Below are 112,307 nucleotides of genomic sequence, written 5' to 3'. Positions count from 1 at the left end.
AGGCGTAGGCGGCCGCCTGGTCGGGGTCGTCGAAGCGGCCACCGTCGGTCGGGGCTGACCCAGAACGGGTAGCCGGACAGGAACGTCTCGCCGAACGCCACCAGGTCGACGTCGGTGGTGGCCGCCCGCTGGATCCAGTCGGTGACGATGGTGGTCGTGCGGGCGGAGTCTCCCCACGCGGGGCGGGCCTGGGCGGCTGCGATGCGCATCGGTGGAGGATACGAAGGGGCGAGGGTGCTCGACGGGCGACGCTCGCCGGGATCAGTCGGCGGGAGCGACCGGCGCGTCGGGGGCCGTGCCGCCGGCGGCCTGGCCGGGGACCGGCAGGGCCTGGGCCTCGTCGTCGGGGCCGAGCAGGACCTGCACCACGCTGCCCGTCCGGCATCGGATCGACGCCTTGATGTAGGTGCGCGAGCTGCCGCCGTCGATCAGGATCTCGGCCTCGAACCCCTCGTCCTCGAGGTGCACGACCTCGACGTCGTCACGTTGCACGAACGCGTCGCGGAGGTCGATCGGGGTGGCGTCGATGAAGCCGGTGGCGCTGACCAGCGGACCGACCTCCGACAGCTCGGTGATGACCATGCCGTCGGGCAGCACCATGTCAGCGGGTGGGGTCTCGTCGATCCCGTCGGGCAGCGGCTCGCAGTCGATGAAGCCCTCGTACAGCTCGTTGGTCTGGTCGGTGAGGACGAACGGGCTGTCGCTCGCCGTGCCAGCGCCCGACTCGGCTGCCGTGTCAGCTGCAGTGTCAGCCGCTGACGTGTCGGCGGGATCGCTGCCGCCACCGCACGCCGTGGCCAGGACCGCAGCGGCGAGGAGTGTGCCCACCATCCGGGCCGGTCCGCCGTTCACCCGAGGGATGGTACGGGCTGGCCGTCAGGAGACGGGTATGCCGGGGGTGGGGACGGGCGGATACACGTTCGGTGCCGGTGCGATGGGAGCGGTGGGGGCCAGCTGCAGGGTCTGCGCCGGCGCGGCGGGTGCCAGGACCTGCTCCTTGAACGACAGGCCACAGCCGCTGCACTCCACCGCGCGGCCGAGGCGTGCGAGCGGGATGACGGGGATCCAGAAGAGGGTGAACCAGCGGCGGGCCTCACGGAGGCGGGCCAGGCGGTGCTGGCGTTCGTAGGGGCAGGCGAACATGCCTTCCCACAGGATTGCGAACCGTGTCCTCCAGCCGAAGACGATCATGACGGGTGTTCCTCTCGTGCGGTCCAGGGCGACGAATCGGATGTCGGGGTGAACCGCGACGGCGGTGCGAGGATTGCCGTACGGACGGACCGAAAGGGTTCTGTCAGAAGCGAGGGGAGCGTCATGGAGGCCTACGACACGCCGGGAGCGACGTCGCCGTGGAGGTTCGGCCTGCACCACACGCAGCTGGCGATGCCGGTGGGGGCGGAGGACGTGGCCCGGGCGTTCTGGGTCGACCTGCTCGGGATGGTGGAAGTCGCCAAGCCGCCCGTGCTGTCCGCGCGGGGCGGCCTGTGGGTCAGGGCCGAACGCGTCGAGATCCACATGGGGGTCGAGGACCCCTTCGTCCCGGCACGGAAAGCGCACCCGGGGATCCTGGTCGGTGACCTGGACGGCCTGGCCGCTCACCTGTCGGACCGCGGGATCGAGCCGCGCTGGGACGAGGCGTTCCCGTGGTTCCGGCGGTTCTACGTCGACGACCCGTTCGGCAATCGGCTGGAGTTCCTCTCGCCTCGGGAGGGATACGTCGGTCCGGACCACGACTGGTCGTCGGTAACGGGAGCGGGGGCGGGCGCGGACCCGGGCGCGGGCGCTACAACACGGCCATGACGTTGCGGGTGTGTGTGGCAGGGGCGACCGGGTGGACGGGCCGAGCGGTTGCGGAGGGGGTGGTCGCCGCCGACGACATGGTGCTGGTCGCCGGGACCAGCCGGTCGGCGGCCGGCCGGGACCTTGGAGTGGCCTGGGGCGGGGAGGAGATGGGCGTGCCGACAGTGGCGTCGGTGGAGGAGGCGCTCGCCCTCGACGTCGACGTGCTGGTCGACTACACCTCCCACGAGGTCGTGGCCGACAACATCCGGACCGCGGTCGAAGCCGGTGTCGGCGTGGTCGTGGGGACCTCGGGGCTGACCGGCGAGGAGTTCGAGGTCACCGACGGGATGGCACGGGAGGCTGGGGTCGGGGTGATCGCCGCGGGCAACTTCTCGCTGACCGCGGCGATGATGCAGGCCGCAGCGCTGCTGGTGGCTCCGTACCTGCCGCATCGCGAGGTCATCGACTACGCCTCGGCGACCAAGGCCGATTCGCCGAGCGGGACCGCCCGTGAGCTTGCCGAACGGCTGGGGGCGGTCAGGGCGGCCGAGCTCGCACGGCCCGTCGAGAGGACCGGAGGGATGGTGGAGGCGAGGGGCGCATCGGTGGCCGGTACGCAGGTGCACTCGCTGCGGCTGCCAAGCTTCACCGTGTCGACGGAGGTGGTCTTCGCCCTGCCCGACGAACGGCTGAGCATCCGTCACGACGCCGGCGGCTCCGCCGCACCGTATGTCGCCGGCACGCTTCTGGCCGTCCGTCGCGTGGACGGCGTCATCGGGGTGGTCCGTGGACTGGACACGCTGCTGCTCAGCTGAGGGCGGCTGGCCGCCCGAGGTACTCGCGCAGGTCCCGGACCGCCGTGCGGGCGGCGCGGGTGGCGCCGATCGTGCTGGCGGACGGACCGTAGCCCAGCAGGTGGATCCGCGGATCGTCAGCCACCATGGTGCCGTCCATCGTGATGCCGCCCCGCGCGTTCCGCAGCTGCATGGGGGCAAGGTGATCGAGGGCGTGGCGGAATCCGGTGGCCCACAGGATGACGTCGGCCCTGACGGTCCGGCCGTCATCCCACGCCACCCCATCGGCGGTCACGCGGTCGAACATCGGCAGCCGCTCCAGCACGCCGCTGGCGCGTGCCGCCTCGACGGACGGCGTCATTGCCAGACCGGTGACGCTGACCACCGACTCGGGCCGTTCCCCGACCGCGACCCGGTCCGCAACACGCTGCACGGCGTCTCGGCCGGCCTGCTGGTCGAAGGGGCCTGACCGCCAGGCCGGCGGGCGGCGAGTGACCCATGTCGTGCTGGTGACCCGGGCGATCTCGAGCAGGTGTTGCACCGCCGAGTGGCCCCCACCGACGACGACCACGTGCTGTCCGGCGAAGTCCTCGGCGGACCGGTAGTCGGCCGTGTGCAGCTGGCGGCCCGTGAAGTCGGCCATGCCGGGATACCGCGGCCAGAACGGCCGGGTCCAGGTGCCGGTGGCGTTGACCAGCGTCCGGGTGCGCCAGGTTCCCTCGTCGCTGTCCACCAGCAGGCGCCCGTCCCCGGCCTCGCGGACCGCGTGCACCGCGGCCGGCCGGATGATCGGGAGGTCGAAGGTGTCCTCGTAGCTGGAGAAGTACTCCGCCACGACCGCGCTGGAGGGTCGGGTCGAGTCGGTCGGCGCAGGGTCCAGGCCGAGGCCGGGCAGCGGGTGGATGCCGTGGGCCCCGCCGAGGGTCAGCGACGGCCACCGATGCCGCCATGCCCCGCCGGGCCCGTCGTTGCCATCGAGGACAACGAAGTCGGTGTGGGGACGGAAGCCCCGCTGGGACAGGAAGTACGCAGCCGACAGCCCAGCCTGTCCAGCACCGATCACCACGACATCGACGTCCATCGAGCACCACTCCACGTTTGTTTGGATTCGTACTTTACGAACCGCCGTGGTCCCATGAGCATTCCGGACCCGGGTGGTTGCCGGACGCGGGCGACCGGCGGGCTGTGGCGGCCCGATCAGGTGGGTGTGGAGGTGAAGGTGCGGCCGTCGTGGAGGGTGATGGTGACGGCCCTGGTATGTCGGTGCATCTCCAGGCCGATGTGGTGGTCGTGGAGGGTGGTGTGGCAGGACCTGCACAGCAGCAGCATGTTGTCGGTGCTGGTGGGGCCGCCCTGTTCGCGGGGGATGATGTGGTGGGCGTCGGTGTGCTGGGCCGGGGCGTGGCAGCCGGGCATGCGGCAGCCCCGGTCGACGGCGCGCAGGGTCCGGTAGTGGCGGGCGGTGATGGGGCCGGTGTGGTCGCTGATCGCCACGGGCCTGCCGTCGTCGACGATGACGGTGGACAGGGCCGGGTCGCACAGCATCCGTTCGGTGGTCAGCCGAGTGAGGGGGATGGGGCCGCCGTGCCAGCGAGCGAGCAGCCGCCCGATGGGCCCGTGGGGGTCGGTGGTGTCGATGACGACGCTGACCGATGGCCGCGCCGGCCGGGGCGGCAGTGCGTCGGTGCCGGTCGTGGTGTCGGTCGTGGTGCCGGGGGTGGCGCCGGCGAGGTAGCTTGCGGCGATGCGTCGGAGGCCTTCGGCGAGCTGGGCCTGTCGGGCGGTGGCGGGCAGCAGCTCGGCGGGCACCTCCTGGCCGTCGGCGTCGGTGCGAACCTCACCCGGTGGGCTGGGGCGGTCGGCGGCGGCCTCGGCGGCCTCCAGGATGGTCATGACCGCCTCGATGCGGTCGTAGCCGGAGAACGCGGCACCACCGAAGAGATCGGGTTCGACGCGGAGGAACGCCCGGTCGGCCGGGTCGAACCGTTCGGCGTCGACTGAGTGGAGGATCTGGGTGGCCCAGTCGCGGGCGGTCCGCACGATGGCGTCGGGGTCTGCGGTGGGGTCGGTGGTGGCCAGCGGGCCGGCGAGGTCGTCGTCGAGCTCGGTGGTCTGGGCGGCGGTCAGGTCACGGGTGGCCCCGACGATCTGGTGGACCTGTGACCACGACAGCCGGCCGTCGGCGAACGCCGCGTCGACGGCGGGCATCCGGGTGAGGGTGCGTTCGGCGCGCATCAGCCGACCGATATCGGTGCCGGTTCGTCCGGTGGCCAGGGCGAGGAACCGGTCCAGCCGAAGCCCGCCGGTGTCCTGTCGGTCGCGGGCGTGGTGGCGGTGGTGGCGGATCAGCCCGATGACCTCCGCGATGATCCGGTCGGCCTCGCCCAGCAGCGCCACCAGCCTGCCGACCGTCGACACGTCGTGGCGAACCACCGGGGTGGCGTCCGGTCCGGCCGGGTGCGGACCGGGGGTGTGGATGTCATCGGGCTGCAACCAGCCCAACGCCTCCACCCGCTCCTCCACCACCTGATCCGTCATACCCGTATTCAACCCCGAGGGTGTGACATCCACCCTTGGGCCGGAGGTTGTCAGGTCCGGGGAGTCCGGCGGTCGAGCCTCGCCCCGGTGACCACCAGGCCATCGGCGTCCAGCCCCTCGTCGGGATCGTCCACGACCACATCATCGCGGGCCGACTCGGCGACTGTCACCTGTGTCCCGGTGAAAGGGTGCGCGCTCGTTTCGCAGACCTCCTATCGGGGAGGTCAATGGGTGACGCACGAACGCCCACCGACACATCGGAGGAACACATGAACACCACCCCAGCCGTACTGAGCGCCACCAGCATCGATGGCAACGACATCCGCAACCGCCAGGGCGAGGACCTCGGCAAGGTCAAGGACCTGATGATCGACCTCGCCGACGGATCGGTATCCTACGCCGTGGTGTCCTACGGCGGCTTCCTCGGTATGGGCGACAAGCTGTTCGCCGTGCCCTTCGAGGCCCTCACCGTGGACCCCGAGCACCACGCGTTCATCCTCGACGCCAGCAAGGAGCAGCTCGAGAAGGCTCCCGGCTTCGACAAGGACAACTGGCCGAACTTCGCCGACCCGCAGTTCGCCGACACCCTGCGGACCTTCTACATCCGCTAGGTCTCGTCCTGAGGACGGCCCGGGCATCCCCGCCCGGGCCGTTTCCTGTGTCCAACCCCCTCCCCCTCTTCCAGGATCGTGCCGCTACCCACCCATACGTGGGTCAGGCCCCGATCGCGCCGCCACCCACCGGGACGGCCGAGCCGACCCGACGGCCCGGATCGTGCCGGTCATCGCGCATGGACGACGCAGGCCCCGATCTCGCCGACTGGCGGGCCGGTCAGCCGAGGGAGCCGGGTCAGCCGAGGGAGCCGGCCACGATGTCGCCGGCCAGGACCGTCGCGGCGACGAGGGGGACGCCGGGGCGGTAGGCCAGGTGGTCGGGGGACGGGGCGTCCAGGACGACCATGTCCGCCCTCGCCCCAACCCGCAGGTGGCCGACGTCGTCCACCCGCAACGACCGGGCGCCGCCGGCCGTGGCGGACCAGACCGCCTCGGGCAGGGTCAGGCGGCAGTCCCGCACGGCCAGCGCGATGACGAACGACATCGACGTGGTGTAGCTCGAGCCCGGGTTGCAGTTGGTGGCCAGCGCGACGGTGGCTCCGGCGTCGACCAGGCGGCGTCCGTCCGGATAGGACTGCCGGGTGGAGAAGTCCGTCGCCGGCAGCAACGTCGCCACCGTCGAGGAGCCCGCCAACGCCTCGACATCCTCACCCGACAGGTACGTGCAGTGGTCGGCCGACGCGCAGCCGAGCTCGACGGCCAGCCGCACCCCCGGCCCCTCCCCCAGCTGGTTGGCGTGCACCCGGCCGGCAAGCCCCGCCGCCATCCCGGCGAGCAGCACCTCCCGCGACTGGTCGGCGTCGAAGGCCCCCTCCTCGCAGAACACGTCCACCGACCCGGCCAGCGGCGCGCACGCCTCCAGCATCTCTCCGGTCACCAGCGACACGTAGCCCGCCGGGTCGTCGGCGTGCTCCGGAGGCACGACATGGGCGCCCAGGTACGTGGTGTGCGGCGTGACCTCGCGGGCCAGCCGCAGCAGGCGGGCCTCGCCCTCCGGCGTCGCCGCGTAGCCCGACTTGACCTCCAACGTGGTGATACCAGCCGCCCGGGCCTCGGCCACCCGCGACGACAGGGCCGCCCGCAGCGCCTCGTCCGTCGCCGACCTCGTCGCCCCGATCGTCGTGGCGATGCCGCCTGCCGCGTAGGGCTGACCGGCCATGCGTGCGGTGAACTCCGCCGACCGGTCCCCGGCGAAGACCATGTGGGTGTGGCTGTCCACGAAGCCCGGCAGGACCGACCGGCCACCCACCGACACCCGCTGGTCCGCCGACGGAGCCGCCCCGGTCCCGACGGCCGCGACACGCCCGCCCTCGACGACCAGCCACGCGTCGGCGAGTCCGCGGCCGACCTCCTCGCCGTGCCGGCCCGCGCCCGACGTGGAGGCGTCGACGCCGACGGGCAGGTCGTGGGCGGGGTCGTGGGTGGTCAGCCAGCCGATGTCGGTGAATGCAGTGGTGGTCACGGTCGACGCTCCGATGCAAGGGAGGAGATGGAGGATCGCAGGGCCTCGGCCACGTCCATGCCGAGGTGTTGCCCGCCGGCCACAACGACGCGGCCGCCGACGATGGTGTGGGTGACGTCCGCCGCGGTCCCGGCGTGCACGACCCCGGCCAGCAGGTCCGACACCCCTGCGAGGCGCACCGAGTCGAGGCCGACGACGCACAGGTCGGCCAGCGCCCCCTCCTCGATCCGACCGGCGTCGGCCCACCCCAGTGACCGGGCCCCACCGGCCGTGGCCGCCGCGACGAGCGACGCCGGGGACAGCAGGCCACGTTGCTGGGCGACCAGCCGGAGGTCGGCCTCGACGGCCCGGGCCTCCTCCAGCAGGTCGATCACGACGTGCTGGTCCGACCCGAGCGCCAGGTCCGCGCCGGCGTCCCGCAACGCCACCGCCGGGACGACGCCGTCGGCCAGGTCCCGCTCGGTCGTGGGGCAGGCGCACACCGTCGAACCGGTCGAGCCGAGCAGGCCGATGTCGCCCTCGTCCAGCCACACCCCGTGCACGGCGGTAAAACGCTGGGCCAGCGCTCCGGCCCGGTCCAGCAGGACCACGGGCGACACCCCGAGCGCCTCGACACAGGCCGACACCTCCGCCGGCTGCTCCGACACATGGGCATGCAGGACGGACACGTCGCCCAGCACCTCGGCCACCCCTGCGACGGCGTCGCCAAGGACCGACGCCGGTACCGCACGGACCGAGTGCAGCGCCGCCCCGACGCGGGCCCCCGCTCCAACAGCTCCCTCTGCTCCCCCGACACGCCCAGCGAGGTCGGCTAGGCGGGACAGCCACGATTCCACCGACCCGTCGGAGAAGCGTTGCTGCACCGACGAAAGGCCCGGCGCCGCCACCGTGTCGCCGACGCCGGCGGTCAGGTAGAGGGTGTCCAGCAGGGTGATGCGGATGCCGGCCTCGGCGGCGGCCGCCAGCATCGCCTCCCCCATCACGTTGGCGTCGGCGTACGGGCGGCCGTCGACGTCGTGGTGCAGGTAGTGGAACTCGCCGACGGCGGTGATGCCGGCCAGCGCCATCTCGCCGAACACCCCTCGGGCCAGCGCGTGGTAGCGGTCGGGATCCAGCCGGCCAGCGACCCCGTACATGACCTCGCGCCACGTCCAGAACGATCCCGGCTCGCCGGCCCCCGCCACCCCGTGGGTGCGACCGCGCAGCGCCCGGTGGAAGGCGTGGGAGTGGGCGTTGACCAACCCCGGCAGGGTCAGCCCCCGCAGGTGGGTCCCCGCCGCCGCCACCTCGTCGAACCGCGCGCTGTCGACCTCGACGGTGGCCAGGCGCCCGTCGGCGACACCCAGCACCACCCGGTCGGCGACGACGCCGTGGGACGGTGCCCCGACCAGCGCTTGGTCACAGGCGTACCAGTCGACGGTCACGAGCCGACCCGTGCCACGTACTCGCTGATGCGTGCCTCGAAGGCCTCGCGGTGGAACCGGTCGTAGTTCTCCCACGTCGTGAACGTCCGCGGGTCGGCGACCCGGTCGAGGAAGACCATGCCGTCCAGGTGGTCGACCTCGTGCTGGAACGTGCCGGCGGTCACCCCGCGGACCACCTCGTCGTGCTCGCCGCCGGCGCGGTCCAGCCAGCGGACCCGCACCGCCGTCCACCGGGGCAGCTCGCCGCGGATGGCCGGCACCGACAGGCAGCCCTCGATGATCGGCTCGGTCCCCTCCTCCTCGATGGGTTCGAGGGTCGGGTTGACCAGCACCGTCAGCGGGATCAGCGGCTTGTAGGGGTACCGCTCCCGGGTGTGCGGACCGACCTCGGCGATCGCCACCCGCAGCGACGCACCGATCTGGGTGGCGGCGATCCCCGCCCCACCGGCGTCGTGCATGGTGTCGATCAGGTCGTCGATCAGCCCCTGCACCGCCGCCGAGCCCAGGTCCTCCACGGCGATCGGGGTGGTCGGCGTGCGCAGGACCGGATCGCCGACGTGGACCAGCGGACGAACCGCCATCAGCCCGCGGCTCCCGATGCGTCCACGGCATCCGCCTCGCCCACGGGCCACAGGACCGGGAACAGCGGGTGGTCCATCGGCGCCCCGGCGGGCAGCTCGTCTGCCAGCCCGTCGAACGGCGGGGACGTCGTCCACTGCCGCGGCGCGTGCACCATGTCGTCGCCCAGCATCCGGATGGAGATGACCCGACGACGACGGGTCGACCCGCCGGCCGCGTGCAGCGTGAGCATGTTGAAGAAGACCGCATCGCCGGGCTCGAGCGCCCAGCCGACGACGGGCCAGCGGTCGGGGTCGCCCTCGATGTCTGGCAGGTCCGACAGCGTCCCCTCGGGGAACCACTTGGCCTGCGCGTCCTGGAACGTGCGGGGCATGTACCACTCACCGGAGTGCGAGCCGGCCACGAACTCGAGCGTCGACTCGCGGTCCACGGGGTCGACGGGGAACCACATCGAGGTGTTCTGAGTGCCCTCGACGTTGTAGTAGGGCTGGTCCTGGTGCCACGGGGTGCGCTGACGGGTGCCGGGCTCCTTGGTCAGCATGTGGTCGTGGTACAGCCGCACCGTCCGGCTGCCCATCAGCTGGGCGGCGATCCGGGCGGCCGGGGACTCGCGGACGAACCGTTCGATCTCGGGGATCCGCTGCCAGTTGCAGAAGTCCTCGATGAACGCGCCGTCGTCGTCGGCAGAAGCCCGCTTGGCCCTGGGCGAGAGGTCGGCGAGGTTGGCGTCGACGGCCCGGCGGGCCAGCTCGACGTCCTCTGGCGAGAAGGCCCCGCGGACGACGACCACGCCGTCGCGCTGGTAGGCCTCGATCGTCTCGGCGTCGATCTCGATGGCGTCGGTACGTGCGGTCATGGCTCAGCCCTCCAGCAGGGGGATCTTCACGCCGCGCTCGCGGGCGACGTCCTTGGCGATGTCGTAGCCGGCGTCGGCGTGGCGCATGACTCCCAGGCCGGGGTCGGTGGTCAGCACCCGCTCCAGCTTCTGCTCGGCAAGCTCCGTGCCGTCGGCCAGGCAGACCATGCCGGCGTGGATGGACCGGCCGATGCCGACCCCGCCGCCGTGGTGGATGCTGACCCAGGTGGCGCCGGAGGCGGTGGTCGACAGGGCGTTGAGCAGCGGCCAGTCGGCGATCGCGTCGGACCCGTCGATCATGCCCTCGGTCTCGCGGTAGGGCGAGGCGACGGAGCCCGAGTCGAGGTGGTCACGGCCGATGACGATGGGCGCCGACACCTTGCCGTCGCGGACGAGGTCGTTGAACACCTTGCCGAGCTTGGCCCGCTCGCCGTAGCCCAGCCAGCAGATCCTCGCGGGCAGGCCCTGGAAGGCCACCTGCTCGGAGGCCTTCTTGATCCAGCGGTGGAGGGGCTCGTCGTCGGGGAAGGTGTCGAGGACGGCCTGGTCGGTGACGGCGATGTCGGCGGGGTCGCCGGACAGGGCCACCCAGCGGAACGGGCCCTTGCCCTCGCAGAACAGCGGCCGGACGTAGGCGGGCACGAAGCCGGGGTAGTCGAAGGCCCGGTCGAACCCGCCGAGCCTGGCCTCTGCGCGCAGGCTGTTGCCGTAGTCGAAGACCTCGGCGCCGGCGTCCTGGAAGCCGACCATCGCCCGGCAGTGGGCGGCCATGGCCTCGCGGGCGCGGCGGGTCATCTCCTCGGGCTGCTCGGCCGCCATCTTCGCGGCGGCCTCGGGGCTGACGTCGACGGGCACGTAGCTGAGGGGGTCGTGGGCCGAGGTCTGGTCGGTCACGATGTCGGCGGGGAAGCCGCGCTCGAGCAGCTGCGGGACCAGCTCGGCGGCGTTGCCGATCAGCCCGACGCTGAGCGGCTGCCTGGCGTCGCGTGCTTCGATGCACCTGGCGATGGCGTCGTCGATGTCCTCGGCGATGACGTCGAGGTAGCGGTGCTCCACGCGGCGTTCGGCACGCCAGCGGACGACCTCGATGCACAGGGCGACGCCGTCGTTCATGGTGACGGCCAGCGGCTGGGCGCCGCCCATGCCGCCCAGGCCCGCGGTCAGGGTGATGGTGCCGGCCAGGCTGCCGTCGAAGCGTCGGCGGGCGATCTCGGCGAAGCACTCGTAGGTGCCCTGCAGGATCCCCTGGGTGCCGATGTAGATCCACGACCCGGCGGTCATCTGGCCGTACATGGTCAGGCCCTCGGCCTCCATCCGGCGGAACTCCTCCCAGTTCGCCCAGTCGGGGACGAGGTTGGAGTTGGCGATGAGCACGCGGGGTGCCCACGGGTTGGTGCGGATGACGCCGACCGGCTTGCCGGACTGCACGAGCAGCGTCTCGTCGTCGGCCAGGTCGGTGAGCGCGGCGACGATGCCGTCGAAGGCCTCCCACGACCGGGCGGCCCGGCCGGTGCCGCCGTAGACGACCAGCTTGTCGGGTTCCTCGGCCACCTCGGGGTCGAGGTTGTTCATCAGCATCCGCAGGGGTGCCTCGGTCTGCCACGACCGGGCGGTCAGCTCGGTACCGCGGGCGGCGCGGACGGGACGGGGACCACTCATGGCGATGTCCTCTCTGTGGTGATCGGCTTCGTGGGCGTGGTGGGCGTCGTCGGTGACCCCATCGGGGTCAGGCGGGGTCGACGGTGTGGGCGAGGTTCAGGTCAGGTCGGCGTGGGCGCGGGCGGCGGCCAGCACGGAGCCGTCCTCGAGCAGCCGTTCGACGGCGGCGAGGCGGGGCTCGAGGTGTTGGTCGGGGCCGGGCCCACCGGCGGCGTCGAGCACGACCTCGGCGACCGCACCGGTGGCGGCACCGGGCTGCAGGGGCTGCCCGCTCGGCGGAAGGCCGGTGCCACGGAGCGCCTGGGCGTGGGTGGCGGCAAGGACCTCGACGGCGAGGATGCGCCGCAGGTTGGCGACGACCTCGCGGAGGGCACGGCAGGCCCCCCAGCCCATCGAGACGTGGTCCTCCTGCCCGGCGGAGGTCGACAGGGTGTCCACGCTGGCGGGGGCGGCCAGCCGACGGTTGGTGGTGACCATCGCCGCCTGGGTGTACTGGGCGATCATCAGCCCGGAGTTCACGCCGGCGTCGGTGGTGAGGAACGGCGGCAGCCCGTGGGAGCGGGCGGGGTCCAGCATCCGGTCGGTGCGTCGCTCGGACAGGGCCGACAGGTCGGCGACGGGGATGCGCAGCAGGTCGGCGGCGTAGGCGACGGGGGCGCCGTGGAAGTTGCCGCAGGACGCGACCCGGCCGTCGTCGAGGACGACAGGGTTGTCGATGAAGCTGCGCAGCTCGTGATCGGCGACGGTGGCGGCGAAGTCGATGACGTCGCGGCCGGCGCCGTGCACCTGCGGGGTGCAGCGCAGCGAGTAGGCGTCCTGCACGCGGGTGTCGCCGTGGCGGTGGCTGGCGACGGTCGGCGAGCCGGCGAGCAGGTTGCGCAGGTTGGCGGCCGACGCCTGCTGGCCGGGCTGGGGGCGCATGGCGACCAGGTCGGCGGCGTAGGCCTGGTCGGTGCCGAGCAGCGCCTCGACGGTCATGGCGGCGGCGACGTCGGCGATCAGGTACAGGTCGCGGAGGTCGTGCAGCGCCATGACCAGCATGCCGAGCATGCCGTCGGTGCCGTTGATCAGCGCCAGCCCCTCCTTGGCGCTCAGGTGGAGGGGGTCGAGGCCCGCGTCGGCGAGCGCCTCGGCGGCGGGCTTGCGTCCGGTCGGGGTGTCGACGATGCCCTCTCCGGTGAGGGTGAGGGCAGCGGCGGCGAGGGGGGCCAGGTCGCCGGAGGCGCCGACGGAGCCGTGCTCGCGGACGACCGGGACGATGCCGGCGTTCAGCACCTCGCAGATCCGTTCGGCGACGTGGGGGCGGGCGCCGCTGTAGCCCATGGCCAGCGACCGGGCGCGCAGCATCATCATCGCGCGGATGACCTCCTGCTCGAGCTCCGGCCCCATGCCTGCGGCGTGGGAGCGGACCAGCGCCTGCTGCAGCTCGGCGGACCGCTCGGCGGGGATCACGGTGTCGGCGAGGGCACCGAACCCGGTGGAGACGCCGTAGACGGGTTCGGGCTTGTCCAGCAGCCCGGCGACGACCTCGGCGCCGCGGGCCAGGGCCTCGCGGGCGTCATCACCCAGCACGACCCGTGCGCCCCGGCGGGCGACCTCGACCACGTCCTGCGGGGCGACCCCGTTGCGTCCGACGACGACAGATGCTTCCATGTGGCGGAATCTACTTCCATCAAACGGAATGTCAAGAGGACGATGTGACGCCCAGCCCAGACCCCAGCAGCCGACCGACCGCCCGGTCCTCCGACCGCGTCCTCACCCTGCTGGTGGCGGTCGTGGAGGGCATCGGTGTCGCCGGCGAGGGCGGGCTGACGTTGACGCAGCTGTCGGACGCGGTGGGCCTGGCCCCGTCGACGGCCACCCGCCAGCTGGCGTCGCTGGAGGCCGCGGGGCTGGTCGCCCGGACCGCCTCGGGCTACGTCGCCGGGCCACGCATGGTGCGGCTGGCCCACCGGGTGGTCGGCGGCCACCCCCTCCCCCGGCTGGCCCAGCCCATCCTCGACCGGGTGGCCGCCGAGACCCGCGAGACCTGCTACCTGGCGGTCGCCCACGACGAGGACACCGCGATCTACCTCGCGGCGGCGGAGGGCACGATGACCCTTCGGGTCGCCGGGTGGCGCGGTCGTGACGTGCCACGGTCGGGCACGGCGGTCGGCCGGGCCCTGGCCGGCGAGCTGCCCGACAGCGAGGCGGCGGTCGGCAGCGACACCGTCGAGGAGGGCGTGACCGGCATCAGCGCCCCGGTCCGCGACGCCCACGGGCAGGTCGTCGCGGCCGTCAGCGTGCTCGGGCCGACCTTCCGGATGCACGGCGAGGCACTCGAGGGTGCGCGGGCCGCGGTCGTGGAGGGTGCCGCTGCCCTCAGCAGCCTGGTGGGCCACACCGACGCGGGCTGACACCTGCGGACCGCCGGGGCGATCGGAGGACCCATCCGATGGACAGCTGGCCCGCTGCTGCGGTAGACAGTCCAGCCGTGCAGGACAGCGACAGGAAGGGCGGGGGGATGGTCGACCTCCGCATCCCCGACATCGGACCGGCCCTGCTCGTCGGCGAGGTCTCACGGGGCGCCGTCCACCGTGCCCGTCACTCCACGGGGGCGGAGCTCGCGGTCAGGGTGCAACGGGGGTTCGACGGGGACCCGGCACGCCTCGAGGAGCTGCTGGACACCGTTGGGCGAATGACCGACCGGCACGCGCATCCCCACGTCGCGCCGGTGCTGATGGCCGGTGTCACGCCGACAGGGGATGCCTACCTGGCGGAGCCGGTCCTCCCGGGCGGCAGCCTGCGCTCGACCCTGTGCCGCGCCCCGATGCCAGTGGAGGAGGTGCTGTCCCTGGGGGTGCTGCTGGCCTCGGGCATGGCGGCGGTCCACGAGGTCGGCGGGCTGCTCGGCTGGGTGGCGCCGGACGCGGTGCGACGGGACGACGTCGATCGGCCGGTGTGGTGTTCCATCGGCGTGGACCGCATCCTGGGCGGCAACGACCGGGTGGCAGCTCCGATGGCACACGCGGCGCCGGAGCTGCTGCAGGGCTCGCCGGCCTCGACGACCTCGGACGTCTACGGGCTCGGCGCGGTGCTGGGCCATGCGCTTCGCGGGCGCCCGCTCAGCCAAGCCGACGTCGAGGAGTCGTCGATCGTCCCGCTGCTCTGTCGCGTGTGTGCGGGACAGCTGGCCGACCTGGCGGCCGAGGGTGTCGACGAGCCAGCCGCAGCGCTCGTGCGACAGCTGATGAGTCTCGACCCGGGCAGCCGTCCGCAGTCGACAGAGGTCGTCGCGATTATCCAGGGCGTCCAGTCCGAGCTCGGACTGCCGGTCTCGTCCGCTCCCCGATGGACCCCGCCGGCGGGCTCGACGCGGATCCGCGAGACCCCAGCTGCGCCGCCCTCGCCGTCCCCGATTCCGCCTGTGCCGCCCCGCCCGAAGCCGGCACTACCCGGCCCACGAGTGCGACGGCGCCCCCAGCTGCTGGGATGGTTGGTCACCCGAACGGGTACGTACCTGCCGGTCGGACACGAGACGTGGATCGGGGCCGACCTCGACGCCGTGCGCGGTGCCCCGCCCCGAGCCCACCTGCGCCTCGACGGGCTGGCGCCCGACCATGCATGCATCCGGCCGGCTGGAACGGGTGTGGTGCTGGAGGACCATGCCGGTCGGACACGGATCTCCTCCGGGGGACATCCACCGCGGGAGGTTCAGCAGTTCTCCACGACGTTCCTCGAGGACGGCGACATCATCCACCTCGGACCCGTCGAGCTCCGCTGGCGGCGGTTCCGCGATCAGGAGGTCATCCCGCCCCCGCCGTCCCATCCGCTGCTCGCCGCTGCCGCTCGCGACGGCCTCTACACCGAGCCGCTCATCGGGGCGTGGCTGGCAGCCGCCGGTCGTTGCCCGCCGTCCGTCGTGGCCGCGGACATCGGTGTCGCCAACCCCGCAGACGCCGAGCCCATCCCGTGGATCGAGCAGGCCGGCGTCGTGCTCCAGGACCTGCCCGTCGAACGGGCCGTCGTCGTCGCCGCGGGCCCCGACGGACTGCTGTGTCCGCTGGGGGACGGCCGGCCGGTCCCGTGGCATCAGGTGGTGCGCCTGCGCAGCGAGACCTGGGGGGCGAACCAGCGGCGGTTCACCGTGGAGAATCAGTCCGGGACGATCACGTGGTCGCCGTCCATGGCCGTGTGGTCGAGCGGCGAGACGTTCCTCGCCGCCATCGCCCGGATCTGGCGAGCCACAGCGCCCGGGGCGTGGCGCACCGCCCGCGACGAGCACACCAACGAGCTGCGGAGTCGACTGGGCGAACCGGTCGACGGGCCCGCGGACGACGTCGAGCACGCCGATCTCCTGTACCGCGTCCGTGGCCTTCCGATCTCCCCCGGGGGAAGCTCGTGGCTCGTCAGCTGACCGCCCGGCACCTGCACACCCTGCATGGCAGGAGACGGTGTTTGGCGTCCCTTCCCGACGGCAGTACCGTCTGCGGCTTCTGCTGGTCCGTCGGGCTGGCACCTACACGAAGGGACGCCCCGTGCGTCACGTTCTTCTGCTTGCCGCGCTTGCCTGCACGCTCCTGCTGACAGCCTGCTCGTTCGAGGCCTCCATCGGCGGCGGCATCGACAGCGACAGGGTCGTCGAGGGCATCGTCGCCATCGGTGACGAGCAGCTGCCCGAGGGGTCGCCGTGGGAGGCCGACTGCTCCGGCGTCGACTTCGCCGACGCCGAGGACGGCGACACCTACGAGTGCATCGCCATCGCCAGCGACGGCACCGAGCTGCCGGCGGTCGTGACCGTCGTCGACGCCGAAGCCGGCGACGTCAACGTCACGATCAACTGACCGTCCCTCCCCTGACCGACATCACCTGAGCCACCGTCAACGGGGCTTCAGCCGTCGTTGACGAAGCTGCGGACCCGCTCGGCGAACCGGGCGGGTTCCATCAGGTGGGGGTAGTGGGCCATGCCGTCCCACACCTCCAGCTGGGCCTGGGGGATGACGTCGGTCAGCCACGCCCGGTAGTCGGGGCCGGGGTCGTCGCCGTGCAGCGCGAGGTAGGGCGCGTCGATCCCGTCGAGCATGTCGCGGACCAGCGCGTCCAGCTCCTCAACGGTCTGGTCGAAGACCGGGCTCCAGATGTCCAGCACGACCTGCTGGTCGGGGGTGCGCAGCGCCGCGACGCGGGCCTTCTCCTCCTCCGGCAGCGGTCCGGCGTAGCCGTCGAACATGCCGGCCATGACCTGGGCGAACGCGTCGCCGCGCAGCATCGGCTCCAGGGGCGTCAGCGCGTCCTTGAACCCGGCGAGCGCCAGCGGCTGGTCGACGTTGACGACGGCCCGGACCGGCGTGATCGCCGCCAGGACCGAGACGACCATCCCCCCGAGGGAATGCCCCACGACCACAGGGTTGTCGGACCCGACGTCGTCGAGGACCGCCTTGACGTCGTCGGCCATGGACTCCAGGTCGTGCACGTCGGCGACGTCGGACTGGCCGTGGCCGCGCAGGTCGAGGAGGATCAGGCGGTGCCCCTCCGCGAGGTGCGGCAGGACGGGGTCCCACGTCTGCTTGGACTCGGTGATGCCGTGGACGAGGACGAGGTCGTCGCCCTCACCCACCACCTCGTGGTCGATGCGGATCCCGGACGGCGTGGTCGTGAACGGCATGCCGAGCAGCCTTGCACATCACCCCGGGGTGCACGCCCGGTGAACGAACGTCGGTACCGGTCGAGCCGTCAGCGGCCCTCGGCGAGCGTGTCGAGCAGCTCGGTGGCCAGGCCGTCGGCGTCGATGTCGTCGCCGTTGCACAGCACGGCGACGGCCACGCCGTCCTCGGGGAGAATCTGCAGCGAGGACGCCACGCCGATCCACGAGCCGGCGTGGGACAGCAGCTGCCCGTCGTCGACCTCGTCGATGCTCAGCCCGCCGCCGTAGCCGACCCCGTCGTCGAGCACCGGGCCGGGTGTGGTCATGACGTCCAGCCACGCCGCGGATCCCAGCCCCTCCTCGGTCGGCTCGTCGAGGAACAGGCCGGCCCAGCGCAGCAGGTCGGGGACGGTGGAGTGGACGGCACCGTCGCCGGTCTGCTGCCAGGACGAGCCGACGGGGGTCCAGCCGTCGCCGACGTCCTCGTACCCCTGCGCCTGCCCGGGCAGCAGGTCACCCTGGTCGTCCCGGACGGTGGTGTCGTCCATGCCGAGCGGTCCGAACAGCTCCCCGGTGGAGAAGGTCACGAGGTCCTCGCCGGTGACCTCGCCCACGACCTGCCCGAGCAGCTGGTAGTTGGTGTTGGAGTACTCGAAGTCGGTGCGTGGTTCGAAGACGAGCTCCTCGCCCTCCAGCACCGCGACGGCATCGTCGTCGGTGGTGACCTCCTCGAGCTCGGCGTCCAGCAGCTCGGTGTAGTCGGGCAGGCCGGAGGTGTGGTGCAGCAGGTCGGCGACGGTGATGCCGTCGGTGTCCAGCGGCAGGTCCAGCAGCTCCTCGACGGGGGTGTCGAGGGAGAGACGGCCGTCGACGACGAGCAGCGCGATCGCCCCGGCGGTCATCTGCTTGGACACCGAGGCGATGTCGAAGATCGTGTCCTCGGCGAGCGGTTCGCCGTCCTCGACGTCGGCCAGGCCGGCCGTGGCGAGCTGCTGCCCGTCGGGCGTCCGGGCTCCGGCGACGCACCCGGGGCCGTCGGGGTCGATGCCGGCCAGCACGTCCTCGAGCGCGTCAGCTGACATCTCGCCCGTGCCCTCCTCCTCCCCTGCAGCGGTGCACCCCACGAGGGTGAGGCAGACGGCGATCGACAGTGCGATGGACCGTGCGATGGACAGGGCGGCGGCACGGACGGGGCGAGGGCTCACGGCCGAGACCCTACTGGAGTCCGTCCACGGCCCTCTGGCGGCCCCGACAGCCGACCCTCCCCCGGCGGATCCTGACCCACCGGCTGACGGAACACGACCCGGGCGAGTCCCCGATGGGGCCGGAACACGGCCTGCTGCTGACGGATGTCGACCCACCTTGCCCCCGAACCTTGCAGATGTGGGTCAGAATCCGTCGAGGGGAGGGGTGGCAGGCCGGCGCGGTCTACGCTGCCGGCCGGAGGGAAGCAGGACACGAGGGAGGACACTGACCGTGGGGATCTTCGGGAACAAGCGGGTGAGGACGCTGGAGCAGTTCGCCAACGCACCCGTGGGGTCGTCGGTGGAGGTCGACGGCCGCCGCGGCCACATCCAGGGGACGGTGCTGTTCGACGAGGACGGCGACACCTGGGTGGAGCACCTGATCGTCGGGGCCGACGGCAAGCGGTTCTGGGTGTCGGTGGAGAACTTCGACGAGACCCTCGCCACCCTGTGGGAGAGCGTGCCGCCGCTGAGCGTCAACGGTGGACCGGGTGAGCGAACGGTCTCCTACAAGGGCCGCTCCTACAAGCGGTCCGAGGACGGGACGGCGCGGTTCCGCACGGGCGGGTCGGTGGACCTGCCGGACCACGGCTCGATCGACTACGTCGACTTCACCGGCCCCGACGGGCAGCGGGTGTCCTTCGAGCGGTTCGGTGACTCCAGGACCGGCCGCCGCACCGTGTCGGCCGGGTCGTGCCCCAACTGCGGCGCGCCGCTGGTGCTGGACCAGCTGAACCGCTGCTCGAGCTGCGGATCCACCCCGACGGTCGACCACGGCGAGTGGTCCGGCTGGGAGGTCGCTGCCGGTCGCGACGTCTCGAACTCGACCCGGGCGACCTGACCCGGGCGACCTGACCCGGTCGGCTCGACCCGGGCGGCCTCACTCGGGGCCCCAGCGCCCCAGTCCGAGCAGCCCCACCACGTCGGGGTCGGCCAGGCCCAGCGCACGGGCCCGGGCGGTCCCGGCGTCGTCGGCGTCCAGGACGACGGCGGCGACCTCCCGACACCGTTCCATCGTGTGGGCCCGTACCGCGAGGCGGACGGCCGGCATCGCGGCCGGGGACATCGACAGGCTGCTCGCGCCCAGGCCGACCAGCACCAGCGCCATCAGCGGGTCACCGGCGGACTCGCCGCACACCCCGACCGGCTTGCCGAGGTCGACCCCCGCACGGATCGTGCGGGCGACCAGGTCCAGCACGGCCGGCTGCCACAGGTCCAGCAGGTCCGACAGGTCGCCGGCCATCCGGTCGGCCGCCATCGTGTACTGCGCCAGGTCGTTGGTGCCGACGGAGACGAAGTCGAGCTCGGCCAGCAGGGCGTGGGCCCGCAGCGCGGCGGCGGGCACCTCGACCATCGCCCCGACCGTGCGGATGCCGTGGGCGCGGGCCTCGTCGGCGAAGCGGGCGGCTTCCCCCGTGGTGGCCACCATCGGCGCCATGACCCACACGTCGTCCCGATCGGCCTCGGGCATGCCGGCGACCAGCGCGCCGAGCGCGGTCAGCTGGTCGGCCTCCAGCTGCGGGTGGGTGCGGTCCAGCCGGACGCCGCGCACGCCGAGCGCCGGGTTGGGCTCGGACGGGCGGTCGAGGAACGGCAGCGGCTTGTCGGCGCCGACGTCGAGGGTCCGCACGACGACCCGCTTCCCCGCCATGGGGTCGAGGACCCCTCGGTACGCCTCGGCCTGCTCCTCCACCGTGGGGGCGGTCTGCCGGCCGGTGAACAGCAGCTCGGTCCGCAGCAGCCCGATGCCCTCGGCGGTCACGTCGACCGCCCGGCGGGTGTCGTCGACGGTGCCAACGTTGGCCAGCAACGCGACCCCGATCCCGTCGGCCGTGGCGCCGGGGGCGGTGTCCAGTGCGAGTGTCCGGGCGACCTCGTCCCGTCTGGCGGTGGTGGCGACGACCTGCTCGGGAGGGGGGTCGGTGGTGACGGTCCCAGCCGACGCGTCGACGGCGACGAGGGTGCCCGCGTCGACGGCGGTGATGCCGGCGACCTGCACGACACAGGGCAGGCCGAGCTGACCGGCGACGATCGCGGTGTGGCCGAGCGGGCCACCCTGCTCGGTGACGATCGCCACGACCCGCGAGGGGTCCAGCGCAGCGGCGTCGGCCGGGGCTAGGTCGACGGCCGCCACCACGAACTGGCCGTCGATGTCGTGCAGCGCGGGGGTGTCGGCCCCGAGCAGCCTGGCGACGACCCGATCACGGACGCTGTTGAGGTCGGTCACGCGGTCGGCGACCCGACCACCGGCGGCGCGCAGGGCGTCGGCGAACCCGGCGGCTGCGTTGGTGACGGCGGTGGCTGGTCCGTGCCCTTCGTCGAGGTGTCGTCGGACCGCGGTCAGCATGGCGGGGTCGTGGGCCATGGAGGCGGTCGCGTCGAGGATGTCGGCCAGCGCGCCGTCGGTCGCGGCGGCGCGCGCGGCGAGGCTGGAACCGACCGCCTGGAAGGCCGCCTCTATGCGTTCCAGCGCCGTGGCGGGGTCAACCGCGGAGGGTTCGTCGGCCGGTGCGCGGGGCGGCGGGGCCAGGACGACGAGGGGGGCGACGGCCACGCCACGGCCCACGCCGATCCCGGTCAGCACCCTCGGTGGGCGCTGCCCGACGGTGGTCGCCTCTGGCGCGTCAGCGGCCATCGGGGACGGTCACGTCCTCGACGGTGGCCTTCGTTGCGGCAACGAAGGCCTGCGTGTCGACCAGCGCCGAGACGCCGCTGGCACCGGACCCGACGGCGATCCGGTCGAACCCTGCGGCGACGGCGTCGATGATCACGGGGAGGGTGCGGGCCGCCCCGAGGACGGTGACGGTGCCGGGCAGAAAGCCGGTGACGTCCAGCAGCTGCTCACGGGTGGCCATGCTCGCCCGGTCGACGCCGAGGGCCTCGCGGAGCTTCTTCCATTCCATCCTCCGGCCGCCGGAGACGACGACGAAGACGTAGTCGTCCTCGTCCCGGCGGACCAGCAGGGTCTTGCAGAGGCTGCCGGGCGCGACGCCGAGCTTGGCCTCGTGCTCCTCCATCGATCGGGAGGGGCCGACGTCGCTGAGCTCGACGTCCAGGCCGAGGGCGGCAGCGCCGGCAACAGCGGGTGGGGCGTCCATGGCCACCGATCCTCGCACGAGCCGGTCGAGATTGTTGTTGGCACATATACCCCCTAGGGGTATATTCCCTCGCATCCCATATACCCACCGGGGGTATACACGTCCAGAAGGAGCAGCCATGACGACCCAGCCCACCACCACGACCGTCACGATCGACGGGATGACCTGCGGCCACTGCGCCGCGACGATCCGGGATGCCGTCAGCCCCCTGGCCGGCGTCACGAACGTCGACGTCAGCGTCCGCTCCCGTGCCATGACGGTGCGCACCGACGGGCCGGCCGACCTGGAGGCGATCACCGCCGCGGTACGCGACGCCGGATACGAGGTGACGTCGTGACCACGCTCGCCACCAGACCCGCCACCGTCGACCTCGCCATAGAGGGGATGACCTGCGCGTCGTGCGCAGGACGGATCGAACGGCGGCTGAACGACCTCGACGGCGTCGAGGCGACCGTCAACTACGCCACGGAGCAGGCCACGATCACCGCTCCGGGTGTCGACCCGGCCACGCTGGTGGAGGCCGTCGAGTCCGTCGGCTACCGCGCGACCGTCGTGCCCGCGGTGGGATCGGCCCCCGTGGGCCCTGCCGAAGCAGCACCAGCGGAGGATCCCACCGCCGCGTTGCGCCACCGCCTGGTGGTGTCGGCTGCGCTGTCCCTTCCCGTCGTCCTCCTGTCGATGGTGCCGGCGCTGCAGTTCACCAACTGGCAGTGGCTGGCCCTGACCCTCGCCGCGCCGGTGGTGGTCTGGGGTGCCGCACCGTTCCACCGGGCGGCCTGGACGAACGCCCGGCACGGCGCCGCGACCATGGACACGCTCATCTCGATCGGCACCATCGCTGCCATGGCGTGGTCGGTCTACGCGCTGTTCTTCGGTGGGGCCGGCATGCCCGGCATGACCATGTCGATGGAGCTGACCGGCAGCCGCGGCAACGGTGCCCACGAGATCTACCTCGAGGTCGCCGCTGCCGTCACGGTGTTCGTGCTGGCCGGGCGGTACGCAGAAGCGCGCGCCAAGCGATCCTCCGGCGCGGCGCTCAAGGCGTTGCTGGAGCTCGGCGCGAAGGACGCCGCGGTGCTCCGTGACGGGATCGAGGTCCGGGTCCCCATCGACCAGCTCGTCGTCGGCGACGTCTTCGTCGTGCGGCCCGGTGAGAAGGTCGCCACCGACGGCGTCGTGGTGGAGGGCACCTCCGCCATCGACACCTCCCTGCTGACCGGCGAGAGCGTGCCCGTGGAGGTGGGGCCCGACGACACGGTGACCGGCGCCACCGTCAACGCCGGCGGCCGCTTGGTCGTTCGCGCAACCCGCGTCGGGGCCGACACCCAGCTGTCCCGGATCGCCCGGCTGGTCACCGACGCCCAGACGGGCAAGGCGCCCATCCAGCGCCTGGCCGACCGGATCTCCGCGGTCTTCGTGCCGATCGTGCTGGTGCTGGCCGTGCTCACCCTCGGCGTGTGGCTCGCCCTCGGCGCGGGGGCGAACCTGGCCTTCACCGCGGCAGTTGCCGTGCTGATCATCGCCTGCCCCTGCGCGCTCGGCCTGGCCACCCCGACAGCCCTGCTGGTCGGGACCGGACGCGGCGCCCAGCTCGGGATCCTCATCAAGGGCCCCGAGGTCCTCGAGTCGACACGACGGGTCGACACCGTCGTGCTGGACAAGACCGGCACGATCACCACCGGGCGGATGTCGCTGGTGGACGTCGTCGCCACCGACGGCACCGACCCCGACGAGCTACTGCGCATCGCCGCGGCGCTGGAGGACGCCTCCGAGCACCCCATCGCCAGGGCCATCGCGGCAGCCGGTGTCGACCGGCTCGGCCCCCTGCCGGCCGTGGAGTCGTTCCAGTCCACCCAGGGGCTGGGCGTCCAGGGGGTCGTCGACGGGCACGCCGTCGTCGCCGGCCGCCAGCAGTTCCTCGAAGACTGGGCGCTGCACCCGGACGCCGAGCTGTCCGCGGCCAAGGAGGCTGCGGAGGCACGGGGCCAGACGGCCGTCCTGGTCGGCTGGGATGGTGAGGTGCACGGCCTGCTCGTCGTGGCCGACACCGTCCGGCCGACGTCTGCGGACGCGATCACCGAGCTCCGGTCGCTCGGCCTGACCCCGGTCCTGCTGACCGGTGACAACGCCGCGGCGGCCCAGCACGTGGCGCGGGCCGTCGGGATCGACGAGGTCATCGCCGAGGTGCTGCCCGAGGACAAGCTGGCCGTCGTTGCGCGCCTGCAGTCAGAGGGACGCGTCGTGGCCATGGTCGGCGACGGCGTCAACGATGCGGCCGCGCTGGCCCAGGCCGACCTGGGCCTGGCGATGGGCGCCGGGACCGACGTGGCGATCGAGGCCAGCGACCTCACGCTGGTGCGCGATGACCTGCGAACGGCGGCGACGGCGATCCGGCTGTCGCGTCGAACGCTGCGTACCATCAAGGGCAACCTCTTCTGGGCGTTCGCCTACAACGTGGCCGCGATTCCGTTGGCCGCGCTGGGGTACCTCAACCCGCTCATCGCCAGCGCGGCGATGGCCTTCTCGAGCGTCTTCGTCGTGGGGAACTCCCTGCGCCTCAAGACGTTCCACGGACGGTGAACACGATGACGACGACACGACGCCGCTGGCCCCTGACCCTTGCCCTGGTTGCGATCACGGCCATGGCCTGCGCGGCTCCGGACGCGGGGTCCGATCCCGCGTCCGACAGCGGGGCCACGGCGGCGCCCGGGCGCACGGTCGAGGTCACGATGACCGACCTGGCGTTCTCCCCCGCGAGCATCACGGTGGCCGACGGCGAGACCGTGCGCGTGCGCTTCACCAACGACGGCGAGCTGCCCCACGATGCCTTCGTGGGGGACGCCGCGGCGCAGGACGCCCACGGCGCCGAGATGGCCGAGGCGGGGGGCGGGCATGGCGGCCACGGCGGCCACGGAACGGACGGCGACGACGCCGGTGACGCGGTCACGGTGGACCCCGGCGAGACCGGCGAGCTGCTGGTGACCGGGACCGCGTCCGGCGAGCTGCTGATCGGGTGCCACCAGCCCGGCCACTACGAGGCGGGGATGGTCATGCAGGTCGCCTCCGGCTGACCGCCTGGGGCGGGCGCGGCCGTCGTGGTCGCGCCCGGTCGGGTCAAGTTGTCGGGACCCAGCGGCCAGCCACGAGCTGCAGTGACACGGCCGCCCGACCCTCCCCCACGGCATGCAGCAGCTCGGCGGCGCGCTGCGCCTCGTAGCCGTTGCGCGGCACGTCGATGGTGGTGTCGGGCCCACAGCTCGGCACCACCGTCAGCGTTCCCGCGATGCTGCGGCACAGCTCGGGCAGGGCCTCGGCGTCGGCGCAGGGGAGCTGCTCGAGCAGCCCGTCGGTCGCACGCACCGCCGCGCACCCCTCCGCCGGGTCGGTCGTCCCCTCCCCCTCGGCCCAGGTCCAGACGCCCGGGCGGATGGCTGCGTCGCCCGGGCGGATGGAATCGACTCCACCGGCGGCTGGAATCGCCGGACCGGCCGACGCTGAAGGCTGGATCCGTGGGGCCGAGCGGATGGCTTCGACTCCGCGCCGCCCAGCTGGGGCCCGTTCAGGAGGCGAATCCATCCGGGGGTGGTTAGGGTGCTCGGCATGCGGATCGTCTCGCTCAACGCGTGGGGTGGGGCCATGTACGACGCGTTGGAGTCGTGGTTGCCCACCGTCGACGCCGACGTGGTGTGCCTGCAGGAGATGACGATGACCCCCGGGGTGGAGGGGTGGACGCGGTTCGTCGACGCCGACCGGTCGCTCCCGCAGCGGGCCAACCTGTTCGACGACGTCGCGGCCCTGCTTCCCCACCATCAGGGGACGTTCCTGACCTCCGACAGCGGTCCGATCAGCGACGACCGGGGGGAGGGTCGGTACCGGCAGGACTTCGGCATCTCGACGTTCGTGCGGAAGGACGTCACGCTCGTCGGCCAGCACACCGCGTTCGTCCACGTCAGCCACACCGACCACGACGACTGGCCCACCGGTGGCCGGCCCAGGCTCGCGCAGGCCGTGCGGGTCCTCGACCGCGCTACCGGCCGTTTCGTCGTGGTCGCCCACACCCATGGGCTGCGGGATCCGGCGGGCAAGGGCGACACCCCGGCGCGGGTGGCCCAGGCCGAGCAGCTGGCGGAGCTGGTCCAGCAGGCCGCCCAGCCCGGCGACCTGCTGGTGGTCTGCGGCGACCTCAACGTCCTGCCCGACAGCGTCACGTTCGAGATCCTCGGCCGGGCCGGGCTGACCGACCTCGTCGGCACGGCCGACACCCGCACGTCGGCCTACCCAAAGCCCGTCCGCCACGCCGACTACCTGCTGGTCTCCGACCCCGCGGCGGTGGAGGCGTTCGAGATCCTGGCCGAGCCCGAGGTCAGCGACCACCGCCCCCTCGTCCTCGACATCTGAGGACCCACCACCCCGCTGACCGACCGCCTGACCCGGCCGGCTCGGCCCCGGCCCGCCCCACTTGTTCAGCTGACCCGGCCATGCACTCCGGCCGCTTGTCGCGGCCGCCCGCTACGGCCGCCGACCGGCCACCCACCCCCAGCGTGTGCGTTCCCCCACCTCCTCGGGCGTGCATCCCACACGCCCACCCACGTCGTGTGCGATCCCCACCCTCCACAGGCGCTCGTCCCACACACGCCCCGACCCCGTGGGGCATGCCCGACCGAGGGCGCGGGCCATCGCACACGCGGTGGCCTGCCGCGTCGTCCAGGCGGCCCGCTGCGTCGTCGAGACGGCCGCCATGTTCGGCATGCCCGACCAAGGGCGCGGGCCATCGCACACGCGGCGGCCTGCCGCGTCGTCGAGACGGCCACCGCGACGGGAGTCGGGCCGCCGGTCCTAGCCCGCTGGCCAGCGGAGGAGCTCGAGGGCCAGGCCGATGTCGACGGCTCGGCCGGACAGTCCGCCGGGCACCATCGCCGAGGCCTGGTCCAGGCGGTTGACCGCGGTGTTGCGGTGGACGTGGAGGGCGCGGGCGGTCGCGGCGACGTTGCAGTCCTGGGCCAGCCACGTCCGCACGGTCCGGCGCAGCTCCTCCGGCGCCTCCGCCAGCGACCCCAGCACCCGGGCGACGAAGTCCCCCGCCCGGTCACCGTCGACGCCGGCCAGCGCGGCCGCCTGCACCTGCTCGAACGCCACGAGCTGGTCGTCCGGACCCATCAGCTCGCGGGTGGCCACGGCGTCCAGGTGGCTCTGGCGGAAGCCCTCGACCCCCTCACGGGTCACCCCGACCGCGGCCCGAACCGTGGCCGGCAGGTCCCACGCCCCCTCCAGCCGATCGGCCGCCACCGGGAACCAGGCCCAGATCGACCGCACCGTCGACTCCACCACCAGCGGCCCCACGACACCGGCCGCACGGGCCACCGACGTGACCACCCGTTCGAGCCCCGCCGTCGGTTCGGTCGACCAGACGATGGCCGCCGTGTGCGGGCCCGCCAGGTCGTAGCGCAGCCGCCGCTCGGCGTCGGTAGCGCTGATCGGCGCGCCCTCCAGCAGCAGGCGGACCGCCGCCAGCCGCTGGGGGCCGGCACCGCTGACGAGGTCACGCCGCTCCTGCTCGACCTGACGCTGGATGCCCTTCACGGTGTCGTCGACGAATGCGAAGATCGACCGGCTGCCCACGTCCAGCAGCTCGTGCAGGACGCCGAGGTCGTCGGTCAGCGCGAAGGCCATCTGCATGAAGTAGCGCCACGCGACGGCCTGGCCCTCTTGGTAGGTCTGCAGGCCGGCCTCGTCCAGCCCACGACGAACCACGTCCCGCGCGATGTCGAGGGTGACCGGGCCGACGTTGGCGGGCACCCGCTCACCCGGCCGGTCGAGGTTGGCGCGGGCCCAGTGCAGCAGGTTGGAGCGGTTGGACTCACGGACCAGCTCCATCAACGACGGGTCGGCGGTCAGCTCCGGACCGGCGGCGGACTCCACGGCGCCGTCGACCAGCTCGACCAGCGCGTCGGGGGCGGCCAGCATCACCTGGCACGCCTGCCGCAGCAGCCCCGCCGCCTCGGCCGACAGCTCGGGCCACGGCTCGTTCTCGTACACCCGACCACACCTCCACGACGGAAATACGTCCACCCCAACCGATCAGAACTGTGCAGATCGTACATGGCTGGCGGTGGGCGATTCCCCGAGAGTGGAGGCAACGATGCGCCGATCATCACCCGGAGGTCCCATGTCACCCGCCCCAGCCGACCACGTCGACGTCCTGATCGTGGGTGCCGGCATCTCCGGCATCGGCACCGCCTGGTACCTGCAGGACCGCCACCCCGAGCGGACCTACGCCATCCTCGAGATGCGCGACGCGTCGGGCGGCACGTGGGACCTGTTCCGCTACCCGGGCATCCGGTCGGACTCCGACCTGCACACCTTCGGCTACGCCTTCAAGCCATGGACCAGCGAGGACGCCATCGCCGACGCCGATGCGATCCTGGCCTACCTCCGCGAGACCGCCGCCGACGCCGGCATCGACCAGCACATCCGCTACGGCCGCAAGGTCCTGGCCGCCGAGTGGGACTCCACCGACGCCCGCTGGACGGTCACCGTCGAGGACACCGCCACCGGCGAGACGACGACGATGACCGCCGGGTGGCTGTTCAGCGCCGCCGGCTACTACCGCTACGACAGGGGGTACCGACCGGACTTCCCCGGCGAGGAGGACTTCGCAGGCACCATCGTCCACCCCCAGGAGTGGCCGGAGGACCTCGACTACGCGGGCAAGCGGGTCGTCGTGATCGGCAGCGGTGCGACGGCGGTGACGCTGGTGCCCTCGATGGCCGACGACGCCGAGCACGTGACGATGCTGCAGCGCTCGCCGTCCTACGTGATGCCGGTCCCCAAGCAGGACCCGATCGCCAACGTCATGACGCGGGTGCTGCCCGACCGGCTGGCCTACGACCTGACCCGGCGACGCAACATCGCCCAGCAGCGGCTGGTCTACCGGTTCTGCCGGGCCCAGCCCGGCATGGCCCGCTGGGTCATCCGTCGGATCAACGCCGCGCTGCTGCCCGACGACTTCGACGTCGACACCCACTTCAACCCCGAGTACGACCCCTGGGACCAGCGGCTGTGCGCCGTCCCCGACGGCGACCTGTTCAAGGCCATCCGCAAGGGGACGGCGTCGGTCGTCACCGACCACATCGACACGTTCACCACCGACGGCATCCGCCTGAAGTCGGGGGAGGAGCTGCCGGCCGACATCATCGTCACCGCCACCGGCCTGCAGCTGGAGGTCTTCGGCGGCATCGAGCTGACCGTCGACGGGACGCCGATCGACGTCTCACAGCAGGTGGCGTTCCGCGGGATGATGCTGTCGGGCGTCCCGAACATGGCGTTCGCGATCGGCTACACGAACTCGTCGTGGACGCTGAAGGTCGACCTGGTGTGCGACCACCTGATGCGGATCCTGTCCCACATGGACCGCCGCGGAGACACCATCGCCTGCCCCGAGCTGCCCGAGGGCCAGGACATGGCGCTGACCCCGCTGCTGGACTTCCAGGCCGGGTACGTCAAGCGGTCGATGCACCTGCTGCCACGCGCAGGCGAGGGCAAGGAGTGGCAGGTCGCCTCGGACTACAAGGTCGACGTCGAGGTCCTGCGCGACGGCCCGGTGACCAGCGAGGGGCTGCGGTTCTCGCGTGCCGAGGCCGAGCCCGCGGCGGTGCTGGAGGGCGCGGCGACCGGCTGACCCGGGTAAGCCGGTGGGTCCGACGACGGGCGGTCGGACGCGGATGTCACACCCGGGGTGTTTGATCATGCGAGGCGAACCACGCCGCACGCCATGCCCACGCACAACCCCGGGGAGGGACCGTTGACCCGCACCACCTACTTCACCGCCACCACGCTGGACGGCTACCTGGCCGACGACCACGACAGCCTCGACTGGCTGTTCGTGCAGGACATCGACGAGGAGGGCCCCGGGAACGTCGCGGACTTCATGGCGACCGTCGGCTCCCTCGTCATGGGCGCGACCACCTACGAGTGGGTGATGACCCACATGGCGGAGGGGGAGGACGACTGGCCCTACGAGCAGCCGACGTGGGTGCTGACCCACCGGGACTTCGACGTCCCCGACGGCGCCGACATCCGGTTCGCGGCGGCCGACGACGACGCGGCCGTGCGCGCCGTCCACGCCCAGATGGTCGAGGCCGCAGGGGACAAGGACGTCTGGGTGGTCGGGGGTGGTGGCCTGGCCGCGGACTTCGCCCGTCTCGGGCTGCTCGACGAGATCTCGCTGGCGATCGCGCCGGTCACCCTCGGCTCGGGCCGCCCCCTTCTCCCCCAGCCCTTCGACCTCGAGCTGATCGAGCTCGACCGGAACCGGGCGTTCGTCGTCGCCCGGTACCGCGTCGTCGGTCCGCGTCGAGGCCCCGGTGACTAGCTGTCGTTGACCTCGGCGGCCACGCGGTCGCCGATGGTCTTGTCGATCGCCCGCCAGTAGTCGAACGCGCGCTCGAGCACCTTGTCCGAGACGCCGTCGCTGAGGTGGCCGGCGATGTTGGCGACCAGCCGGTCACGGGCTGCGTCGTCCATGACCTGGTTGATCAGGGCGTTGGCCTGCACGACGTCGTCGTCGTCCTCGCGGGGGGTGTAGGCGGCGTGCACGAACTCGCCGCTCGCCGACCACACCTCCGTGTGCGGGTACCGCTCACCGTCGGCGGCCGGGCCACCGTAGGAGTTGGGCGCGTACACGGGATCGGCGACCTTCTGCACCCGCATCGCGCCGTCCTTGCTGTAGCTGTGGACGGGCACCACCGGCTGGTTGACGGGGATCTGCTTGTAGTTGACGCCGAGGCGGTGACGGTGCGCATCGGCGTAGGAGAACAACCGCGCGAGCAACATCTTGTCCGGTGACGGACCGATGCCGGGGACCAGGTTGTTCGGTTCGAACGCCGCCTGCTCGATCTCGGTGTGGAAGTCGGTGGGGTTGCGCGTCAGGGTCAGCGTGCCGACCTCGTGCAGCGGGTAGTCGCCGTGGGGCCACACCTTGGTCAGGTCGAAGGGGTTGAACCGGTAAGTGGCCCCCTCCTCGAACGGCATGACCTGCACCTTCATCGTCCACGACGGGTGCTCGCCACCGTCGATGGCGTCGAACAGGTCCCGACGGTGCACGTCGGCGTCCTGACCGGCCAGCGTGTCCGCCTCCTCCTGGGTCAGGAACTCGATGCCCTGGTCGGTGTGGAAGTGGTACTTGACCCAGAACCGCTCGCCGGCCTCGTTGACCCACATGTAGGTGTGGCTGGAGTAGCCGTTCATGTGCCGGTAGGACCTGGGGATGCCCCGGTCACCCATCAGCCACGTGACCTGGTGGGACGACTCCGGCGAGAGGGTCCAGAAGTCCCACTGCATGTCGTGGTCGCGAAGTCCCGAGTCGGCCCGCCGCTTCTGGGAGCGGATGAAGTGCTGGAACTTCATCGGGTCGCGGACGAAGAACACGGGGGTGTTGTTGCCCACCATGTCGTAGTTGCCCTGCTCGGTGTAGAACTTCAGCGCGAAGCCACGGGGGTCACGCCACGTGTCGGGGCTGCCCCGCTCGCCGGCCACGGTGGAGAACCGGGCCGCGACATCGGTCGCACGACCGGGCTGGAACACATCGGCCTTGGTCCAGGCCGACACGTCGCCGGTCACCTCGAAGTGGCCGAAGGCCCCCGAGCCCTTGGCGTGCGGCTGCCGTTCCGGGATGCGTTCCCGGTTGAACTGCGCCATCTGCTCGATCAGGTAGTGGTCCTGCAGCAGGATGGGACCGTCGGACCCGACGGTCAGGGAGTACTCGTCGCTGGCCACGGGGATGCCGGCGTCGGTGGTCGTGGGCGGGCGCTGGTCGGTCACGGGGTCCCCTGTCATCGGCGGGTCTGGGTGCCACGAGCCTTCACCGATCGTCTCGGAACGAACCCTCTCGATGTGGTCACCGAGGATGCCCGGACCGACCGCGCCGGGCGGCGATCAGCCGGCGGTCATGCCCCCGTCGATGATGTAGACCGACCCGGTGATCCAGGCGGCTTCGTCGCTGGCGAGGAACAGCGCCAGGTTGGCGATGTCGTCGACCGTTCCGAGGCGACCGATCGGGTACTTGGCGGTGGCGTTGGCCAACCCCTCCTCCACCGACGTGTAGTCGCCGCCGGAGCCACCCTTCTGCTCGTAGGTGGCGGTGACCAGCGGCGTCGGTGCGGTGCCGGGTGCGATGGCGTTGAAGCGGATGCCGTACTGCCCCATCTCGACGGCCGACTGCTTGGTCATGCCGATGACGCCGGCCTTGGCGGCGGCGTAGGGGAAGATGCCCTTCACGCCGATGATCCCGCCGATGCTGGCCTGGTTGATGATCGACCCGCCACCGTTGTCCACCATCTGCTTGGCGATGGCGCGCTGGGAGTACCAGACGCCGGTCAGCATGACGGCGATGACCTTGTCCCACATCTCCGGGGTGCAGTCGACGACGTTGCCGGTCCCGGCGATGCCGGCGTTGGCGTACAGCACGTCGACGGGGCCGTAGGCCTCGGCTGCGGCGGCCGCCATCGCGTCGCACGCCTCCAGCGACGTGACGTCGGTCGGGATGGCCATGGCCGTACCGCCGGCGTCGAGGATCTTCTGGGTCTCGGCCTCGATGCCGTCGGCGTTGAGGTCGACGAGGACGACCTTCGCGCCCTCCTCGGCGAACCGTCGAGCGGATGCGGCGCCGATGCCCGATCCGGCGCCGGTCACCACGGCCACCTTGCCTGCGAGTCGTTGTGTCATCTGTCTGCCCTCCGGGGTGATGGATGTCGTCGAGCAGCGCCACGTCGACGCCACTTACCAAACATTCGGTTGAACCTACCACCGTCTCGGGTCTAGGTTCATCAATACCCCGCAAAGGGGGTCACGCAGCCGCGCCTTCACGAGGAGCCGAACCATGACGAGCGTCGCCACCCCACCCGCGATGGAGGACTTCGAACGCTTCGCCGCCGACGATCCGACCGTCGACCGCCACGACCTGTTCCGCCGTTGCCGCCACGACGCGCCGCTGTTCTTCAGCCAGCGGCTGGACGCCTGGGTGCTCTCGCGCTACGACGACGTCAAGGGCGTACTGGCCGACGAGGAGCGCTACGCCACCCTGCGGGAGGGACCGGGCGCGCCGGTGTACGGGCCGTCGATCCTCCAGTGGCAGGGCCGCGAGCACCAGAAGAAGGGCGGCATCGTCGCCCGCCGGCTGCGCAGCCCCAAGGCCGTGGAGTCCTTCGACGCCTTCGTCGCCGACACCGCCCGCCGGGTGGCCGAGGAGGTCGCCACCGCCGACGGCCCGGTCGACCTCAAGAGCGAGTACGCGATGTGGATCCCGCTGCTGGCCATCGGTGAGCTGCTCGGCATCGAGGACGCCCACCGCTTCCGCGAGTGGTACGACGACATCGCCGCCGGCGGGGTCTCCTCCATCGGCCATCCCGAGAAGCGCGCGCGGGCGTTCGAGGCGGTCGCCGACCTCAAGACCTTCCTCGACCCGATCATCGCCGAGCGGCGCGAGTCGCCCGGCGAGGACCTGCTGTCGGACCTGTGCACCGCCACCTACGACGGCGAACCGCTGCCGGTCGAGCAGATCCTGGCCTTCACCGCGTTCCTGCTGACCGCCGGCGTGGAGACGACCGAGCGCGCGCTGTCCAGCCTGTTCGTGCACCTGTTCAGCGACCCGGCGCGGTGGCAGGCCCTCCGTGACGACCCGTCGCTGATCGGGTCGGTCATCGCCGAGACCCTGCGCGTGTTCCCGCCGGTGCACGGCTTGACACGACGGGCCACCCAGAACGTGGAGGTGCACGGCACCCACATCGCCGAGGGGTCCCGGCTGGTGGTCCTGCTGGCATCGGCCAACCGCGACGAGTCGGTGTTCGACGAGCCCGACACGTTCGCCTTCGACCGCTTCACCGACGCGCCCGAGCGGCAGTTCACCAACGCCGGGACGATCCTGCCGTTCGGCGCGGGACGCCACCACTGCACCGGGTCCCAGCTGGCCCGCACCGAGCTGCTGCACGGCGTGGGCGCCCTGGTCGAGCGGGTGGCCGGCGCGACGTTCGTCGACGACACGCCCCCGCAGCCCGAGGGGTTCCTGCTGGTCTCCCCCTCGCGCGTCGACGTGACCCTGCAGCGCGCATGACCTCCGACACCCTGTCCACGACCCCCCTTGGAGACGCCATGACCACCGACATCGAGACACGCATCCGCAGGCTGGAGGACCGGCAGGCGCTGTCGGACCTCGTCGCCACCTACGGCCGGGTCGTGGACGACCGTGACCTCGACGCGCTGCGGGCGCTGTGGACCGACGACGCGGTCTTCGAGTCGACCGTCGGCCCGGTGTCCGGCCGGGACGAGGTCGTCGACCACTACGTCGAGCGGATGCGGATGTTCGAGGCGAGCTTCCACATCCCCCACAGCCAGACGGTGGAGTTCGCCTCCGACGACGAGGCCCACGGGATCGTCACCGCCCACGCCGAGCTCGGCATGCCCGACGGGGCGTTCTGGGTGGCGCTCCGCTATCACGACCGGTACCGCCGAACCGCCGACGGGTGGCGGTTCGTCGAACGCCGGGTCCGCCAGCTGTACGCCATGCCGCTTGCCCAGCTGGCCGACGGGTTGTCGGAAGGCCTTCGCAAGCGCTGGCCGAACACCCCGAGGGCGGAGGCCGAGCTGCCCGAGTCGCTGGACACCTGGGCCTCGTGGACCGCAGGATCCTCGTCCTGAGCACTCCCGACCCGATCTCCCACGAGCACGGCCCCGTGCCCGACCTGCAGACCGTCGTCCACAGCTCTCCGCGTGGGCGGGTGGTGGCGTGCGACTCGGCCTATCACGTGGCGGCGGCCAACCGTGACCGCGACGTGGTGTGCAACGCCTCCTACGCGGGAGTCCTGCCGGCCCGGTTCATCGCCTCGCACCGTCCCCGCGGGGCGATCGGCATGGACTGCGGCATCGGTCCGGACGGCGCCGGCATCGCGGGGCTCTGGTACCTCGAGGCGCTGGACATCCCCGCCGCGGCCGTCGACGTGATGACCGTCGAGCTCGGCAACGGCGTGGACCTGTTCGAGCGAGCCGTCATCTCGCGGCTGAACGAACCGGCGCGTCGCTGCGGCGTGCAGGAGGGCATGCCGGCGAAGGAGGCGGCGGTGCTGATGCTCGAGCGTGATCCGGGCGCGGCCGGCGAGCCGTCGGCGATCACCAACCGGACGGTCGTGCACACGGCGGCCGACGGCCGGCAGGTGGTGTGCACCGACTCGATCGCCTTCGGGGAGGAGGAGGACCGGGGCCGCAACGTCCTGTGCACCGCCGGCCACACCGGCCGGAGCGCCGTGCCCTACCTGCTGGACGTCGCCCCCCACGGGTTCATCTGCTCCGACGGTGGCTGGGGCCGCGACGGCTCGGGCATCGCCGGCCTGGCGATCGTCGAGGCCGAGGGCCTGGCCGGCGCCACCGTCGACGCCCGCACCGCCCGCATGGGCGATGGCCTGTCGACGTGGGCCGACGGCACGATCAGCGCCGCCAACACCGTGGCCGTGGCCCGCGGGGTCACCGTGGGCATGTCGGCCCGCGAGGCGGCCGTTCGGCTGCTGGAGGGGTGATCGCGCCGCCGCGCCGCCGCGAGCCGGCGGTCGCTGCGGCGGCGGTCAGGCGGGCTGGCGGGTGCGGTCGGCGGTGTCGGCGGTGACGCCGTCGGCGCGGAGTTCCCTCTTGCGGATCTTGCCCGACGGGGTCATGGGCAGGGCGTCGACGACGCGGACGTATCGGGGGATGGCGAAGTCGGGCACGCGGTCGGCTGCCCAGGCCCACACCGTGTCGGCGTCGATGGTCGCGCCGGGGCTCGGCACGACGACGGCCATGACCTCGTCCTCGCCAGCGTCGTGGTCGGCGGGGACGGCGATGACGGCGCACTCGGCGATGTCGGGGTGGGCCAGCAGGGGTGACTCGACCTCGTAGGAGGAGATGTTCTCGCCCCGCCGCCGCAGGGCGTCCTTGAGCCGGTCGACGAAGTAGAACCAACCGTCGTCGTCGCGCCGCAGCCCATCGCCGGTGTGGAACCACAGGTTGCGGAAGGCCTCGACGGTCTTCTCCGGCATCCCGTAGTAGCCGAGCGTCGTGATCCACGGCACCTTCGGCCGGACGACCAGCTCGCCGACCTCGCCGACGGGGACCTCCTCGTCGGTCTCGGGGTCGACCAGGCGCACGTCGAACCAGTCGGCGTTGAGCCGGCCGGCCGCCCCTGCGGGACGGTCGACGCCGTAGGGGGTCATGATCGGCATCGAGGTCTCGGTCAGCCCGAACACCTCCACGAACGCCTCGACGCCGAACCGGTCGCGGAACGCGTCGACATAGCTGGCGGTCGGGGCGGCGAAGACACAGCGCAGATCGTTGTCGGCGTCGTCGTCCCGGGCCGGTTGCTTCCAGACGAAGTCCATCATCACGCCGACGAAGTTGGTGACCGTCGCGCGGGCGTCGCGGATCCGGTCGGTCCAGCGGGTCGCGGAGAAGCGGGTGTGCAGCACGAACCGTGCACCGGCGATCAGCGCCGGGTACGCCGCGAGGAACTGGGCGTTGCCGTGGAACAGCGGCCCCATCACCAGGTAGGTGTCCTCGTCGGTCAGCCGGGTCAGGCTGACGCACTCGTCGGCGAAGAAGTACATGTGGGCGTTGGCCATCACGACCCCCTTGGAGGGGCCGGTCGTGCCTGAGGTGAAGAGGATGCCCACCGGGTCCTTCGGATCGGGGTCCGGCAGCTCGTCGCGTGTCTCGTCGGCGGCCAGGTCGGCCCAGGGGGCGGCGTCCCAGCCGGCGTCGCGGAGCCGGGCGCAGGCAGCCGTCGTCGGCTCGTCCTCACCGAGCACGGCGAACCGGCGGATGCTGCTGGTGGCCTCGGGGATGGCGAGGAAGCGGTCGGCGAACCCGGCGTCGATGACGGCGACGGTCGGCCCGGCGACGCGGACCTGGTGGGCCAGGAAGTCGCCCAGGTAGGAAGTGTTGATCGGCACCTCGACCATGCCGGCCATGGCGGCGCCGAACCACGACAGGACGTAGGCGGAGGAGTTGGGGGCCATGATCAGCACCCGGTCGCCGGGGTCGGCGATGTCCAGCAGCCCGGTGGCGATCAGGCCGGCGCGGTGGTGGACCTCGGCGTAGGTCAGCGCCACGCCCTCCTCCGGGCAGTCCAGGTAGGTCCGGTCGCCGTGGCTGGCTGCCCGGGTCGCGAGGACGCGTGGCAGCGTCCACTGCTCGGGGTCGGCGAAGGTCGGGACCATCTCGTCGTAGGTTGCGGCGGTGCGGCTCATCGATCGATCAGTCCCTCGTCGCGCGGCCGGGCCACTGCGGCGGACGCTTCTGCATGAACGCGCTGGCGCCCTCGACCATGTCGTCGGAGCCGATGGCCTGCACGAGCATGCCGAGCCCCTGCAGCATGTTGTCGCGCGAGGCGTTCCACCACAGGTTGGAGCTGATCTTGGCGATCTCCAGGTAGCGCGGGCTGTTGGCCAGCAGGTCGTCGGCCCAGCGGGTCACCGCCTCGTCGAGCTCGTCGTGGGGGACGACCTCGTTGACCCAGCCCCACTCGGCGGCGGTGGCGGCGTCGTAGCGGCGACAGAGGAAGCTGACCTCCTTGGCGCGCTTCTCGCCGATCTGGGCGGCCAGCAGGTTGGTGCCGCCGAGCACCGGGGCGCTGCCGATCTTCGGGCCGGTCTGCCCGAAGGTGGCGCGGTCCGAGGCGATCGCCAGGTCACAGGCGACGACCAGCTCGTTGCCGCCACCGGCCGCGGCGCCGTTGACGGCGGCGATGACCGGGCGGGGCGAGTTGCGGATCTCGTCGGTGAACCGCAGCGAGTTGTAGAACATGCCGCGCAGCTCGGCGGGGTCGGGGTCCTGCAGGTTGGCGAGGAATCCGCCGGCGCAGAACGCCCGGTCGGTGCCGGTGATGACGATCACGCCGGCGTCCGCGGCGTCACGGATGGCCGTGATCAGCTCGTCGGCCATCGCCTGGTCGTAGGCGTTCATCCGGTCCGGCCGGTTCAACCGGATCCAGGCGACCTCGCCCCGCCGCTCGCTGACCACGTCCGTCATGCCCTGACCGCCTCTTCCTCGTTCGACTCCGGCTTGCCGTCTAGCATACGATTAGTGATCATAAATAGCGCGTCCCCTGGGCGCCAACCGGACGCGCCGAGCGGCGCCGACCACAACCGCCCCGAGCGGGCCCGAGGAGCAACGTGATGGAGTTCGAGCTGCCCGAGCGGTACGCCGCGATCCGTGAGGAGGCGCGGGGTGTCGCTGCCGGCATCGCCGATGTGGCCGTGGAGGCCGACGGGCTGAGCGACCGGATCCACCCTGCCGTCCTGTCGGCGCTGCAGGACAGCAGCTTGACCGAGCTGATGGTCCCCAAGGTGCACGGCGGCCGGTTCGACGACGTCGACCCGCTGGCGGTGTGCGTGGCGCGGGAGGGGCTGATGGGCACGTCCTCCCACCTCGACTCGTTGTTCGCGCTGCAGGGCATCGGCAGCTACGCGATCACGCGTGGCGGGTCGGCCGAGCAGCAGGAGCGCTGGCTCCCCCGCGTCGCCCGGGCCGAGGTCCTGGCGGCGCTGGCGCTGACCGAGCCGGTCGCGGGGTCCGACCTCAAGTCGCTGACCACGACCGTGACCGAGACCGCCGACGGGCTGGTGGTCGACGGCGAGAAGGCGTTCATCTCCAACGCGGGCCATGCGGCCTTCTACACGGTGCTGGCCAAGGAGGGGGACGGCTTCTCCGTCGTGCTGGTACCCGCCGACGCCGAGGGGATCACCTTCGGGCCGACTCCGCCGATCATCGCCCCGCACGTGCTGGGCTCGGTCACCTTCGACAACGTGGTCGTGGATCCGGCGAACCGGCTGGGCGAGCCCGGCCGCGGGTTCGACCTGGTGCTGTCGACCCTGGCGGTGTTCCGTGTGTCGGTGGCCGGGGCGTCGATCGGGCTGGCCGAGGCGGCGCTGCGCGAGGCCACTCGCCACGCCAACGAACGGGTGCAGTTCGGCCGTCCGCTGGCCCGGCTGGGTGCCGTGGCGGCGCTGCTGGCCGACTCGTGGACCGACCTGGAGCAGGCGCGGCTGCTGACCTACCGCTCGGCGGCACGTGCCAGGCAGGACCCGTTGTCGGCGCTGCCCCACTCCTCGATGGCCAAGCTGGCCGCGTCGGAGGCAGTCGGGCGGATCGTCGACCGGTGCGTGCAGGTGATGGGCAGGTGGGGGCTGGTGGCGGACTCCGTCGTCGAGCGGGCCTACCGGACGGCACGGCCGATGCGGGTCTACGAGGGTGCGTCGGAGGTGCTGCGGCTGGGGATCGCCAAGGCCCTGGGCGAGGAGTACCTGGACGGGGTGGAGGGCTGATGGACCTGCAGCTGGACGGACACGTCGCCATCGTCACCGGGGCCAGCCGCGGGCTGGGCCGGGCGGCGGTGCTGGCGCTGGTCCACGAGGGGGTGCGGGTCGTGGCGGCCGCGCGTTCGTCTGATGCGCTGGCCGAGCTGGTCGAGGCGTCACCGGGACGCGTGCATGCGGTGACCTGTGACATGGAGGAGGCCGACGCGGTCGCCGGGCTGGTCGACGAGGCGCTGGAGTCCTTCGGGCGGCTGGACGTCGTGGTCAACAACGCCGGCATCGCCCCGGCGGGGCCGTTCGAGGACCAGGACCCAGGGGAGTGGTCGCGGGTGTTCGCGGTGAACGTGACCGCACCGGCGGTGCTGTCCCGGGCTGCCGGCCGCGTGATGCTGGCGCAGGGGCACGGCCGGATCATCAACGTGGCGTCGACGTCGGGGCTGAAGGGCAAGCCGTACCTGGTGTCGTACTCCGCGACGAAGGGCGCGATGCTGCGGATGACCGAGGCGCTGGCGGCGGAGTGGGCGGGTCGGGGCGTCCAGGTCGTCGCGATCGCCCCGGGCGCGTTCGACACCGACGCCCAGTCGGCGGTGACGGAGGACCCAGAGATGCTGCGCCGCCGGTTGCGCAAGATCCCGGCGGGGCGGATGGGTCGGACCGAGGAGTTCGGCCCGATGGTCTGCTACCTCGCCTCTCCCCTGGCGTCCTTCGTGACGGGGGCCACGTTCGTCATCGACGGCGGCGAGGCCCACAAGCTCTGATCGGGCCCTGGTCCGGGGCGCGTGGGGTGGGTGTGGTCGCACCTCGTGGCGACAACGAGGGCCCACCCACCCCGCTCACATGGGCTGCGGGACCTGCGGTGCGGGCGAGTCGTTCCCGACCGGCTGCGTCCTCGGTGCGGCGAGGAGGACGTACACGAACAGTCCGGCCATGGCGATGACGCCCGCCCACATGGACCGGGACCAGGCCTCGACGAACGCGAGGTGGGCGCCGTCGAGCAGGAGGCTCGCCCGGTCACCCGCTTGTGCGGCGGCACCGTGGGCGGCCCCGAGGCCCTGGCTGGCAACCTCGGCGATGTCAACGGGGAACCCGACGAGGCGAGGGCCGATCGCGTCCCGGTAGCCGGCGGACAGCACCGCCCCGAGCAGCGCCACACCGAGCGCGCTGCCCAGCTCGCGGGTGGTGTCGTTGAGTGCCGAGGCAACGCCCTGCCGGTCGGCCGGGAGCGACGCGGTGATCGCCTCCGTCGAGGGGGTCATCGTCAGGCCCATCCCGGCGCCGATCACGAGCATGCCGGGGAGGACCGACAGGTAGCCACCGTCAACGGAGACCAGCAGCGCCATGGTGGCCAGCCCCACGCCGGCGATGCCGATGCCGACCAGGCTGGTGGTCCGGTTGCCGATGGCGTTGGCCAGCTTCGGAGCGAGTCCCGAGGAGGCCATCATCAGCAGCCCCATCGGCAGCAGCGCGGCGGTCGACCGGAGCGCCGACCAACCGAGCACCCCCTGGAAGTAGGGGAACAGGACGATGAACACCCCGCCGAGCACGCCGAAGAGCACGATCAGGGCGACCGAGCCGGTGGCGAGTCGCCGGTCACCGAAGACGCGCACGTCCAGCAGCGGCGCCAGGCTGCGTCGTTCGGTGACGACGAACCCCAGGGTGGCGAGCAGGCCGCCGAGAAGGGCGAGGAGCGTGACGGGGTCGGTCCACCCGTGGACGGGCCCCTCGTGGATGGCGAAGACGAGGCCGCTGACCGCCACCATGGACAACAGGGACCCCCGGAGGTCGAACGGCTGGTCGGTCCGTTCGCGGGAGTTGGGGACGGCCCGGACCGTGGCCACAGCGGCCACGACCGCAAGGGCGATCGGCAGGACGAACAGCCAGCGCCAGTCGACCAGGTCGACCATCAGGGCCGCCACGAACATCCCGATCAACCCACCGCCGCCCGCGACCCCTGCCCAGACCCCGATGGCCTGGGCCCGCTCCTCCTCCGGGAAGGTCGAGGTGATGACCGACAGGGTCACCGGCATGATCATGGCCGCGCTGACCCCGGCCACGACCCTGACGACGATCATGAAGTCGGAGGAGGGGGCGAGGGCCGCGGCGACGGTGGCGAGCACGAACACGGTCAGGCCGGCGAGCAGGACGGGCTTGCGGCCCCACCGGTCGCCGATGGCGCCGATGGGCATCAGCATGGCGGCCAGCGCCAGGGCGTAGGCGTTGATGATCCACAGGACGGTGCTCTGGGAAGCGCCGAAGTCGAGCGCAAGCTCCTGCTGGGCGACGTTGAGGCCCGTGACCGAGGCGATCACGGCCATCAGCGCGGTGCACGACGCGAAGAGGATCTGCCGTTTGCGTCGGTCGTCGTGCACGAGCATGCCGTCGTTGCGAGGCGAGGGGGTGGATGACATTCGGAACCTCCGGGTCGTGATCTGCGTGGAGGGAACGGTAGGTCGAGTTGCTTGATCGGCACCCCTGATTGCTGAGTTGGCAAACCGCGCATACGGTGGCCCCGATGACCGACGACCTCGACGCCCCGCTGGACGAGCGCGTTCGCAACCGCATCCGACTGCTGCGCACCGAACGGAACCTGACGCTGCAGCAGGTCGCCGCCGCCGCCCACCTCGACGTGTCCACCCTCAGCCGTCTCGAGTCCGGCAAGCGCCGCCTGGCCATCGACCACCTCCCCGGGCTGGCAGGCGCCCTCGGGGTGACCGTCGACGAGCTGCTGGGGCCGACGGTCCGCCCCGACCCCCGGGTCCAGCGCGATCCGATCGTCGGCGCCGGGATGACGATGTGGCCGTTGACCCACTACGGCACGGCAACGGGCCTGCAGGCCTTTCGCTGCGTCATCGACGCCGAACGCAGCACACCCCCCGACCCGCTGCCCGTGCACGAGGGACGGGACTGGATCTACGTCCTGAGCGGCCGGCTGTGGCTGCTGCTGGGCGAGGACGACCTGACGATCGTCCCCGGCGAGGCGGTCGAGTTCAGCACCCTGACCCCGCACTGGTTCGGCACCCGCGCCGGGATGGTCGAGATCATCGGGATCTTCGGCTCACACGGGGAACGCGTGCACCTGTCCCACTGATGCTGGCTGTGCGGCGTCGTGGGTGGGTGTGGTCGCACCTCGTAGCGACAACCACCGGCGCCACGCGCGTCAGCGCCGGTCGGTGATCACCGGATTCGGGTGCTGCTCGGACTCCCACGGCACGTGCAGCACCACGAGGCTGCGGGACGCACCGGGGCGGGGGACGGCGGGCACCACCTCGTCGTCGACCTCCGGCACGCAGCCGGGACTGACGATCACCTCGACCGTCTGGCGGACCGGGCTCGTCTCGACGACCGTGATGTCGTCGATGTCCCGGGCGCTGCAGCTGCGCTCGAGCGGGACGAAGAGCGCTAGACGTCCCCGACCGGGGGCCGGCGGGGCACCGGACATGCCGAGCTGCCGCCACATCGCCGCGATGCCCTCGCCACCATCCGGGACCGTGATGGGGCCGTGACTCGTGTCCGGTGTCGTCCCGTCGAACGCAACCGTCACCCCGCCCAGCGACCACTGCCCAGCAGGGGCATCACGTTCGCCCCCGCCGTTGGTCGCGAGCACCGCACCGCCGATGACGACGAGCATCCCGGCGACGAGCCAGTGGCGAACCATCGACACCCCCTCCCCTGCCGTGCGGGCAACGGCCCGCGCCTCACCTTGTCGCAGACACTCGAACGGCTGTCCGCCAACATCAACGAAACCGATAGTCTACGATCAAAGGGACCACGACAAGGCCCGTTCAGGATGCCGGGGCGATCAGGGGAGGAGCGCAGATCTTGGTGAGGCACGTCGTCGCCGCTGTGCTCGGTGTGGGCGCTGTGGCACTTGCCATGGCGGCAGTTTCCGGGGGCGCCTGGTTCCTGTTGCCGATCCCCGCTGCCCTGCTGTGGGCTGCATGGCGACTGGTGGCTCGACCCCATCCAGCCGAGCCACTCGTCCACTTGCTGTCGGCCGGTGTCTTCGGCCTGGTGCTGCTCACCGGTCTGGCCGAACCGAGCGGCTGGTTCGTCGTGGTCGGCGCCGCGGGCCTCCTGTCGTCGCTGGCGTTGCGCACCGAAGCGCTCTGACGGCAGGCCGAGTGTCCCTCCTTCCAGCGGCTCAGAGGGGATCGAGGCGGGCCCGAAGCAGGCAGAACACATTGCCCTCGGGGTCGGCGAGGACGTGCCATGACACGTCCTTCCCCTGGCCGATGTCGGCCGGGCGTGCGCCGAGGGCGAGGAGGCGTTCGAGCTCGGCGTCCTGGTCGCGGTCGGTGGCGTTGACGTCGATGTGCAGCCGGGGCTTGGTCGCCGTCGCCGGTTCTCCCGGGATGAGGATGATCGTCGGCTGCGGCCCGCCGAACCCCTCCCGCGGTCCGATCTCCACCAGTCCGCCCTCCTCGCGGTCGAGCACGACGAAGTCCAGCACCTCGCACCAGAACCGTGCAAGCAGCTCGGGGTCGCGGCACTCGAGCACGAGCTCGCTGATCCGACACGCCATGGACGCCACTTCCTCTCCCGTGGACCTGTGGGTGCGCTCGGTCGGCACCATCGGCAGTTCACGTCAGGGGCGTCGACGCGTAGTGCCCATGCCCGTCTGCCCGGCCGTCCGCATCAGTCCTTGGCGGCCTGCTGCTCCTGGATCAGGAAGAGGAGGCCGTCGAGCTCCTTCTCGATGCCAGCCGACAGCGGCAGCTCGGCGCTGGCCAGCAGGGACTCCTTGATCGCACGGAGGGCCTTGGGCGACTGCTCGGCGAGGGCACCGGCGAGGGTGCTGACGCGGTCGTGCAGGTCGGCGGTGGGGACGCTGGCGTTGACCAGGCCGAGCTGCTCGGCGGCGGGGCCGTCGAGGACCTTGCCGAGGTACAGCAGCTCCGCCGCGCGGGCCGAGCCGATCAGCCGGGGCAGGCGTTGCGTCCCGCCGCCGCCGGGCATCAGGCCGTGGCGGACCTCGGTCAGGCCGACCTTGGCGTCGGTGGCCATGACCCGCATGTCGCAGGCCAGCGCCATCTCGAACCCGCCGCCAAGCGCGTAGCCGTTGATGGCGGCGATGGTGGGACGGGGCAGGCAGGCGAGCTGCTCGATGTCGCGGGCACCGCGGAGGCGTTCGCGTCGCTCGACCGGGGTCTCGGGCTGCCCGGCCTCCTTCAGGTCCATGCCGGCGCAGAAATGCCGGTCCCCCTTGCCGGTCAGCACCACGACCCGGACGGCGTCATCGGTCGCGGCGGCGGTGTACACCTCGGCCAGCTCGCGGCGCATCGCCTGGTCGCGCGAGTTCGCGGCGTCCGGGCGGGCCAGGGTGATCGTCAGCACCCCGCGGTGGTCGAGGTCGACCTCGATGGCCTCGCGGACGGTGGCGGGGTCGAGCGCGGTCGAGCTGGTCATGCGGACAGCCGTTCGATGATGGTGGCGTTGGCCTGTCCCCCGGCCTCGCACATGACCTGCAGGCCGTAGCGGCCGTCACGGCGCTCGAGCTCGTGGAGGAGGGTGGTCATCAGCCGGGTGCCCGAGCAGCCGAGCGGATGGCCCAGCGCGATGGCGCCGCCGTTGACGTTGACCCGCTCGTCGGTGACGCCCATCTCCTTCATCCATGCCAGGGGGACGGACGCGAAGGCCTCGTTGACCTCGAACAGGTCGATGTCGTCCAGCGTCAGGCCGGCCCGGTCGAGGGCCTTCTGGGTGGCCGGGATGATGGCGGTGAGCATCATCGTCGGGTCGTCGCCCACGACGGCGAAGTCGACGAATCGGGCGCGGGGACGCAGCCCCAGCTGCTCGGCGACGTCGGCGGCCGCGACGAGCACCGCGGAGGCGCCGTCGCTGATCTGCGAGGAGTTGCCGGCGGTGACGATCCACGGCAGGTCGGGGTGCTGGCGGCGGGCCTCGTCGGTGCCGAAGACGGCGTCGAGGGAGGCCAGCTTCTCCATCGTCGTGGCCGGCCGGATGCCCTCGTCGGCGGTGACGGGCGTCCCGTCGTGGCCGGGGACGAGCAGGATCTCCTCGGCGAACCAGCCCTGCTCGGTGGCGTGATGGGCGCGCTGGTGGGAGGCGAGGGAGAGGGCGTCGCACTCCTCACGGGTGATCGACCACTTGGCGGCGACCCGTTCGGCGGCGATGCCCTGGTTGACCAGCCCGTCGGGGTAGCGGGCGCGGACGCCATCGCCGAGGTGGTCGGCGCCGGCGGTGTTGGACTGCATGCGGACCCGGCTGAGCATCTCCACGCCGCCGGCGACGACGAGGTCCATCGAGCCGGCCATGATGGCCTGGGCGGCGAAGTGGGCGGCCTGCTGGGAGGAGCCGCACTTGCGGTCGACGGTGGTGGCGGGGACGTGCTCGGGGTAGCCGGCGGCGAGGACGGCCTGGCGGGTGATGTTGCCGCCCTGCTGGCCGATCTGGGTGACGTTGCCGCCGATGACGTCGTCGACGCGGCCGGCGTCGATGCCGGTGCGGTCGACGAGGGCGCGGAGGACGTGGCCGAACAGGTCGACCGGGTGGGTGTCGGCCAGCGCGCCGCCGGGCTTGCCCTTCCCCGTGGGGGTCCGGATCGCGTCGACGATCACGGCCTCTCGCAACGTGCGCATGTCCTACCTTCCGGTCGAGCCGCCCGGGCTCGGCCGGCATCCGCTAAGTAGGATAACAGTTGTACCAATAGGCGTGGAAGCGGAGGACAGCGTGCGACGAGTCATCACCGGTGTGGACCCCGACGGCAGGTCGGTCCTGGAGGTGGACGTGCCGGCCCCGACCGTGGAGTTCGGCCCGGGCTTCGCCGTGACCGACCTGTGGAGGGTGGAGGAGCCGCCGACGTCCCCGATGGACGGCGAGGCCCCGACGTCCTACTCCTTCGAGCCGACCCACGGCGGCGCGGTGTTCCGCGTGGTGACGATCCCCCCGGACGAGGTGGTCGAGGCGTCCATCGCGGCCGGCGAGAAGTGGGGCCGAAACAGCCCCTACCGCCGCACCGGCGAGGACTACGGCCTGCACGCCACCACCACCCAGGACTACGTGACGGTCATCTCCGGCCGGGTCGACCTCCGCATGCCCGACGGCGAGCAGGTCCGACTCGGTCCGGGCGACGTGGTCGTGCAGCGCGGCGCCGAGCACGCATGGCGCAACCCCGGCCCCGAACCCTTGGTGCTGCACGTGGTGATGCTCGGCGGCGGCCCACCCATCCAGGCGGACGCCGACCACGAATCAGCCGATCAACCCCGGTAGATACGTCACCAGCGCGGGGAACGCGAACAGGACGGCGATGGTCATGGCGTCGACGGCGCCGAACCAGAGGACGCCCTTGAAGGCGTCCTCGACGGTCAGGTCGGGGGAAGCACCCGCGACGACGTAGACGTTGATCCCCACCGGTGGGGTGATCAGGCCGAGCTCGATCATCTTCACGACCAGGATGGCGAACCAGACGCCGTCGTAGCCGAGCTCGACGACCACCGGGTGCATCAGGGGGACGGTGATCAGCATGATCGACAGGCCGTCCAGGACCATGCCGAGCGGGATCATCATCAGCAGGAAGAAGATGACCACGGCGATGCCGCTGACGGGTAGGTCGACGATCCACGTGGCGAAGTCCCGCGCGTACCCGCCGGAGGCCATGAAGAAGGTGAAGACCCCTCCCCCGATCAGCAGCATGAAGATCATGCTGGTCACGGCGGTGGTCTCGTGGATGGCGTCCCGCACCCGCCCCCACACCGACATGTCCGGCCGTCGCCAGGCCGTCCACACCAGCAGGACCAGCGCGGCGAACGCCGCGACCGCCCCCGACTCGGTCGCGGTGAACACGCCGCTGTAGATCCCGCCGACCACGATCGAGAACAGCACGGCGATCTTGGCTACCGCCGCCCAGCCCTGCCCACCCGACACGTCCGCCGACGACTCGACCCCCTCGCCCTCGAAGACGAACGACGGGGACACCTCCACCCGCTGGCGGTACATGACCAGCACGCCGTACAGCACCGCCGACAGCACGCCGGGCACGATGCCGGCGATCAGCAGCTGCCCGACGCTCTCCCCGCTCAGCGTCCCGTAGACGATCAGCACCACGCTCGGCGGGATCAGGATCCCGAGGGTCCCCGCCGCCCCGACGATGCCCGCCGCGAACGACGCGGAGTACCCGTGGCGGCGCATCTCGGTGATGGAGATCCGCCCGATCGTCGCCACGGTCGCCGCGCTGGACCCGGTCACGGCCGCGAACCCGGCACAGGCCGCCACCGTCGCCAGCCCCAACCCGCCCGGCATCCGCGCGAACGTCCGCGCGGCGAACCCGTAGACGTCGGTGGCGATCCCCGCCTGGACCACCAGCATCCCCATGATCACGAACATCGGGATCAGCGTCAGCGTGAACACGGCCGTGGCGGAGTACGGCGTGTTGGCGACGGTGTTGAAGGCGTAGCCGGCGTCGCGCAGCAGCACCAGCCCGACCGCACCGGAGGTCAGCAGCGAGAACGCCACCGGTACCTCCGTCGCGATGAGCGCGACCAGCAGGACCAGCGCGACGATCAGGACCAGGATGGGATCCACGTCGGTCAGCCGTCCTGCTCGGGGCGGCCGGCGGCCGTGGCCAGCGCCGAGGCGAGGACCTCCAGCGACAGCAGGCCGAGCCCGACGGGCACCGCCAGCCGACCGGGCCACGTCGGCACGGACCGCACCCCGAACCGCGCCTCGCCGGCCTGCCACGCCTCGATGCCCCGCCCGGCGGTGGCGACGGTGCACCACACCAGCACCGCAGCCGCGACCAGCAGGCCGACGACCCGTGCGGGCCGGGCGATCCGGTCGGGCAGCCGCGAGGTGACCAGCTCGGTCCGGACGTGGCTGCCCGACTGCTGGGCGTAGGCCAGGCCGGCGAAGACCACGAAGGCCAGCAGCACCTCGCTGAACTCCACGCTCCCCTGGACCGAGGAGGTCAGCAGCGCCCGCATCGCCACGTTGGCGACGAGGATCAGCACGAGGGCGATGACCATGGCCCCCGAGATCCACGAGAGCATCCGCGAGGTGGCCGCCAGGAGGTCGCGGGCGCGGGTCACGATCAGGAGTCCTGCACCTCGGCGCATCGGCTGATGCCCGACTCGTAGCCGGCGAACTCCCCGCTCGCGGCGTCCTCGTAGTAGCCGACGAACTGGTCGTACATGCCCGCGGGGTCGGTCGCCCCCGCCTCGGTGGCGAGGTCCTCCCATGCCTGGCGCGGCCCCTCCCCGATGGCGTCGCGCCACCGCTGCGTCTCCTCCTCGGGGAAGATCGAGACCGACCCGCCCTCCTCCAGGATGATCGTGCAGGCCTCGTCCTCCGCGGCGGTCGTGGTCTCGACGACCCACTGGGGGAACTCGGCGGAGACCTCGTCGACCAGCGCCCGCATGTCCTCGCTCAACGACTCGTAGGTGTCCAGGGCCATGCCCCAGGTCGTGATGGCGTAGTGGCCCAGCCGGGCGTCGTGGATGTGCGGGCCCACCTCGTGCAGGCCGGTGGAGGGGATGACGTCCAGGATCATCCCGCCGTAGGCGTCGACGGTGCCGCGCTGCATCGCCTCGTAGGTCTCGCCGACGGGGATGGCAGCGGGGTTGGCGCCGACGGCCTCGAGCGCCTTGACGTAGAAGCCGGCGGCGCGGACGTTGCGTCCCTCGAACCAGTCGATGGAGTCCACCTGCTCCTGCGCACCGGTCAGCGACGGGGCGATGGGCACGAACGACAGCACCTTGATGCCCTGGTCCTCCCACTCGGCTCGGAACTCCTCGTTCTCGGCGTACAGGGTGTTCATCGCGGTGACCTGTGCGCCGAGGTTCTCCCCGAGGAAGGGGATCTCGACCATCTGCGTCAACGGGAACTCGGTCGGCGTGTAGGCGTAGGAGAGATTGCCGAGCTGCACCCGGCCGTCCTGCAGGCCGGTCTTGATGTCCTGCGGGCCGAGCAGCTCGCCGCTCCAGAACGGGTTGATGGTCACCGCGCCGCCGGAGCGCTCCTGGATCTCCTCCATCCACCGGGCGTAGGCCCGTCCCTGACCGGTGTCCTCGGCGAGGAAGGCGGCCATGTCCCACTCGACGTCCTCGAGGTCGGCGGTGTCGCCGGCCGGCTCGGCGCTGGTGGCGTCGTCGTCGGACCCGGCGGCGTCAGTGGTCTCCGACGCGCTGTCGGATCCGCTGCATGCGGCCAGGAGCAGCATCAGTGCGAGCAGCCCGCTGGCCAGGCTCGCGCGGACAGGACTGGATGACTTCCCCATGGCTCGTGCTCCCGTGTCGGCTCTCTCGGGAGACTCACCCTAGACACACCGATCAATAGATATCAAGCTATTTATAATCCTTGATCAGGTGAAAGGATCGGGGTGGGTCCCTGATGCGGAACGACCGCTCGTCGCGATGGGCTGACGGCTCACCAGTCCACGACAGAGAGGATCCGCCATGCCGTCGACGATCTCACCATCGCCCACGAGCCCCACGACCATCAGGACCCGCCGGTTCGGCGCTGCGCTGATCAGCCTGCTGCTGCTCGGCACCGCGTGCGGCGGTGGGGAGGACGGCGACCAGCGGCAGCTCATCGTCGACGCGCTGACCGAGGGTGGTGCGGTGACCCAGACCCAGGCCGAGTGCGTGGTCGACGGCCTCTACGAGGAGCTCGACGCCGACACCGTCAACGCGCTGGACCCCTCGCAGGACGAGGTCGACGACCCCGAGGTGGCCGCGGTCCTGCAGGAGGCCTTCCAGGAGTGCACCAGCGAGGGGTGAGCCACGACCTGAAGCCGACGCTGGGTCAGTCGTAGTCGTAGAAGCCCTTGCCGGCCTTCCGGCCCAGGTGGCCGGCGGCGACCATGTTGCGCAGGCCCACGGTTGGGCGAAAGCGGTCGCCGTGGGCCTCGGCGAGGGACTCCACGGCGTGCAGGTAGGTGTCCAGGCCGTTGAAGTCCCCGAGCTCCAGCGGCCCCATCGGGAAGTTGAAGCCCAGCTTCATCGCGGTGTCGATGTCCTCGGCGGTGGCCACGCCCTCCTCCAGCATGCGCAGGCACTCCATCCGCAGGATCGCGTAGGCGCGGGAGGTGATGAACCCGGGGCTGTCCTTCCGGCAGACCACCACCGTCTTCCCCAACCCCTCGGCGAACGACCGTGCCCGCTCCAGCGCCTCGTCCCCGGTCGCCAGCCCGCGGACCAGCTCGCACAGCTTCATCAGCACGGGCGGGTTGAAGAAGTGCATGCCGACCAGCCGCCCGGCCGCGTCCCCCAGCGCCGCACCGATCGAGGTGATCGACAGCTGGGAGGTGTTGGTGCCGATCAGCGCCCCGGCCGGGGCCGCCGCCACCACGGCGGTCAGGACCTCCTGCTTGAGGGCCAGCACCTCGGGCACCGCCTCGACCACGACGTCGACGTCGGCCACCGACCCGGCAAGGTCCGTCGTCCACGACAGCCGGCCACGGACGGCGTCGGCCTCCTCCCCCGTCATGCGGCCCTTCTCCACCAGCTTGCCCAGCGAGAACTCCACGGCCGTCCGGCCACGGTCCAGGGCGGGCTCGTCGATGTCGCGGACCGCCACGTCGTGGCCGGCCATGGCGGACAGCTGGGCGATCCCGCTGCCCATGATCCCGGCCCCCAGCACTGCGACCTTCATCGTCGTTCCTTCCTCACTCGGTGTCAGCGCCCCAGCAGGAGCGTGTTGTGGTACTGCGCGCCGGACCCGGCCCCGGTGACTAGGGCCACCCCGGCGTCGGCGACCTGTCGTTGCCCAGCCTCGCCGCGCAGCTGGTGCACGGCCTCGACGACCTTCAGCGTCGGCCCGCCCCAGCCGATGTGGCTGTAGGACAGCAGGCCGCCGTCGGGGTTGACCGGGACCGGCGACCCCTCGCCGATGCCGACGTCGGTGACGTAGCCGGCGGCCTCACCCGGCGGACACAGCCCGGCGACCTCCAGCTGGCGGAGGATCTCGAAGGAGTTGATGTCATACAGCAGCGCGACGTCGACGTCGGCCGGCGCGACGCCTGCCATGCGGTAGGTGTCGGTGGCGGCCGCGCGGCCGATCGTCCAGATCTCCTCGTGGCGGGCCGGGTCGACGTACTGCTGGCGGTGCCACTCGCTGGACCCGCCCAGCACCCGCACCGGTGCACGCGTGTCGGCCGCACGGTCCGCGGCGGTGATGACCATGGCCGCCGCGCCCTCGGTCGCCAGGCACAGGTCGAGGAGGGTCAGCGGCGAGGCGATCATCGGCGCACCGAGCACGTCCTCGGCGGTGTACGGCCCCTTGCCGAACATCACCGCGTCGGGGTTGGCGTGCCCGCGGTTGCGCACCGTCGCAGCGGCCTGTGCGGCCCCCTGCCGGTACTCCGGATGCAGGTGGTGCTGCCGCTGGGCGACCATCGCGAAGTGCACGGCGGTGAACGCACCCCACGGCGCGACGAACTCGTTGTCGGGCCGGGTGTAGGCGGCGACGGCCCCGCCCGAGCGGATCGCGGCCTGCCCCCCGACGACCAGCACGGTGTGGCACAGGCCCGCCGCGATCGCAGCGGCGGCGTCGAGCACGGCCGGTACGCCCTGGGGGTAGGTGTCCTGCACCCACCGCAGCGGATGGCCGAGCAGGGACGTCCAGTCCACCGACCCCGGATGCATGACGGTGCCGCCGGGCCCGGGCCACCGTCCGGCGATGCCGTCGACGTCGGCCGGGGACAGCCCGGCGTCGTCCAGCGCGCCCAGGGCGGCCTCGAGGCAGGCCGACAGGGCCGTGCGGTCCAGCTGCTTGGCCTGGGCGGTGGCGTGCACGCCCACGACGCGGGCCTGCTGCAGGGGGCTGGTCACCACGGGCCTAGACCTGCCGGTCGCTGGACCAGCGGGCGCTGCGCAGCGTCGCCTTGTCGATCTTGCCGACGGCGTTCTTGGGCAGCGCGTCCACCCGGACGACGGTCTCGGGGATCTTCAGGGTCGGCAGGCCCTGCGCCCTGCACCACGCCTGCAGGTCCGGCATCTCGCCGTTGTCGCTGCGAAGTGCGACCACCGCCTCCACCGCCTCGCCCCAGCGGTCGTCGGGCACGCCGATGACGGCGACCTCCAGCACGTCGGGATGCCGGTGGATGACAGCCTCGACCTCGCTGGGCGCGATGTTGTAGCCACCCCGGATGATGATGTCCTTGACCCGGTCGACGATGTAGAGGAACCCGTCCTCGTCCACGGTGGCGATGTCCCCGGAGCGGACCCACCCGTCGACCAGCGTCTGGGCGGTCCGCTCGGGCTCGCCGTAGTAGCCCTTCATCATGTACGGGGCGGCGAAGATGACCTCTCCCCGCTCGCCCGTGCCGACGTCGCGGCCGTCGGCGTCGACGACACGGACGTCCATCAGGTAGGAGGACTGGCCGGCCGATCCGAACAGCTCGGGCCGGCCCTCGAGTGCGGCCAGGTGGTCGGCCTTGCGCAGCATCGTGCCGATGGAGGCGACCTCGGCCATCCCGTACAGCTGCACGAAGATGGGCCCGAACCGCTCGACCAACGCACGGGCCTTGTCGGGCGCCATCGGGGCGGCGCCGTAGCCGAGGGTGACCAGTCCGTCCAGGGCGGTCGAGCCGGGAGGGACCCGGTCGAGCAGCCGGTACAGCTGGGTGGGCACCAGGTAGGTGTGGGTCGCCCGGTGGTGGGCGATCGCGTCGACGAAGCCCTGCGGGTCGAAGCCGCGGCTGTCGACGAACCCGACGGCCGCGCCGACCATCATGCAGGGCACGAGGGTGATGTTGACCGAGGAGTTGTGGGGGATGGCGACCAGGTACCGGCTGGTGTGGTCGATCTCGTACTCCATGCAGGCCACCGGGGCGTGCTGCATGACGCGGGAGTGGTCGAACCACACTCCCTTGGGCGTGCCGGTCGTCCCGCTCGTGTAGACGATGCAGAACTCGTCCTCGGGCCGGACCTCGTGGAGGGTGGAGGGGTCGCTGGCGTCGGCGCGGTCGCGACGGGCCGCCCATCCCTCCTCCCCCTCGTCGTCGAGCTCCAGGACGGGGATGCCGGCGGGGTCGGCGACCTCGTGGGCCAGGGCGGCAAGGTCGGCGGAGGCGATGATCACCGACGGTTCGGCGTTGCCGAGGATGTGGGACAGGTCGTGGGCGGACAGGCGGAAGTTGAGGCCGACGTAGACCATGCCGGCCTTGGCGACGCCGGCCAGGACCTCGCAGACCTCCAGCCGGTTGGGGGCCAGCAGGGCGACCCGGTCGCCCCGCTCGACGCCCATGTCGGTTAGCAGGTGGGCGACCTGGTTGGAGCGGCGGTCCAGCTCGGCCCAGGTCAGCTCGCCCGTGTCGTCGAACGCGGCGACCCGGTCGGGGTACCGGCGGGCGGATCGGGTGACGGTCAGGCCGACGTTCATGCCGTCGCCCCCTCGGTGTCGGTGGTGGAGGGATCGGTGGCGGCGGTGTCGTCGGCGGGGGTGAAGACGGGTAGGCGGCGGCCGTCCCGATCCTCCCAGGCGACGCTGACGCGCTGGCCGATGTGCACGTCGGCCGGGTCGACGCCGACGATGTTGGTCATCATGTGCCAGCCCTCGTCGAGGTCGACGATCGCCACGACGTAGGGGACGTCGCGGTCGCCGGTGGGCGAGCGGTGGACGACGGAGTGGCTGTGGACCGTCCCGATGCCGGCGCTGTCCTGCCAGGTCAACCGTTCGGACTGGCAGGCGTGGCAGGCGATGCGGGGGGTGAACAGGTTGGTGCCGCAGTCCTCGCAGACCTGTCGGACCAGCCGCCGGTCGGCCGCACCGTCCCAGAACGGTTCGGTGAGGGGCGAGGGGCTCGGGAGGCCGATCACGACGTCGGGGCCTCGGCGAGCAGCAGGTGGGCGGCCTGCTTGGCGGGCATGCCGACGGTCACGCCACGGCGGCGGGCCGGCTCGTTGCAGGCGGCGATGATGCCGTCGTCGTAGCTGGAGCGGGCGTCGCCGATCGCGGCGGTGAGGGCCGAGACGCTGGCCCCGGCCAGGCCGTGCTCCTCCACGATCGCCAGCCCCGCGGTGCCCGAGTCGTTCTTGCCGCCGCCGCCGTCGGAGCAGATGAAGCCCCACGGGCGGAACTCCAGCAGGAACGACGCGCCGGACCGGCCGGTGTGGCCGGCGGTGACCAGGACGTTGCGGTCCCGGTCCTCGGGCCGGGCGAAGATGATGGAGTCGGTGACGACGACCTGGCGGCCGGTGGGTGAGGTCTCGACCACCTCGCGCCGGACCTTGGTGCCGACCTCGGTGTCGGAGGGGTCGGTGGTCAGCAGCAGCCGGGCGGCCTCGGCGACGGGCATGCCCCGGGTGACCCCGCACTGCTCGGCCAGGATGTTGACCCGGCTGACGATGCCCTCGTCGTACAGGTCCTGCCCGTTGCCGAGCTCGGCGGAGGCCCCGTCGGCGGCAACGGCAGGGATGCCGAGCGCCTCGAGGTAGTACAAACCCTGGATGCCGGCGGCGTCCTTGCCGATCCCCCCGTCGTGCCCGATGACCGCCCGGGGCCGGTGCGGCGCCATCAGCCTGGCGGGCAGCACCCCGATGTAGGACGCGGCGACGACCACGTCGCGGTCGGTGTTGGACGCGTCGACGTACCGGGCGGAGTCCATCGTGACGACACGCCGACCCCCCTCCTCCACCACGACCTCCTGCGGGTGCGGCTCGGACTCCAGCAGGTCACCCATGACGCTCTCCTCCACACGACTCGACATACACCCTGCCAAGCATAGAGGATATTCATGCGCATGGTTAAGTAGGAGTCTGCTACGACCCGCCGACCCCAGCACTGCACCGCCGCCGTGGACCAACAACGGGTGTGTGCTGCAAACCGCAGATCCCAGAGCTGCACCGCCGCAGGGCGCCGGCGATCCGTGGTGGCTCCCGCAGCGCCCCGATGCGAAGCGAGGGGTCGAGGAAGCCGCCGCGGATCGCCGGTTACGAGCCCGAGGACCCGACGAGCGGAGCGAGGACCAACAAGCATCGCCGGTCACGAGCCCGAGGACCGTGGCGGCGAAGCCGCCACCATGTGTCACGCGCCGCCGAAGTGCTCCCAGGACAGCTTGTGGGTCAGGACGTTGCTGTAGCGCTTCTCGAAGTACGTCAGCGTGTCGTCCATGTGGGCCTTCATCGCCGCTTCGCTGGCCTCGGGGTCGGCGGCGGCGACGGCGTCGGCGATGGCCTGGTGGGCCTCGAGCACAGCCTTGCGGAACCGCAGGGGGTAGTCGATGCCGAGGACGGTCCCGTCGGTGATCCAGTGCAGCGAGTTGATCAGGTAGCCGAAGATCGGGTTGCCCGACCCCCAGGCGATCAGGTCGTGGAACTGGCGGTTCTCGTCGAGGAAGGTGTCCCAGTCCGACAGGTTGGCGCCCATCCGCTCGACGGATTCCTGCAGGGCCTCGACGGTGTGGGCGTCATCGGCGCTGGCGGCCAGCCGGGCGGTGACGGGTTCCAGGCCCTGCCGCGCCTCGATGACCGACCGGAACTCCGTCCCCGCGAACTGCATCAGCAGGGCGAAGGTCGAGGCGAGGTGGCGCGAGTCGGGGGCCGCGACCGCCGGGCCGCCCTTGGGACCGGTCTTGATGGTCAACACGCCCTGCAGCTCGAGGTAGCGCAACGCCTCGCGCATGGTGCCGCGGCCGACGTTGAAGTCCTCCATGAGGACCCGCTCGGGGGGCAGCGGGTCGCCCTCGCCGAGTCCCTCCGCGGTGATCCGGTCGACGATCCCGGCGGCCACGATGGTCGCGGTCTTCTGCGGACGGCTGCGGGTGACGCTTCGAGGGGTGACGTCCAGACGTCGCCCGTCCCTGTCCCGCACTCCAGCCATCCCCGTACCTCTCGTTCGCGTATTCAGTCGGTTTATCACCCTCAACGTAACCGCTGGACCGCCCGACGGGGCGGCGGTATTGCGAACGGCTGTCAGCTGGCTCAGCCCCGCTGGTCGAACCGACGGCCGAGGTACTGGGAGATGATCCGGGTGCGCTGGATGGTCGGCGTGCCCCCGCCGAGGGCCCAGCCGTGGGCGTCCCGGTGGTGCCGCTCGACGTGGTAGTCCGGGTGGTAACCGTACCCGCCGTGCAGCATCACGGCCTTGTCGGAGACCTTCTTGGCCATCTCGTTGGCGAAGCACTTCGCCATCGACGCCTGCAGCGGATCGGGGGTGCCCCGGCCGGCTGCGGCAGCGGCCCGCCAGATCAGCAGCCGGGCGGCCTCGACCTGCAGGATCATGTCGGCCAGCTGCTCCTGCACGGTCTGGAACTCGATGATCGGCTTGCCGAACTGGTGGCGTTCCTGCACGTAGGCGGCGGTGCGGTCGACGCAGGCCTGGCCGATGGCGAGGCTCATGGTGGAGTTGCCCAGCCGCTCGATGGAGAACGCCTCGAACAGCTGCTTGAACCCGCCGGCGGGGATGATCAGGTTCTCCGCCGGGACGCGGACGTTGTCGAGGAACATGTCGGCCGACGGGATGCCGCGGAAGCCCATCATCTGTTCCTGAGGGCCGAACGTCAGGCCCTCGGCGTCCTTGTCGACGACGACCGCACCGATGCCCCGCGCGCCCGGGTTGTCGTCGAGGCGGACGTAGATCAGGTACTGCTCGGCGTGGCCGGCGCCGGAGCACCAGCGCTTCATGCCATCGATGACGTAGTGGTCCCCGTCGAGCCGGGCGGTCGTGGTCAGGTCGGTCGCCGCGGACCCGGCGTCGGGCTCGGAGATCGACACGGCCAGGGTCGACTCGCCCCGCACGATGGGCGGCAGCAGCCGCTCCTTCTGCTCGTCGGTGCCGAACAGCTCGATGACGCGGGTGGGGCCGGTGTTGGCCTCGAAGACCTGGAAGGCCACGATCTGGTTGCGCTTGGCCAGCTCTTCCACGACGAGCAGGGCGTCGAGCAGCTCGCCGCCGGCGCCGCCGTACGCCTCGGGGATGGCGATGCCGAGCAGCCCGAGCTCGGCCAGCGCCGTGCGGTCGGCGTCGGGCAGGAACGTGGCGTCGCGGTCCCACTCCAGCGCCTTGGCGGCCCAGCGTTCGTCGGCCACCCGGCCGGCCATGTCCCGCAGCGCCTGCTGCTCCTCGGTCAAGGTGAAGTCGATCACGGCACGCCCGTCCATCTCCGACGCCCCCGACGGGCGCCACGCTAAATAGGGATATTCATGAGCATAGTTGACCGCGAAGGGTCGGGCCAGCGACACATCCCCGACAACGAGGATCGGGCGAGCCCGTGGGCCCGCCCGATCGTGGAACTCCGTGCCGAGGGCTAGGCCCGGTACCCCTCCAGCAGGAGGGTGGCGATCTGCTCGGCGACCTCGTCGGTGGTCATGGCGCCGTTGGGGTCGAACCAGCGGTGGGCCCAGATCGAGGCGCCCAGGAGGGTGGCGGTGGCCAGCGCCGGGTCGACGTCGGTGAACTCGCCGGCAGCGACCCCGTCGATGTAGATCTGGCGGGCGACGCGGGTGTACTCGCGTTCGCGGTCGCGGATGGCCTCCTCGCGTTCGGCCGAGAGCAGGCCGCGCTCGTTGTAGAAGACGCTGTTGGCGTCGAGGTTCTCCAGGATGACCCGGGTGTTCTCCACCAGCAGGTCGTGCATCTTCTCCGTCGGCGTCAGGTCGGTGGCGGCGACGGCCTCCATCCGCTCCAGCCCGCTGTCGACGATCTCGTCGACGATGGCGAAGAGGATGTCCTCCTTGGACTTGAAGTAGTAGTAGATCGCCGGCTTGGTGAAGCCGATGCGATCAGCGATGTCGTCCAGCGAGGTGGCGTGGTAGCCCTTCTCGCGGAACAGCTCGGTGGACACGTCGATGATCTGCGCCTTGCGCCCCGTGCGCTTGCGCTTGTCGACCTTGCCCGGCGCTGCCTTGGTCGTCGATGCCATCCTCGTTACCCCACTCCATCCCGGTCGCCCCACCCGAACTCGATCCCCGTGAGTATGACCGAGCGGGTGTCACGGGGGTCGATGATGTCATCCACGAACGTGTGCGCCGCGGATTCCCATGCGGCGGACTCGTCGATCCACTCCTGGGTCAGCTCCATCTCCAGCTTGTCGCGGGCCTCGCGGCCGCCGTCGGCCTCGGCCTGCTCCAGCATCCGCCGGTTGACGGTGACGACGCCGGTCTCGGGGGCCATGAAGCCGAGCTCGGCGATGGGCCAGCAGACCAGCAGGTCGGGGAGGGTGGGCCGGCCGCCCATGGCGTAGTGGCCACCGCCGAAGGCCTTGCGGACCACGACGGCGACGTGCGGGACCTTGGTGCGGGCCAGCCGGGCGACGAGCCGCTCGTACCACTGCACGATGCCCTGCCGCTCGGCCTGGATGCCGATCATCAGGCCGGGCACGTCCTGCAGGAAGACCAGCGGCAGGTTGAACGTGTCGCACATGTCGATGAAGTTGTGCGCCTTCTCCAGCGCCCGGGCGTCCAGCGCGCCGGCGCCGTGGCGGGGGTTGTTGGCGATGATGCCGACGGCCTGCCCCTCCATGCGGACGAACGCGGTGATCAGGGCCTTGCCGGCCTCGGGACGCCACGGCAGGAACGTGTCGGCATCCACGATCGCGTCGATGACGTCGTGCATGTCGTAGGCCTGCTTGGGGTTGGTCGGCACCACGTCGAGGAGGGTCTCGCGGTCCAGGCGTGGTTCGACGGCCGGGGCCCGCGGCGCGGGCCGGGCGGCGTTGTTGGGCAGGTAGGACAGGTAGGCGGCGATGGCGTCGAACGCCTCGTCCTCGGTCGGGACGACCAGGTGGGCGGTGCCGATCTCCTGGGCGTGCTCGGGGCCGCCGAGCTCCTGGTCGGTGACCTTCTCGCCGATGGCGGACTCCACCACCGACGGGCCGGACAGCGCGATGGAGGACGTCTCGGTCATCACGATGATGTGGGCGGTCCCGGCGTGCAGCGCGGAGTCGCCGTAGCCCGGGCCGAGCACCGCCGCGATGCGCGGGATCTCGGGGTAACCCTCGGGGGTCTGGAGGAAGGAGGAGAAGTCGAACGGCAGGCCCGAGAACCGCCAGCCCATGACGTCGGGGATGCGTCCGCCGTCGGCGTCGCACAGCAGGATCAGCGGCAAGCCCTTCTTGGCCGCGTAGGCCGCGATGCGCCCCTGCTTGCGCATGCTGATCGGGGCGGTGGTGCCGGCGAGGGTGGTGGCGTCGATGCCGATGAGGCAGACCTTGCGGCCGTCGATGCGACCGAAGCCGGTGACGCAGCCGTCGCCCGGGATGGGCTTCTCCTTGCGCAGCTCGGGCTCGGCCAGCATGCCGATCTCGTAGAAGCTGCCCTCGTCCAGGACGCCAGCGATGCGCTCCCGGACGGTCAGGCGGCCGCTGTCGTGGTGGCGCTGCACCTTCTCGGGGCCGCCCATGGCGAGGGCGATGTCACGGCGCTTCTGCAGCTCCTCGAGCCGCTCCTGCATCGTCGGGGGGGTCGGTCGGTCCACGGTGGTCACCTGTCACGGAAGGCGGGCTGGCGGCGCTCCACGAAGGCGGCGACCCCTTCCCGCTGGTCGTCAGTGCTGTGCAGCAGGGCGGTGGCCTCGACGGAGTAGTCATAGCCCTCCGCCGAACCACGGTTGAGGATGGCCTTGGCCACGCGCAGGGCGGTGGCGGGCTTCTCGGCGGCCCGGTGGGCGAGCCGCATGGCCTCCTCCACGTGCTGGCCCTCCTCGGTCACGGTGGTGACCAGGCCGGCCAGCCGGGCCTCCTCGGCGCCGAGCCTCGCGCCGGTGAAGATCATGAGCTTGAGCCAGTGGAGGTTGGTGTTGGCGTGGCCACGGACGACACCGAGGCCGGGCATCAGCCCGACGGCGGCCTCGGGGGTACCGAAGCGGGCGGTGGTGTCGCAGACGACGAGGTCGGTGACCATCGTCAGCTCGCAGCCGCCGCCGAGGGCCCAGCCGTGGACGGCAGCGATCGTCGGCTTGGGGAAGACCTCCCAGGCGCGGTAGGCGGCCATGGCGAGGTGCTGGTAGCGGCGGCGTGCGGGGATGTCGGCCAGCTCGCCGAACCCGTCGATGTCGCCACCGGCGCAGAAGTTGTCACCCGCGCCACGGACGACGAGCGCACGGACGGTGTCGTCGGCCTCGGCGTCGTCGAGCAGCCGGACCACGTCGGTCCAGAACTCGTAGGTCAGCGCGTTCAGCTTCTCGGGCCGGTCGAGCGTGACGACGCAGACGCCGTCCTCCACCCCCACGCTGAGCATGCCGTAGCTGTTGTCCAACTCGTGCCTCCTGCGGCCCCGTATTCGGCTCTGGTTCCGGGCCGGAACAATTGATTACTTAACAGTAGGTCAATACGGTGGGGAGGTCAACGCGTCCCCCCTTCGGCGGGGGTCGTCGCCACCCCGAGGAGCCCCCTGATGGAACCGTTCGTCGCGCTGATGCGCCGGTACTGCATCGACTACACCTGCGTCCACGACCAGTCGGTGACGGCCGACCTGATGCGCGAGGACTACCGGGTCGTGATCTCGGGTCGGACGCTGGACATGGCGACCTACACCGACGCGGTGTCGGCGGCGTTCGCCCGCTACCCCACCCTGGTGCTGACGGTGCACGACATGATCCTGTCGGGCAACCGGCTGGCCATGCGGTTCAGCGAGCACGGCGCGCCGGTCGGCGAGCCGGGGGCGCTGGCGGTGTGGCCGGGCATCTCCACGTACGAGTGGGACGGCGAGCGACTGCGGATCTGCCGGGTCGAGCAGGACTTCCAGGGCAGGGACGAGCAGTCGACCGGTTCGTTCACCGCGCCGCTGGAGCCGGGCCATCCCGACCCCTGGGCCACGACCGTGGACACCCCCGGCGACCCCGCGACGGAGCAGGCGTTGCGGGCGTGGCTGGACGCGCTGGCGGCCGACTCGTCGGCGGCGTTGTCGGCCGACGGCGTGCGGCTGATGGAGACCGGCGACGGCGCGGCGGTGCTGGAGGGGCTGTCGGTGGAGGTCGACGACCTGTTCACCGCCGGCGACCGGGCCGCGGCCGCCGTGACCCTGCGAGGCACCTACGCCGGCGGGCTGCCCGGCGTGTCGGACGAGGCGCTGGGCCTGGAGGGGCGCATGCAGGCCACCCTGATGGCCCGCGTGGCCGACGGCGCGGTCACCGAGCTGGAGATGGTCCGCGACCGCTGGGGCCTGGTCCGGCGCCTCCGCAAGGCGCTCGCGACCGGCTGAGCAGCCGGGGAGCGGCGGGGCGCCGCCCTCCCCGACGCGTGTCGGGCAATCACCACGGGCGGCCCAACACCCGACGAACGGGCTAGCCCCGGTCGGCGAAGGGGGCGGGGCGGCGGGGGAGGTCGGCCAGGCGACCGCCCTCGGCGGCCAGCCGGCGAAGCTCCGGGCCGGGCTCGAACGCGTCGCCCAGGACGTCGCAACGACGGACGATCTCGGTGGCGCCGACCTCGTCGGCCCAGTGGAACGGCCCGCCGAGCACACGGGGGAATCCGATGCCCAGCACCGCCGCGACGTCGCCGTCGTCGGGGTGGCAGATCGTGCCGTCGGCGTCGCAGCGCCAGCACTCCGTCGCGAAGGCCAGCAGCAGCCGCTCGCCGACCACCGTGGCGTCCACCTCCGCCGGCGTCACGCCGAGGAGGCCCAGCACGTCGGGGTTGGGGCCGACGCGTTGCCCCTCGTCGTAGCTGTAGAACCCACGGCCCTGCCGGCGCCCCTCCACGCCCGCGGCCATCAGCGTCTCCAGGGCCTTGCGGACCCCGGCGACGTCCAGCCGGTCGGCCATGACGGGTTCGGCGACCTGCGTGATGCTGGCCTGCACCACCAGGTTGAGGGTGGCCTCGTCGGTGGCCAGCAGCGGCCCGACCGGGAACCCGACGGCCTGCGCGGCACGGTCGATCGTCGCCACGTCCACGCCGTCGAGCAGCAGGCGGATGCCCTCGGCCAGCCAGCGGGCGTACACACGGGAGGTCATGAAGCCGGGCGCGTCGCCGACGACGACGGGCACCTTGCCCAGCCGACGGCCGAGCGCGGCGGCCCGCTGGGTGGTCTCGGCCGCTGTCCCCGCGTGGGGGATCAGCTCGACCAGCGGCATGCGCTCGACCGGGGAGAAGAAGTGCATGCCGAGGAACCGCTCGGGCCGGGTGACCGAGGCGGCCAGCGACGCGATCGGGATGGCGGAGGTGTTGCTGGCGATCAGCGTGTCCTCGCCGACCTCGTCGCTCAGGGCGCGCAGCACCTCGTCCTTGATCTCGGGGAGCTCGAAGACGGCCTCGACGACGGCGTCGACCTCGCCGAACCCCTCCCACTCGGTGGTGTCGGCCCAGCGGTCGACCCGCGGGTCCTCACCCTCGGCCGGTGCGGTGCGGGACAGGACCTTGTCGCGGTAGGCGCGGGCGCGGCCGAGGGAGTCCTCGGCGACGTCCCGGACGATGGCGTCCAGGTCGCGGCTGACAGCAGTGGAGGCGATGCCGGCGCCCATCTGCCCGCCACCGACGACGCCGAGCCGCTCGACGGGGGCCCCGCCGCCACGGCTGCGGCGCTTGACGTCGTCCTGGGCGCTGAACAGGTGCAGGGCCGCGCGGGATTCCGTCGAGCGGAGGAGGGAGAGGAAGCCGGCGCGTTCGGCGGCCAGGCCCGCGTCGAGCCCCTCGGCCACCCCGACGGCGACGACGTCGAGGATCGTGGCGGCCGCGGTCGACAGGCCTCGACGGGACCCGGCGAGCTCCTCACGGGTCGACGCGATCAGGGCCACATCACCCTCCGACGCGACGGGGTCGGCCACCAGGTCGGTGCCGGCCAGCGACGCCGCCACCTCGACGGCCGCGTCGACCAGCTCGTCGGCCGGGACGACGCGGGCCACCAGCCCGCCGGCGTCCTCGACGGCGACGGGCTTGCCGGACGTCAGCATGGCCAGCGCCCGGTCGAGCGGGACGAAGCGGCGCAGCATCTGGGTGCCACCGCCGCCGGGCAGCAACGACAGGCCGACCTCGGGCAGCCCCAGCTGCGCACCGGGGACGGCGACGATGGCGTGGCCGGCCAGCGCCAGCTCCAGCGCCCCACCGAAGGCCGAGCCGTTGACGGCGGCGACCATCGGGGTCGACCCGCGGGCGATCCGGGCCATCAGCTCGTGCACCCCCGCGAGGAAGTCCTCGGCGTCGTCGCTGGCAGCCAGCTCGGGCAGCCAACGGATATCGGCCCCGGCCCCGAACGAGCCGTCCTTGCCGGACGCCAGGACGAACGCGTCGATGCCGTCGTCGGCCAGCACGTCGTCGACCTCACGGCGCAGGTCGGTGAACAGCCGCTCGTCCACGACGTTCATCGACGACCCCGGGCGGTCCATGGCCAGCACGGCCACACGGCCCCGGTCGTCTCGGCGTACGCAGCGTGTCTCGGACATGGTCGGTGACCCCTTCGTGGTGGCTGGCACGGCGGCGGGCTACAGCCCCATGGAGCGACCGATGATCTCCTTCATGATCTCGGTCGTGCCGCCGTAGATGGTCTGGATCCGGCTGTCGACCCACGCCCGCGCGACGGGGTACTCGGCCATGTAGCCGTAGCCGCCGTGGACCTGGACGCACTTGTCGACGATCTGCTGGCAGAGCTCCGTGGTCCACCACTTCGCCTTGGCGGCGTCGACGTCGGACAGCCGCCCCTCGACGAAGTCCATCAGCAGGCGGTCGACGTAGGTGCGGGCGACGTCGACCTGCGTCTGCAGCTCGGCGAGGGTGAAGCGGATGTGCTGGAAGCTGCCGATCGGGCTGCCGAACGCCTGGCGCTGCGTGGCGTACTCCACGCTCGTGGCGACGGACCGTTCGGCCTGGGCGACGGCCTGCACGGCGATGGACAGCCGCTCCTGGGCCAGGTTGCCCATCATGGCGTAGAAGCCCGTGCCCTCCTCCCCCAGCCGGTTGTCGACCGGCACGCGGACGCCGTCGAAGAACAGCTCGGAGGTGTCGGCGGCGTGCTGGCCGACCTTGGCCAGCTTGCGTCCACGGGAGAACCCGTCGCGGTCGGCCTCGATCACCAGCAGGCTGATGCCCTTGTGCCGTTCGCTCGGGTCGGTCTTGACGGCGGTGATGATCAGGTCGGCGTTCTGGCCGTTGGTGATGAAGGTCTTGGCGCCGTCGACGACGTAGTGGTCACCGTCGAGGCGGGCGGTGGTGGCGATGCCGGCGACGTCGGAGCCGGCACCCGGCTCGGACATGGCCAGCGCGAGGATGGTCTCGCCGGAGATGGCGCCGGGCAGCCAGCGTGCCTGCTGCTCCTCGGTGGCCAGGTGCAGCAGGTAGGGCAGGGCGATGTCGGCCTGCAGCGACAGGCCGAGGCCAGCGGACAGGACGTCGGCCTCGGCGAGGCACTCGGAGATGATCGCGTTGTAGCGGAAGTCGGTCATGCCGCCGCCGCCGTGCGCCTCGGGTGCGGCGATGCCGAGCAGCCCGGCCTGGCCGGCGGCGGTGAACAACGAGCGGTCGACCCGGCCCTGCGCCTCCCACGCCTCCCGGTTGGGCACGACCTCCTTCTCCACGAACCGCCTGACGGCGTCACGGAAGTGGAGGTGCTCCTCCTCGAAGATGGTGCGTTCCACGGTGGCTCCTCGCGGGCTGCCCTCGGCTCGTCCGGCAGCCCGGTCGTTCTGGCATGGTGCTGGAGTCGACTGGTTACTTACTGGTAAGTCGATCGTAGACGGCGTGGGCTCCGACGTGCAAGGATCAACCAAGTGTTTGGTTGTGCCGGGGACCGACCGGTGCACCGCTGACGCAGAGGAGCCGGGAGCCCATGGGCAACAACGTCGTCGTCGTCGGGTCGGGGGCCGCTGGCCTCGCGGCCGCGCTGTCCGCCGCGGGAGAGGGGGCTGCAGTCACGCTGCTGGAGTCGACCGCGAGCGTCGGCGGGACCACCGCCCTGTCGGGCGGTGTGGCGTGGCTGCCCGCCAACGACCTGGCTGAGGCCGCCGGGTTCCCCGACACCGCCGCAGACGCGCGGCGGTACCTGCGCGGGCTCGCGCTGGGCGACGTCGACGAGGACCTGGTCGACACCTTCGTCGCCGACGCCGGGGCGACGGCGAGATGGGTGCAGGCGGCGACCGATCACGAGTGGGTGGCCCTGGGGTACCCCGACTACCACTGCGAGCTGCCCGGCGGGCGCGAGGGCGGCCGGTCGCTCGAGCCGATGCCGTTCGCGCCCGCCGACGACGTCGCCGCGCTGGTGCGGCCGCCGCTGTCGTGGCGACTGCCGATGACCCAGCACGAGATCATCGCCAACGCCCTGGACCGAAAGGTGTTGACCCGCCGCCAGCAGGAGGGGGTGCTGACGATGGGCGCCGCGGTCGTCGCGAGCCTGCTGGCGGCGGTGCAGCGGGGGGGTGTCGACGTGCGGACCGAGGCACCCGCCGAGGGACTGCGGCGCGAGGGCGACCGTGTCGTCGGGGTGACGTTGCCCTCGGGTGAGGTGGTCGATGGCTCGGTCGTGCTGTGCACCGGCGGGTTCGAGCGGGATCCGGCGCTGGCCAGGGCGTTCCTGCGCCATCCCTCCCCCGCACCGACCGGCGCACCCGGGGCGACGGGTGGCGGGTTGCGGATGGCCATGGCGGCCGGGGCGGCGCTGGGCAACATGTCCGAGGCGTGGTGGTGCCCCGCGATGGCGATCCCCGGCGAGCAGGTGGAGGGGGCGCCGCTGCACCGCCTGCTGCTGGCGGAGCGATCCCGTCCGGGCGCCATCATGGTCGACGGCCGCGGGCAGCGATTCGCCAACGAGGCGCAGAACTACAACGACGTCGGCCGGTCCCTGCACGACTTCGACCCGGGCGCGTTCGGCTTCACGCGGGACCCGTCGTGGCTGGTCGTCGACGGCGGCTACCGGCGGACCTATCCCATCGGGCCGCTGATGCCCGGCGAACCGGACCCCGGCTGGCTCGTCCGCGCCGACACGGTGGAGGGGCTGGCGGCGGCCATCGACGTCGACCCGGCCTCGCTGTCGGCGACCGTCGCGGCGTTCAACGAGGCCGCGACCCGTGGCGAGGACCCCGTCTTCGGACGTGGCCGCTCGGCCTACGACCGGTTCGTCGGCGACCGAAGTCTGGACCAGCCGACCCTGCGTCCGCTCGATGACGGGCCCCTGTACGCCGTACGGGTGATCCCGGGGACGCTGGGCACCAAGGGCGGCCCCCGTACCGACGTCGACGGTCGGGTCCAGCACGTGGCGGGCGGACCGATCGAAGGGCTGTTCGCCGCCGGCAACGCCGCGGCCAGCCCGCTCGGCATGGCCTACCCGGGTGCGGGCGGGACCATCGGCCCGGCGCTGGTGTTCGGGCGCCGGGCGGGGGCGGCAGCCGCCGGGGGTTGACCCCGGCGGCGGGGTGTCATGCGCGCTTGCCCGAGGCGCCCTGGACGACGCCGAGCAGCAGGACGGCGGCGACGACCGAGGCGATGAACCCGATGATGTTCAGCTCGAAGATCGAGCCGGTCCCGATGAGGTTGGCGAGGAGCCCACCGATCACGGAACCGACGACCCCGAGCAGGAGGGTTGCGCCGAGGCCGAGGCCCTGGCGTCCGCGGGTGAAGAGCCGGGCCAGGGCTCCGATGACGAGGCCAGCGATGAGGAATCCGATCATGCTGGAGGATTACCCGCCCTCAAACCGAACGAGCCGTGGCCGGCGGACGCCCGGCACGGCCTAGCCGATCGTGGAGTCCAGGGTCAGGACCCGTTCGGCGATCAGCCAGCCGTCACCCGCGCGGGCCAGCACGTCGGTGTAGCGGCCGGTCGAGGGCAGGTGCAGGGTGCCGTCCTCCGTCGAGCCGACCAGCAGGTAGCTGGCGGCGCGGATGCGGTCGGGGTCGCCGTCGACGGGGTCGAGGACGACGTTGGTGATGATGTGGCGGCGCTGGGCGTGGGCGGTGGCGGCCCGCCGCTCGCCCATCGCCTGGCGGATCGCCTCCCGTCCCTCGATCGCGGTCGGCATCGCACCGACGGACCCGTTGATGGTGAAGGTTGCGTCCTCGGTGAAGCACTCGGCCATGGCGTCGATGTCGCCCTGGTCGTAGCAGTGGCCGTAGCGGTGCAGCAGGTCCATGGCCAGCAGGCGGTCCTCGACGTTCATGGCTTCGTGGCTCCTCTTGGGTGTGGGGGTTCGGGGTTCACAGGGTTCGGTCGTACGTGGCCTCGAGGGAGGCGATGATCCGGCCGACGGTCTCGGTCACGGGCGTGGGGACGCCGACCCGGCGCCCCTCCTCCGCCACGCCCAGCGCCAGGGCGTCGACCTCCGTCCGTCGGCCCGCGACGACGTCGGCGGCCATGGACGTGACGTGCGGGCCGACGGACGTGTAGGTGTCGACGCAGTGGGCGCGCAGGGCCTCGACGTCCAGCTCGACCCCGGCTGCGGCGGCGACCGCAACGACCTCCTCGAACATGTCGGTCCACAGCGACCATGCGTGCGGGTCACCGATCACATCGGCCACGGTCCGGCGCAGCGCCGCGGTCAGGCAGCCCATCGACGCGGCCATCGCCACCTTGCTCCAGATGACCCCGTCGGCCGACGGCAGGGCCCGTGCGGGCAACCCGGCCGCGACCAGGTCGGCGGCGACGTCGACGACCACATCGGGCACGCCGTCGACGACCGTTCGGGGCGGCCCCATCTCCGTCATCGACCGGCCGGCGGCGGTGGCCGGGGCCATCAGCACCACGCCCGGCGCGACGGATTCCGCCCCGACGGTTGTCGTCCCGGGGACCACCCGGTCGACGTCGAACACCTCTGCCAGCCGCCGGTCGTTGCCCAGGCCGTTCTGCAGGGTGACCGCCACTCCCCCGGGTGCCAGCGCATGGGCGACCGACCGGGCCGCGTCGACGGTCGCGAAGGACTTGCACATGAACAGCAGCACGTCGACCGGGGACAGGTCCTCGGCCGGGTCGGTGGTGGCGGCGACCTCCACGGTGGAGGGGGCGCCGTCTGGACGTCGCATCTCCAGCCCGTGCGCCCGGATGGCGTCGATGTGGTCCCGCCGGACGTCGACGAGGGTGACCGGATGCCCGGCGAGCGCCAGGTGGCCGCCGATGACGCTGCCCATGGCTCCGGCGCCGACGACAGCCCAGCTGCGCTGGCCGCTCACGTCGCCTCCTCCCGGATGACGCGGTCGAGGCCGGCCAGGAGCCGCTGCACCACGGTCGTGGCGGGGGCGTCGACCTCCAGGCGGTCGGCCCAGTCGGCCAGGGTCCCGTGGATGGCGTCGACCTCCGTGGGCCGGCCCCGTTCGACGCTCTGCAGCATGGAGATCCGCACCTCGGTCATGCCGGCCTCGACCATCGCCTCGCCGCGAGCTCGGATGGTGGCCAGCCCCTCCTCCCGCGGCATGTCGGCCAGCGACCGCACGGGGAGGATGTGTGGCCAGTCGTCGACCTCGACCCCCGCGGCCCTCGCCACGGCCACCCCCTCGACGACGAGGTCGAGGAAGACCTCCGCCAGCTCGGGGACGACGAACGCCCGGTGGAACGGCAGCCGGGTCAGCGCGGTGATGGCCATGGAGGGGGAGGCGTGGACCAGCTTGGACCACTCCACGGACCGGATGCGGTCGGTCGTCACGACCTCCAAACCGGCTCCCTCGATGTCACCGGCCAGGGTGGTGACGGCGGCGGGCTCGGTGGGCTCCAGCGGCCCGAGGAAGGTCGGGCCGGCGAAGGTGTGGGCCACGACCCCCGGCGACTCGAGGGTGCCGCCGACCATGCTGACCGCCCCGACGACAGCGGACGGGGCGCACCAGCCAGCCAGCGTGTCGGCGGCGGTCACCCCGTTCTGGATCGACATGGCCGCCGTCACCCCGTCGGCGAGGTGGGCGATGCCGTCCAGCACCTCCGCGGTGTCGGGAGCCTTGCAGGCCAGCACGACCGCATCGACGGGGTCGAGGCGGGACGGGTCGTGGGTGGCGCGAAGGGTCGGGTGGTCGACGGATCCGAAGGACCGCAGCTCCACCCCTCCCCTGCTCGTGACGGCGTCCGCGTGGGCCCGGCGAGCCAGCAGCTGCACGTCGTGGCCGGCCCGCGCCAGGACCGCACCGTAGACAGTGCCCAACGATCCGGCACCGGCGATCAGGTAGCTCGTCATCGAACATCCTCCCAGAGTCGACATTGAGGTTAACCATATGCATAATTGAACGCCAGCGGTGTCGTCCGTTGCACCGGTGTCGTCCAAGGAGCCCGTCATGCCCTCCCCCGCCGAGCAGATCGCCCTCGCCTGCCGAGGCCTCGCCACCTACGGACTGGGGTCCGAGATCGGTGGCCACGTGTCGATGCGCGACCCCGACAGCGACACCTTCTGGATGAACGTGCTGGACAAGACGTTCGAGGAGATCACCCCCGACGACGTCGTGCGGATCGACTTCGACGGCAACCAGGTCGACGGCGACCGGACGATCAGCCTGGGGGCGGACTTCCACCAGGGCATCTACGCCGAGCGCGACGACGTGCACGCCATCGTCCACACCCACGGCCCGTGGATCACGGCGCTGTGCGCGATGAACCGGCCGCCGAAGACCTACCACAACCTGGCCAGCTTCTTCGCCGGCGAGACCGCCATGTGCCCCGACGACGACTTCGAGTCCGTCGGCCCGGCCCTGGGGGGCAACCACACGCTGCTGATCCCCTTCCACGGCGCCATCTGCGTCCACGAGGACCTCGGGCAGGCCGTGTCGTTGATGGTCACCCTGGAGTACGCCGCGGAGCTCGACGTGCGGATCACCCCGACCGGGGCACCGGACATGCCCGAGGAGATGGTCGGCCGCGTGAAGGACCTCGTGACCCGCGCCAACTACCTGACCCACACCTGGGGCCTGGTGCAGCGCAAGGCGAGGAACGCGATGGCCGCCGCAGGCGAGGACCTCGGCGAGCTGGTCGCGTCGTGAGCCGCATCCGCCTGCTGCCCCCGGAGGAATGGACCCCCGAGCTGCGCGAGCTCGTGCAGCCCGAGGGGCGGACCGACCTGGAGCTCGGCAACGTCCGCATCTACGCGCACCGGCCCGAGCTGGCCGAGGCCTACGTTCGGTTCACCGGCGCGATCCGGTCGCGCAGCACCCTGCCGGCCCGGCTGATCGAGATCGTCCGGCTGCGGGTGGCGTTCCACAACCAGTGCCGCTCGTGCATGGCGATTCGCTACGCCGACGGGGTCGAGGCGGGTGTCACCGAGGACCTGGTCTGCTCGCTGGAGCAGCCGGAGGAGGCGCCGGACCTGACCGACGCCGAGCGGGCGGCGCTGCGGTTCGCCGACCTGATGGCCAGCGACCACCTGTCGATCAGCGACGCGACGATCGCCGACCTGCGCGAGCACTACAGCGAACCGGAGATCGTCGAGCTCGGCATGCACATCGGCCTGTACGTCGGCTACGGCCGGCTGTCGATGGCGTGGGACATGGTCGACGAGCTGCCCGATCGCTTCCACGAGCGGGAGGGGACGATCACCCCGTGGGGGTCCGACGCGACCATCGTGGGAGCCCGCAAGTGAAGGCATGGGAGGCGGTCGCCGCTGCGCTGGTGGCCGAGGGTGTCACCGAGGTCTTCGGGGTGATGGGCGACGGCAACCTCAAGCTGATCCCGCACCTGACGTCGGTGCACGACGTGCGGATGGTCGCCGCCCGCCACGAGTCGGCGGCGCTGGCGATGGCCGACGGATATGCCCGGACCAGCGGACGGGTCGGGGTGTGCTCGGTCACGCAGGGTCCGGGGTTGACCAACACGCTGACCGCGCTGATCTCCGCCCGGAAGGCCGGCACCCCCCTGGTGCTGCTGACCGGCGACACCCCGCACGGCGTGCCCGGCCTGCCGCAGGACTGCGACCAGGAGGCGCTGCTGGCCGCGGCCGGTGTGCCGGTGCAGCCGTTCTCCTCGGCCACCGCCACCGCGGACGTGGCGGCGGCGTTCGCCCGTGCACGCCGCGGGCCGGGCCCCGTCGCGCTGTCCATGCCGACGGATGTCCAGGACGAGGAGTCATCGGGTCCGTCGCCTGTCGCCGGGGTTCAGGAGGCGACGTCGGCACCGGTCGTCGAGCCCGACGAGGCCGCGCTGGCCGAGGCGGCGGCGCTGCTGCGGACCGCCGAGCGGCCGGTCGTGCTGGCCGGGCGAGGGGCGATCCGCGCCGACGCCCGCGAGGCGGCGATCGCGCTGGCCGACGAGGTCGGGGCGCTGCTGGCGACCACGCTGCCGGGCAAGTCGTGGTTCGACGGGCATCCGTGGTCGGTCGGCATCTGCGGCGGCTTCGCCACACCCCTGGGCGCCGAGCTGATCGCCGACGCCGACGTCGTGGTCGTGCTGGGCGCCGGGGTGAACAGCTTCACCAACCGGGCGGGGGCGCTGCTGCACGCACCCACCGAGCTGATCCACGTCGACGTCGACCCGGCGGCGGTCGGGCGGTACACCCCTGCGGCGGTCCAGGTCGTGGGGGACGCACGGCTCGTCGCGACGCGGCTGCGCGAGATGGTCGCCGGAGCCGGACCCGGCTACCGGACCGAGGCGGTGGCCGAGCGGCTGCGGTCCTTCGACCTGGGCGCAGCCCACGAGGACGCCGGGGCCGAGGGAGCGCTGGACCCGCGGACGGTCTGCGCGGAGCTGGAACCCCTGCTGCCGGCGAACCGCCAGCTGATCACCGACGGCGGCCACTTCTGCGGGTTCCCGGCGAGCTACCTGTCGGTGCCCGAGCCGTCGGCGTTCCTGTTCTCCCTCGACTTCGGGTCGGTGGGGCTGGGACTCGGGTCGGCGATCGGTGCGGCGGTGGCCCACCCCGAGCGGCTGACCGTGCTGGCCATCGGCGACGGCGGGCTGATGATGGGCCTCGGCGACCTCGAGACGCTGGCCCGCGAGCAGGTGCCGATGCTGGTGCTGGTGTTCGACGACGGGGCCTACGGCGCCGAGCTTCACTTCCTGCGGATGCTCGGACTGCCCGAGGAGCAGTCGTTGTTCACCACGCCCGACCTGGTCGCCGTCGCCGAGTCGGTCGGCGCCCGCGGCGTGCGCATCGACACCCTCGACGACCTGAAGGCGCTGGCGGCGGAGTGCGTGGACCTGCGCGAGCCGTTGGTGGCCCACATCCCGGTCAACCGCGACGTGCGGGCCGGCTGGCTGGAGGAGGCGTTCGCCCGCAAGGTCGGCGAGTAGGTTCTCCGGCGTGTCGAGCCGCCCGCTGCGCCTTCGGACCTACCTGGCGCCGAGCATCCCCGCCTCGCTCTTCGAGGCGCTGGCGGACCACCTGGCGGCCTCGCTGGGCCGTGCGGTCGACCTGTCGTTCGACGCCACTCGGTCGGGGCCCCGGGCCGGCGAGCCCGAGCCGTTCAGCAGCGGCGAGGTCGACGTGGCGTTCGTGTGCGCGACGTCGTGGGTGTGGCTGACCGCCGTCCCCGATCCGCCGATCCGCCTGGTGGGTGCCGCGTGGGTGCCGCTCGACCCGCGGAGCAAGGGGCAGCCCGTCTACTTCGGCGATGTCGTGGTGGGACCGGGGGGCCCGGCGACCCTCGCCGAGCTACCGGGACGCCGCATCGCCTACAACGACGACGTCAGCCTGAGCGGCTACCACAGCCTCCGCCTCGCCCTCGTGCAGGAGGGCATCGACGTCGACGCGGTGGACTTCGTCCGGTCGGGCTCGCACCTGCGATCCCTCCAGCTGCTGTGCGCTGGTGCGGTGGAGGCTGCGGCCATCGACTCCACGGTGTGGCACCGCGTCAGCCGTCGTGACCCCGAGCTCGACCTCGTCGCCATCGCGGCCCTCGGCCCCCATCCGGTGCAGCCGGTTGTTGCCCGGACCGGGCTCGCCCCGGCCGTGCGGTCAGCCGTTCGTCGGGCGCTGCTGACCGCCGACCGCGTCACCGCGGTGCGGGCCGAGCTGGCCGAGGCACAGCTGCGCCGCTTCGTCCCGGTGGACGACACTCGCTACCTGGCGCTGGCCGAGCGGATGGCCCGCACGGCGTGACCTCCAAGCGGTGTGGACGCGGTCAGTCGATGTCCGCCGCGATGCGGTCCGGATCCTCCCCCAGCGCCATCAGGATCTTGCGGCAGGCACGGCCGAGGACCGCCTGCTCCTCGACGGTCAGGGGATCGAACAGCCGCTGTCGCACCTCCTCGACGTGCCCCGGCGCGGCCTCGACCAGGGCCGCCATGCCCTCGTCGGTCAGGACGGCGAGCTGACCCCGCTTGTCGCTCGGGCATGCGGCTCGGTGCACCCACCCCAGCGCCTCGAGCTTGGACACCGCATGGGACAGCCGTGACTTCGAGGACAGGGTCCGAACCGCGAGCTCGCTCATGCGGAGGCTGTGGTCCTCCTCCGACGACAGGTGGACCAGGATCTCGTAGTAGGAGTGGGGAATGCCGGCGTCCTCGCGCATCTGGCGGTCCAGCGCCTCCTCCACCAGCCGCGTGGCGGAGATGTAGAGGCGCCACGTCGACTTCTCCTCGTCCTTCAGCCATCGGGGTTCGTCCATGCCGCCATCCTAGTTTTTTGTTGAACGCTTGACAACAGGCGGTCGGCGCGGCAGTCTGTGGGAAGTTAGTCAAACGCTCAACCACTTGTTCCCCGGAGTCCCCCATGTCCCTCACCCCAGTGGCACCCGCCGTCGGTCGCGAGCCGGCCGCCACCATCCGCCAGCAGGTCGTCGTGCCGATGGCGTTCCCCGACGGCTACGAGGTCGAGGGTGTCGTCACGACCTTCCACGGCCTCGTGGACGGCCGCGAGCACCTCGCCTGGACGTTCGGGACGCCGGGTGAGGTCGCCCTCGTCCGACCCCACTCGGAATGCCTGACCGGCGACGTCTTCGGGTCGGCCCGCTGCGACTGCGGTCCCCAGCTGCGCGAGGCCGTCGAGCGGATCGCCACCGCCGGCGGCCACCTCCTCTACCTGCGCCAGGAGGGCCGCGGGATCGGCCTGTACGAGAAGCTCGACGCCTACGCCCTGCAGGACAGTGGCCTGGACACCTACGAGGCCAACCGAGCGCTCGGCCACCTCGATGACCAGCGCGACTACCGCGTGGTCGAGCAGATGCTGACCGCCCTGGGGGTCGGCGGCGTGGAGCTGCTGACCAACAACCCCGACAAGGTCAGCCAGCTGACGGCCCTGGGCGTCGACGTCCGCGGCGTCCGCGCGACCGGCGTGCACCTGTCCACCGCCAACGAGCGGTACCTCGACGCGAAGGTCCGTCACACGGGCCACACCATCAACCTGCCACTCGCCGTCTGAGGACGGCACACCCCCGAAGGAGCAACGACATGGGCGTCCACCGCCTCAACCACGCCGTCCTGTACGTCCGCGACGCCGACCGCACCGCCACGTTCTACGAGCAGGTCTTCGACTTCCGGCGTGATCCGCTGCTGGTCATCCCCGGCGCGGTGTTCATGACCGCCCCCGACTCCACCAACGACCACGACCTCGGCTTGTTCAGCATCGGTGAACACGCGTCGGCCTCCCCCGCAGGACGCAGCGCCGTCGGCCTGTACCACCTCGCCTGGGAGGTCGACACCCTCGCCGACCTTCAGCGGATCGCCCAACGCCTTCAGGACGCCGGCGCCCTCAAGGGTGCGTCGGACCACGGCACCACCAAGAGCCTCTACGGCGTCGACCCGGACGGCATCGAGTTCGAGGTCGTCTGGCTGATTCCCGCCGAGGACATCACCGACGCCGACCGCCAGGCCCGCACCCGCATCGGCCGCCTCGACCTCCCCCGCGAGCTGGCGCGCTTCGGCACCGACACCCCAAGCGGCGTCGGCGTCAGCCGCTCCGCCTGACCGCGCTTGTCGGCACACCAGCGCGCAGCGCGGGTGAGACGACACACCCCCGAGGCGCGTCGGCTGACCGGCTCGAAGCGCCGGTGAGGGGACACGCGTTGACGAAGGCCCCGCCGCGATCGCGACGGGGCCCTCGTGTGGTGTACCCAGGGGGTGGGTCCGGTGTGCCTGCGGACGTGCCGCTAGGCAGATCTGGTGAGGTGCCTCCCGGCCCGGTAGCCGAAGACGCAGGCCGGGCCGAGGGTGCCGCCGGCGCCGCCGTAGGTCATCCCGAAGACCGATGCGGCCGCGTTGCCGGCCGCGTACAGGCCGGGGACCGGGTCGCCGTCGACGTCGAGCACCTGTGCGTCCGCGGTGGTCCGTGGGCCGCCCTTGGTGCCCAGCGCCGCCGGGTACACGCGGACTGCGTGGAACGGGGCGGTGTCGAGCGGACCGAGGCTGGCGGCGGTGCTTCCGGTCAGCGCCGGATCGCCCCACCACTGATCGTGCGCGCTCTCGCCGCGGTGGAAGTCGGGGTCGTGGCCGTCGGCGACGTTGGCGTTCCAGCGCGCGACGGTGTCCTCCAGCGCGGTCGGGTCGATCCCGATGTCGCTGGCGAGATCGGCGAGTGAGTCGGCGACGGTGATCCACGAGGGCGTCGGCCCGTCGCCTCGCCATGTGCCCAGCCCGTAGCGCTCGACGTAGCCGCGGTCGAAGACCATCCAGGCGGGCAGGTTGCTGTAGTCGAAGCGCACCGGGTCGATCTGGTGGAAGGCCGCACCGAAGGCGTTGTAGTTGGCCGACTCGTTGGCGAACCGTTTGCCGTCCCGGTTGACCATGATCGTGCGCGGGCGGGTGCGCTCGCCGTTGACCATCCACGGGATCGTGCGGCCGTGCTGGTCGGGCACGTCGATCGTGGCGGTCCACCACGCCTCTCGCATGGTCCCGAGCGACACCCCGATCCGCATCGCCATGCGAAGCCCGTCGCCGGTGTTGGTGGGCACCGACACCGGCCGCTCGAGCGGGCCGCGGAGGAACGCCCGCACCAGCTCCGGATCCCACTCGAACCCCCCGGTCGCCAGCACGACACCACGTCGCGCGCGCAGCTCCACCTCGCCGCCGGGGGTCGTTGCCGTCACGCCGACCACCCGGCCGTCCTCGACGACCAGGCGGACCGCACGGTGCTCGACTCGTGGCTCGACGCCACGGTCCAGCAACCCCTTGAGGAGCCGGCCGACCAGGGCCTGGCCCATGCCGCGTTCGTCGTGCTCCTGGCGGCGGGCGAGCTCGGCGGGCGGGACGCCGTCGGGAGCGGTGTGGCCCAGCGGGGTCTCCGACAGGGCCATGCTGACCCCGGCCGCGTTCGCGCCCAGCTGGCGGCCCACGGTCACCCGCGTCCGCCATTCCCCGAGCTGGTCGAACGGGAACAGCGCGGCCTGCAGCGACCGGCCGCCCCGGGGCTTCCCGCCGGGCTGCTCGGGCTGGTAGTCCGGGAAACCCGGCACCAGCTCGAAGGCCATCGGCGTGTTGGCCTCGAGGTACTCCACCATCTCCGCGCCCGTGTCGACGAAGACCTCGGCCATCGCCGGATCGATCATGCCGTTGGACAACGAGGCGATGTAGGCCAGCGCGTCCTCTCGGCTGTCGTCCAGGCCCGCCTCGTCGGCCTTGGGGTTGACGGGGATCCACAGGGCGCCGCCGGACCAGGCGCTGGTCCCCCCGACGAGATCGCCCTTCTCCAGGACGACCACGTCGGCGCCCTCGATGCGGGCGGTCAGGGCGGCGGTCAGGCCCGCCGCACCACTGCCGAGGACGATGACGTCGGTGGACTCCACGTCCGCTCCGGTGTCGGATCGGGGGGTGGTGGTCATCGACGTCATCGTCCCGGGCTTCTTCGCTCGTGCTACCGAACTCGGTTCGGCTAGCCGCCGGCGCCGTAGACGCCGTCGATGTCGCCGGCGTACTCCTCGAAGGGCTTGGCGGGCTCCATGAACTCGCCGTTCCACTCGAAGACTGCGGCACACAGCGACTGGTTGCCGTTGGTCCAGTCGACCTCGCAGGTCAGGCCGCCGGTGTCGAAGGGCGCCGAGGTGAGTGCGGCGTTCATCGAGTCCCAGCTGAGCTCGCCGGCGTCGGCCGCCGCACGCTCCATGGCCTCGGCCGCGATCAGGACCTCGTGCCAGCCGTCGGCGAAGTTGGTCTCGATCGCCGCGTCCTCCCACTCGGTACCAGCGACGAAGTCACGGATGGTGGCGCACATCTCGCAGTCGTCCAACGGGGACAGGAACGAGTGGGCACCGGCCAGCAGGTCGGCGGCCTCGGGCGGGCCCTCCTGGAAGATGGTGGCACCGGCAAGGCCGTGGATGCCGACCATGGGGACGTCGGTCAGGCCCTGCGTGACCATCTCGCTGATCATGCCGAGGCCGGTCTCCGGCGCACCGTGGAAGGCCACGTAGTTGAGGCCGTCGTTGTTGCGCATCTGGGCCAGCTGGGTGACGACGCCGGTGTAGTCGGGGGCACCGATGTTGATGGTCATGGCGCCCAGGTAGTTGCCGCCCTGCTCCTCCAGCGTCTGCTGGATGTAGGCGTTCCACTCCGCACCCGAGGGGACCTCGAGGTGGACCACGGCAACGTTGGCGTCCTCGATGGCGCCGACCTTCTCCGCGATGTAGGCGACGGCCACGTCGGCCTCGTCACCGTAGTGGGCGAGGTTGTTGTAGACGTTGGGGACCTCGAGCTGGGCGTCCACCGTCTGCGGCGGGCTGATCAACGGGATGCCGGTGCTGGCGAACTGGGGCAGCAGCGACACGCAGTTGCCGCACTGGATGATCGACAGGACGGGGTTGTCGGAGGTGATGGCGGCGAAGTTGGTCGCCATCGTCTCGGGGTTGTACTGGTCGTCCTGGACGGCCAGCTCGAGCTCGCGTCCGAGGACGCCGCCCTGCTCGTTGAGGTAGGCCACGGCGGCTTCGGCACCCTCCAGGTTGAAGCCCTGGGCGGCGGCGGTCGGGCCGGTCACGTCGCCGAGCCAGCCGATGCGGATGGTGTCGCTGTCGACACCGAAGTCCGGCGCATCCGGGACCGTGCCGGCGTCACCGCTGTCGGCACTCTCGTCGCCGCTGTCGTCGGCGTCGGCGTCGGCGTCCTCGTCGCCGCTGTCATCGGCGTCGGCTTCGGTGGCGTCCGACGTCTCCTCGGCGGTGTCGCCGGTGTCCGTGGACTCCTCGGCACCTCCGTCATCACTCGAGCTGCAGCCCGCGGCCACGATGGCCAACAGCCCCACCAGCACTATCCAACGACGTGTACGCATCTTCGGCTCCAGACCCTTGCTTGTAGTGGAACGATGAACCACTTCTTGACCGTGGCCCTCTCCGTCCGACGGACGGCGCTTACCAACCGGTCAGTAAGCTACGAGGATCATAATAGGCCCCGGACTGAACCGTCAACGGTTTCACGAGGCCAATTCAAACGATTGTCAGGTTGGCAGGCCACTCAGGCCAAGTGGTGTGGCCCGAGGTCGACCACCGACCGCACGCCCATCAGCGCGAGGGTCCGGTCCAGCTCGGTCCGGAGGATGTCCAGCACCCGCAGCACACCGGTGGCGCCGCCGGCGCCCAGGCCCCAGACATACGGACGGCCGACCGACACGGCGGTCGCCCCGAGCGCCAACGCCTTGACGATGTCGGTCCCTCGCCGCACCCCGCCGTCGAGGATCACGTCGGCCCGGTCGCCGACGGCGTCGACCACGGCCGGGAGGGCCGCGACGGCGCCGACCATGCCGTCCAGCTGACGGCCGCCGTGGTTGGACACCACGATGCCGTCGACACCCATGTCGACGGCCCGCCGTGCATCCGCCGGCGAGACGAGGCCCTTGACCAGCAGCGGCCCCTCCCACTGCTCGCGCAGCCAGGCCAGGTCGTCCCAGCTCTGGCCGGGGTCGGTCATCTCCCTGTTGATCCACTCGCCGAGCGACGTTGCGCCCGACCCCCGGCCGAGCTCGGTGAAGTTGGCGAACGTCAGCGGCGGCCCCGTCAGGTAGTCGCGCACCCACGCGGGGTGGCGAGCGGCGTCCAGCAGGTTCGGCAGGCTCGGCCGTGGGGGCAACGTCATGCCGTTGCGCAGGTCGCGTTCGCGCTGGCCGACCACCGGCACGTCGACGGTCAGGACGATGGCGCTGTAGCCCGCCTCGCGTGCCCGGCGCACCAGGTCGGCGACGACCTCCCGGTCCTTCCACAGGTACAGCTGGAACCAGCGCGGGCCGTCGGTGCCGATGTCCTCGATGGTGCAGGACGACCCGGTGCTGAGGGTGAAGACGGTTCCCGCGGCGGCCGCGGCCCGGGCGGCACCCACCTCGCCGTCGGCGTGGGCGAGGCGCAGCAGCCCGGCGGGCGACAACATGACGGGGAACGACAGGTGCTGCCCGACGACGGTGGTGGACAACGTCCGGGTCAGGCTGCCGTCGAGCACCGTCGGGCGCAGGGCCACGTCGGCGAAGCCGCTGCGGTTGGCCCTGACCGTCGACTCGTCCTCGGCACCGCCGTCGATGAAGTCCGCGACCATGCGCGGCATGCGCCGGTGGGCTGCCCGGCGCATGTCCTCCACGGTCCTGATCGTGCTGACCCTCACGCGGCTTCCTGCCGGTCGAGTGGCATGGGGCGGCTCACTTCAGGGCGCGTGCAGCGGCGTCGGTCGGGGTGTCCACCCTCGCCCCGGTCGGCACGACCTCGGCGGCGAGCACCGCGTCCCACACCGGCTTCTCGGTGCCGGTCAGGGTGCCGTCGGCGACCGAGAGCGGCGCGGCCAGCACCCTGACGTCGTCGAGCTGCACGTCGAGGCGTGCGGCCGCGGTGTCGACGGCCCGGCGCAACAGCTCCTGCGACTCCGGCAGCGCGATCAGCGACCGGGCGGTGGTGAACCGCAGGCCCTTGTTGTTGGCCCAGCGCGACAGGGTGGCCTGGGCGGCCTCCACGACCGCGACGACGAACCCGTCCTCGACGGCGACGACGGCCTCGCGGATGTAGGGGGAGGAGCGCAGCCGGGCGGCGACCTGCTGTGCCGTCACGGTCCCGCCGCTGCTGGTCGGCACGTCGTCGCCGACCCTGCCGGTGACGACGAACCCGTCGTCGACGGACTCCGCGGAGTCACCGGTGCGCAGCCAGCCGTCGGTGGTGGCGTCCTCGCTGACGGAGGGCCCACGCAGGAGCAGCTCACCGTGCTCGACGCCGGCCTCGATGCCGGGGACCGGGGTCATGGCGGTTTCCCAGCCGACGGTCCCTGCGGTGGTCGCCATGGCGAACCCGCCGACCTGCGCCATCGAGTAGGCACGGCGCAACGTGACCCCGAGCGCGGCGTAGAACGCCACTGCCTCGGGTGAGATCGGCGTGCCGCTGACCAGCAGCCAGCGCACCTGGTCCAGGCCGAGCTTGCCCAGGACGTGCCGGCCGACGAGCGCCCGCGACACGCCCGAGGGCTGGGGGGTTCGTCCCTCCTCCACCGCGGCACGCAGCTTGGCGTTCCACGACTTGAGCACCATGCCCTTGAGCCCGGTGGTGGCCTGCATGCGCAGCCGCACGTCGGTGGCCAGCTCCTCGGCGAAGCGGGGGGTGAGGTGCAGGTAGGTGGGGGCGATCTCGACCATCGCCTGCCCGACGCTGGCCCGCGACTCCGGCAGCACCAGCGTCGCCCCGGACAGCAGCGCCGGGAACACCGTGGCGCCACGCTCGACGGGGTCCGACAGGGGGCGGAACGACATGACCCGGTCGCCCGGGCCGAGGTCGAACGCCTCGATCGTGGCGCTGGCCGCCGCGGCCAGGTTGACGTGGCTGAGCAGCACCGGGGCGGGCAGCGCGAAGGTGCCCGAGGTGGTGGTGCGGGCCGCGATGGCAAGCGGGTCGAGCTCGTCGGCGAGGGCCGTCATGGCGGTGCTCGGGGCGGTCACCGACGCGGCGTCGACCGCCGGGAAGGGGGCCAGGACGGGGGAGGCGTACTCCTGCACGCCGGCCGGGTCCAGGTAGTACATGCGCCGCAGCTTGGGCAGGGCACCGTCGTCGAGCAGCTCGAGGATGCCGTCGGCCGCGGCCTGACCCTGGACGACGGCCACGGCGGGCGGGCTGTCCTCCAGCAGGTGACGCACCCGGGGCAGCGGGGTGTTGGACGGCACGCCGACGACCAGCCCTCCGAGCAGCTGGACGGCGAGGTCGATGACGACCCGGTCCTCGTGGGGAGCCAGCACGAGGACGACGACGTCACCGCGGCCGACCCCGTCGTCCCGCAGGGCGGTGGCGGTGGCGACGACCCGGGCGACCAGCTCGGCGGAGGTGGTGGCGGTCCACAGGCCGAACCGCTTCTGCAGCACGGCCACGGAGTCGGGTGCGTCGGCCGCACGGGCGGCCAGGGGGGTCCAGATCGTCTCGAACATCACTCGGCTCCCAGGTAGGCCTCGACGACGGCGGGGGTCTGCTGGACCTCCGCCGGGGTGCCCAGCGCGATCGGTTCGCCGAAGTTCAGGGCGAGCACGCGGTCGGCGATGCTCATCACGACGGCCATGTCGTGCTCGATCAGCAGCACGGTGACGTCGAGCTCGGCACGGATCTCGTAGATGAAGCGGACGACGTCCAGCTTCTCCTCCACCGTCATGCCGGCCATCGGCTCGTCCAGCAGCAGCAGGTCGGGCTCCATCGCCAGCACGCGACCCAGCTCGATGCGCTTCTGCAGGCCGTAGGGCAGGTCACCCACCGGCTCGAACCGCAGGTGGGAGATCTCCAGCAGGTCCATGACCCGTTCGACGGCGGCGCGCGCCTCCACCTCTTCCTTCACGGCCTTGCGGGTCCGGAAGCCGGCAGCGAACACCCCACCGCGCTGATGGATGTAGCGGCCCAGCATCATGTTGTCGAGCAGCGACAGCTGCGGGAACAGGCCGAGGTTCTGGAAGGTCCGCGACAGGCCCATGCGCACGACCTGATGGGGCTTGCGCCCGAGGAGGCTGTGGGTCGTCCCGTCGGCGTCGGTGTAGTCCACGACCGCGCCGGGGTTGGGCTGGTAGACGCCGGTGATGGCGTTCACCAACGACGTCTTGCCGGCACCGTTGGGGCCGATCAGCGCGAACAGCTCGCCACGGTGGACCTGCGCGGTCACCCCGTTGCAGGCCTTCAGCCCGCCGAACTGCACGGTGACGTCGTTGAGCGTCAGGATCGGGGCGGCCTGGGTCGCGGGGGTGTTGGTCATGGTCTGGGTGACGGGGGCGCTCACGAGGCCCTCCCGGTGTAGCGGGCGACGACGGCCTCGTAGGCGTCCTTGGCATCTCCGGCCCCGCCCAGGTAGTACTCCTGCACGTAGCCGTCCTCTCGCAGGTCCTTGCTGGTCCCCTCGACCACCACCCGGCCGGTCTCCAGGACGTAGCCGTACTTGCTGTGGGCCAGGGCGACGCGGGCGTTCTGCTCGATGACGAGCACGCCCATCCCCTCCTCCTCGTTGAGCTGGGTCAGCAGGTCGAAGAGGTCGCGGACGATCATGGGGGCCAGCCCCAGCGACAGCTCGTCGCAGATCAGCAGGCGGGGCTTGGCCATCAGCGCCCGGCCGACGGCGATCATCTGCTGCTCGCCGCCGGAGAGGTAGCCGGCCCGATCGGTCCGGCGCGACACGAGCTGGGGGAACAGCTCGAACATCTTCTCGAGGTCGGCGTCGATGCCGTCCCCGTCGCGTCGGCTGGCCGCGCCGACCAGCAGGTTCTCCTCCACCGTCAGGCGGGGGAAGAGCATGCGCCCCTCGGGGACCTGGCAGACACCGGCGCGGACGACCTTGCTGGCGCTGGCGGCCTCGATCGGCGTGCCGTCGAGGGTGATGCTGCCCTGGCTGACGTTGCCGTCGTGCACGAACAGCAGGTTGGTGATGGCGCGGACGAGGGTGGTCTTGCCGGCCCCGTTGGCGCCGAGGACGGACACGAACCCGCCCGGGGGGACCTGCATGGACACGCCGTCCAGCGCGATGACGCTGCCGGAGTAGTCCACGGCCAGGCCCTGGACGACCAGGCCGGCGTCGGCGCCTGCGGCGTGTGGGTTCAGCTGCTGTACGGCCACGAGCTCACGTATCCCTTCAGTGACTTCCACACACCGACGAGGCCGGTGGGGCGGGCGACCAGGACGATCACGATGAGCACACCGAAGATCGCGAGGTTGGTCTCGTTGGCGTAGTCCTGCAGGAACTCCACGGAGCGAATGCCCGGGACCTCCGCACGGATCCAGTCGAACAGCACCGGCGCCAGGTAGTAGAAGAACGCGCCGAACACCGCTCCCTGGAACGACGAGATGCCGCCGACGATGATCATGATGGCGTAGAAGAGCACCAGCTCGAACGGGAAGGAGTCCTCGCCGCGGGCGCCGATGTAGTAGGCGCCGAGGGCCCCGGTGAGGGACGCGAAGGCCGAGGACAGCGCGAACGCCGTCAGCTTGGTGCGGGTGACGTTGATGCCGATCAGCGACGCCGACACGTCCTTCTCGGCGATGGCCATGAAGGCGCGTCCCTCGCGGCTGCGGACCACGTTGGAAAGGAAGAGGATCGACAGCGTCGCCATCGGCAGCAGGACCCAGTACCAGCGGAAGTTGCCGGCGATGGCGAAGACGCCGTTGTCGTCGGGCGTGATGAACGGCAGCCAGTGCAGCCAGGCGGGCACCTCGGGGGCGGTGAAGATGATGGCGTTGAACCCGAAGTAGCCGACGATGAACTTCTTGTAGGCCAGCAGGAAGAAGAAGTGGACGCCGAAGGTGGCGATCAGCAGGTACAGGCCCTTGAAGCGCAGGGCTGGCAGACCGACGATCACCCCGACGAGGCCGCCGACGATCAGCGAGGCGACCATCACGACGACGAAGTTCACGCCGTGCAGCTGGCCCATCCAGGCGCCGAGCATCGTGCCGAGCATCAGGAACGCGGCGTGGGCGACGCTGACCTGGTGGGTGTAGCCGAGCAGCAGGTTGAGGGCGGCGGCGCCGATCGTGGCGATGAGCGCCAGGTTGATGGCGGGGAACCAGGCGGTCCACGGGAAGTCCAGCGGCGGGTCGAAGCCGGAGGACAGCGCGAAGGGGACGGCGATGGCGACGATGACGACGGCGAAGGCGTTGAGGCGCTGGCCGCGCGTGCGCAGCAGCCGCAGGTCCTGGCGGTAGTCGGTGGTGGCAGTCTTCACGGTTGGCTCCTCAGACCCGGACCAGGTCGCGGGTGCCGTACAGCCCGGAGGGGCGCCACAGCAGGACGGCGAACATGATCCCGAAGGCGATGACGTCGCGGTACTCCGCGCCCAGGTAGCCGGCGCCAACGCTCTCCACGATGCCGACGAGCAGGCCGCCCAGGATGGCGCCGCCGACGGAGTCGATCCCGCCGAGGATCGCCGCGGGGAACGCCCGCAGGCCGATCACGGCCACGCCGAGCGACACCGACGGGGTGTAGTGGGCGTACATGACGCCTCCGATGGCGGCCATGGTCAGGCCGATCCCCCAAGCGGCGGCGTAGATCTTGTTGGGGTCGATGCCCATCGCGGCGGCAGCCTCGAGGTTCTCCGCGACCGCGCGCATGTGCAGACCCAAACGGCTGCGCTGGAAGAAGACCAGGAATGCACCGACGGAGATGGCGGCGGCCAGGACCATGAACCCGTTGACGTAGGGGATGGTCACGGTGCCGAAGTTCAGCTGACCCTGCGGCAGGGCGGTCAGGCGTCCGCGCGGTGTGGGGCCGTAGAAGATCAGCAGGCCGGCCCGGATGACGATCTCCAGGCCGACGGTGACCAGCACGACGGAGAAGAACGGCTTGCCGACCATGTGCCGCATGATCCCGTAGTGGAGGATCACGCCGGTTGCGGCGAGGACGACGGCGATGACCACCAGGCTGACGGCGAACGGCAGCTCGAGCACGTCGATGAAGGTCACCGCCAGGTAGGTAGCGATCATCAGGAAGGAGCCGTGCGCGAAGTTCAGGACCGAGGTGGCCTTGAACACGAGCACGAAGCCCAGGGCGACCAGCGCGTAGATCGCGCCGATCGCTATCCCGTTGAGGAGGAGTTGCAGCAGGAACACCGCGAGGACCTTCCGTAGGCTCTTGGTTCGGGGGGTGGGGGAGGGATCAGCTGGCGGTGTCGGCGAACGGGCGGTCCGGGTGGCCCGGATACCAGTCGTCGGGGATGGCGTCCCACGGGGGCTCGGAGTCGACCCCGTGGAGGGTGTGCTCGACGACGGTCCATTCGCCGTCGCGGCGCTCGAGCACGTCGACGATCCGGGCCCAGAGCTGCCAGATGCGGCCGTCGTCCTTCATGCGGTGCACCGCGTCGACGTAGGCCATCAGCTGCGCCCGGTCGCCGTCGACGGTGACCTGGAAGTTGGACACGTGGTGGGAGGTCCGGCCGTACTGGCCGAGCACCGCAGCGAGGGTGCGCGCGTAGGCGTCCCGACCCTCCACGACGCGACCCGTCATGATGTCGATGCGCGCGTCCTCGGCGAAGACCGCCGCGGCCCCCTCGGGGTCCTTGGCGTCGACTCGGTCGAAGTAGGTGACGAACACCTGCTCGACCTCGCGGATTGCGGCCAGATCAGTCACGCGGAGCGGCTCCTCAGCATCGATGGCACTAACTTACCGAATGGTCGGTAAGTAAGTCTAGACCCGTTCCGTCCCGGGTCTCAACAAGTATATTCATACGCATGGATTACCTCGGCCACCACATCGGACGAATCGTCCGCGAGCGGGCCGGTGCGTCACCCGACACACCGGTCGTCACGATCAGCCCGGACGGCGCGTCCCCGGGCGCGCCGGGCGTCCCCATCACCTACGCCGAGCTCGACGACCGGACCGAGGTCATGGCCGCCGCGCTGACTCGGGCGGGGGTCGGCAGGGGCGACCGAGCGGCGGTGATGCTGCCCAACGGACCGTCCTTCGTGCACAGCTGGATCGGCATGGCGAAGGCCGGCGTAGTGGAGGTGCCGCTGCACACGGCGTCACGGGGCGACGGCCTGCGACACGCGCTGGGGTTGACCGGCGCGTCCCTCGCCGTGGTGGACCGACGGGCGCTGGACCGCATCGGGGAGGTGGCCGACGACCTGCCGGCGTTGCGGACGCTGGTGGTCTGCGGTGCCGTCGACGGCCTGCCCGGCCGGGTCGGGGACGCCGACGTGGTGTCCATGGCCGACTTCGTGGACGGGGTCCGGCCGGGACCGACGGTGGACGTGTCGGACACCGATCCGTCGGTGGTGCTGTTCACCTCCGGCACGACCGGGCCGTCGAAGGGCGTCGTGCTGTCGCACCGGGCCAACACCCGCTTGGCGTGGTCGGTGGGGCGGGGCGCCGGGTTCCGGCAGGGCGAGGTGCTGTTCACCACCTTCCCGTTGTTCCACGTCGCTGCCCGGTACGTCTCGACCCTCGCGGCGATGCTGGTCGAGGGCCGCGTCGTCATCCGCGAGCGCTTCTCCGCCAGCCGGTTCTGGGAGGAGTGCGCCGAGGAGGGCGTGACGGCCGTGCACTACCTGGGCTCGTTGCTGACGATGTTGCTCAAGCAGCCCGCCCGGTCGGTGGACACCGGCCACGGGGTGCGGGTGGGCTACGGGGCAGGCGCGCCGAAGCCGGTGGCCGAGGCGTTCACCGACCGGTTCGGGGTGCCGCTGCACGAGCTGTACGGGATGACCGAGACCGGGGCGGTGACGATGAACCGGGCCGGCGCGTACCGGCTGGGGTCGTGCGGCACGGCGCTGGAGGACTGCGAGGTCGCGGTGGTCGACGGCGACGACCGGACGCTGCCGGCCGGCGAGGTGGGCGAGATCGTCACCCGGCCGTCGGTGCCCCACATCATGATCGAGCAGTACGAGGGCATGCCGGAGGCGACGGTGGAGGCCTTCCGCAACCTGTGGTTCCACACCGGCGACCGGGGCTGGCTGGACGACGACGGCTTCCTGTACTTCGTCGGCCGCCAGAAGGACGCGATCCGCCGGCGGGGCGAGAACGTGTCGGCCTTCGAGGTCGAGGTGGTGCTGGAGGATCACCCGTCGGTGGCCGGCAGCGCCGTCGTCGGGGTGCCCGACGAGATCAGCGGCGAGGAGATCCTGGCCTACCTCGAGCTCCGCGAGGGGGCGACGCTGGACGTGGCGTCGGTGCTTGACCACTGCCAGACCCGCCTGCCCCACTTCGCGGTCCCCCGCTACGTGGCCGCCGTGCAGTCCCTCCCCCGCAACACCTCCCAGCGGGTCCAGAAGCACCTGCTCGAGGCCTCCCCCACCGCCCCCGGCGTCGTCGACCGCGACACGATCGGCTACGTCGTCACCCGCTGACCCACCCCTCCCCCGTGTGCTCGTCGGCCCCTCCCCCGGGATCCCGGGAGGGAGGCCGGGCCCCATCCCCCTGACGGGATTCGTCCCCACTCGGAGCCCTGCGTCGCTGCGACGGGGACGATTCCGCCGGCGGACCGCCCTCCCCCAGCGGGTTCGACGGTGGAGGAGGGGACGATTGCGTCAGCCGGTGGGTACGAATCCGTCGGGATCGGGCGTACGGGGCGTACGGGACGTACAGGGCGTACGGGGACGCACGGGGGGCCACACGACGGGGTGTGTCAGGTGGAGAGGCGGGCGGCCACGTCGGGGGCGAAACGGTCGGCGAGCGCCTGGAGCGCCGCGTCGTCCTTGGTGGACACCGGGTGGGGGACCATGACCGTGGGGTAGGCGGGCGCGCCGAGGGTGGCCCCGAAGCGGGCAGCCAGGCCCTGGAAGGGCTCGGTCATGACGAGCGTGGCGGGGATTCCCAGCCGCTCGAACTGGACGGAGTCGTGCAAACTGCACGCGGTGCAGGCCCCTCAGTCACCGAGGCCGGAGATCACCAGGTGCGAGCGAGCCGCCAGCATCCGGGTCACGTCGGCGTCCAGCGGGGCGCCGGCAGAGGGTTTGGTGTGGACCTCGACGTGGGCGATGCCCAGGAGGTCGCGCAGCCGCTCGCCGATGTGGCCGAGTAGCGCCTTGGCGTTGGGCTTGCCGTTGTCGACGATGAGCAGCCTGGCGTCGTCGGGCAGCGGCACGCGTGGGGCCAGGTCCAGCGCGTCGGCGGACGAGGTGGCCATGTCGGGCCGATGGACGCGGATGACGGTCACGAGTCCTCCCCCATGGGTGGGAGGGTGACCTCGCAGCCGTCGGGGCCGCAGTCGGGCAGCGCCTCGCCCGGTGGCCGCACCCGGCGGCTGACGGCGCGAGCCATGGCGACGTCGACGGGGGCCCAGGACGGGATGTAGGCCGACCAGCCGGCGCCGGCACCGCCGGCGGTGACGACGAACACGTCGTCAGGGGTGGGGACGGTCGCGAGCTTGCCGTCGGGGCCGGGAACCAGGTCGTGGGAGCTGCCCTCGGGCAGGTCGATGCCGCCGGCGCGCAGCTCCTCTGGGGTGATGCGCGAGGCCTCGGCGAGGAACTCCTGGACGTCTCGTCGGCTCCAGCCGGCCTCGACGACGGCGAGGTGGTGCTCGTGGCCCAGGACGACGACGCCCTGCCCACCCTTGCCGGACACGAAGTTGGAGGGGACCTTCATCGCGGCGGCGAAGGTCAGCAGGAGGCGTTCGGGGTCCTCGACGAGGTGGTTGGCGACCTGCCGCGGACCCTCGGTGGGAACGACCGTCACGACGGTGTCGTCGGCATCGAAGCCGAGGTCGGCGGACAGCGGTTGCCACGGCGCACGGGGCGGGTCCTCGGCGAAGCAGAGCGTGTACTTGCCCGGGTGCCCCATCGAGCTGCCGTCCAGCCCGCCGCTCTTCGCGCCAAGCACGTTGCCGGCGACCAGGCGGATGGCCCGACCGATCGTGGCGTTGGCCCGGTTGCCCGAGCCGAGCGCGTTGTGCGTGCCGTTCATCCCGACCTCGCGGGCCATGGGGCCGCTGACGATGGTGCAGATGGCCGCGCCGCCGGTGCTGGTGGTGGCGGTGTGGGCGTTGAACGCCGGGTCGAGCATCGCGGACAGGCCGGCGATGACGATCGGGAAGTACTCCGGCCGGCAGCCAGCCATGACCGCGTTGATGGCGGCCTTCTCCACGGTGACGGCCAGGCCCCGCTGGGGGACGGTGCCGAGCACGTCGTCGGGGTCGGTCACCCCGGCCGCCAGCATCATGTCGAGCACGCGATCGGGGGTCGGGGGGACGATCGGCAGGCCGTCGGTCCACCCCTCCTCGAAGAACCGCTCCTGGACGTCGAGGTCCTCGATCTCGATGAGGTCGCTCATCTCGCCAACTCCTCCTTTCGGTGCAATGATGCGCACAATACAACCAACTGACCGGTTGGTAAAGCTGTCGAGGAGCCCGATCGCATGACCGCACGGACCGCCCGCGTGTCGCTGACGGTGGCGATGGCGCTGTGGGGCCTGCAGTTCGTGGCCAACCACGAGCTGCTGGAGGTGCTGACGGCAACCGAGATCGTGGTCGTGCGCTTCATCGCCGTCGTGGCTGCGGTGCTGGCCATCCTGGCGTTCGTGCCCCGCCTGCGTCCGAGGCTCGACCGTCGGGACGTGGTGATCCTCGTGTTTGCCGGCCTGCTGTCGGTGCCGGGCTCGCAGCTGCTGCTGGCGACCGGGCAGAACTACCTGGCCCCGGCGATGGCCGGTCTGGTGGTGGCGACCCAGCCGGCGGTGACCGCGGCGATGTCGGCGCTGGTCCTGCGGGAGCGGGTGTCGGCGCGAGCGGTGGTCGGGATGGTGCTGGCGCTGGCCGGCGCGGGCGTGGTCATCGTCTTCGCCACCGGCGGCGGGACGGCGCTGACGGTCCGCAACCCATGGGGGGCGGCGCTGGTGTTCCTCGCCCAGGTGTCCTTCGCCGGCTACACGGTGCTGACCAAGGCGGTGCAGGGCCGCATGCACCCCCTGACGCTGACGTTCACCGGCCTGCTGTTCGGCGCGGTGTGGCTGGTGCCGCTGGCCCCCGGCGCGATGGCCGGGATCGGCGCGCTGGAGGGCCTGCGGTGGCTGTGGTTCGTCCAGCTGGTCGTCGGCGGGACGTTGATCCCCTACATCGTGTGGAACCTGGCCCTGGGCGTGCTGCCGGCCAACGAGGTCGGCAGCTACACCTTCCTCGTCCCGCTCTTCGGCGTGGCGTGGAGCTGGACGATCCTCCGGGAGGACCTGTCGCTGATCGGGCTGGGCGGTGGCGCGCTCATCGTCCTCGGCGTGGTCCTGACACAGGCCCGCGGACGGACTAGCCAAACACGACCACCGGATCACCCTTGCCCGACTGAGCGCCGTTCATTAGCGTGATCACGCACAGTACTCGCTCCTGAAACGGGATCACCTCATGGCGTCACGCCCCTCCGCGTCCTTGCTGACCACGATCGCGACCGGGCTGGCGGTGCTGCTGGCCTTGTTGGTGGCACCGGCGAGCGCCCAGGGGACCAGCGGCGACGAGCGAGTCGCCGACACCACGGACCCGACCGCCGCGTCGATCCAGATCTCCGAGCGGTTCTTCGACGACGACGACCCCAGGATCACGAGCATCGCCATCGGCCGTTCCAACGTCTTCGCCGACAACCTCGGCGGGTCGTCGTGGGCAAACGCGGTGGGTCGTGGCCCACTGCTGCTGAACCCCACGGACCGGCTGGATGGCGCGGTCCGCCTGGAGATCGAACGCCTCTTGCCGCTCCCGAGCCTGACGTGCGACGAGGCGGAGATGTACGTCACCATCCTCGGCGGGCCGGCCGCGATCTCGGCCACCGTCGAGGACGAGATCAGGAACATGGGGTACTGCGTGGCACGGCTCGCCGGGTCGGGACGGGTCGAGACCTCGCTGGAGATCGCCAGGACGTTCGATGACGTCTCCAGCATCTTCCTCGCCCGCGACAACAACCCGGCGGACTCCGCCGCCGCGGGGGGCCTCGCCGGCCTGCGTGGTCAGCCGATCGTGGTGAACCCCCTCGAGGAGCTGCACCCCGCCGTGCATGCCTTCATCCTCGAGCGCCGCGTCGACAACGTCACCATCCTGGGCGGGACGGCAGCCATCAGCCAGGCCGTCGAGGATCAGCTGGTCGAGCTCGGCGTGACCGTGACGAGGCTCGCCGGTCCGTCCCGCGCCGAGACCTCGGCACGGGTCGCATCCGAGATCCCCACGCCATCCATCGTCGGGCTGGTCAACGGGTTCAACGAGGACGGCTGGGCCTACTCCCTCGCGGCGGGAGCCGTCGGCGGCCGGGAGAACATGTCCATCGTGTACGGCAACGAGACGGGTCTGGTGACGGACGTGCAGGACTACCTGGGCATGGCGAGGCCGGGGAAGATCATCACGTTCGGCCCCCAGTCCGCGATCCCGGACAGCGTCAGCAGCGCAGCCCGGGCGGCTGCGGGTGGCTTCCCCGAGGACGACGGTGTCATCGGCACGATCCAGGTCACCCCGTCCGGCAGCCCGCTGCCGATCACCGCGTGCGAGGACCGCAACACCGTCGACAACCTCATCAGGGGCACCTACGCCGCCGGCGACGGCAACCTCCTCTTCGAGTTCAGCCAGGACGTGCCCAACTACACCCTCCGCTTCATGCACCAGGGTGAGCTCCACACCGGCGTCCTGAACGGCAACGACGTCGTCACCGACCGGGGATACAGCGGCACGTTCACCACGTCGACGCCGTCGGGCGCCAGCACACAGGCAACGGTGGAGATCCCCGACCGGTTCGACCTCCCCAGCTGCGACCAGGACGGCGCCGGCGACGGCATCGGGACGATCGAGTTCGATGCCAGCGGCACCCCGCTGCCGATCACCGCATGCGAGGACCGCAACACCGTCGACAACCTCATCCGCGGCACCTACGCCGACGCCGGGGCCGACCTGCTGTTCGAGCTCAGCCAGGACGTGCCCAACTACACCCTGCGGGTCATGCGGTTCGGCGAGCTCCACACCGGCACGCTGCACGCCGACGACTTCACCACCGCCAACGGCTACGACGGCACCTTCACCACGACGTCACCGTCGGGCGCGAGCACCCAGGCCACCGTGGTCATGCCCGACCGGTTCGCCCTCCCGGCCTGCGAGTCGGACTCCGGCGGCACGGGCGGTGTCATCGGGACGGTGAGCATCAACGCCACCGAACCCCGTGACATCACCGCCTGCTGGGCCTCCCCGTCGAAAATCCTCGGCACCTACTTCGACGGTGCCAACGACCAGTTCTTCGCGCTGGACAACGTCGCCGGCACCTACACCATGGACCTCGACATCAACTTCGGCGGGTACTCCGGCAGCCTGCCTGCCAACGAGCTCGAGCAGCCCGACGGTGCCCTCAACGGGCTGTTCGAGGTGACCAACGGCGTCGACAACGCCTTCGCGTTCCTCAACATCGAGAGTCCCGGCACCGTCCCCGACTGCACGCCCGGGACCGGGGGCCAGGCCGGCGCCGTGGGGACCGTGAGCATCAACGCCACCCAGCCCCGCGACATCACCGCCTGCTGGGACTTCTTCACCTACGGGGCGGTCCTGAGCGGGACCTACTTCGACGGCGCTGCCGACCAGTTCTTCGTCCTGTCGGACCTCTACGGCACCAGCACCTACGCCCTCGAGCTCGACATCGCCAACGTCCCCTACGACGGTTCCCTCCCTGCCAGTGAGTTCGAGCAACCCGACAGCAGCCTCAACGGGCTGTTCGAGGTCACCGACGGGGTGAACGACGCCTTCGCCTTCGTCGACATCCCCGAACCCGACTCCATCGGCACCTGCTGAGCTGGACCGGACTCCGCGGCAACCGACCCGAGATGACTCCGCCCCGGAGACCGGTAGTCTCCTGACCGACCAGTGTCGATCGGGTTCCGGGGGTCGGGGTGGACAGTCGCGTTGTGGGTGTCGTGACCGCGGTGGTGCTGACCGCGGTCCTCATCAGCGGGTGTGCGGGGTCGGACCTGCCCGGGATGGCCGAGGTCTTCGACGTTCCCGCCGACGGGTCGCACGTCCTGACCCGCGGCGACGACTGGCAGCTCGTCGTGACGCCAGCGCAGCACCTCGAACATCGCTACGACCGGGGTGTGAGCGGTGTCGGTGAGTACACACGACCCATCACGCTGACCGAGGCGACCGAGTTCGCCACGACACGCAACGGCCAACCGATCACGTTGGTCGCCGGACCCGTCGACGATCGGACCGTGCGTGTCGAGGTCGAGAGCCTCCAGGGGGTCATGGGGGACGCGGCGGTCGTGCGGGCCCACGGCCTGACCTGGTTCTGGCTGGAGCTGCCGGGAGACGACGACGGTCGACAGGTCACGGCCTACGACGACGACGGCGAGATCATCGATCAGCGCCGGTAGCCAGCGCCACGTCGGCGAGGGCCAGCCTCGCTGACCAGGCGGGCCAGCTCCCGTGGACGGTCGAGCATCAGGTGGTGGTGGCCCGGCTCGACGACCACCGAGAGGTGCTGGTGATCCCGCGCGAGCCGGTCCATGCGGTCGCGTTGCACGGGCGGCACGACGGGGGAGTCGTCGGCCACGATCACCGTCGTGGGGCAGCCGCTGGCCGCCAGCACCTCCCCGACCTCTCGTGGTCGGTCGGCTGGGTGGCCCACGAACAGGGTCGGGTCGAACGCCCACGTCCACCCGTCGGGGGTCTCCACGACCGCGTGCTCGGCGAGGTGCGCCAGGAGGGAGGGGTGGACGACCGGCTGGTCGGGCAGCAGGCGGAACCTGCTGGTCAGGGCCTCGGCCGACTCGGCGTACCGCCGCGATGCCATGATCTGCTCGGCGTGGCCGATGGACTCCGGTCGGGGGATGTCCAGCGGGGTGTCCACGACGACCACTCCGCCGAGCCCGTCCCCGTGCTCGGCCCCGACCATCGCCGCCACGACGCCGCACATGGAGTGCCCGACGACCAGCGGGGACGCCGCGCCCACCTCCTCCACCACGGCCATCACCTGGTCGACCCAGCTGCCGAAGGTGTAGCCGGCGCGATGTGACGAGCGGCCGTGGCCGACCATGTCCAGCGCGACGACGTGCCACGAATCCGCCAGCAGCCCGGCGACGGCGCTCCACCACCGCGCGTGTGCCCCGCCGCCGTGCAGGAGGACCACGAGCGGCTGCCCGGGCGTCCCCCACTCCAGCCGGTGCTGGGCCACCCCGTCGACCGTCGTCGCGACCGAGCGCGGTTCGCGGGCGAGGGCGGCGCCCAACCAGGGTGGTGGAGGACTGGTCATGCGACGGATCCTGTCATAGTTTACTTATCAGTAAGTCACCTGCGTTGAGGAGCCGCCATGTCCAACACCGCCAACGACCTCGAGGCCATCCGTGGGCTGCTCGGCCGATACGCCGACCACATCGACGCGGTGGACCTCGACAGCCTCGCCACGCTGTTCACCGAGGACGCGACCGCGTGGCTGCTGGGCACGGAGCTGACGGGCCGAGACGAGATCGTCGCCTACGTCGGGAAGGCGCTGGATCGGTGCGAGGCCACCAGTCACCTCATCGGCAGCCACGTCGTCGACGCCCAGTGGGACCGGGCGACCCAGACCGCCGTCGTCCAGGCCTTCCACCGCTTCCGCGACACCGGTGGGACGTGGCTGCTGCACGGCCGGTACGTCCAGTCCCTCGTCCTCACCGGCGACGGCTGGCGGATCGCCCGCCACGAGCTGCACGGCATCGGGTCGGAACCCGATGGCGGCGGGCCGGCCCGCACCTACAGCGGACACCCGCGACGCCGCACCCCGCAGACGGCCTGACCCCACGGGACGGCCTCAGCGACGCGCGCCGAGCACGGACCGAGTCGCCGCCGCGGCCAACGCAACCGCCTTGGTCGGTGGCATCACCGCCAGCCGCGGGGAGATGACCTCCACGCACAGCGGCGTCGTGGCGAGCACGTGCCGCAGCGCCCGGAGGAACGACCGCAGGTCGAAGGTGCCGTCCCCGGGCAGCTGGCGGTCCATGGTCTCCTCCACCAGCGGCACGTCGTCCTGGCGAGGCCCGGCGTCGTCGATCTGGACGGCGGCGACCAGCTCGGCGGGGACGTCCTCGAGCTGGTGGATGTCGTCCGCGCCCCGGAAGTGGTGCCAGCTGTCGATGACGACCCTGCCGTTCGGCCGTCCGGCGTCCTCGACGATCCGCAGCGCGGTGGGCAGGTCGGGCACGGTCGTCCACGGGAGGTACTCCAGCCCGACGCCCAGGTCGTGCGCGGCGGCCCGGTCGCACAGGTCGGCGAACGTCGACGCGACCCGATCCCGCGACCCCTCGACGTCACCGACGACCGTGACATGGCGTCCGCCGAGCGCGTCGGCCAGCTCGAAGACCCGCTGCTCGTGGCGTCGCGCGCTGGCCTGCTGCTCCCCCGTGCCGCCCCAGCCGCTGATGACGTCGATCTCCACGACGTCCAGTCCGCCGTCGCGCAGCATCGCCTGCAGGTCGGCGTCGGACAGGCCGGCTTGGTGGGCACGTGTCCGGTCACCCGGCCGCAGCCCGATCCCGTCGAATCCCGCGGCGGCCGCCGCAACGACCCTGGCCTCGAACGGCGCGTCGGGCACGGTCATGACCGACAGCACCATCTCGGGTGCCGGGCCGTCGCTCACCGGGTGGAAGGCCCGGCGTCGTGCACGACCGGCAGCTCCTTCAGCGCGCGGGACGCCAGGCTCGGGACGTACTCCAGGGTGGCGTCGTCGGCCAGCCGCAGGCCGGGCAACCGCTCGACGATGCTCTGCAGCATGTGGCGCATCTCCAGCCGGGCCAGCTGCGCACCGATGCACGCGTGGATGCCCCGGCCGAACGCGACGTGGCGGTTGGGGTGGCGGGTGATGTCCAGCGACGCGGCGTCGTCGAAGTAGTCGGGGTCGTGGTTGGCCCCAGCGAGCGCGAGGAAGATCCGGTCACCGGCCGGGACGGTGACCCCGTCGATGTCGATGTCCTCCAGCACCCAGCGGACCAGCACCTTGATCGGCCCGTCGATGCGCAGCAGCTCCTCCACCGCCTTGGCGGCCATGTCGGGGTCCTCGCGCATCGCCTGCATCTGGTCGGGGTTGCGCAGCAGGGCCAGGACGCCGTTGGCGGTGGCGTTGATCGTGGTCTCGTGGCCGGCGAACAGCAGCAGCGCGAGCATGCTCAGCAGCTCCTGGTCGTCAAGCCGGTCGCCGTCCTCCACGGGGGCGGCCAGGGCGCTGATCATGTCCTCGCCCGGCTCGGCCCGTGCGGCGTCGACCAGCCCCTGGAGGTAGGCGAACATCTCCTCGATGCCCCGCAGCGCCCGTTCGTGGCGGTCGCCACGGGCGGCCCCACCGGCCCCGAACGCCACCAGGGCGAGCTCGTCGGACCATGCCCGGAAGCGGTCCTGGTCCTCCAGCGGCACACCCATCATCTCCGCGATGACGGCGGCGGGCAGGGGGTAGGCGACGTGATGGATCAGGTCGCCTTCACCCGAGGCGATGAAGTCGTCGAGGATCTGGTCGACGCGTGCCTGGATGGCCTCGCCCATGAGGCTGATCCGCTGGCCCTTGAAGGCGCCGGCAGCCAGCTTGCGCAGGCGGGTGTGGGCCGGTGGGTCCGACACGACCATCCACGACTTCAGGATCTCGAGGATCCGCGAGGCCGAGGACTCCTCACCCGGGGCGTCCTCCGCGCGGGCCCGGGCCAGCACCGGCGCGACCCGGTCGGAGGACAGCCGCCGGTCGGTCAGCGCCGACTCGACGTCGCGGTAGCGGGCGACCACCCAGGCCTGATGACGGTCCGACCACACGGCAGGCGCGGCATCGCGCAGCGCCTGCATCGTGGCGTAGGGGTCCTCGGTCGCTGCCGGGGACAGCAGGTCGACGTCGTCGAGCGCGGTCGTGGTCATGGTGGCTCCTGGAGGTGGTCGTGGGTGTGCGGTCGGGCGCGGTCAGGCTGACCTGACCATGGCCTTCAGCTCGTCCATGCCCTTGAAGCTGTAGCGGGCGAGCTCGGGGTCACCGAGGCCGGTGATGTTCCACATGACGAGGTGGCGCAGGCCGGCGTCGTGGTAGGCCTCGATCTCCTCGGCCAGCTGCTCGGGCGTGCCGGCGAAGGCGTAGTGCGACGACACCTGCGGCGGGATCCTGGTCAGGATCCGGTCGACCTCCTCACGCGGCACCCGGGTGGGGATGAAGTCGTGGAAGCCACCGCTGCCGCCGAGCGGCGGTTCGAGCCCCATGGATTCGTACACCCAGTTGGGCATGAGGATGCAGAGCATGCGGACCATCTCCGAGGCCAGCAGCCGCTGGACGGACTCCTCGTCGGGGCCGATCAGGAAGTAGCCGAGCATGCCGGGCGTGAAGCCCTCCATGTCCCGCCCGGCGTCCTTGCCGGCCTTCAGGATGGTGTCGAGGGAGGAGCGGTAGGCCTCCGGTGACATCTTGGTGGGCAGCCAGCCGTCGGCGTACTGCCCCGTCAGGCCGAGCATGCGGGGGCCGTGGGCGGCCAGCCAGATCTCCGGTGGGGTGTCGCCGTAGGGGTCCAGTCCCATCACTGCGTCCTTCAGCCGGAAGTGGGTGCCCTCGAAGTCGACCTTCTCCGCGCCGGCGTTGAACAGCAGCTTGATGACCTCGAGGCCCTCGGCGAGCTTGCCGACCGGCTTGTCCCACTCCATCCCGTAGGGCTCGATGTTGAGCTGCTCTCCCGAGCCGACGCCGAGGATGGCGCGGCCCTTGGTCATGTGGTCCAGCGTCAGCATGGTCTGGGCGACCGAGGCCGGGTGACGGCGCAGCAGGTCGGTCACGCAGGTGCCGAGCTTGATCGTCTCGGTCTGGGCACCGACGGCCGACATCATGGCGAACGGGTCGGCGTACACGTGGCTGGACTGCTGGTAGTTCGCCAGCGGCGTGTAGTCGGTGTTCCACATGCTGTCGGGGTGCCAGCCCATCAGGTGGTCGGGCCACCAGACCCCGTCGTAGCCGGCCTGCTCCATCTTCACCCCGGCGGCGATGCCACGGTCGATCGGCGGGGTGATGGCGCCGGGTGCGCCGAGCTGGATGTCCATGGGGGCTCCTGTGGGGGGTCGTCGGTGGCGAGCGGGGGTCAGGCCGTGGGGACGGTGACGATGACGTCGTCGCCGTCGGTGGTGACGGGGTAGGTGCGGACGGGCTCGGTCGCGGGGAGGGTCAGCGCCTCGCCGGTGCGGAGGTCGAACACGGAGTTGTGAGCGGGACACTCGATGCAGCTGCCATCCAGCCAGCCCTCGCTGAGCGACTCCTCCTCGTGGCTGCAGATGTCGTCGACCGCGAACAGCTCGTCGTCGTCGGTGCGGGCCAGGCAGACACGCTGGCCCCCGACCTCGAGCAGCCGGACCTCGCCGGGCGCCAGGGACGCAGCCCCGGCCACCCGATGTGCGCTCGACTCGTCCACGCTGGTTCCTCCCGGGGGTTGTCTGGTGGTGCCTCGCCATAATAGTCTACCGAACGGTAAGTAGACAACCCTGTCGGGCCGTGTTCCCGCGGTCCGGGCCGGGTGTCGATACGGGCCCGGCGTGGGCTCGACGATGGAACTCGATGTGGACGGAGCGAACGTGGCAGACCTCGACGGGCGGGTGGTGGCCGTGACCGGCGCCGGGTCCGGAATCGGCCTGGCGACCGTCGAGCTGCTGCGCGGGCGAGGGGCCACGACCGTCTCGTGGGACCTGTCGGCGATCGAGGTGGAGGCGCCGCACCGCGCCGCCGTGCTGGACGTCACCGACGAGGGCGCCGTGGCGGTTGCGATGTCGGAGGCCATCCGCGACCTCGGCCGCGTGCACGGCCTGGTCAACTGCGCCGGCACGCTCGGCCACACCGGCGACCGCATGGCCGACCAACCCCTCAGCCGCGCGCGGACCACCTTCGAGGTCAACACCCACGCGGTCCTGTCGACCATGCAGCAGGTGCTGCCGCACATGGTGGCCTCGGGCGGGGGCGCGATCGTCAACGTGGCGTCCAACGCGGCGCTCGGCGCCCGACCGGGGCTGGCACCCTACTCCGCGTCCAAGGCCGCCGCGATCGCCTACACCCGGACCGCCGCGCGCGAGTACGGCCGCCACGGCGTACGCGTCAACGCCGTCTGTCCCGGCGGCACCGCGACCCCGATGGTGGGCGACGTCACGGAGGAGTCGATGGAGCGGGTCACCCGCGCGATCCCGCTGGGCCGCTGGGCCGACCCGTCGGAGATCGCGGCGACCATCGTGTTCCTGCTGTCCGACGAGGCGTCGTACGTGTCGGGGGCGACGCTCGTCGTCGACGGTGGGGCGACGGCATGACGGCTGGTCCACGGGTGGTGGTGGTCGGCGGCGGCCCTGCTGCGGCTGCGCTGGTCCACGGGCTGCACCGGGGCGGGCACGACGGCTCGGTGGTCGTGCTCGCGGGTGAGGGATGCACGCCGTACGACCGGACTGCGGTCTCCAAGGGGTTGCTGACCGGGGAGATGGCCGCGGCGCCCGAGCTGTTCCCCGAGGTGCTGACCGACGACGTCGTCCGCCGTGCCGACGTCGTGGAGATCGACCGCACGGCCCACGAGGTCGTCACGGCCGACGGCAAGCGGATCGGCTGGGACCGGCTGGTGCTGGCCACCGGTGCCGCACCGAGGGTGCCGCCCGTCCCCGGCCTGGACGGCCCCGACGCCAGCACCCTGCGCGACGCCGCCGAGGCCGAGGTACTGGCCGACCGGCTTCGTCCCGGTGCCCGGTTGGTCGTCGTCGGGGCGGGCCTGATCGGCCTCGAGGTCGCCGCGGCCGCACGTACTCGCGGCGCGTCGGTGGTGGTCCTGGAGGCCGCGCCGACCGCGCTCGGCCGGGTGCTGCCGCCCGAGGTGTCGGCGGTGGTCCTGGACCGGCACGCCGCCGAGGGCATCGAGGTGCGCCTGGCAACCCCTCCCACCTCGGTGGTGTCCTCCGCCGCGTCATCGGCCGGGCACGCCGTGGTGTGCCTGGCCGACGGGACCGAGCTGCCGGCCGACCACGTGCTGGTCGCCACCGGCGTGTCGCCACGGACCGACCTGGCAGCCGCCGCGGGCCTGGCCATCGACGACGGGGTGCTGGTCGACGAGCTGCTCGTCACCAGCGACCCGACGATCATGGCGATCGGCGACGTGGCCCGTGTCCGCGCAGCCGACGGGACCACCACTCGCCACGAGGCCTACACACCGGCCATGGCGATGGGCCAGCACGCCGCCCGCACGATCCTCGGCGAGCCCACCCGCTACGTCGACGTGCCGTGGTCGTGGTCGGACCAGCTGGACCTCTCCGTGCAGGTCGCCGGATGGCCCGACCGCGCCGACCGCTGGGTCCTGCGCGGGTCGGCCGACGACCTGGAGACCGGCCTGTTCGCCTTCGGCGTCCGGGGCGACCAGCTGGTCGCGGCGACCGGTGTGTCGCGCGGCCGACAGGTCGGCCGAGTCGTCCGCGGTGCGCAGGCGCTGGTTGCCGCCGACCTCGCCGTCGACGATGCTGCCCTCGCAGACCCCTCCACCGACCTGCGCCGTTTGGCTCGCACCGGCTGACGTTCGCTACGTTCTCACCCACCCCGAAGACCGAGGAGCCCCCATGTCGACTGTCCACCTTCCGATCCTGCCCGCCGCCCGCCCGGCGCTGCTGGCGACCGTGCCCCGCCAGGTCGTCGCCGTCGCCGTCGGCAGCGCTGCCCTGGCGATCTCGGCCCAGCTCCAGGTGCCGATGTGGCCGGTGCCGATCACCGCACAGACCCTCGTGGTGCTGCTGCTCGGCTTCGTGCTCGGCCCGAAGCTGGCGATGGCCACCGTGCTGGCCTACCTCGGTGAGGGCGCGATGGGCCTGCCGGTCTTCGCTGGCCTGACCGGAGGCGCCGCCACGCTGGCCGGCCCGACCGGTGGCTACCTGTGGGGCTTCGTCCTGGCCGCCGGCACGACCGGTGCGCTGGCCCAGCGTGGCTGGCACCGCTCGGCCCCGATGGTCGCGGCCGCGATGGTGCTGGGGAACCTGGTCATCTACGCCCTCGGCGCCGGCTACCTGACCACCTGGCTGCACTTCATGGCCGCCGAGACCCTCGCGTGGGGCGACGCCCTCAAGGCCGCGTGGACCGGTGGCGTGTACCCCTTCCTGATCGGTGACGCCGTCAAGATCGCCCTGGCAATGGCCGCCCTCCCGGCCCTCTCCCGCCGCACCGACTGACCCCGCGTCACGACCGACGCCACGACGCCCCGGCCCCGACGGCCGGGGCGTCCGCGTTCGCCCCCCGGCCGACCCGGCCCACCTCCCCCTGACGGATTCATCCCCACCCTGGGCCCGCGTCCCCCTGACGGATTCATCCCCACCCTGGGCCCGCGTCCCCCTGACGGATTCATCCCCACCCTGTGACGGATGTTGACCCACCTCGATGCGGCGAACCCGTCGGACGGGTCCCCGCGCTGACGGATTGGTACCCAGGTCCCCTCCGCTCCCCCTTCACTTGGGTCAAGATCCGTCAGGGCCGAGCTGCCGGCCCGGCCAGGGCCCAGCTGCCGGTTCGGCGGGGCCGAGCTGCCCGCCCCGGCCAGGGTCCAGCTGCCGGTTCGGCGGGGCTACTGGAGGGTGACCATGCCGCCGTCGACGGGGAGGATGGCGCCGGTGATCCAGGAGGCGGCGCGAGAGGACAGGAAGATGGCGGCGCCGGCGGCGTCGTCGGGGCGGCCGATGCGGCCCAGCGGCACGGACTCCTCCAGCCCCTCCTCGTCGGCCTCCAGCGCGAAGGCGGTCATCTTCGAGGGGAAGAGGCCGGGGGCGATGGCGTTGACGGTGATGTGCTCGCGGGCCAGGCGGGCGCCGACGACGCGGGTCAGCTGGTGCACGCCGGCCTTGGAGGCGGAGTAGGCGTAGGACTCCCAGATCGGCACGCGCATGCCGTCGACGGACCCGATGTTGATCACGCGTGAGGGGTGGTCGGCGGTCGCCGCCGCACGCAGCAGGTCCAGGCAGGCGACGGTCAGGGCGAACGGCGCCTTCAGGTTCAGGCCGAGCACCTTGTCCCACGCCTCGTCGGGGTAGTCCTCGATGTCGGCTCCCCAGGTCGCGCCGGCGTTGTTGACCAGGACGTCCAGCCGGTCGGTGTGGGTCGACAGCTCGTCCACCAGCGCCCGCACACCCGCGGGCGTCGAGACGTCGGCAGGCAGGGCGACGGCTCGCTCCCCGAGGTCGTCGGCCACCGCCGCGCAGGCATCCGCACCGCGTGCGGTCAGGTACACCGTGGCGCCCGCCGCATGGAACCCGCGGGCGATCATCTCGCCGATCCCCCGCGAGCCGCCGGTGATCAGCACGTGCCGCCCGGCGACGTCGAACAGCCCGCCGGGCACGGACAACCCCTCGCTCACGTCGAGACGATCGGCAGCAGGCCGGGACGGCGGGCGTCGCCCACCAGGTCGTCCATGGGCCAGCGCTTGCGGGACACCGTCGACAGCTTGGTCAGCAGGTTCATGGCGACCGGGTCCTCCTCGCCGGGGCGGGCCTCGATCAGGCCGGCGTCGATGACACCCTTCATCCACTCCTCACCACGGGCGGTCCGGATCAGCGTCAGCGTCCAGTTGTCGTCCGCGCCGATCCCGCCGGTGGAGATGTCGGCGTGCTCGGCCGCGAAGTCCGGGCACTTCTTGCAGCCCTCGCGGGTGTAGGGGTGGAACTCCTTCAGCGGCAGCTCGTGGTAGGAGCCATCACGCAGCCACACCATGTAGCGGCCCTTGATGTTGACCTTCACGACGTCGTTGATGTCGATGTCGTGGTTGGCGAGGACCAGCTTCTGCCCCTCGTAGGTGAAGGTCTTGGAGCACAGCAGGCCGATCGTCAGGGCGATCTTGCGCTTGTACTTGTTGACCCCGTAGGTCTCGACGGTGCCGTTGATCGACGCCTGGCAGGACATGCCGACCAGCGCGATCTGCTTGAGCTTCTGCTCGTCGGCCTGCTTCATCGCCAGCGGGTTGGCGGAGTAGGTGTAGCGCGACCCGGCGGTGGCCAGCACCCCCTCGCGGTCGGTCACGAGGGCGGGCTCGGAGTCGAACGGCCCGCGCGTCTCGGTGATCGCCGACGTCAGCGCGCCGTCGATCATCTCGTTCTCCAGTCCCCAGATGAGGAGGGTGGACACCAGCCCGCCGTCCTGGCCCTGCTCGTGCACGGCCTTGTCGGTCGCACGGGTCAGCAGGATCGAGCGCACGTGGCCATAGACCTGGTCGGGCTCGCGCGGCTGGCCGAACAGCACCTCGTCGATGTCGGTCTCCCAGTTGCGGAACCGGGGACACGCCCGGGTGCAGATGTCACACCCGCGGTCACCGATGACGCACTGGTCCTTGTCCATCCCCTCACCGATCTGGACCGGCCAGTACTCGTCGGTGTAGCCCAGTACGTCGCGGGGGCAGACCATCACGCAGGCGGCGCAGCCGGTGCACAGCCCGGGTTCCACCACCTCGCGGTACAGCTCTCGCCAGTGCACGTCACCCATGAGAAGTCTCCGGTCGTCGATCAGCCACGGGTCGGGAAGACCGACCCGAAGGGGTGGGGAGAAAGATGCCAGCCTCCGTCTACCACGACGGTTGCGCCGGTCACGTATCCGGCCGCGCGGCTGAGCAGGAACGCGGCGGGGCCGAGCAGCTCGTCGGACGCGCCGAACCGGCCGAGGGGGATGTTGCCGAGCGCCGCGTCGTGGACCGGCCCGAAGCTCCACATGCCGGCGTCCGCGCCCTCGGTGGAGAACGCCCCCGGGGCGAGGGAGTTGATGCGCAGGCCGCGGGGCCCCCACTCCACGGCGAGGGAGCGGATCAGCGCTTCGAGGCCCGCCTTGGCGGCGCTCGAGTGTGCGGCACCGGGGACCTCGCGTTCGGCCAGGGCGCTGGAGACCATCATCGCGGCGCCGGCGGTCCCGGCGGCCAGCAGCGGCTGGGCCCAGCGGCGCAGCACGTGGAAGGGGCCGTTCAGGCTGGAGCCGACGACGGCGGCGAACCCGCCCGGGCTGATGTCCTCGGCGGCGGCGAGGAAGGCCCCGCTGGCGGCGTTGACCAGCAGCGGCACCGGACCGCCCGCCTCCTCCGCGGCGGTGAAGGCGGCGTCGACGGCATCGGCGTCACGGATGTCAGCGGCCAGCGGGGTGACGGACCCCTCGGCCTCCTCGACCACGGCCTGCAGCTTCTCCATCCGACGGCCGACGACGTACACCTCGACCCCCGCCCCCGCCAGCATCAGCGCGATGTCGCGTCCGATGCCCGAGCTGCCGCCGGTGACGAGCGCGCGATCGGCGGCAGGGGCCCAGGGGCCCTGGAAGTAGGCGGACGACGACATTGGCTCAGCACCTCGGGACGGACGAACGTCGGATTCTACCGACTGTTTGGTAAGTGACTCTAGAGCGTGCGCGGCCACCCGGTCAAGCGACGATCCGTACCGACGCCGGGACGACGCCGGCGACCACTGTCAGTACGGACGACTGCTGTCAGTACGGACGACCGCTGTCAGTACGGACGACCGCTGTCAGTACGGACGACCGCTGTCAGTACAGCGGCGGCTGGTCGGCGAAGTCCTCGGCGGCTCGGTCGCGCAGGTCGACCTTGCGGATCTTCGTGGCCGACATGGGCCACTCGTCGACGAAGGCGACGTGCCGGGGGATCTTGAAGCTGGCGATCTCGTCCCGGCACCAGTCGATGATGTCGGACTCGGCCAGCGCAGCGCCCGGTCGGACCTCGAGGTAGGCCACTGCGACCTCGCCCAGCCGGTCGTCGGGCAGCCCCACGACCGCCGCCATCAGCACGTCGGGGTGGGCGATCAGGTGGGACTCGATCTCGATGGCCGCGACGTTCTCGCCGCCGATCTTGAGCATGTCCTTGAGCCGGCCGTGGAACTCCAGCAGCCCGTCCTCGGTGATGACGCCGAGGTCGCCGGTGTGGAACCAGCCCTCGTCGTCCATGACCTCGGCGGTCTTCTCCTCCAGGCCGTGGTAGTGCGAGAACAGCGTCGTGCCGCGGCAGACGATCTCGCCCTCAACCCCCGGGGCGGCCGGACGGTTGTCGCCGATGGTCCGGATCTCGACCTCGGCACCGCGCAGCGGACGGCCGGGCCGCATGCGTCGTTCCATCGGGTCGCGGGGGTCGGCCATGGCGATGGAGCCGGCCACCTCGGTCATGCCGAACGCGGTCACTACCTTGGTCCCCGGCAGCTTGCCCTCCAGCTCGCGGAGCTGGGTCGGCGGCGCGACGGTGAACACGCTGCGGACCCGCCGGAACGGCTCGGGATCGAAGTCGGGATGGTCCACCAGCCCGTCGGTGATCGGCGGGAACGCGGTGTAGAGCACCGTCGCCTGCTCCTCGGCGATCATCCGCAGGCCCGTCGCGGCGTCGAAGGCCTGCATGTTGCAGTAGGTGCCGACCGCCCAGAGCATCGCGAACAGCGGCTGGGAGCAGGCGCTGTGGAACATCGGGAGCGGGCTGAACAGCACGTCACCGGCGCGGAAGTCCATCCGGGCGGCGGTCTCCTGCCCCTGGCGGACCATCGCCTCGTGGCTGAGGACACACCCCTTGGGCAGCGACGTGGTCCCGGAGGTGTAGAAGATCGTGGCCGGATCGCGCAGCGCCACGCGCGCGGCCTCGTGCTCGACGGTGGCCTCGGCCACGTCGGTGCCGGCGGCCTCGAAGCGCTTGGCCGGCAGGAATCCGGTGGCGCCGGTGGAGGTGAGGTCGACGACGTGCCGCAGGTCGGGCGCCTGCTCCAGGGACAGCGGCGCGCCGTCGGCGGCGCCGGCCTGCTCGGCGAGGGCGGGGAAGGCGTGGGTGACCCGCTCGGTGAAGGCGATGACGTCGGGTTCGTCGGCCACCACGAGGACGGCAACGTTGGCGTCGGGCACGACGTGGCGCAGCTCACGGGACCGGAAGCGGCTGTTGATGGGGACCAGGACCGCCCCGAGCAGCAGGGTGCCGAACCACACCTCCACGTACTCAAGGGAGTTGGGCATCAGCACGCCCACCCGGTCGCCGGCCCGCACGCCCAGGCCGTGCAGCGATCGGGCGGCGGCGACCGCCCGGTCCAGCAGCTGCTGGTAGGTCCGGCGGTCGTCGGGGAAGGCGATCGCCGTCCGATCGGGATCGAGGGCGGCGCCCCTGATGATCAGGTCGCCGCCGGTGCACACCTCGCGGTACTCCACGTCAGGCCCTCTCGTCTCGTGGTTCCCCCCGCGGCGGCTGCCGGTCGACAGCCGCCCTGCTGTCCGGTGACGGCCTAGCCCAGCCGTTCGATGATCGTGGCGTTGGCCATGCCGCCACCCTCGCACATGGTCTGCAGGCCGAAGCGGCCGCCGGTCTGCTCCAGCACGTTGACCAGGGTGGTCATCAGCTTGGCACCGGACGCGCCCAGCGGGTGGCCGTTGGCCATGGCGCCGCCGTTGATGTTGACCTTCGACATGTCGGCGCCGGTCTCGGCCTGCCAGGCCAGCACGACGGGGGCGAACGCCTCGTTGACCTCGAACGCGTCGATGTCGTCGATGGTCATGCCCGCCCGCTCGAGCACCTTCTGTGTGGCGGGGATGACGCCCGTGAGCATCATCACGGGGTCGTCGCCGACGACGGCGACGTGGCGGACAGCGGCGCGCGGGGTCAGGCCCAGCTCGTCGGCCTTCTCGCGCGACATCACCAGCACGGCGGCGGCACCGTCGGAGATCTGGGAGGCCCCACCGGCGTGCACGACCCAGTTGAGGTCGGGGTAGGCCTCGGCCAGCTCCTCGCTGTGGAAGGCGGGCTTCAGGGCGGCCAGCGACTCGGGGCTGGTGCCGGGCCTGATGCCCTCGTCGGCGGTCATCTTCTCACCGGTCGGCCCGTCACCGCGGTTGACGGCCACCTGCAGCAGCTCGTTCTCGAAGCGGCCGTCCTTGGTCGCCTCGTCGGCCCGGCGGTGGGACTCCGTCGCGAGCTCGTCGAGGTCGGCGCGCGTCAGCCCCCACTTGGCGGCGATCATCTCCGCGCTGATCCCCTGGTTGACCAGCCCGCCGCGCTCGGCGTACCGGTCGGCGACCTTGGTGCCGAAGGAGTCCTTGCCCTGCGCGGAGGAGAACATCGGCACGCGGGACATGACCTCGACGCCGCAGGCGATGGCGACGTCGTAGGCGCCGGACTGCACACCCTGGGCGGCGAAGTGCAGGGCCTGCTGGGAGGAGCCGCACTGGCGGTCGATGGAGGTGGCGGGCACGTGCTCGGGGAAGCCGGCGCCGAGGACGGCGTTGCGGCCGACGTTGAAGGACTGCTCGCCGGACTGCGAGACGCAGCCGGTGATGACGTCGTCGACGATGCCCGGGTCGATGCCGGTGCGCTCGACGAGGCCGGACAGGACCTCGGCCAGCAGGTCGACGGGATGCCAACCGGACAGGGCACCCCCGGGCTTGCCCTTCCCGATGGGGGTCCGGACGACGTCGACGATCACGGCTTCACGCATGGGAGGCTCCTGGGATGGTGCGGTGGTGGGGCCGATTCTGCCCACGGATCAGGCTATCTACTTACCGGTAGGTAATCGACCTGCGCCAATCGAACACCCGGCCGCCCCCCTCAGTCAAGTCCGGCCACGAGCGCGAAGGCCTGACGGGTCGCGGCGACCAGCCGGCGAGGGGCGAACGCGTCCCCGAGGAGGTGGAGGCCATCGACGCTCCCACGCAGGGCGGTGTGGAGGGACGCCGACGGCACGGCACCGCAGGCGAGCACGACGGTGTCGACGTCCTCCAGCGCGAAGGGCCGACCCGAGTAGACGTTGGCGAGGTGGACCGTCGGACCGTCGACGGCGACCAACCGGGCGTGCGGAACCAGCCGGCCACCCTCGGCGTCGAGCCGGGCCATGATCCCGCCGATCGTGTACTTGTTGGTCAGGGGGGAGGGGTCGGGCGACTGGTGCACGACGACGACCTCGTGTCCGGCCCCGGCCAGGTGGTCGGCCACGGCGAGCGGCACCGGCCGGTCGTCCTCGGCGATCACGACGACCCGATGACCGACCTCGACCCGGCCGACCGCCGCGCCCCGGCCGCCGCCCAGCACGTCGACGGCGGTCAGCACGTGCGGCTGGTCCAGGCCCTCGGCGTCGGGCAGTCGTGGGACCGCGCCGGTGGCGACGACCACGACGTCGGCGTCGTGGGCAAGGACCAGGTCGGCGGTCGCCTCGACCCCGAACCGAACCGCCACGTCGAGCCGCTCCAGCCGGCGGACCTGCCAGTCGATCCAGTCGGCGTAGGGCCGGTTCATGCGGGCACGTGCCGCCACCGCGAGCTGGCCGCCGAGGTGGTCGTCGCGCTCCCACAGCTCCACCCGGTGACCACGCTCGGTGGCCAGCGCCGCCACCTCGGTGCCGGCCGGCCCGCCTCCGACGACCAGGACGGAGCGGGCCCGGTCGACCCGCGGCAGCGGCCCCTCGTGCTCGCGGCCGACGTGCGGGTTGACGGCACACGCGAACGGGAGGTGCTCCACGACGCGCCGGCTGAGGCAGTCCTGGACACCGATGCACGGGCGGGCGTCCCCCTCCTCCCCTGCCCTCGCGAGCTCGAGCAGCCGCGGTTCGGCGATGAGCGCCCGCACGACCCCGACGAGGTCGGCGTGCCCGTCGGCGATGACCTGCCGGGCCGTGGCGACGTCGCCCACTCGGCCCGCGTAGAGGATGGGCAGGTCCGTGGCCTCGCCCGCCTCGGCGCAGCGGGCCGCCCACTGCGCCGGCCCGTAGGTGTTGGGCGCGACGTAGCTGGGCGCGCCCCAGTTGTTGCCGACGTCCAGGCTGAAGTAGTCGACCGTGCCCTCGGCGGTGAAGGCCGAGAGCAACCGCTGGCACTCCTCCAGCCCGTAGCCGCCCTCGATCATCTCGTCCACGCACAGGCGCAAGCCGACGGTGATGGGCCGGTCGATGCGTGTGCGGATGCGCTCGACCACCTCGCGGAGCAGCCGGCGGCGGTTCTCCGGGGTCCCGCCGTACCCGTCGGTGCGCCGGTTGGTCCGTGGGGAGAGGAACCACTGGAGCACGTCGTCGTGGTTGGCGTGCAGCTCGATCACGTCGGCCCCGCCGTCGGCGGCGAGCGCGGCCGACTCGCCGTACTCGCGGACCAGCCAGGCGACCTCGTCGAGGTCCAGCGCATGGGGGACCTGGTGGTCGCGGTAGCCGCTGAGGGTCGGTGAGGGGGCGGTGGGCAGGCCACCCTGCAGGACCATCTGCACCGTGGACCAGCCGCCCGCGTCGTGGAGCCGCCGGGAGTACTCGGCCAGCCGTTCGACGTAGCCGCGCTGCCGGAAGGTGCCGTCGGCCATGGCGCCGACGCCGGTGGGTTCGAAGCCCGGGACGAGCGGGTTGGCCACGAACGTCGGCGCGCCCCCGACCCACTGCACGCCGGCCTCGACCCGCTGGACCCAGTAGGCGCAGAACCGTTCGAACTGGTCCTCGCGGCCCAGCAGGGCGCCGCGTCCACCGGAGTGGGGCGGCATGACCATGCGGTGGTCCAGCGTGATGGTCCCGACGGTGATCGGGTCGAACAGGTCGGGCATGGCAGCTCCGGTCGTGTCAGCGCGGTACGGATGTAGTTTACTTACCAGTCAGTCGAGGTCTACGATGGGTCCCTGATGTTCAACGCTGTGCTGATCGCCAACCGCGGAGAGATCGCCGTCCGCATCGCCCGTGCCTGCCGCGAGCTGGGGGTGCGGAGCGTCGCCGTCCACTCCGACGCCGACGCGGGCGCCATGCACGTGCGCATGGCCGACGAAGCCCATCTGCTGGGTCCCACCCCACCCGCCGAGAGCTACCTCAACATCGAGCGCATCCTCGCGGTCGCCGCCGACGCCGGGGTCGACGCCATCCATCCGGGCTACGGCTTCCTGTCGGAGAACGCCGACTTCGCCCGCGCCGTGGTCGACGCCGGGTTCGCCTGGATCGGCCCGCCGCCGTCGGCCATCGAGTCCATGGGCGACAAGCTGACCGCACGCGCCGTCGCCGCGGCCGCCGACGTGCCGGTCGTCCCCGGGACCACCGAACCGACGACCGACCCCGAGCTGGTCCGCGCGTTCGGCGGGACCCACGGCTGGCCGCTGGCCATCAAGGCAGCGTTCGGCGGTGGTGGACGGGGCATGAAGGTCGTCCGTGGCCCCGGCGACGTCGAGGCAGCGCTGGCCGGCGCCCGGCGAGAGGCCGAGGCGTCCTTCGGCCGTGGCGAGTGCTACGTCGAGCGGTACCTCGAACGGCCCCGCCACGTCGAGGTCCAGGTCCTCGCCGACACCGACGGCACCGTCATCCACCTCGGCGAGCGCGACTGCTCGCTGCAGCGTCGCCACCAGAAGCTGGTCGAGGAAGCCCCCGCCCCCGGCCTGGCCGAGGAGACCCGGACTGCCCTGCGCACCGCCGCCATCCGCGTGGCGCGCGAGATGGGCTACGTCAACGCCGGGACGTGTGAGTTCCTCGTCGACCGCGACGCCGACGGCACCGAACGGCACTACTTCCTGGAGATGAACACCCGCCTGCAGGTCGAGCACCCGGTCACGGAGCTCGTGACGGGCATCGACCTGGTCCACCAGCAGCTGCGCATCGCCGCCGGTGACGGCATGACCGTCACCCAGGACGACGTCGAGCTGAAGGGCCACGCCATCGAGGTGCGTCTGAACGCCGAGGACCCGGCGACCGGCTTCATGCCCTCCCCCGGTCCGGTCACGCGGATCACCGTGCCGCAGGGTCCGTGGATCCGCTTCGACGGCGGCGTGGAGTCCGGCGACGTCATCGGCGGCGCCTACGACTCGATGGTCGGCAAGCTGATCGTGTGGGGCGAGGACCGCGCCACCGCGGTGTCGCGCATGGCCCGGGCGCTGGAGGAGATGCAGGTCGTCGGCATCCCGACCACGCTGACCTTCCACCGCCTCGCGATGGCCCACGAGGACTTCGTCACCGCGGGACACGCGACCTCGTCGGTCGAGGGCAACTGGGACCTGTCGTCGCTGGAGCCCTGGGAGCCGCCGGCGCCCGAGCCGGTCGCCGCCAACGGGTCGGGGCACACCACCACCGCACGCGAGGTCGAGCTGTTCGTGTCCGGTGCCCCGCTGCACGTCACCGTGCACGGGGTCGGCCGGGCCAGCGCCGCCGTCCAGGCCGCCAGCAGCCGCCGACGCGACGGCGGCGGGCGCCGAGGCGGGGGGTCCGGCAACGACGGCCCCGAGCTGCGCGCCCCCATGACCGGCGTGATCGTCACCTACGCCGTCGCCGAGGGCGACACGGTCGAGGCCGGCGAGCTCGTGTGCGTGCTGGAGGCCATGAAGATGGAGAACCACGTGCTGGCCCACCGCGACGGCACCGTCGGCGCGATCGGCCTGTCCGACGGCGAGGCCGTCGAGCAGGGCGCGCTGCTGGCCACCATCACTGCATGATCGGGCGGTCCCGCTGCCGGGCGGCAGGACGGACCGCACCCACGAGGAGCATCCCACGATGAGCGCACGGACCGCACTGGTCATCGGTGGCACCGGACCCACCGGGCCGCCCCTGGTCGACGGGCTGGTCGAGCGAGGGTTCGACACCACGATCTTCCACACCGGCCGCCACGAGCTGCCCGACGGCCCGGACGTGCCGCACCTGCACGGCGACCCGTTCAGCGCCGACGGCATCGCCGACGCGCTGGGCGACCGGCGGTTCGACGTGGTGGTGGCGACCTACGGGCGGGTGCGGCTGCTGGCCGAGCACGTCGCCGGGAAATGCGACCACTTCCTGGCCGTCGGTGGCACGCCGGTCTACGAGGGATACGTCGAACCACACCTCCACTTCCCCACCGGCATGGACATGCCGGTGCGGGAGGACCGCCATCCGCTGGTCCCCACCACCGACATCGAGCAGGCCAGCTACCGCACCGCGGCGATCCGCCGGACCGAGGACACCGTCTTCCAGCTGGGCCGCGACGGCGCGTTCGATGCGACGTACCTGCGGTACCCGACCGTGTACGGGCCGCGGAACCCCCATGCCTGGGAGTGGACGGTCGTCCGCCGCGTGCTGGACGGCCGACCCTGGATGATCCTGTCCGACGACGGCAGGGGCATCCACTCCCGCGCCGGTGCCCGCAACGCCGCCCACGCGATCCTGTGCGCGGTCGACCACCCGTCGGCCGCGGCGGGCAAGGCCTACAACGTCGCCGACGAGGACCTGGTCAGCATCCGCCAGTGGGCCGAGCTGACCGCTGCGGCGGCCGGTGGGTCGCTGGGCATCCGGTCGTTGCCCGGCGAGCTGCCGAGCCCCGGCTGGGGGGTCATCGCGTTCGGCTACAAGGGCACGCCGAGCTGTGTGCTGGACACCTCCCGGTTGCGCGAGGACCTCGGCTACCGCGACGTGATGTCGCTGCGCGACGGCATCGAGGAGACCGTCGAGTGGATGCTGGCCCACCGCGAGGAGATGGACGCCAACCCCAACCTCGTCGACCCGTTCGACTACGCCGCGGAGGACGCGCTGATGGCGGCCTACGACCGTGCGATGGCCGACCTGGCCCCCTTCACCGAGCCGTTCGTGACGGGCCTGCAGCGCATGCCGGTGCCGCAGACCGCCAAGGGCTCCAAGGCCGGGAGCCAGTCGTGATCGGGCTCGAGGAGCTGCGCGACCGGGTGCTCGGGCGCGAGCTGGAGGGTGGGACGTGGACCCCACTGCACTACGAGGCGTGGCTGGCCGCCGACGCGATGCTGGCACCCCCGCCGCAGGACGGCGAGATGCACCCGATGATGGTCTTCCACGCCACCGTCCGAGCCGTCGCCTACACCATCGGTGAGCTGTTCGAGCTGTTCGACTGCCCCCTGGAGGACGGCCCGATGCTGGGCGAGATGGACCTCCACCAGCAGCGGGCCCTGCGGGTCGGCGAGACCTAT

Annotated in this window: 108 protein-coding genes (1 of these 108 cut by a window edge); 41 read left to right on the top strand and 67 right to left on the bottom strand. The window is 71.8% G+C overall.

All coding sequences use genetic code 11. The features are described from left to right. Nucleotides 1-261: 261 nt before the first annotated feature. Both CUC05_RS25595 and CUC05_RS10625 read right to left on the bottom strand, forming a co-directional pair. A complete protein-coding gene (locus tag CUC05_RS25595) occupies nucleotides 262-852 on the bottom strand; it encodes a hypothetical protein (protein WP_157965444.1) in 591 nt (196 codons plus the stop codon). Nucleotides 853-876: 24 nt separating this feature from the next. After that, complete coding sequence (locus CUC05_RS10625) at nucleotides 877-1,191, bottom strand: hypothetical protein (RefSeq protein WP_108666061.1); 315 nt, start codon at nucleotides 1,189-1,191, stop codon at nucleotides 877-879. Between the two features lie 123 nt (nucleotides 1,192-1,314). On the opposite strand from CUC05_RS10625, the gene CUC05_RS10620 reads away from it, so the two are divergent. Beyond that, nucleotides 1,315-1,800 carry a VOC family protein gene (locus tag CUC05_RS10620; RefSeq protein WP_205712255.1) on the top strand — a complete coding sequence of 162 codons (486 nt, stop codon included), beginning with the start codon at nucleotides 1,315-1,317 and terminating at the stop codon, nucleotides 1,798-1,800. Continuing rightward, nucleotides 1,797-2,597, top strand: a complete 801-nt coding sequence (gene dapB, locus CUC05_RS10615) for a 4-hydroxy-tetrahydrodipicolinate reductase (RefSeq protein WP_108666060.1) — start codon at nucleotides 1,797-1,799, stop codon at nucleotides 2,595-2,597. Before CUC05_RS10620 ends, dapB begins: the two co-directional genes overlap by 4 nt. On the opposite strand, the gene CUC05_RS10610 is transcribed toward dapB, so the two are convergent. Continuing rightward, a complete protein-coding gene (locus CUC05_RS10610) occupies nucleotides 2,590-3,657 on the bottom strand; it encodes an FAD-dependent oxidoreductase (RefSeq protein WP_108666059.1) in 1,068 nt (355 codons plus the stop codon). The genes dapB and CUC05_RS10610 overlap by 8 nt on opposite strands. 116 nt (nucleotides 3,658-3,773) lie before the next feature. Then, nucleotides 3,774-5,114 carry an HNH endonuclease signature motif containing protein gene (locus tag CUC05_RS10605; protein ID WP_108666058.1) on the bottom strand — a complete coding sequence of 447 codons (1,341 nt, stop codon included), beginning with the start codon at nucleotides 5,112-5,114 and terminating at the stop codon, nucleotides 3,774-3,776. A 269-nt stretch (nucleotides 5,115-5,383) separates the two neighbouring features. On the opposite strand from CUC05_RS10605, the gene CUC05_RS10600 reads away from it, so the two are divergent. Then, entirely contained in the window at nucleotides 5,384-5,725 is a 342-nt protein-coding gene (locus tag CUC05_RS10600; protein ID WP_108666168.1) for a PRC-barrel domain-containing protein, read from the top strand. 238 nt (nucleotides 5,726-5,963) lie between these two features. Here CUC05_RS10600 and hutI read toward each other — a convergent pair whose 3' ends face one another. The 6 genes from hutI to hutH form a co-directional block, all read right to left on the bottom strand. Beyond that, nucleotides 5,964-7,190 (bottom strand): imidazolonepropionase, encoded by a 1,227-nt coding sequence (hutI, locus tag CUC05_RS10595; protein ID WP_108666057.1) that lies wholly within the window; start codon nucleotides 7,188-7,190, stop codon nucleotides 5,964-5,966. Then, nucleotides 7,187-8,614: a formimidoylglutamate deiminase gene (locus tag CUC05_RS10590; protein ID WP_205712254.1), complete on the bottom strand. Its 1,428-nt coding sequence runs from the start codon at nucleotides 8,612-8,614 to the stop codon at nucleotides 7,187-7,189. The genes hutI and CUC05_RS10590 overlap by 4 nt, the downstream gene beginning before the upstream one ends. Continuing rightward, entirely contained in the window at nucleotides 8,611-9,195 is a 585-nt protein-coding gene (locus CUC05_RS10585; protein ID WP_108666056.1) for a peptide deformylase, read from the bottom strand. The genes CUC05_RS10590 and CUC05_RS10585 overlap by 4 nt, the downstream gene beginning before the upstream one ends. Beyond that, entirely contained in the window at nucleotides 9,195-10,049 is an 855-nt protein-coding gene (locus CUC05_RS10580; RefSeq protein ID WP_108666055.1) for a phytanoyl-CoA dioxygenase family protein, read from the bottom strand. Before CUC05_RS10580 ends, CUC05_RS10585 begins: the two co-directional genes overlap by 1 nt. A 3-nt stretch (nucleotides 10,050-10,052) precedes the next feature. After that, a complete protein-coding gene (hutU, locus tag CUC05_RS10575; RefSeq protein WP_108666054.1) occupies nucleotides 10,053-11,708 on the bottom strand; it encodes a urocanate hydratase in 1,656 nt (551 codons plus the stop codon). A 96-nt stretch (nucleotides 11,709-11,804) separates the two neighbouring features. Further along, a complete protein-coding gene (gene hutH / locus CUC05_RS10570) occupies nucleotides 11,805-13,361 on the bottom strand; it encodes a histidine ammonia-lyase (protein WP_108666053.1) in 1,557 nt (518 codons plus the stop codon). Between the two features lie 44 nt (nucleotides 13,362-13,405). On the opposite strand from hutH, the gene CUC05_RS10565 reads away from it, so the two are divergent. From CUC05_RS10565 to CUC05_RS10555, 3 genes are all read left to right on the top strand, one after another. Continuing rightward, on the top strand, nucleotides 13,406-14,104 hold the full coding sequence (locus CUC05_RS10565; RefSeq protein ID WP_170127978.1) for an IclR family transcriptional regulator: 699 nt from the start codon (nucleotides 13,406-13,408) through the stop codon (nucleotides 14,102-14,104). Between the two features lie 77 nt (nucleotides 14,105-14,181). After that, on the top strand, nucleotides 14,182-16,104 hold the full coding sequence (locus CUC05_RS10560) for a protein kinase family protein (RefSeq protein WP_157965443.1): 1,923 nt from the start codon (nucleotides 14,182-14,184) through the stop codon (nucleotides 16,102-16,104). Between the two features lie 121 nt (nucleotides 16,105-16,225). Then, a complete protein-coding gene (locus CUC05_RS10555; RefSeq protein WP_108666050.1) occupies nucleotides 16,226-16,531 on the top strand; it encodes a hypothetical protein in 306 nt (101 codons plus the stop codon). 47 nt (nucleotides 16,532-16,578) lie between these two features. Here the strand turns inward: CUC05_RS10555 and CUC05_RS10550 are convergent, their stop codons facing one another. Further along, nucleotides 16,579-17,352, bottom strand: coding sequence for an alpha/beta fold hydrolase (locus CUC05_RS10550; RefSeq protein WP_108666049.1), 774 nt, complete (start codon nucleotides 17,350-17,352; stop codon nucleotides 16,579-16,581). A 68-nt stretch (nucleotides 17,353-17,420) separates the two neighbouring features. Next, nucleotides 17,421-18,536 carry a serine hydrolase domain-containing protein gene (locus CUC05_RS10545; RefSeq protein WP_108666048.1) on the bottom strand — a complete coding sequence of 372 codons (1,116 nt, stop codon included), beginning with the start codon at nucleotides 18,534-18,536 and terminating at the stop codon, nucleotides 17,421-17,423. Nucleotides 18,537-18,807: 271 nt separating this feature from the next. Here CUC05_RS10545 and CUC05_RS24655 point away from each other — a divergent pair, with 271 nt between their 5' ends. After that, nucleotides 18,808-19,416: a DUF4178 domain-containing protein gene (locus CUC05_RS24655; protein WP_157965442.1), complete on the top strand. Its 609-nt coding sequence runs from the start codon at nucleotides 18,808-18,810 to the stop codon at nucleotides 19,414-19,416. 39 nt (nucleotides 19,417-19,455) lie between these two features. Here the strand turns inward: CUC05_RS24655 and CUC05_RS10535 are convergent, their stop codons facing one another. Both CUC05_RS10535 and CUC05_RS10530 read right to left on the bottom strand, forming a co-directional pair. Further along, nucleotides 19,456-21,210: a putative PEP-binding protein gene (locus tag CUC05_RS10535; RefSeq protein WP_108666047.1), complete on the bottom strand. Its 1,755-nt coding sequence runs from the start codon at nucleotides 21,208-21,210 to the stop codon at nucleotides 19,456-19,458. Next, complete coding sequence (locus CUC05_RS10530; RefSeq protein WP_157965441.1) at nucleotides 21,200-21,673, bottom strand: aminoacyl-tRNA deacylase; 474 nt, start codon at nucleotides 21,671-21,673, stop codon at nucleotides 21,200-21,202. The genes CUC05_RS10535 and CUC05_RS10530 overlap by 11 nt, the downstream gene beginning before the upstream one ends. A 118-nt stretch (nucleotides 21,674-21,791) precedes the next feature. Here CUC05_RS10530 and CUC05_RS10525 point away from each other — a divergent pair, with 118 nt between their 5' ends. The 3 genes from CUC05_RS10525 to CUC05_RS10515 are packed head-to-tail and all read left to right on the top strand — an operon-like array spanning nucleotide 21,792 to nucleotide 24,744. Next, nucleotides 21,792-22,010: a heavy-metal-associated domain-containing protein gene (locus CUC05_RS10525; RefSeq protein WP_108666045.1), complete on the top strand. Its 219-nt coding sequence runs from the start codon at nucleotides 21,792-21,794 to the stop codon at nucleotides 22,008-22,010. Continuing rightward, the gene (locus tag CUC05_RS10520; protein WP_205712253.1) at nucleotides 22,007-24,253 is read left to right on the top strand and encodes a heavy metal translocating P-type ATPase; all 2,247 of its coding nucleotides are present in this window, start codon (nucleotides 22,007-22,009) and stop codon (nucleotides 24,251-24,253) included. The genes CUC05_RS10525 and CUC05_RS10520 overlap by 4 nt, the downstream gene beginning before the upstream one ends. A 5-nt stretch (nucleotides 24,254-24,258) precedes the next feature. After that, entirely contained in the window at nucleotides 24,259-24,744 is a 486-nt protein-coding gene (locus CUC05_RS10515; protein WP_157965440.1) for a cupredoxin domain-containing protein, read from the top strand. A 43-nt stretch (nucleotides 24,745-24,787) separates the two neighbouring features. On the opposite strand, the gene CUC05_RS10510 is transcribed toward CUC05_RS10515, so the two are convergent. Continuing rightward, nucleotides 24,788-25,033 (bottom strand): hypothetical protein, encoded by a 246-nt coding sequence (locus CUC05_RS10510; RefSeq protein ID WP_108666043.1) that lies wholly within the window; start codon nucleotides 25,031-25,033, stop codon nucleotides 24,788-24,790. A 240-nt stretch (nucleotides 25,034-25,273) separates the two neighbouring features. On the opposite strand from CUC05_RS10510, the gene CUC05_RS10505 reads away from it, so the two are divergent. After that, the gene (locus tag CUC05_RS10505) at nucleotides 25,274-26,071 is read left to right on the top strand and encodes an endonuclease/exonuclease/phosphatase family protein (RefSeq protein ID WP_108666164.1); all 798 of its coding nucleotides are present in this window, start codon (nucleotides 25,274-25,276) and stop codon (nucleotides 26,069-26,071) included. 438 nt (nucleotides 26,072-26,509) lie between these two features. Here CUC05_RS10505 and CUC05_RS10500 read toward each other — a convergent pair whose 3' ends face one another. Further along, nucleotides 26,510-27,709: a PucR family transcriptional regulator gene (locus tag CUC05_RS10500; RefSeq protein WP_108666042.1), complete on the bottom strand. Its 1,200-nt coding sequence runs from the start codon at nucleotides 27,707-27,709 to the stop codon at nucleotides 26,510-26,512. A gap of 130 nt (nucleotides 27,710-27,839) precedes the next feature. Here CUC05_RS10500 and CUC05_RS10495 point away from each other — a divergent pair, with 130 nt between their 5' ends. Continuing rightward, nucleotides 27,840-29,351 carry a flavin-containing monooxygenase gene (locus tag CUC05_RS10495; RefSeq protein WP_108666041.1) on the top strand — a complete coding sequence of 504 codons (1,512 nt, stop codon included), beginning with the start codon at nucleotides 27,840-27,842 and terminating at the stop codon, nucleotides 29,349-29,351. Nucleotides 29,352-29,474: 123 nt separating this feature from the next. Continuing rightward, nucleotides 29,475-30,044: a dihydrofolate reductase family protein gene (locus CUC05_RS10490; protein ID WP_108666163.1), complete on the top strand. Its 570-nt coding sequence runs from the start codon at nucleotides 29,475-29,477 to the stop codon at nucleotides 30,042-30,044. Here CUC05_RS10490 and CUC05_RS10485 read toward each other — a convergent pair. Together CUC05_RS10485 and CUC05_RS10480 are read right to left on the bottom strand one after the other, a co-directional pair. Further along, a complete protein-coding gene (locus CUC05_RS10485; RefSeq protein ID WP_240606239.1) occupies nucleotides 30,041-31,492 on the bottom strand; it encodes a catalase in 1,452 nt (483 codons plus the stop codon). The two genes, CUC05_RS10490 and CUC05_RS10485, sit on opposite strands and share 4 nt — an antisense overlap. A gap of 114 nt (nucleotides 31,493-31,606) precedes the next feature. Further along, complete coding sequence (locus CUC05_RS10480; RefSeq protein ID WP_108666039.1) at nucleotides 31,607-32,395, bottom strand: SDR family NAD(P)-dependent oxidoreductase; 789 nt, start codon at nucleotides 32,393-32,395, stop codon at nucleotides 31,607-31,609. 154 nt (nucleotides 32,396-32,549) lie between these two features. Between CUC05_RS10480 and CUC05_RS10475 the strand changes: the two genes are divergently transcribed. Genes CUC05_RS10475 through CUC05_RS10465 form a run of 3 tightly spaced genes read left to right on the top strand, consistent with a single transcriptional unit; the run spans nucleotide 32,550 to nucleotide 35,235 of the window. Next, on the top strand, nucleotides 32,550-33,779 hold the full coding sequence (locus CUC05_RS10475) for a cytochrome P450 (protein WP_108666038.1): 1,230 nt from the start codon (nucleotides 32,550-32,552) through the stop codon (nucleotides 33,777-33,779). After that, a complete protein-coding gene (locus tag CUC05_RS10470) occupies nucleotides 33,776-34,363 on the top strand; it encodes a nuclear transport factor 2 family protein (protein ID WP_108666037.1) in 588 nt (195 codons plus the stop codon). Before CUC05_RS10475 ends, CUC05_RS10470 begins: the two co-directional genes overlap by 4 nt. Then, nucleotides 34,339-35,235, top strand: coding sequence for a hypothetical protein (locus CUC05_RS10465; protein WP_205712252.1), 897 nt, complete (start codon nucleotides 34,339-34,341; stop codon nucleotides 35,233-35,235). The genes CUC05_RS10470 and CUC05_RS10465 overlap by 25 nt, the downstream gene beginning before the upstream one ends. 45 nt (nucleotides 35,236-35,280) lie before the next feature. Here CUC05_RS10465 and CUC05_RS10460 read toward each other — a convergent pair whose 3' ends face one another. Next, the gene (locus CUC05_RS10460) at nucleotides 35,281-36,936 is read right to left on the bottom strand and encodes an AMP-binding protein (RefSeq protein WP_108666036.1); all 1,656 of its coding nucleotides are present in this window, start codon (nucleotides 36,934-36,936) and stop codon (nucleotides 35,281-35,283) included. Nucleotides 36,937-36,943: 7 nt separating this feature from the next. Next, nucleotides 36,944-37,717, bottom strand: coding sequence for an enoyl-CoA hydratase/isomerase family protein (locus CUC05_RS10455; RefSeq protein ID WP_108666035.1), 774 nt, complete (start codon nucleotides 37,715-37,717; stop codon nucleotides 36,944-36,946). Between the two features lie 146 nt (nucleotides 37,718-37,863). Here CUC05_RS10455 and CUC05_RS10450 point away from each other — a divergent pair, with 146 nt between their 5' ends. Beyond that, nucleotides 37,864-39,012: an acyl-CoA dehydrogenase family protein gene (locus CUC05_RS10450; RefSeq protein WP_108666034.1), complete on the top strand. Its 1,149-nt coding sequence runs from the start codon at nucleotides 37,864-37,866 to the stop codon at nucleotides 39,010-39,012. Beyond that, nucleotides 39,012-39,761 carry an SDR family NAD(P)-dependent oxidoreductase gene (locus tag CUC05_RS10445; RefSeq protein ID WP_108666033.1) on the top strand — a complete coding sequence of 250 codons (750 nt, stop codon included), beginning with the start codon at nucleotides 39,012-39,014 and terminating at the stop codon, nucleotides 39,759-39,761. Before CUC05_RS10450 ends, CUC05_RS10445 begins: the two co-directional genes overlap by 1 nt. Nucleotides 39,762-39,836: 75 nt before the next feature. Here CUC05_RS10445 and CUC05_RS10440 read toward each other — a convergent pair whose 3' ends face one another. Further along, a complete protein-coding gene (locus CUC05_RS10440; RefSeq protein WP_108666032.1) occupies nucleotides 39,837-41,411 on the bottom strand; it encodes an MFS transporter in 1,575 nt (524 codons plus the stop codon). A gap of 104 nt (nucleotides 41,412-41,515) precedes the next feature. Between CUC05_RS10440 and CUC05_RS10435 the strand changes: the two genes are divergently transcribed. Beyond that, nucleotides 41,516-42,091 carry a helix-turn-helix domain-containing protein gene (locus CUC05_RS10435; RefSeq protein WP_108666031.1) on the top strand — a complete coding sequence of 192 codons (576 nt, stop codon included), beginning with the start codon at nucleotides 41,516-41,518 and terminating at the stop codon, nucleotides 42,089-42,091. Nucleotides 42,092-42,160: 69 nt separating this feature from the next. Here CUC05_RS10435 and CUC05_RS10430 read toward each other — a convergent pair whose 3' ends face one another. Next, nucleotides 42,161-42,658, bottom strand: coding sequence for a hypothetical protein (locus CUC05_RS10430; RefSeq protein WP_157965439.1), 498 nt, complete (start codon nucleotides 42,656-42,658; stop codon nucleotides 42,161-42,163). 218 nt (nucleotides 42,659-42,876) lie between these two features. Between CUC05_RS10430 and CUC05_RS24650 the strand changes: the two genes are divergently transcribed. Continuing rightward, on the top strand, nucleotides 42,877-43,113 hold the full coding sequence (locus tag CUC05_RS24650; protein WP_157965438.1) for a hypothetical protein: 237 nt from the start codon (nucleotides 42,877-42,879) through the stop codon (nucleotides 43,111-43,113). Nucleotides 43,114-43,144: 31 nt separating this feature from the next. Here the strand turns inward: CUC05_RS24650 and CUC05_RS10425 are convergent, their stop codons facing one another. The 3 genes from CUC05_RS10425 to CUC05_RS10415 all read right to left on the bottom strand — a co-directional run bounded on the left by CUC05_RS10425 (nucleotide 43,145) and on the right by CUC05_RS10415 (nucleotide 45,593). After that, nucleotides 43,145-43,525, bottom strand: a complete 381-nt coding sequence (locus CUC05_RS10425; protein WP_108666161.1) for a VOC family protein — start codon at nucleotides 43,523-43,525, stop codon at nucleotides 43,145-43,147. Between the two features lie 113 nt (nucleotides 43,526-43,638). Continuing rightward, nucleotides 43,639-44,409, bottom strand: coding sequence for an enoyl-CoA hydratase/isomerase family protein (locus CUC05_RS10420; protein WP_108666029.1), 771 nt, complete (start codon nucleotides 44,407-44,409; stop codon nucleotides 43,639-43,641). Next, entirely contained in the window at nucleotides 44,406-45,593 is a 1,188-nt protein-coding gene (locus CUC05_RS10415) for a thiolase family protein (RefSeq protein WP_108666160.1), read from the bottom strand. Before CUC05_RS10415 ends, CUC05_RS10420 begins: the two co-directional genes overlap by 4 nt. 100 nt (nucleotides 45,594-45,693) lie before the next feature. Here CUC05_RS10415 and CUC05_RS10410 point away from each other — a divergent pair, with 100 nt between their 5' ends. Continuing rightward, nucleotides 45,694-46,233, top strand: coding sequence for a cupin domain-containing protein (locus tag CUC05_RS10410; RefSeq protein ID WP_157965437.1), 540 nt, complete (start codon nucleotides 45,694-45,696; stop codon nucleotides 46,231-46,233). On the opposite strand, the gene CUC05_RS10405 is transcribed toward CUC05_RS10410, so the two are convergent. From CUC05_RS10405 to dctP, 3 genes are read right to left on the bottom strand one after another with little or no spacing between them, the layout of a single operon-like run. Continuing rightward, the gene (locus CUC05_RS10405) at nucleotides 46,213-47,544 is read right to left on the bottom strand and encodes a TRAP transporter large permease (protein WP_157965436.1); all 1,332 of its coding nucleotides are present in this window, start codon (nucleotides 47,542-47,544) and stop codon (nucleotides 46,213-46,215) included. The genes CUC05_RS10410 and CUC05_RS10405 overlap by 21 nt on opposite strands. 5 nt (nucleotides 47,545-47,549) lie before the next feature. Next, nucleotides 47,550-48,047: a TRAP transporter small permease gene (locus tag CUC05_RS10400; protein ID WP_157965435.1), complete on the bottom strand. Its 498-nt coding sequence runs from the start codon at nucleotides 48,045-48,047 to the stop codon at nucleotides 47,550-47,552. Between the two features lie 2 nt (nucleotides 48,048-48,049). Continuing rightward, nucleotides 48,050-49,234 (bottom strand): TRAP transporter substrate-binding protein DctP, encoded by a 1,185-nt coding sequence (gene dctP / locus CUC05_RS10395; RefSeq protein ID WP_108666025.1) that lies wholly within the window; start codon nucleotides 49,232-49,234, stop codon nucleotides 48,050-48,052. Nucleotides 49,235-49,412: 178 nt separating this feature from the next. Here dctP and CUC05_RS10390 point away from each other — a divergent pair, with 178 nt between their 5' ends. Then, nucleotides 49,413-49,736 (top strand): hypothetical protein, encoded by a 324-nt coding sequence (locus CUC05_RS10390; RefSeq protein WP_108666024.1) that lies wholly within the window; start codon nucleotides 49,413-49,415, stop codon nucleotides 49,734-49,736. 25 nt (nucleotides 49,737-49,761) lie between these two features. Here the strand turns inward: CUC05_RS10390 and CUC05_RS10385 are convergent, their stop codons facing one another. The 10 genes from CUC05_RS10385 to CUC05_RS10340 all read right to left on the bottom strand — a co-directional run bounded on the left by CUC05_RS10385 (nucleotide 49,762) and on the right by CUC05_RS10340 (nucleotide 60,152). Next, nucleotides 49,762-50,610 (bottom strand): 3-hydroxyacyl-CoA dehydrogenase family protein, encoded by an 849-nt coding sequence (locus tag CUC05_RS10385; RefSeq protein WP_108666023.1) that lies wholly within the window; start codon nucleotides 50,608-50,610, stop codon nucleotides 49,762-49,764. 23 nt (nucleotides 50,611-50,633) lie between these two features. Further along, entirely contained in the window at nucleotides 50,634-51,788 is a 1,155-nt protein-coding gene (locus CUC05_RS10380; protein WP_108666159.1) for a thiolase family protein, read from the bottom strand. A 7-nt stretch (nucleotides 51,789-51,795) separates the two neighbouring features. Continuing rightward, nucleotides 51,796-53,340: a class I adenylate-forming enzyme family protein gene (locus CUC05_RS10375; RefSeq protein ID WP_108666022.1), complete on the bottom strand. Its 1,545-nt coding sequence runs from the start codon at nucleotides 53,338-53,340 to the stop codon at nucleotides 51,796-51,798. Next, complete coding sequence (locus tag CUC05_RS24645; RefSeq protein ID WP_157965434.1) at nucleotides 53,337-53,777, bottom strand: Zn-ribbon domain-containing OB-fold protein; 441 nt, start codon at nucleotides 53,775-53,777, stop codon at nucleotides 53,337-53,339. Before CUC05_RS24645 ends, CUC05_RS10375 begins: the two co-directional genes overlap by 4 nt. Beyond that, nucleotides 53,774-54,640: a hypothetical protein gene (locus tag CUC05_RS10365; protein WP_108666158.1), complete on the bottom strand. Its 867-nt coding sequence runs from the start codon at nucleotides 54,638-54,640 to the stop codon at nucleotides 53,774-53,776. Before CUC05_RS10365 ends, CUC05_RS24645 begins: the two co-directional genes overlap by 4 nt. Nucleotides 54,641-54,984: 344 nt before the next feature. Continuing rightward, a complete protein-coding gene (locus tag CUC05_RS10360) occupies nucleotides 54,985-55,779 on the bottom strand; it encodes a FadR/GntR family transcriptional regulator (protein ID WP_108666020.1) in 795 nt (264 codons plus the stop codon). A 101-nt stretch (nucleotides 55,780-55,880) separates the two neighbouring features. After that, on the bottom strand, nucleotides 55,881-57,059 hold the full coding sequence (locus tag CUC05_RS10355) for an acyl-CoA dehydrogenase family protein (protein WP_108666019.1): 1,179 nt from the start codon (nucleotides 57,057-57,059) through the stop codon (nucleotides 55,881-55,883). A 146-nt stretch (nucleotides 57,060-57,205) separates the two neighbouring features. Continuing rightward, the gene (locus tag CUC05_RS10350) at nucleotides 57,206-57,820 is read right to left on the bottom strand and encodes a TetR/AcrR family transcriptional regulator (protein ID WP_108666018.1); all 615 of its coding nucleotides are present in this window, start codon (nucleotides 57,818-57,820) and stop codon (nucleotides 57,206-57,208) included. A gap of 5 nt (nucleotides 57,821-57,825) precedes the next feature. Then, nucleotides 57,826-59,373, bottom strand: coding sequence for an acyl-CoA carboxylase subunit beta (locus tag CUC05_RS10345; RefSeq protein WP_157965433.1), 1,548 nt, complete (start codon nucleotides 59,371-59,373; stop codon nucleotides 57,826-57,828). A 5-nt stretch (nucleotides 59,374-59,378) separates the two neighbouring features. Beyond that, nucleotides 59,379-60,152: an enoyl-CoA hydratase/isomerase family protein gene (locus tag CUC05_RS10340; protein WP_108666016.1), complete on the bottom strand. Its 774-nt coding sequence runs from the start codon at nucleotides 60,150-60,152 to the stop codon at nucleotides 59,379-59,381. Nucleotides 60,153-60,290: 138 nt separating this feature from the next. Here CUC05_RS10340 and CUC05_RS10335 point away from each other — a divergent pair, with 138 nt between their 5' ends. Next, complete coding sequence (locus tag CUC05_RS10335) at nucleotides 60,291-61,097, top strand: nuclear transport factor 2 family protein (RefSeq protein ID WP_108666015.1); 807 nt, start codon at nucleotides 60,291-60,293, stop codon at nucleotides 61,095-61,097. An 82-nt stretch (nucleotides 61,098-61,179) separates the two neighbouring features. On the opposite strand, the gene CUC05_RS10330 is transcribed toward CUC05_RS10335, so the two are convergent. Continuing rightward, nucleotides 61,180-63,273, bottom strand: coding sequence for a 3-hydroxyacyl-CoA dehydrogenase NAD-binding domain-containing protein (locus tag CUC05_RS10330; RefSeq protein WP_108666014.1), 2,094 nt, complete (start codon nucleotides 63,271-63,273; stop codon nucleotides 61,180-61,182). A gap of 39 nt (nucleotides 63,274-63,312) precedes the next feature. Continuing rightward, nucleotides 63,313-64,461, bottom strand: a complete 1,149-nt coding sequence (locus CUC05_RS10325; protein ID WP_108666013.1) for an acyl-CoA dehydrogenase family protein — start codon at nucleotides 64,459-64,461, stop codon at nucleotides 63,313-63,315. Between the two features lie 191 nt (nucleotides 64,462-64,652). Between CUC05_RS10325 and CUC05_RS10320 the strand changes: the two genes are divergently transcribed. Beyond that, nucleotides 64,653-66,218, top strand: coding sequence for an FAD-dependent oxidoreductase (locus CUC05_RS10320; protein ID WP_108666012.1), 1,566 nt, complete (start codon nucleotides 64,653-64,655; stop codon nucleotides 66,216-66,218). A gap of 16 nt (nucleotides 66,219-66,234) precedes the next feature. On the opposite strand, the gene CUC05_RS10315 is transcribed toward CUC05_RS10320, so the two are convergent. Genes CUC05_RS10315 through CUC05_RS10300 form a run of 4 tightly spaced genes read right to left on the bottom strand, consistent with a single transcriptional unit; the run spans nucleotide 66,235 to nucleotide 68,967 of the window. Next, complete coding sequence (locus CUC05_RS10315; RefSeq protein WP_108666011.1) at nucleotides 66,235-66,486, bottom strand: GlsB/YeaQ/YmgE family stress response membrane protein; 252 nt, start codon at nucleotides 66,484-66,486, stop codon at nucleotides 66,235-66,237. 60 nt (nucleotides 66,487-66,546) lie between these two features. After that, nucleotides 66,547-66,972 (bottom strand): nuclear transport factor 2 family protein, encoded by a 426-nt coding sequence (locus tag CUC05_RS10310; RefSeq protein WP_108666010.1) that lies wholly within the window; start codon nucleotides 66,970-66,972, stop codon nucleotides 66,547-66,549. 37 nt (nucleotides 66,973-67,009) lie between these two features. Further along, on the bottom strand, nucleotides 67,010-67,978 hold the full coding sequence (locus CUC05_RS10305; protein ID WP_108666009.1) for a ketopantoate reductase family protein: 969 nt from the start codon (nucleotides 67,976-67,978) through the stop codon (nucleotides 67,010-67,012). Continuing rightward, entirely contained in the window at nucleotides 67,975-68,967 is a 993-nt protein-coding gene (locus CUC05_RS10300) for a ketopantoate reductase family protein (protein WP_157965432.1), read from the bottom strand. Before CUC05_RS10300 ends, CUC05_RS10305 begins: the two co-directional genes overlap by 4 nt. Before the next feature lie 97 nt (nucleotides 68,968-69,064). On the opposite strand from CUC05_RS10300, the gene CUC05_RS10295 reads away from it, so the two are divergent. From CUC05_RS10295 to CUC05_RS10280, 4 genes are read left to right on the top strand one after another with little or no spacing between them, the layout of a single operon-like run. Then, nucleotides 69,065-69,763 (top strand): class II aldolase/adducin family protein, encoded by a 699-nt coding sequence (locus CUC05_RS10295; RefSeq protein ID WP_157965431.1) that lies wholly within the window; start codon nucleotides 69,065-69,067, stop codon nucleotides 69,761-69,763. Continuing rightward, nucleotides 69,760-70,359, top strand: coding sequence for a carboxymuconolactone decarboxylase family protein (locus tag CUC05_RS10290; RefSeq protein WP_108666006.1), 600 nt, complete (start codon nucleotides 69,760-69,762; stop codon nucleotides 70,357-70,359). The genes CUC05_RS10295 and CUC05_RS10290 overlap by 4 nt, the downstream gene beginning before the upstream one ends. Further along, nucleotides 70,356-72,005 (top strand): thiamine pyrophosphate-binding protein, encoded by a 1,650-nt coding sequence (locus CUC05_RS10285; protein ID WP_170127977.1) that lies wholly within the window; start codon nucleotides 70,356-70,358, stop codon nucleotides 72,003-72,005. Before CUC05_RS10290 ends, CUC05_RS10285 begins: the two co-directional genes overlap by 4 nt. 10 nt (nucleotides 72,006-72,015) lie before the next feature. Continuing rightward, complete coding sequence (locus CUC05_RS10280; protein WP_108666004.1) at nucleotides 72,016-72,813, top strand: phosphate/phosphite/phosphonate ABC transporter substrate-binding protein; 798 nt, start codon at nucleotides 72,016-72,018, stop codon at nucleotides 72,811-72,813. Between the two features lie 22 nt (nucleotides 72,814-72,835). Here CUC05_RS10280 and CUC05_RS10275 read toward each other — a convergent pair whose 3' ends face one another. After that, the gene (locus tag CUC05_RS10275) at nucleotides 72,836-73,321 is read right to left on the bottom strand and encodes a MarR family winged helix-turn-helix transcriptional regulator (protein ID WP_108666003.1); all 486 of its coding nucleotides are present in this window, start codon (nucleotides 73,319-73,321) and stop codon (nucleotides 72,836-72,838) included. 104 nt (nucleotides 73,322-73,425) lie between these two features. Between CUC05_RS10275 and CUC05_RS10270 the strand changes: the two genes are divergently transcribed. Continuing rightward, entirely contained in the window at nucleotides 73,426-74,073 is a 648-nt protein-coding gene (locus CUC05_RS10270) for a GTP cyclohydrolase II (protein ID WP_108666002.1), read from the top strand. A gap of 29 nt (nucleotides 74,074-74,102) precedes the next feature. After that, nucleotides 74,103-74,618: a VOC family protein gene (locus CUC05_RS10265; RefSeq protein WP_108666001.1), complete on the top strand. Its 516-nt coding sequence runs from the start codon at nucleotides 74,103-74,105 to the stop codon at nucleotides 74,616-74,618. Between the two features lie 182 nt (nucleotides 74,619-74,800). Here CUC05_RS10265 and CUC05_RS10260 read toward each other — a convergent pair whose 3' ends face one another. From CUC05_RS10260 to CUC05_RS10220, 9 genes are all read right to left on the bottom strand, one after another. Next, nucleotides 74,801-76,468, bottom strand: coding sequence for an FAD-dependent oxidoreductase (locus CUC05_RS10260; RefSeq protein ID WP_108666157.1), 1,668 nt, complete (start codon nucleotides 76,466-76,468; stop codon nucleotides 74,801-74,803). Nucleotides 76,469-76,518: 50 nt separating this feature from the next. Further along, nucleotides 76,519-77,907 carry an ABC transporter substrate-binding protein gene (locus CUC05_RS10255; protein WP_108666000.1) on the bottom strand — a complete coding sequence of 463 codons (1,389 nt, stop codon included), beginning with the start codon at nucleotides 77,905-77,907 and terminating at the stop codon, nucleotides 76,519-76,521. A gap of 182 nt (nucleotides 77,908-78,089) precedes the next feature. Then, nucleotides 78,090-79,223, bottom strand: a complete 1,134-nt coding sequence (locus CUC05_RS10250) for an alpha-hydroxy acid oxidase (RefSeq protein WP_108665999.1) — start codon at nucleotides 79,221-79,223, stop codon at nucleotides 78,090-78,092. A 34-nt stretch (nucleotides 79,224-79,257) separates the two neighbouring features. Then, nucleotides 79,258-81,015 (bottom strand): AMP-binding protein, encoded by a 1,758-nt coding sequence (locus CUC05_RS10245; protein ID WP_157965430.1) that lies wholly within the window; start codon nucleotides 81,013-81,015, stop codon nucleotides 79,258-79,260. Then, complete coding sequence (locus CUC05_RS10240; protein ID WP_205712249.1) at nucleotides 81,015-81,845, bottom strand: ABC transporter ATP-binding protein; 831 nt, start codon at nucleotides 81,843-81,845, stop codon at nucleotides 81,015-81,017. Before CUC05_RS10240 ends, CUC05_RS10245 begins: the two co-directional genes overlap by 1 nt. Then, entirely contained in the window at nucleotides 81,842-82,672 is an 831-nt protein-coding gene (locus CUC05_RS10235; protein ID WP_205712248.1) for an ABC transporter ATP-binding protein, read from the bottom strand. The genes CUC05_RS10240 and CUC05_RS10235 overlap by 4 nt, the downstream gene beginning before the upstream one ends. Then, nucleotides 82,654-83,775, bottom strand: a complete 1,122-nt coding sequence (locus CUC05_RS10230) for a branched-chain amino acid ABC transporter permease (protein WP_157965429.1) — start codon at nucleotides 83,773-83,775, stop codon at nucleotides 82,654-82,656. Before CUC05_RS10230 ends, CUC05_RS10235 begins: the two co-directional genes overlap by 19 nt. 10 nt (nucleotides 83,776-83,785) lie before the next feature. Next, nucleotides 83,786-84,658 carry a branched-chain amino acid ABC transporter permease gene (locus CUC05_RS10225; protein ID WP_157965428.1) on the bottom strand — a complete coding sequence of 291 codons (873 nt, stop codon included), beginning with the start codon at nucleotides 84,656-84,658 and terminating at the stop codon, nucleotides 83,786-83,788. Between the two features lie 46 nt (nucleotides 84,659-84,704). Continuing rightward, nucleotides 84,705-85,175: a nuclear transport factor 2 family protein gene (locus tag CUC05_RS10220; protein ID WP_157965427.1), complete on the bottom strand. Its 471-nt coding sequence runs from the start codon at nucleotides 85,173-85,175 to the stop codon at nucleotides 84,705-84,707. Between the two features lie 101 nt (nucleotides 85,176-85,276). Between CUC05_RS10220 and CUC05_RS10215 the strand changes: the two genes are divergently transcribed. Continuing rightward, entirely contained in the window at nucleotides 85,277-86,893 is a 1,617-nt protein-coding gene (locus tag CUC05_RS10215) for an AMP-binding protein (protein WP_108665994.1), read from the top strand. 278 nt (nucleotides 86,894-87,171) lie between these two features. On the opposite strand, the gene CUC05_RS25865 is transcribed toward CUC05_RS10215, so the two are convergent. Next, nucleotides 87,172-87,702, bottom strand: a complete 531-nt coding sequence (locus CUC05_RS25865) for a UGSC family (seleno)protein (RefSeq protein ID WP_273701421.1) — start codon at nucleotides 87,700-87,702, stop codon at nucleotides 87,172-87,174. Continuing rightward, entirely contained in the window at nucleotides 87,699-88,817 is a 1,119-nt protein-coding gene (locus CUC05_RS10200) for a hypothetical protein (RefSeq protein WP_108665991.1), read from the bottom strand. The genes CUC05_RS25865 and CUC05_RS10200 overlap by 4 nt, the downstream gene beginning before the upstream one ends. Nucleotides 88,818-88,901: 84 nt before the next feature. Here CUC05_RS10200 and CUC05_RS10195 point away from each other — a divergent pair, with 84 nt between their 5' ends. The 3 genes from CUC05_RS10195 to CUC05_RS10185 all read left to right on the top strand — a co-directional run bounded on the left by CUC05_RS10195 (nucleotide 88,902) and on the right by CUC05_RS10185 (nucleotide 92,861). After that, nucleotides 88,902-89,840: a DMT family transporter gene (locus CUC05_RS10195; protein ID WP_108665990.1), complete on the top strand. Its 939-nt coding sequence runs from the start codon at nucleotides 88,902-88,904 to the stop codon at nucleotides 89,838-89,840. Nucleotides 89,841-89,877: 37 nt separating this feature from the next. Next, a complete protein-coding gene (locus CUC05_RS10190) occupies nucleotides 89,878-92,283 on the top strand; it encodes a cell wall-binding repeat-containing protein (RefSeq protein WP_108665989.1) in 2,406 nt (801 codons plus the stop codon). A gap of 113 nt (nucleotides 92,284-92,396) precedes the next feature. Beyond that, on the top strand, nucleotides 92,397-92,861 hold the full coding sequence (locus tag CUC05_RS10185; protein ID WP_108665988.1) for a hypothetical protein: 465 nt from the start codon (nucleotides 92,397-92,399) through the stop codon (nucleotides 92,859-92,861). On the opposite strand, the gene CUC05_RS10180 is transcribed toward CUC05_RS10185, so the two are convergent. After that, a complete protein-coding gene (locus CUC05_RS10180; protein ID WP_108665987.1) occupies nucleotides 92,849-93,739 on the bottom strand; it encodes an alpha/beta fold hydrolase in 891 nt (296 codons plus the stop codon). The genes CUC05_RS10185 and CUC05_RS10180 overlap by 13 nt on opposite strands. A gap of 57 nt (nucleotides 93,740-93,796) precedes the next feature. Here CUC05_RS10180 and CUC05_RS10175 point away from each other — a divergent pair, with 57 nt between their 5' ends. Next, on the top strand, nucleotides 93,797-94,261 hold the full coding sequence (locus CUC05_RS10175; RefSeq protein ID WP_108665986.1) for a nuclear transport factor 2 family protein: 465 nt from the start codon (nucleotides 93,797-93,799) through the stop codon (nucleotides 94,259-94,261). A 15-nt stretch (nucleotides 94,262-94,276) separates the two neighbouring features. On the opposite strand, the gene CUC05_RS10170 is transcribed toward CUC05_RS10175, so the two are convergent. From CUC05_RS10170 to CUC05_RS10155, 4 genes are read right to left on the bottom strand one after another with little or no spacing between them, the layout of a single operon-like run. Continuing rightward, nucleotides 94,277-95,101, bottom strand: a complete 825-nt coding sequence (locus CUC05_RS10170) for a sugar phosphate isomerase/epimerase family protein (RefSeq protein ID WP_108665985.1) — start codon at nucleotides 95,099-95,101, stop codon at nucleotides 94,277-94,279. Beyond that, complete coding sequence (locus CUC05_RS10165; protein WP_108665984.1) at nucleotides 95,098-96,357, bottom strand: cytochrome P450; 1,260 nt, start codon at nucleotides 96,355-96,357, stop codon at nucleotides 95,098-95,100. Before CUC05_RS10165 ends, CUC05_RS10170 begins: the two co-directional genes overlap by 4 nt. Nucleotides 96,358-96,399: 42 nt before the next feature. Then, complete coding sequence (locus CUC05_RS10160) at nucleotides 96,400-97,515, bottom strand: LLM class flavin-dependent oxidoreductase (RefSeq protein WP_108665983.1); 1,116 nt, start codon at nucleotides 97,513-97,515, stop codon at nucleotides 96,400-96,402. Between the two features lie 38 nt (nucleotides 97,516-97,553). Beyond that, nucleotides 97,554-97,880 (bottom strand): non-heme iron oxygenase ferredoxin subunit, encoded by a 327-nt coding sequence (locus tag CUC05_RS10155; protein ID WP_240606238.1) that lies wholly within the window; start codon nucleotides 97,878-97,880, stop codon nucleotides 97,554-97,556. A 160-nt stretch (nucleotides 97,881-98,040) separates the two neighbouring features. On the opposite strand from CUC05_RS10155, the gene CUC05_RS10150 reads away from it, so the two are divergent. Genes CUC05_RS10150 through CUC05_RS10140 form a run of 3 tightly spaced genes read left to right on the top strand, consistent with a single transcriptional unit; the run spans nucleotide 98,041 to nucleotide 100,644 of the window. Continuing rightward, on the top strand, nucleotides 98,041-98,760 hold the full coding sequence (locus CUC05_RS10150) for an SDR family NAD(P)-dependent oxidoreductase (RefSeq protein ID WP_157965426.1): 720 nt from the start codon (nucleotides 98,041-98,043) through the stop codon (nucleotides 98,758-98,760). After that, the gene (locus tag CUC05_RS10145) at nucleotides 98,757-99,998 is read left to right on the top strand and encodes an NAD(P)/FAD-dependent oxidoreductase (RefSeq protein ID WP_108665980.1); all 1,242 of its coding nucleotides are present in this window, start codon (nucleotides 98,757-98,759) and stop codon (nucleotides 99,996-99,998) included. Before CUC05_RS10150 ends, CUC05_RS10145 begins: the two co-directional genes overlap by 4 nt. A gap of 43 nt (nucleotides 99,999-100,041) precedes the next feature. Continuing rightward, a complete protein-coding gene (locus tag CUC05_RS10140) occupies nucleotides 100,042-100,644 on the top strand; it encodes a biotin transporter BioY (RefSeq protein WP_108665979.1) in 603 nt (200 codons plus the stop codon). 389 nt (nucleotides 100,645-101,033) lie between these two features. Here the strand turns inward: CUC05_RS10140 and CUC05_RS10135 are convergent, their stop codons facing one another. The 6 genes from CUC05_RS10135 to CUC05_RS10110 form a co-directional block, all read right to left on the bottom strand. Next, on the bottom strand, nucleotides 101,034-101,819 hold the full coding sequence (locus tag CUC05_RS10135) for an SDR family oxidoreductase (RefSeq protein WP_240606237.1): 786 nt from the start codon (nucleotides 101,817-101,819) through the stop codon (nucleotides 101,034-101,036). Further along, on the bottom strand, nucleotides 101,816-102,937 hold the full coding sequence (locus tag CUC05_RS10130; protein ID WP_108665978.1) for a Coenzyme F420 hydrogenase/dehydrogenase, beta subunit C-terminal domain: 1,122 nt from the start codon (nucleotides 102,935-102,937) through the stop codon (nucleotides 101,816-101,818). The genes CUC05_RS10135 and CUC05_RS10130 overlap by 4 nt, the downstream gene beginning before the upstream one ends. A gap of 20 nt (nucleotides 102,938-102,957) precedes the next feature. Further along, nucleotides 102,958-103,770 (bottom strand): SDR family oxidoreductase, encoded by an 813-nt coding sequence (locus CUC05_RS10125; RefSeq protein WP_108665977.1) that lies wholly within the window; start codon nucleotides 103,768-103,770, stop codon nucleotides 102,958-102,960. A gap of 205 nt (nucleotides 103,771-103,975) precedes the next feature. After that, a complete protein-coding gene (locus tag CUC05_RS10120) occupies nucleotides 103,976-105,619 on the bottom strand; it encodes a class I adenylate-forming enzyme family protein (RefSeq protein WP_170127976.1) in 1,644 nt (547 codons plus the stop codon). Between the two features lie 74 nt (nucleotides 105,620-105,693). Then, nucleotides 105,694-106,899 (bottom strand): thiolase family protein, encoded by a 1,206-nt coding sequence (locus CUC05_RS10115; protein WP_108665975.1) that lies wholly within the window; start codon nucleotides 106,897-106,899, stop codon nucleotides 105,694-105,696. Nucleotides 106,900-107,009: 110 nt separating this feature from the next. Continuing rightward, nucleotides 107,010-108,974, bottom strand: a complete 1,965-nt coding sequence (locus CUC05_RS10110) for an oxidoreductase (RefSeq protein WP_108665974.1) — start codon at nucleotides 108,972-108,974, stop codon at nucleotides 107,010-107,012. Nucleotides 108,975-109,049: 75 nt separating this feature from the next. Here CUC05_RS10110 and CUC05_RS10105 point away from each other — a divergent pair, with 75 nt between their 5' ends. The 3 genes in view from CUC05_RS10105 to CUC05_RS10095 are tightly spaced (at most 58 nt apart) and all read left to right on the top strand, a layout consistent with a single transcriptional unit that may run on beyond the window. Continuing rightward, nucleotides 109,050-110,834 (top strand): acetyl/propionyl/methylcrotonyl-CoA carboxylase subunit alpha, encoded by a 1,785-nt coding sequence (locus tag CUC05_RS10105; protein WP_108665973.1) that lies wholly within the window; start codon nucleotides 109,050-109,052, stop codon nucleotides 110,832-110,834. A gap of 58 nt (nucleotides 110,835-110,892) precedes the next feature. Next, entirely contained in the window at nucleotides 110,893-112,023 is a 1,131-nt protein-coding gene (locus CUC05_RS10100; protein ID WP_108665972.1) for an NAD-dependent epimerase/dehydratase family protein, read from the top strand. Then, nucleotides 112,020-112,307, top strand: the 5' portion of a protein-coding gene (locus tag CUC05_RS10095; RefSeq protein ID WP_108665971.1) for a MaoC family dehydratase N-terminal domain-containing protein. Its footprint extends 150 nt past the window's final position; 288 of the gene's 438 nt are visible here — the first part of the coding sequence; the start codon lies at nucleotides 112,020-112,022; its stop codon lies off the right edge, out of view. Before CUC05_RS10100 ends, CUC05_RS10095 begins: the two co-directional genes overlap by 4 nt.

The sequence above is a fragment of the Euzebya rosea genome, assembly GCF_003073135.1.
Lineage (GTDB): Bacteria > Actinomycetota > Nitriliruptoria > Euzebyales > Euzebyaceae > Euzebya > Euzebya rosea.
The sequence above is the reverse complement of the archived record's forward strand: the minus strand, read 5'-3'. Positions and strand labels throughout refer to the sequence as shown.

Bases quoted from the DNA above. Each gene is read 5' to 3' on its own strand.
- CUC05_RS10255 (WP_108666000.1), bottom strand. From the start codon at position 77,907: ATGCGTACACGTCGTTGGATAGTGCTGGTGGGGCTGTTGGCCATCGTG.
- CUC05_RS10310 (WP_108666010.1), bottom strand. From the start codon at position 66,972: ATGAACGTCGAGGACCGCCTGCTGGCCATGGACCTGCTGCACCGCTAC.
- CUC05_RS10460 (WP_108666036.1), bottom strand. From the start codon at position 36,936: ATGAGCCGCACCGCCGCAACCTACGACGAGATGGTCCCGACCTTCGCC.
- CUC05_RS10525 (WP_108666045.1), top strand. From the start codon at position 21,792: ATGACGACCCAGCCCACCACCACGACCGTCACGATCGACGGGATGACC.
- CUC05_RS10605 (WP_108666058.1), bottom strand. From the start codon at position 5,114: ATGACGGATCAGGTGGTGGAGGAGCGGGTGGAGGCGTTGGGCTGGTTG.
- hutH (WP_108666053.1), bottom strand. From the start codon at position 13,361: ATGGAAGCATCTGTCGTCGTCGGACGCAACGGGGTCGCCCCGCAGGAC.
- CUC05_RS10320 (WP_108666012.1), top strand. From the start codon at position 64,653: ATGGGCAACAACGTCGTCGTCGTCGGGTCGGGGGCCGCTGGCCTCGCG.
- CUC05_RS10265 (WP_108666001.1), top strand. From the start codon at position 74,103: ATGGGCGTCCACCGCCTCAACCACGCCGTCCTGTACGTCCGCGACGCC.
- CUC05_RS10335 (WP_108666015.1), top strand. From the start codon at position 60,291: ATGGAACCGTTCGTCGCGCTGATGCGCCGGTACTGCATCGACTACACC.
- CUC05_RS24650 (WP_157965438.1), top strand. From the start codon at position 42,877: ATGGCGGCAGTTTCCGGGGGCGCCTGGTTCCTGTTGCCGATCCCCGCT.
- CUC05_RS10360 (WP_108666020.1), bottom strand. From the start codon at position 55,779: ATGGCTGGAGTGCGGGACAGGGACGGGCGACGTCTGGACGTCACCCCT.
- CUC05_RS10175 (WP_108665986.1), top strand. From the start codon at position 93,797: ATGTCCAACACCGCCAACGACCTCGAGGCCATCCGTGGGCTGCTCGGC.
- CUC05_RS10160 (WP_108665983.1), bottom strand. From the start codon at position 97,515: ATGGACATCCAGCTCGGCGCACCCGGCGCCATCACCCCGCCGATCGAC.
- CUC05_RS10440 (WP_108666032.1), bottom strand. From the start codon at position 41,411: ATGTCATCCACCCCCTCGCCTCGCAACGACGGCATGCTCGTGCACGAC.
- CUC05_RS10550 (WP_108666049.1), bottom strand. From the start codon at position 17,352: ATGCCGTTCACGACCACGCCGTCCGGGATCCGCATCGACCACGAGGTG.
- CUC05_RS10505 (WP_108666164.1), top strand. From the start codon at position 25,274: ATGCGGATCGTCTCGCTCAACGCGTGGGGTGGGGCCATGTACGACGCG.
- CUC05_RS10455 (WP_108666035.1), bottom strand. From the start codon at position 37,717: ATGACGGACGTGGTCAGCGAGCGGCGGGGCGAGGTCGCCTGGATCCGG.
- dapB (WP_108666060.1), top strand. From the start codon at position 1,797: ATGACGTTGCGGGTGTGTGTGGCAGGGGCGACCGGGTGGACGGGCCGA.
- CUC05_RS10190 (WP_108665989.1), top strand. From the start codon at position 89,878: ATGGCGTCACGCCCCTCCGCGTCCTTGCTGACCACGATCGCGACCGGG.
- CUC05_RS10445 (WP_108666033.1), top strand. From the start codon at position 39,012: ATGGACCTGCAGCTGGACGGACACGTCGCCATCGTCACCGGGGCCAGC.
- CUC05_RS10260 (WP_108666157.1), bottom strand. From the start codon at position 76,468: ATGACCACCACCCCCCGATCCGACACCGGAGCGGACGTGGAGTCCACC.
- CUC05_RS10450 (WP_108666034.1), top strand. From the start codon at position 37,864: ATGGAGTTCGAGCTGCCCGAGCGGTACGCCGCGATCCGTGAGGAGGCG.
- CUC05_RS10105 (WP_108665973.1), top strand. From the start codon at position 109,050: ATGTTCAACGCTGTGCTGATCGCCAACCGCGGAGAGATCGCCGTCCGC.
- CUC05_RS10375 (WP_108666022.1), bottom strand. From the start codon at position 53,340: ATGAACGTCGGCCTGACCGTCACCCGATCCGCCCGCCGGTACCCCGAC.
- dctP (WP_108666025.1), bottom strand. From the start codon at position 49,234: ATGGGGAAGTCATCCAGTCCTGTCCGCGCGAGCCTGGCCAGCGGGCTG.
- CUC05_RS10295 (WP_157965431.1), top strand. From the start codon at position 69,065: ATGCCCTCCCCCGCCGAGCAGATCGCCCTCGCCTGCCGAGGCCTCGCC.
- CUC05_RS10165 (WP_108665984.1), bottom strand. From the start codon at position 96,357: ATGACCACGACCGCGCTCGACGACGTCGACCTGCTGTCCCCGGCAGCG.
- CUC05_RS10480 (WP_108666039.1), bottom strand. From the start codon at position 32,395: ATGACACAACGACTCGCAGGCAAGGTGGCCGTGGTGACCGGCGCCGGA.
- CUC05_RS10200 (WP_108665991.1), bottom strand. From the start codon at position 88,817: ATGAGCGACCTCATCGAGATCGAGGACCTCGACGTCCAGGAGCGGTTC.
- CUC05_RS10315 (WP_108666011.1), bottom strand. From the start codon at position 66,486: ATGATCGGATTCCTCATCGCTGGCCTCGTCATCGGAGCCCTGGCCCGG.
- CUC05_RS10125 (WP_108665977.1), bottom strand. From the start codon at position 103,770: ATGTCGTCGTCCGCCTACTTCCAGGGCCCCTGGGCCCCTGCCGCCGAT.
- CUC05_RS10355 (WP_108666019.1), bottom strand. From the start codon at position 57,059: ATGGACGGGCGTGCCGTGATCGACTTCACCTTGACCGAGGAGCAGCAG.
- CUC05_RS10365 (WP_108666158.1), bottom strand. From the start codon at position 54,640: ATGGGTGACCTGCTGGAGTCCGAGCCGCACCCGCAGGAGGTCGTGGTG.
- CUC05_RS10585 (WP_108666056.1), bottom strand. From the start codon at position 9,195: ATGGCGGTTCGTCCGCTGGTCCACGTCGGCGATCCGGTCCTGCGCACG.
- CUC05_RS10390 (WP_108666024.1), top strand. From the start codon at position 49,413: ATGCCGTCGACGATCTCACCATCGCCCACGAGCCCCACGACCATCAGG.
- CUC05_RS10330 (WP_108666014.1), bottom strand. From the start codon at position 63,273: ATGTCCGAGACACGCTGCGTACGCCGAGACGACCGGGGCCGTGTGGCC.
- CUC05_RS10215 (WP_108665994.1), top strand. From the start codon at position 85,277: ATGGATTACCTCGGCCACCACATCGGACGAATCGTCCGCGAGCGGGCC.
- hutU (WP_108666054.1), bottom strand. From the start codon at position 11,708: ATGAGTGGTCCCCGTCCCGTCCGCGCCGCCCGCGGTACCGAGCTGACC.
- CUC05_RS10100 (WP_108665972.1), top strand. From the start codon at position 110,893: ATGAGCGCACGGACCGCACTGGTCATCGGTGGCACCGGACCCACCGGG.
- CUC05_RS10530 (WP_157965441.1), bottom strand. From the start codon at position 21,673: ATGGACGCCCCACCCGCTGTTGCCGGCGCTGCCGCCCTCGGCCTGGAC.
- CUC05_RS10300 (WP_157965432.1), bottom strand. From the start codon at position 68,967: ATGACGAGCTACCTGATCGCCGGTGCCGGATCGTTGGGCACTGTCTAC.
- CUC05_RS10600 (WP_108666168.1), top strand. From the start codon at position 5,384: ATGAACACCACCCCAGCCGTACTGAGCGCCACCAGCATCGATGGCAAC.
- CUC05_RS10195 (WP_108665990.1), top strand. From the start codon at position 88,902: ATGACCGCACGGACCGCCCGCGTGTCGCTGACGGTGGCGATGGCGCTG.
- CUC05_RS10350 (WP_108666018.1), bottom strand. From the start codon at position 57,820: ATGGCATCGACGACCAAGGCAGCGCCGGGCAAGGTCGACAAGCGCAAG.
- CUC05_RS10435 (WP_108666031.1), top strand. From the start codon at position 41,516: ATGACCGACGACCTCGACGCCCCGCTGGACGAGCGCGTTCGCAACCGC.
- CUC05_RS10535 (WP_108666047.1), bottom strand. From the start codon at position 21,210: ATGGCCGCTGACGCGCCAGAGGCGACCACCGTCGGGCAGCGCCCACCG.
- CUC05_RS10470 (WP_108666037.1), top strand. From the start codon at position 33,776: ATGACCTCCGACACCCTGTCCACGACCCCCCTTGGAGACGCCATGACC.
- CUC05_RS10180 (WP_108665987.1), bottom strand. From the start codon at position 93,739: ATGACCAGTCCTCCACCACCCTGGTTGGGCGCCGCCCTCGCCCGCGAA.
- CUC05_RS10515 (WP_157965440.1), top strand. From the start codon at position 24,259: ATGACGACGACACGACGCCGCTGGCCCCTGACCCTTGCCCTGGTTGCG.
- CUC05_RS10275 (WP_108666003.1), bottom strand. From the start codon at position 73,321: ATGGACGAACCCCGATGGCTGAAGGACGAGGAGAAGTCGACGTGGCGC.
- CUC05_RS10245 (WP_157965430.1), bottom strand. From the start codon at position 81,015: ATGTTCGAGACGATCTGGACCCCCCTGGCCGCCCGTGCGGCCGACGCA.
- CUC05_RS10495 (WP_108666041.1), top strand. From the start codon at position 27,840: ATGTCACCCGCCCCAGCCGACCACGTCGACGTCCTGATCGTGGGTGCC.
- CUC05_RS10385 (WP_108666023.1), bottom strand. From the start codon at position 50,610: ATGAAGGTCGCAGTGCTGGGGGCCGGGATCATGGGCAGCGGGATCGCC.
- CUC05_RS10270 (WP_108666002.1), top strand. From the start codon at position 73,426: ATGTCCCTCACCCCAGTGGCACCCGCCGTCGGTCGCGAGCCGGCCGCC.
- CUC05_RS10145 (WP_108665980.1), top strand. From the start codon at position 98,757: ATGACGGCTGGTCCACGGGTGGTGGTGGTCGGCGGCGGCCCTGCTGCG.
- CUC05_RS10140 (WP_108665979.1), top strand. From the start codon at position 100,042: ATGTCGACTGTCCACCTTCCGATCCTGCCCGCCGCCCGCCCGGCGCTG.
- CUC05_RS10130 (WP_108665978.1), bottom strand. From the start codon at position 102,937: ATGGGTGACGTGCACTGGCGAGAGCTGTACCGCGAGGTGGTGGAACCC.
- CUC05_RS10110 (WP_108665974.1), bottom strand. From the start codon at position 108,974: ATGCCCGACCTGTTCGACCCGATCACCGTCGGGACCATCACGCTGGAC.
- CUC05_RS10580 (WP_108666055.1), bottom strand. From the start codon at position 10,049: ATGACCGCACGTACCGACGCCATCGAGATCGACGCCGAGACGATCGAG.
- CUC05_RS10620 (WP_205712255.1), top strand. From the start codon at position 1,315: ATGGAGGCCTACGACACGCCGGGAGCGACGTCGCCGTGGAGGTTCGGC.
- CUC05_RS10430 (WP_157965439.1), bottom strand. From the start codon at position 42,658: ATGGTTCGCCACTGGCTCGTCGCCGGGATGCTCGTCGTCATCGGCGGT.
- CUC05_RS10610 (WP_108666059.1), bottom strand. From the start codon at position 3,657: ATGGACGTCGATGTCGTGGTGATCGGTGCTGGACAGGCTGGGCTGTCG.
- CUC05_RS10115 (WP_108665975.1), bottom strand. From the start codon at position 106,899: ATGCGTGAAGCCGTGATCGTCGACGTCGTCCGGACCCCCATCGGGAAG.
- CUC05_RS10475 (WP_108666038.1), top strand. From the start codon at position 32,550: ATGACGAGCGTCGCCACCCCACCCGCGATGGAGGACTTCGAACGCTTC.
- CUC05_RS10625 (WP_108666061.1), bottom strand. From the start codon at position 1,191: ATGATCGTCTTCGGCTGGAGGACACGGTTCGCAATCCTGTGGGAAGGC.
- CUC05_RS10420 (WP_108666029.1), bottom strand. From the start codon at position 44,409: ATGACCAGCTCGACCGCGCTCGACCCCGCCACCGTCCGCGAGGCCATC.
- CUC05_RS10425 (WP_108666161.1), bottom strand. From the start codon at position 43,525: ATGGCGTGTCGGATCAGCGAGCTCGTGCTCGAGTGCCGCGACCCCGAG.